This is a genomic window from Shewanella sp. 0m-6, assembly GCF_052977325.1.
In genome coordinates this window covers 1-115,343 of sequence record NZ_JBRIMD010000005.1, presented here as the reverse complement: position 1 = coordinate 115,343, position 115,343 = coordinate 1, and the positions used below count along the sequence as shown (strand labels likewise).

The window sequence follows — 115,343 nt, the reverse complement described above, 5'->3', positions numbered from 1 at the left end:
TCAAAAGCTACCTGAGCTATTAATCACCCCGTCGACAAAAGGTGTATTAACGGGCCTAGAAGGCGTACCTGAAGCTGATGACGTGAATGTATCTCGTAGCGATATTGAACGTCATGTTCAAGGTTTCAACTTTAGTAAGCTTGCAGACGTTGATCTTTACGAGAAGCTGCTTAAAGAAGGCTTTGATGTCATCAGTGACGCACTCGCTGAGCATGATCAGATCTTTGTTGATACCAAATTTGAATTTGGCTACGTAAACGATGCTGCTGGTAATGAAAAACTTATCTATATGGATGAGGTCGGCACGCCTGATAGCTCGCGTATTTGGGATGGTGCAGCTCACCGTGATGGCAAAATTATCGAGCAATCAAAAGAAGGTTTCAGACAGTGGCTACTTAACCACTTCCCAGACGCTGATATCTTACTCAACAAGAACCGCATGGAAGAGCGCTTTGCGCTAGCGAAAGATAATAAACTACCAGAATCTGTCATGATGGATATCTCTAACACTTATGTTGGAATTGCTGAGAAAGTGATTGGTAAGAAGCTACATATCAGCGACACACCTAAACAAGAGATCATTGATATTTTACGCGATGAATATCAGCTAATCGTTTAGTTATCCGCTCTGCTATAGTGCTGGTTAAGTGCTTTATTTAGCGCAAAAATGGGTAGATGTATGCAAGCGCGTAATGAATAAGTAGCTCAGCCAATCAAACACTGCCCTTAAACGCTAGCTATAAAGCTAAGCGCTAGATATAGAAAAGCCGCAATATCCATTGCGGCTTTTTTGTGTAGCCATGGTTAATAACAATTGCAGCGCTATTTTTAGCAACCAGATTAATTATAGATCGATGCTTCGCCTTCGGGGCGGGTTTTTAGCACCTTAAGGAACCACATATATTGCTCAGGGTACGCTAAAATAACTTGCTCAACCGCCTTATTTAAGGCGATCGCCTCATTTTCTTTACCTTGCATGGTATCGGGATCAATGGCAGGCATAACCGTTAGATCAAAATGACGCTTGTGTTGATCATAACCAATCTTTACCGGCATGACTTGAGCGTTCCCCGCCTGAGCTAAACGCCCCACTACTGGCAAGGTTGCTTTAGTCGTCCCCAAAAATGGCGCAAAGACACTCTTCTCACGACCAAGATCTTCATCGGGTAGATAAAAAAAACTATTGTCTCGCTTTAGCTCTGTCAGCAAAGCTCTGATCCCTGCTTCACGCATGTAGATATTGCCGCCTTGGGAGCTTCTCATACGATTATTGAACCAGTTAAATAATCCATTTTTATGGGCTTTTGCCATCGAAACCATAGGCAGTTCAAGATTGAGCCTAAGTCCTGCATACTCAATACCCCACACATGCGGCATGATAAAAATCACAGGCTGACCTGCAGCACGTGCTTTTTCTACATGTTCAAATCCATGAAGTTGTACACGGCGTCTCATATTCGCGCGAGATTTCGCTAACAACTCGGATTGCGCAAGTAAAATCATCACAAAATTTTCCACGTTATCTTTTATTAACGCTTCAATCTCATCATGGGATTTTTCAGGAAAGCAGGTCGTTAGATTCGCCCTTGCCACATTAATCGGCTTCTTAGCAATTTTCATCACTAGTCTGGCAAGTGTGCGTGCAATGGGATCTCTGAGCCAGGCAGGCATAAGACCAAATATTAACAACACTAAAATCGCGACCCAGGTTAGCCAATATTTAGGGTGTAACAGGCTAAAGCTAAAACGTCGATCAAAATATTTTGGCTTTCTAGACAAGGAATTAAACCTCTACTGCAAATGAATAACAGAAAAAGCCACTCGATTGAGTGGCCTCTTCATTATAACGCTAAAGCAATTACTTCTTTGCGTTAGCCTCTTCGACGCGGCTTTTCAGCTTCTGTCCCGGACGGAACGTGACTACACGACGTGCCGAAATTGGGATATCTTCTCCCGTTTTTGGGTTCCTTCCCGGTCTTTGATTCTTGTCCCTCAGGTCAAAGTTGCCAAAGCCAGACAGCTTGACCTGCTCACCACTTTCAAGAGCTAGACGAATTTCTTCGAAAAACGTCTCAACCATCTCTTTCGCTACTCTCTTGTTGATACCTAGCGTTTCAAAAAGATGTTCTGCCATTTCAGCTTTGGTAAGTGCCATACTTTTAGTCCCTCAACGATGCGTTGAACTCGTCTTTCAGAGCAGAAACCACGACGTCTACCATCTCAGCGATTTCTTTTTCTTCCAGTGTACGAGCGTTGTCTTGTAATAAGAGTGCTATTGCAAGGCTCTTTTTGCCTTCCTCTACACCTTTACCTCGGTATACATCGAACAAGTTTATGCCAACCAACTGATTTTCGCCAACTTTTCTTATCAATTTTACAACATCATCTGCTGCAATAACGTCATCAACTACGATTGCGATATCACGACGGTTAGCTGGAAACTTAGATACAGTCTGGGCTAGCGGCAAATTAGCGTGCAATAACACGTCTAATTCTAGTTCGAAAATAATTGTCTTTCCGTTTAGGCCAAATGGCTTCTCTAGGCTTGGATGAACGGTGCCTATAATGCCAATTACGCGATCATCTCTTAAGATTTCAGCACATTGTCCCGGGTGAAGCGCTGGGTGGCTTGCCGCTCTAAAGCTAAATTCAGCTTCAGCAACCGTCAAACCGATGACCGCTTCTAAGTCACCTTTAAGGTCGAAGAAATCAACCGTTTTTGACTCCATTGACCAATGTTCATCGTTTTGGTTTCCGGCAATCACAGCTGCAAGCATAGGTTGCTGTGACACACCTGACTCAGCGGTTTCATTCGGAACAAAACGCAGACCAGTTTCAAACAGTCTTACACGGTTTTGTTGACGGCTTTGGTTGTAACCAACCGCAGTCAAAAGACCGGTGAACATAGACAGACGCATTGCTGACATTTCAACCGAAATTGGGTTCGGTAAAATCATCGCCTCTGCACCAGGGTGGAGCAACTCTTGCTGCTTAGGGTCGACGAAGCTGTATGTTACCGCTTCTTGAAAACCACGGGCAACCAACATGCTACGAACACGCTTAAGACTTATATCAGACTCTTTATGATCAGACATGCTTAATTGCGCAACAGGCGCAATATTTGGAATATTGTTGTAACCGTAAATACGGGCAACTTCTTCAATCAAGTCTTCTTCAATCGCCATATCGAAACGGTAAGTGGCTGTGATTACATTCCACTGCCCTTCACTCACTTCAACATTAAAGCCTAAGCGCTCTAGAATTTCTTTGACTTCAGCATCTTCAATATGATGACCTAAAGTCTTATCTAGTTTGCTTCGACGCAATACGATATGTGCAGGTTTTGGTAAGTTGTCTTCAGATTTAGCTTCAACGACTGGGCCTGCTTCGCCACCACAGATGTCTAGCACTAGACGGCTAGCACGGTCCATGACTTTTTGTTGCAGCTGTGGGTCAACACCACGCTCAAAACGGTGCGATGCATCAGTATGCAAACCAATCTTACGGGCTTTACCTAAAATAGCTAAAGGAGCAAAGAATGCGCATTCTAAAAGAATGTCGGTAGTTTCAGTGGTAACACCTGATTGCTCACCACCAAATACACCAGCAAGTGCTAATGGCTTAGCCTGGTCAGCAATAATCAACATACCTTCAGGAATAGTAATTTCATTGCCATCAAGTAGTGTCAGCTTCTCTTCGCCTTTAGGCTTACGAACTTGAATGCCGCCATCTAACTTAGCTAAGTCAAATGCGTGCATTGGCTGACCGAACTCAACTAATACATAGTTAGTGATATCAACGATCGGGTCGATAGAGCGAATACCACTACGACGCAGCTTTTCTTGCATCCATAGTGGCGTTTCAGCTTTAACGTTAACGTTTTTGATAACGCGGCCTAGGTAACGTCCACACTCTTGTGGCTCTTGTACGTCAATGCTCACTTCATCAGCGATAGTCGCAGCAACCGCTTCCCAAGTCGGCTCAGTTACTGATTGGCGGTTTAATACGCCAACTTCACGAGCAAGACCAGCCATACCAAGACAATCAGCGCGGTTAGCCGTTAAATCCACATCGATAACTGCGTCATCAAGATCTAAGTATTCACGTACGTCTTGGCCAATGGGTGCATCAAGTGGCAATTCAATAATGCCGTCGCTTTCAATATCAACGCCTAGCTCGCCAAACGAACACAACATACCAAATGACGGTTGACCGCGTAGCTTAGCTTTTTTAATTTTGAAATCGCCAGGTAGCACAGCACCAACCATAGCAACTGCAACTTTAAGCCCTAGACGGCAGTTTGATGCGCCACATACGATGTCGATTAGCTCTTCGCCACCCACATTGATTTTAGTTACACGTAGTTTGTCAGCATCTGGGTGCTGACCACACTCAACAACTTCACCGACGATAACACCGCTAAACTCAGCAGCTACAGGCTCAATACCGTCAACTTCAAGACCGGCCATAGTAATTTGGTGTGATAACTCTTCGCGATTGACACTCGGGTTAACCCACTCACGAAGCCAAGATTCACTAAATTTCATGCTATTACAGCTCCGTTTATTTAAATTGCTTCAGGAAACGTAGATCGTTTTCGAAGAATGAACGTAAATCGTTAACGCCATAGCGCAACATAGAAAGACGCTCAACGCCCATACCAAACGCAAAACCAGAATATCTCTCTGGATCGATGCCTACACTACGAAGCACATTTGGATGAACCATTCCGCAACCAAGTACTTCTAACCACTTACCATTTTTACCCATTACATCAACTTCTGCTGACGGTTCAGTAAATGGGAAGTAAGAAGGACGGAAACGCACTTCTAAATCTTCTTCAAAGAAATTGCGTAAGAAATCGTGCAAAATGCCTTTTAGTTCTGCAAAGTTAACGTTCTCAGCGACAAGTAAACCTTCTACCTGGTGGAACATTGGCGTATGCGTTTGGTCATAATCGTTACGATATACACGACCAGGAGAGATAATGCGTAAAGGTGGCTTTTCATGCTCCATGGTACGGATCTGTACACCAGATGTTTGCGTACGCAACATCACTTTCGGATTAAAGTAGAAAGTGTCGTGATCTGCACGTGCAGGATGATGCTCAGAGATGTTTAATGCATCGAAGTTATGAAAGTCATCTTCGATTTCTGGGCCGTCTTTAACCGTAAAGCCTAGCTCACCAAAGAAAGCTTCAATACGCTCAATCGTGCGAGTTACAGGGTGCAGTCCACCGTTCTCAATGCGACGACCCGGCAGGCTCACATCGATACTCTCAGCTTTTAATTGCGCTTCAAGTTCAGCGGCTTTAAGACCATCAATACGAATTGACAGTTGTTGTTGAACCGCTTGTTTTGCTTGATTCACGGCTTGACCAAAAGCGGGCTTCTCTTCCGGAGGAAGTTTCCCCATCATTTTCATCATGTCGGTGATTTTACCTTTCTTACCAAGGTAATCGACACGGAGGTCATCGAGAGCTTTTAAATCTGTAGCTCCTTCGATGGCGGCTAAAGCCTGTTCTACGATCTCTGTTAACTGTGACATCATCTCTTCCAGTGCAAGTAAGTGCTAGACCTACGACTTTTGGGCTAACGTATTTTCTTAGTGAAAATAGAAAAAGACTAAAATTTTACGTTAGACAGGATGATTTGACTAGGACTAATTCACCTTTTCCCCTGCTAACTGTCTATTTTGTTTAGTCCTTATACAAGGCTTTACTCAATGAGCATTAAATCCATCAATTGTTAATCTAACTGCCACTTAGTGAAGCGGTAAAAGTACAACCTAAATCACAACAACTACTGAAAACCTAATGATAGCCACACTATTTGACTGCCAAGCCGCTACAAATTAGAAACATTAATATTCAATCACTTAAAAACAATAGTGAACAACAAACAAGCAAATTACCGATAATGAGCAAAAAAAGAGTTAAGAAACGGCATAATCTTCCGATAAATAGTCAGGTATGCGATTTATAAATAAGAGAACATTATGAAAGAAGTTAAGTTCCGCTGGGTAGATAAGTACCTTATCCATATGACACTAAAAACCAAATTCGCTCTAATGGCGATAATTCCTATCATCACGCTAGTTGGTTTGGCTGTTTTGTTAAATAGCGAATACAAACAAAACCTACTTGATGCTCAGCTCTCTCAAACCCAAGTATTCAACCAGACACTCAATGAAGCACTCGATAGCGCTTATCAATATATTCCCGAAGCAAACAGAAGCGCATTCTTAAGCTCCATTGAAGGTGAGCTCACTGTCACCCACCAGCAGACGGGGTCCAGCCAATTAGTCTCGCTTGCAGAAAGCGGCGGCAACATCAAGATTAATGGCAATAGAATAGAAAGTGTCAGCCCGGTGAGCCCAAACGGTCTGATTACAACCCTGTATGGCGAACAAATCAACGACATCCATAACGAGTATGTCGCCTATATCGCCTTAGCGATATTAATCTCGATAATCTTAATCACCAGTTACTATATCTCTAGCTTCGTTGGTGGTGCACTGTTTACCAATGTGATGGCGCTTAAAAGAGCCGCTGATGGCGATTTAACGGGTCGACTCAACTTTTTTGAAGTTAAAGACGAATTTAGCATTCTTGCGATTAGCATAGATACGCTAGTTGAGCGTCAGCATAAGCTTGTAAGCGAGATGACCAACGCCAGTTCACAGATCCGTAATATTGTGCAAGCCTTTAGAAATACTGCTGAAGAGGGCCAATCGTTAGCCATGAATCAACGCCAGCACATTGATTCTTTAGCAACCGCGATGGAGCAGATGACCGCAGCCGTCATAGAAGTTTCACGTAATGCTGAGCTTTCATCAAGTGAAACCCAAGAAGCCAATGTGCAAGTTGATGCAGGTTCTCGTGATATAGCCATCACTGTTGACGCGATAGGCAGCTTATCAAATGAAATTGCAGATGCCTCTGATGCTGTTAATAACCTCAATGAAAACGCAGCTAAAATTGACGAGGTCGTCACCACCATTAATGCCATTTCCGAGCAAACTAATTTACTCGCATTGAACGCAGCCATTGAGGCTGCCCGAGCCGGAGAGCAAGGGCGTGGCTTTGCTGTCGTTGCCGATGAAGTCAGAACTCTGGCTGGTCGAACTCAGGCTGCAACGGTTGAAATTAAAACCATGATTGAAGCGCTTCAGTCAGGTGCCCGCGACTTAAAACAGGTAATGAGTCGTACCGTAGAGAAGGCTGAGGACGGCAAGAAGCACGTACTTGACACAGGCAAAGATCTACAAGGGATTGCTCATCACAGCGCTAAAGTTTATGAGATGAGCGTTTTAATTGCGACATCTGCTGAAGAGCAATCAGCGGTCGCTAATGAAATCGCAACCAATCTAATGGATATTCGCAATCAGTCTCATGATGTGGAGCAATCAGCCAATCAATCCGTTTCAGGCTGTGATGAACTGCATGCGACAGCCGAGCAATTAGATAAACTGCTCGTTGGTCTAAAAGTATAGCACCTGTATTAACGTTATAAAAAGCAGCCAATAGGCTGTTTTTTTTATTTTTTGCAATAAAATAAAAACATAGAACAACGAGTTTGTTTTACAATAAAACAACAAGGCTTATATAATACGTTCAATAGGACTTCCACGCTTCATTCCTTTTTCAGTACGGATACTAAATAAGGGGATACTCTTAACCTGAGCACATAACAAACATGGCCAAAACGAGTGCAAGCTCCATAAAACTGACCAATTGGCGTTCAAGCTTGCCAATGAAATTAATGTTGGTTCAACTCATTGTTGCAGCCGTGATTATTATCGCTAGCGTAGGGTTTCTAAAATCCATTGAAACTGCCCGTTTAATCGACAACCAACAATCACTGAGTATTAATCTGGGTAAAACTATTGCGGCTAAACTGCAGCAAAAAACCAACAGAATTGAAAACCTTGCCGTATCGATAGGAACACTTGGTGAATTGTATCAACAGCAACCTAATCAATTGGATCTGGCCATTCCCGCACTGCTCAATCAACCTGGACAACAAGAGGTAATATTAGGGGGCGGCATTTGGCCTGAACCATTCGCCTTTGACACAGATAAGCGAAAAAATAGTTATTTTTGGGCACGTAATTTGGCTGATGAACTGATTAAAGTAAATGACTATAACGCCGATGCCCCCCCTCACTATTACAACGAAAACTGGTATACTCCAGCTAAGTATTACCCGACAGATACGACTTATTGGTCAAAATCTTATATTGACCCTTTCACTGAAATCCCAATGATAACGGCCTCGGTACCTATGTGGTCAGAGCATAAGTTTATCGGCGTCTCCACTGTTGATGTCGCGTTATCGAGCATTGATAATTTTTTCACCACGGCAATATCCAGCCAAGGTGGTTATGTGTTTGCTCTTGATCAACAAAACCGCTTACTGTCTTATCCAGATATCGATATCGATGATAGAACTCCAATAAAGAATCCTGAACTATTTCAGCCTTTTGCAACATTTTCTAAAACCTACACCGAATTTGCCTCATTACAGAATATCATTGCAACAATTGATGCCGACTTCATTGAAACCGCCAGTGCAACAAAAGCTTACGAAGACAAATTACTTGAAAAAGATATCACGAATGTGCCGAGCCATGAGCGTGCTAAGCTGATCGCGCTAATCAATAAAAATGCAAATAACAAGCTCATGCAAGTTAAACTTGTCGCCAGCCTGCGCTTAGATAGTGATCCTAGGCTCAAAGAGCCGGTCATAGTGACCATCTTCCTTATGCCTGGTACGTATTGGAAAATAGTGCTCGTTACCCCTATATCAAGTATTGCCTACAATAACCAATCATTAGCAAGCTCTGTTGGTATTTATCTTGTTAGCATACAGATTATTGCCTTGATGCTACTTTTCATCATGCAAAATAAACTCTTTATCACTCCAATTAGCCGTATGGTTCGAGCGTTAAATGACAGCAATGCCGCTAAAATTGAGCTTGAAGCAAGTACACGTAGTGATGAAATAGGTATGCTAGCCAAAGCCTTTAGCTCGCGTACTCGGCAGTTAGAAATAGCGTTAGCCAGCTTAGATGCAACAAACCTCGCTCTAGAGCTTCAACTGGATGTACAGCAGCAAGCACAAACAGAACTTAAACAAAGTAAAGAGCAACTGAACTCTGTACTTAACTCCGCTCATAACTTAATTTTCATTATCAATATCAAAGGTGAATTTACTCTAGTCAATGATCAATTCTGCCGCACATTGTCACGTAAGCGTGAAGATATCATTGGGGTAAGAGACCGTCTTATCATGCCAAGAGAGATAGCGCAGATAAACCATGAGAACGATCTTAAGGTTATCGAGAGTAAACTTGAACTCAGTTATGAGCAAACGTTACCAAGGGAGGGAAAACAGCACACTTACCTTGTGACTAAGTTTCCAATTCTGGACGCACAGCAACAAGTGAGTTCGGTCGGAACCATCGCTTTCGATATCAGTGCAACTAAAGAGATTGAACTTAAGAAAAAAGCGCAGTTTGAAATACTGACAAGGGAAACAACCGATAATATCCGCTTTATTGAGCAGCTTGAGCTAACTAATAAGCGGCTACTCAGTGAAAGTGAACAAGTAAAACTTGAAACAAATCGTAGTGCTAGCTTTGAGAAGGTTAAAATTGAGAATCAAGCATTATACCCCTCTCTTGTTGCCGCAATCGTGAAACCCATCTTTAGAAAGCAAGATGATTTAGCTGCAAATGCCTACAAGTTAGCGAAAGGCGAATTGCCTATCGTAGACTTTAACTCAGAATTAGCAGAGCAAACCGTGCGCTTAAGGCACTTGGAGTACCTGTTTTCGGCCCAGGACTATGTCGCTAAGCCTATCGATTTAGTCCTACTGCTTGAGCACATCGTTGCCCTATTACAACCAAAACTCGCTTCCAACAATATTGAACTCACTGTAGATAGCGACAGTCGACTTATTGTTGATGGTGTTCATTGGCATTTTCTTCTGATTTTTTACCGCGCAATTAGCAATACCATTATCGATGCGTTTACCCAAAGAAAAGAAACGCAGCATATAAAGATAGAACTAAGCAAAAAGCAGCATCAAGTCCTAATGCGTATTTATGATAATGGTAAAGGTTTCGATGACACTAAATTAGCCGCTTTACAGCAAGTACTGAAGAATAACGAAGTCAAAGGCACGCTATCGGCACTATCAGTTTGGCTGAAAAGTGAGTTTAGAGGCCAACTAGACGTCACGCGTTTAGAGCAAGATCCGCACTACAAAACGTTATTAACCTATCAGTTAACGGTGGCGTCTTTAAGCTAAATCAAAAAAGCCGCACAAAAATGTGCGGCTCAGCTCTTTATATCAAAAAGTGTATTTTTAACGCGATACATCCACGATATAATGTCCTTGTAGCCAGTTACGACCGATTAAGAGCTTATAAGACATCTTACTTCTATCTCTTAAATTCACCTTCACTTTATACTCTTGACCCGGCTCGCCAATCTTGAGCTCAACCATATAACGGATCTCACTGCCTTGAGCATTTCGGATCAGCGAAGTTTCAACAATGCGAGACTTTACTAAATGAGACTCACCCTTTTCATTTTCAGTCATGAAGTGAATGACTTTGCCGACATTTTTTTCCATGTCAGGATCTTCATTATCAATTTTCATATCATAGGCATGCAGCGAATTCTCAACCGCGCCAGTGTCTATGCGTGTCTTAAACATTAATCCCGACTCAACAACACTAATCGCCGCCGTTGGGCCTATCAGCTTTTTCTCTGATACATCGACAACATAACGACCTTTAAGCCAGTTACGACCGATTAAGAGCTTATAGTCCATGTGACTACGATCCCTTAAATTCACCCTAACCTTACGCTCTTTGCCCTTATAGCCAACATCTAAATCGACCATATAACGAGTTTCTGTACCTTGAGAATTGCTCACCGTTGAGGTTTTTACGATTTTGGCTTTTAAACGCTGCTTCTCGCCAGCATTATTTTCAGTCGTAAAAGACACCATTTTGCCAATGTTATCTTTCATATTCTTAGCACTACCGCCCTCAACCTTTAAATCGTAGGCATGTAACGACGTGTTAACTGCCCCAGTATCGATACGGGCAACATATGAAAGGCCAGAAGCAACTGACATCTTTGCGGTTGAACCTATCACCGCTTTCTCGCTTGCTGTCGCCGACAATGATGACGTCAGGATCAATAAGCACAACCCTACGTTTTTAAGCATCGTGATTCCTTAATTCGTTAAAAAAACAACATAAATGATCTTGCGTTTATGATAGCAAGATTTAGAAGTGAATAAAGAGGTTGAGACTATCTATAGCAATTGTATGACATAGCTAAGCTGTATGAACGCTTACAACTGGGCGACTAAAAGGCCGCTATCAGTTGATAAAAAACTACCAGCATTTAATAAAAAACGTTAAATACAAACAAACTAAACAATGCGGTTGTACAGGTACAGTGGCAAAAATGCCATTTTTGATTTATATGTGTTCTTAATAGCTTAAAGTGTCGATAAAACTGCACCGCTAACCACACTAGAATAAAAGGCACAAATGGCAAAGAGATCACCAAAGGAAAAAATCCCCAACCAAGATCAAACGCATTCTCACTGAACAGTCTTAGAAAAAGCCAGAATATGAACAAACACGCATAAACAAACAAATACTGCCTATTCATAGACTTTTTAACTTTGGTCAGCATATCGCTCTCCTATACCATTGCAGCTACATTATGCCTTTAGGCAAAAGCCAACAAGCTGGAACAGCGAAAATACTGTAACTAAATATAATATTTTTGGCGTTAAGCCACTATCAAACTTGCTATTTCTTGATCAAATAAATTCTTAATAAGACATGAGAATTCAGTAATAAACACAGATTGCTCTGCAGTTGCTTTATGAGTAGAAACCCTCGCTAATATTTCTTCAAGATCATACACAATTGAGTCGACCTCACGGATCACTATGTTCCTTTGACTAAAGGTCAAAGAAGGATTTTGGCCACAAACCATAATAATTTGTGCAGCCAGTTGCTCTTCAAAAAGCTCCATTACCGTGTCTTCGGTAACACTTTGTTGCTGCGAGTTTTCAAAAATACCTAAATGTTCAGTCAGATACTGAACCAAGTGGATATAGCCGTCTTTATCGGTAACCATACTCAACCTAAAACACATCAAATGTGTTCATTGCTTATACGCTTCAATGACGAAAAGCGTTTAACAAGCCTATTATTAAATTATGTAAGAATATTATCTGAGTTTACCTAATTGAAAATCATCTGAATATAATTAATAAAGACTCGGCACACGTTTTTGAATACGTTAATGCTGTAACTCCTTTAGACAAGCCCTGAAAACCTAAAATCATGCAAATAAAAAGGCCTGCATGCAATAGTGTAGCATTGCATGCAGGCCTTACATTTTGCTTAATCGAATATAGCTTTAACATTAGGATAGGCTATATAGAACTCATTTATCACAGGATCATCAGGTGTCCAAGCAATCAATCAGGACGTTACAACTACTTGCTAAGACTAAGCATAAAGGAGACTGGAACAGCCTTACTTATCGCTGATAAACCTGCAATTTCTCGCAATTTATCAACCCCTGAAGATAAGCCAAAGCTCTCAGCATTGACTATAGTCGGCATCACGCTAGCCACGAGGATCTTAGAGTCTGATAACTTAGCGATACTCACTGTAAACGCCATAGTTTGCTTTTTACCGTGTAATGCAACTTCAGCATCTATGCTAGTAATTAATATTGAACCAACTGGAATGTCATTGACAAGTTTAGGCTCAATGTTTGCAGAGAGTGTTAACTTAGGATATTTATCCACTTCAAATAACAATGACTCCATACGCTCATCGCGGATCTCAACATTGGTCACGACACTCGCTAACGAAATCGATAAACTGAACTTTCCCTTATCATTGAGCGTACCGGCCATCGACTCGAAATAATGGATCTCGCCTATATCGCCTTTTTTAATCGATATAAAATTCACATTTGAAGCATCATTGTCAACATTCCATGTCGCTGCTGAAGCAATAAATGATAACGGCAATAATAGTAAACCAGTGATAATACTCTTCATATTCCTTCCCTCTCGTTAAGATGATTATTGGTATTTACATCCATATTAAGTTACAGCTAATTTAGCACGCTCAAGGTAAACAAAAAGTACTTTTTGCAACACTGGCTAATTTTCACTCTTTATATTAGGGCAAGTTCACCTATCTAGCGTAATTTCTTAACGACTAAAAACGAGTAACCAATGTAAAACGAGCTATGCTGCCCTGACTCCTGCCCCTACTCAGTATTAAGAACATCATCAACTAAGAGTACTTCTTGGCAAACGCATTGAAAGCCAAAGGATGTGCTATTCCAATCGATATAAGAGTGTTTTTGACGAACTAATTCAAGGCGAATAAATGAGGGATTGACGATGGCCTTGCGACGTCGTTTAATGCGGAAGTCGACAGCGAAAAATACAAAAGCCGCAGAGTATGCGGCTTTTATGTTTTTAATTATGGCGCTAAACGACTTCGTTCCCAGTCATTACCAACTTTAGTATAAATAAATCGGTCATGTAGCCGGTGCTCTCCGCCCTGCCAGAATTCAATACTTTTAGGGCGAACGAGATAGCCTCCCCAAAATTTAGGTAAAGGCACATCACCATTAGAGAACTTTGCTTTCATCTCGGCGAATTTAGTCTCTAGTGCTTTTCTCGCGCTAATCGGGCTAGATTGCTTTGAAACCCAAGCGGCTATCTGACTCTCTTTAGGACGGCTGATAAAGTATTTAAGCACCTCAGTGGTAGACAGAGGTTCTGCAACGCCAGTAATAGCAACTTGCTTATCTAAACTGTGCCACGGAAATAAGATACTAACTTGAGCATTATTGGCAATATGCTGCGCTTTACGGCTCTCTAAATTAGTGAAAAAAACAAATCCATCATCACCAAAACGCTTGAGTAATACGATTCGTTGAAAAGGCTGACCATGCTCATCCACAGTGGCAACAGACATAGCTGTAGGATCTTGAATTTGTGAATCTCGAACCACTTCAAGCCAGGCGTTAAACAGGTCCATAGGATCATTGGGTACATTTTCACTATGTAACTCGCCTAATGTGTATTCGCGTCTGATATCGCTAAGTTCTGACATTTATCAATCCTTTCATCGAACCTAAAAAAAGAAGCGCTCAATTTAGCGCTTCTTTAATGATAACAATCTTAAGCATTCTACGGGAGCCTTTTGATAAAGACTCTAGCGAAATGTGCTCACCTAGTAACAGGCGACTTAGATAAAATTACTTCACTTTACCGTTAGACTCAGCCCAAACATGCAGCATCTCTAAACCAAGAGTCGCACCCGCTAATGCGGTGATTTCAGCGCTATCGTAAGCAGGAGCCACTTCTACAACATCCATACCGACAATCTTCATGCCTTTTAGACCACGAATAATCTTCATCGCTTTGTCACTTGTCAGGCCTCCACATACCGGCGTACCAGTGCCTGGTGCAAAAGCAGGATCTAAACAGTCGATATCGAAAGTCACGTAAAGCGGCATATCACCAACACGCTCACGAATTTGCGCAACAATCTCATCTGCGCTCATTTCGTTGGCGGCGGCAGCATCGATCACCTTGAAAAGATGGTTTGCCGTATCGTACTCGGTACGAATACCCACTTGAATTGAGTTTTCAGCAGCAATTAGGCCTTCAATTGGAGCATGATAGAACATGGTACCGTGATCATACTTACTACCTTGACTATATGTGTCGGTATGCGCATCAAAATGCAATAGTGCCATCTTACCGTGCTTCTTATAGTGAGCACGTAGTAGAGGCAGAGTCACAAAGTGATCGCCACCAAAGCTAAGCATCGCCTTATCTGCCTCTAGGATCTTGGTCGCGAAATCTTCTACACGCTGGGTAAAGTCAGCTGAATCACCACAGTTATAAACTAAGTCACCGGCATCAACGATTTTCACGTGGTCACTTAATTTAAACTGATAAGGCCAACGGGTCTCTTCCCACGCCAAGTTCACTGAAGCGTTACGAATAGCGCCAGGGCCCATACGGCCGCCAGAGCGGCCAGTAGTCGCCATATCAAATGGTAAGCCTAGTACTACGACATCTGCGTCACCTTCAAGCGGTTTAAAGTCTAACGGCTGTCTTAAGTAACCAAATGCATTTGAGTAAAGCGAATAATCAGGCTTATCTGCAATAGTGGTCATACATACTCCATAAAGTGTCTAGAGTCACAATACTTCAGCTAATAGCGTCTCACAATCAGACTGAATATAGTGATAATAATTAAAGTCATTGAGTTGATTTAACTGTAGATCACAACTCGCTAGCCTTCGATGTGAAGGAAAGCCTAGGTTGTCTATCTGCATATTCATCCCAATGATGTCCCAACTGCTGGGGTTCAATATATTTAACATCTCAACAAAAATATTGAACGGATAGTGTAAAAAATTCAAGTTAGTTTCAATACTCACGTAAGAGCTTCGCTCCTGAGGCGTGATATGTATGGTCAGAAACTTGTCTTCAAACAGTCCATTGATTGAATAGCCACACGGTTGAAACAAGTGATCGTCAAACTCAAAATGAGGTAACAAACGTTCAAGATCCAATAAGGTGCGGATCTCTGTCGCCGACTGCCTTTCCCCACGTAGATACTGAGCCACTGCCCCCTTGATGTGATACATCAACAAGCACGAACTCGCATCACTTTTTTGCGCGTTCTCGCTGCAATACAGGTAGTGGTGATGGTTATCTAAATGTCCAACTCGATAAGCTGTGCCTGCCATTTTTGCGTTAAGCTGTTCAACGTCGTCTTCAAAGCGCGTCGCTTGTAAGTGGGATAAAAACTCACTTTTACGTTGGTAGCTTAATCCGGATATGTGCTCGGTCCCAACCCTATCAATAACACACATCACGGCATCGATAAGGCGTGTATTACCACAGGTGATTAGCAGCAATTTTTGCTCCCAAACAAATAAGCTCGACTCACTTAATACATAAGCATCGCAGTGCGAATTTGAAAGGCTCGACAGGATCTCGGCATCTGCAAAACTTAATACTTGCTGCCAAAATGAATGAGGTAAAAAGCGTAGTGACACAGAACTACTCTTGACTTGTAGCTCTATTTTCTTTTCTGAACCTTCAAAAAACATCCTATCGGGGCTCCTAACCATATCGATTTTTTAACGCTGAACACACCTTACATCTACGTCATGAACGTACTTATAAAGGCTAGCAGCCGCCTTGCATGCTGACGTAAAAACAAAACCAGCTTCAAGCGAACTTAAAGCTGGTTATAGCAAACAAGCTATTTATACCATTGTGGCATAGCTTACGCGCAGCTCATCTCTGGGTTAAGAGAAATCTTCTAGGTAAGTGTAACCTTTAAGACCTAACTGCAGCTCTTCAAGAATATTGGCGCGTTCATCTTCAGCAATATGCTTGTTCACTAACTCTTCATAGGTTCTCATAAATGAAACCGCATCCAAGTTCACATACCTCAGTACGTCAGCAACCGTATCACCAGCTAATACCGACTCAACGTTAGTGCGGGCATCTTCGTCCAAACGAACAACCGCCGAGTTTGTATCACCAAATAGGTTATGCATATCACCTAAAATCTCTTGATATGCGCCTACCAAGAAGAAGCCGATTAAATATGGGCTCTCTTGTGTCCATGCAGGCACGGGTAGCGTGGTTTCAATACCTTGACCGTCTACGTACTGATCTACGGTCCCGTCAGAGTCACAAGTAATATCTAGCATAACAGCGCGACTTTCTGGCTTTTTATCTAAACCAGACAGAGGCATCACAGGAAATACCTGATCGATACCCCATGCATCAGGAAGCGACTGGAACAAAGAGAAGTTTACAAAGAACTTGTCAGCTAACTTTTCGTTTAACTCATCTATAATCGGTCTATGGAAACGATACTTAGCGCTCATGCTGCCCTGAAGTTCGTAACAAACACGTAAATTAACCTGCTCAGCCCATGCTCGCTCGGCTAATCCCAACTGACCAACAGCAAACAGAGAGTGAACTTCGGTCAGATCGCTTTGGCAATCATGGAAAATTTCAATCAAAGCACGCTGGTCTGCTTTACCACTGACTTCAACCCACGACTGCCACATGTTGTGCAATAACTGAGGTGCATCTTCCGCTGGCGGTTGAATATCTTCAGGCTTATATGCTTCAGTACCGATCACATCAGTTAGCAATACCGCATGGTGTGCAGTTAAGTAACGACCAGACTCAGAGATAATTCTCGGCATTGGCTGTTCGTACTCTTTACACATATCGGTCAACACACTAACGATATTGTTAGCGTACTCGGTTAAGCCGTAGTTCATTGAATGACTACTTTGGCTTCGAGTACCATCATAATCAACAGCAAGACCGCCACCGACGTCGAAACACTTAACGCTAGCGCCAAGCTTCATCAACTCGCAGTAGAAACGACCCGCTTCACTTACGCCTTGTCTAATATCACGGATATTGGCAATTTGAGAACCTAGGTGGAAGTGCAGTAACTCTAATGACTCAAGCATATTTTCATGCTTAAGCGAATTGATCACTTGCAATACCTGTGCAGCACTTAGGCCAAACTTAGACTTCTCACCGCCACTGGCCTGCCACTTGCCCTTGCCTTGGAATGCAAGACGTACACGTAAGCCTAAGCGAGGTCTTACACCTAACTCTTTCGCTTGCTCAAGTACGACTTTAAGCTCTGACATCTTCTCAAGGACAATGTACACCTTGTGGCCAAGCTTCTCGCCAATTAGCGCAAGTCGAATGTACTCTTTATCTTTGTAGCCGTTACAGATAATAACAGAGCTTGCCTTTTGTGCCATTGCCAAAACAGCCATTAGCTCTGGCTTACTGCCCGCCTCTAGGCCAAGCTGCGGCACTTCTTTTGCCACTTGGCTAGCCAGGATCTCTTCCACAACAGTTTGCTGTTGGTTTACTTTGATCGGATAAACAAGCAAGTAATCATTTTCATATTGATACTTTTGAATAGCCTGATTAAATGCCTGACACAGACTATTAACTCTATGATGTAAAATTTGTGGGAAACGCACCAAAACAGGTAAAGCCACGCCCGACTTAACCATATCTTTTGCCATTTCATTTAAACCAATCTTACAGTCTGGACGACTTGGATCCGGTGAAACGGTCACCTCGCCCTCATCGCTAATGCCGTATAATCCTTGGCTCCAGTGATTTACGTTGTAACTTGCGCGTGCATCATCAATAGACCAATTGCTCATATTTGTCCTAACCTGTGTATTTAACTCAATTAAGTTGACTGAATACTAAGGTTGCAATCAACTTGCGAATATTTTAATCAGTAAAATTCTGATCGACCTATAAAGTATAAACTGTTTAAGTAAACTCTCTACGACCACACAACGCGTAGCTGCAAGAGCATTAACTTACTTAACAACAAGCCATCTCTCAAAAGTAGAGATCACTTCAAATTCTTATGAAGTAATAAATGTATGCCTTTAAAACTAGCATGTAAAACTTAATCCATAAAAATCTATTTGTTACTTCAAGTATCGCCTAACCATTGCAAGGCACTTTTTTAATGAGAATACGAACGAAGCGCTTTTCCCACTGATTTTTGCGGCGCAATTAAACCTTGAGACTCATGATAATGCAAGACTCATAAGCGCATTTAGTGGTAATTAATCCCCAAATTATCATTAGCTTATAATAGGGTGATAACATTACGTAGCATTTCCTCCCTAATTCGTGATAAATGCCCTTTTGTCATTACAGTGAAATACGAGCTATTGAGCATTAGTTTCAACGGGCTAAAGCATATTGAAACAATTTCCACTATAATCGCAGCTGAAATTAATCGTTACTGTTTTTAAAGTAGAGAACATCATGATCCAGATAGGTAAAACCTGTAAGCTCGAAGTCGTCAAACAAGTTGATTTTGGTGTCTATTTAGACGCGAAAGAGATGGGCCAGGTACTGCTTCCTCGTAAGGCTGTGCCGAAGGATTGCCGAGTCGGAGATATGGTTAATGTATTTCTCTATCTAGACTCAGAAGACATGATCATTGCGACCACGAGCCGCCCATACGCTCAAGTGGGTCAATTTGCTTATTTGGAAGCAAAAGAAAACGGCCCATACGGTACGTTTTTGGATTGGGGCTTAGAAAAAGACTTATTATTACCTTTTGGTGAGCAACATCGAGAGATTGAAGTTGGAAAGTCGTACCTCGTTTATATCTATACTAGCCATGTTGATGACCGAATTGTTGCGTCTGCAAAAGTAGATAAATTTCTTGACCTCACTCAGCCAACATTCCGCGAAGATGAAGAAGTTAACCTTATTATTGGTGGCAGCACCGATCTTGGCTACAAAGCGATTATCAATAACACCCATTGGGGCGTACTGTATAAGAACGAGGTTTATACTCGCTTAAGCTTTGGCCAAAAGCTTAAAGGCTTCATTAAGCGCATGAGAAGCGACGGTAAAATCGACCTGATTTTACAAAAAGGAGCAAAAGAAGAGCTAGATAAGCATTCAGTGACTATCATGATCAAGCTCAAGCAAGCTGGCGGCTTCTTACCACTTAATGATAAGACCGACGCAGAAGTTATTTACTCTCAGCTATCGATGAGTAAAAAAGCCTTTAAAAAGAGTATCGGTGGCCTATATAAAAACAAACAGATCACTATTTCTCCAGATGGCATCCGTCTAGAAGAATAAATTAAATCGCTATATTGCTTATAAACAAAGCAATTGCGTAGTTAACTCGATTAAAGCTTCTTTGCATTAAAGCATGGCTCTGTTATAACAAAGTCATGCTTTTTTATTAAGAGGTGAATATGGAGCTGACTCCACACGAAGCGCGCATTATTGGTGTATTACTCGAAAAAGAGATCACCACGCCAGAACAATACCCACTTTCTCTCAACAGTTTAACCTCTGGCTGTAATCAAAAAACCAGCCGTGATCCGGTTCTGGATCTCAGTGAATCAGAAGTACAAAATACCTTAGATAATCTCACCAAAAAAAGGCTGATCTCAGAACAATCAGGTTTTGGCAGTCGAGTGGTAAAATACAAGCATCGTTTTTGTAATACTGAGTTTAGCGATCTACAACTTAAATCTTCTGAATTAGCAGTTATCTGCCTTCTATTACTCAGAGGGCCACAAACACCAGGCGAACTAAGAACCCGAAGTAATCGATTACACGAATTTCATGATGTCAGCGAAGTTGAAGCGACGCTAAATGAACTCCAAAGGCGAGAGTCCCCTCTTGTGATGTTATTAGCTAAAGAGCCTGGTAAGCGTGAAGCTCGCTACCGCCAACTGTTTACTGAGGCCAATGACAGTGAATTACACTCTCAACCATCTCAAAATGCAGATCATGCAATCATTCAACAAAATAGTGGGCTTGAAACGAGAGTTAACATACTTGAACAAGAAGTCATTGAGTTAAAAGCACAGCTCAAGCAACTGCTGGATAAATGATAAAGCTTAACTATCTATCATGTTAATTTACCAGGTTAAGGTTAACCCATTTAATCAATAGGTGTTAACCTGACCCTTTCTACCGCTCTTCACATTAAGGGATTAGTTTGCAAAACGCCCCCCAAAAAAATAGTATGCTTCGAAATACGCTTTTACTTGCACAATTCGAAGTCAAAAAGATGCTATTCAATCCTAGAGGATTAATCGCTCTTGTCGCATTCGCCCTCGTTTGGCTACTTATCTTGCTCTACCCCATTAGTGGCGCATCAAGCTTTTTGATCAATCCAGATTTTAGAGGATTAATAGAAGGCATTTTTGGCCAACAAGCAGTCAGTGAACTCTTTAAATGGCCTGTTGCCGAAATGGCCGTCTACTGGATTGCTGCGCTTTATATCTTCCCTCTTTTCAGTATTTTTGTATCCGCGGATCAGTTTGCAACAGATAAATCCCGAGGAACCTTTCGATTTTTAACCCTTAGGGTGGGTCGAGACAGCCTATTCTTTGGCCGCTTTCTCGGTCATATGGCACTGCAAAGCTTGCTGCTAGCCTTAACCGTTATCGCGACGATCTTATTCGCAATTAGCAGAGATCCGAGTTTACTCATACCGGCGCTATTTTCAGGACTCATCGTTACCCTTAATTTGATTATAGTGTTGCTGCCCTACACCGCATTAATGGCAATTCTGTCTCTTTATGCGAGCTCTGCCCGCCAAGCAACGATCTATGCCATCTTAGTCTGGGCAGCTATGTCTATTAGCATCGCGATTATCAACAACTACTTACCTATTATTAGTGAATTAAAGTGGCTTCTTCCTGGCTCGCAGATTTCGTTAATGATAAATACCCAAGGGCTTAGCAGCTTTATGTATGCTCCAGTGCCGTTAATCCAAGCCGTTGTGCTGTTATTTTTAGGCAAAATGTATATCAATAGGAGCGCACTATGAGTTTAATTAACTGCAAAGGTCTATCTAAGTCCTACGGCAATAAACAAGCGCTAAAGCAAGTTGATATTACACTCGATGCAGGCAGGCCTATAGCACTGGTTGGCCCTAATGGTGCAGGTAAAACCACGCTATTTAGTCTGTTGTGCGGCTATATCACACCAACATCTGGAGAAGTAACATTATTAGGCCACAAGCCTGGTAGTCCTGAGCTACTTGGACGTATTGCCTCACTACCACAAGATGCTGCGCTTGATCCAAATCTTGATGTGATCAGTCAGCTAACGTTGTTTGCTACCTTGCAAGGTTATGCTAAAAAACAGGCAAAAGCAGAAGCTCTACGAGTATTGTCTTTAGTTGATCTAGCCGATAGTGCCCAGCAAAAACCCAAGTCATTAAGCCATGGCATGTCAAAGCGTGTGTCTATTGCACAAGCGCTGATAGGCTCACCAGAGCTGGTTTTACTAGACGAACCTACGGCGGGTTTAGATCCTGCAAATGCGAAGAAAATCCGTGAGCTAGTTAAATTTCTCTCAGATAGAATGACTTTTGTCATTAGTTCACACAATTTGGATGAGCTTGAAAAACTATGCGATCAAGTACTTTATCTTGAGCAAGGCCAACTCAGCCAATCAGTGTCTATGAATGAGTCTCAGCATGAAGATTATTTAACACTAACGATGCAGCAATGTGAGGCAAGCTCCCTTATAGAAGCGGTATTGGGATTGGCGGATATCAGCTCCATAGAGGAGCGTCAGTCTAACCAGTTTCTCATCAAACATAATAGCGAAGAAGCCTATGCAATTGAGATGGCGTTGTTAACCCTATTTAAACAGCATAACTGGCAATATAAAGCGTTGTTGAAAGGTCGAACGTTAGAAGAGAAGCTATTCTCCTAGTGGACACAATCACTCGCCTTATTATTAAACGGTGCCATTAGGCGCCGTTTTTTATAAGCACTTTTCACTATCCGTATGTTTCGAGTGAGATTATCGCCAGTTTTTTATAACGACTTTATTTACAGCAAACATCTGATGTCTAGAAGCTTAAAAGCTTTACCAGCATTCAAGGCCATAGGTAAACGTCAAGGTATGCGTATTATTTCGCGAGAATGATTGATTTGTTTGATTGCTGATTGCTGATTGCTGATTGCTGATTGCTGATTGCTGATTGCTGATTGCTGATTAGGATAAATGCATAATGTCAAAGCTAAGCAAGTTTAGATAGAAACGGGAAGCACAGAGCTGGATACTAACGAACAGGCGAATAGCTTGCTACTAACAAGAAGTTAACTACGAGAGGCTTATATCACGCTTATATTTAGTATTTTATTTTCAAAAGTCGTGAACGAAAAAAGAGCCGTGGTAAACCACGGCTCTTCAAAATTCTGTGTGATTAGCTAGTGCTAATCAAGCTGGTAACTTAAACTACAGTTACGTTCTCAGCTTGTGGGCCTTTTTGACCTTGAGTAACAGTAAACTGAACTTTTTGACCTTCGTCAAGAGTTTTGAAACCGTCAGAGTTGATAGCGCGGAAGTGTACGAATACGTCTGGACCAGACTCTTGCTCGATAAATCCGAAACCTTTATCAGAGTTGAACCACTTAACAACGCCAGTAACTTGAGACATAATATTGAATCCTGTAAATATAAATTAAAGCCTTAACGGCAGTAGAGCTGGAAAATGCCGGTTTACTTAATGTTAACAGGACGAACATGTCGTATTGAACACATAAAAATAAGCCTAACCTTCAAGCTGCAACCACTATAAACCATTCTCATCATATGTCAACACTCATTCGCATCGTTATTTAAGGTGTTTTTACTTATATTTCTATAGCTTGCTAAATGTATCAAAAAATCACATCCAACAAATTAGAATCCCACCCCCAATAACCGTTTAAAAAACAAACAACAAGCTACACCCTTTGATTTACAAGGCTCTAAAGACTTCAACTTTAAAGTCTAGCTCACAACTTAAGCCTGATTTAGCTAACGCTAATTTTTGCTCTTCTGTTAACTTCCAGTTATAAGGTGTCATTTTTAAAAAGTGACCAATATCGGCAGCATCCTCGAGCGTTAGTACTTGCTCTATTCTCTCTTGATGGATTAACTCGAAGCCTTCTATCTGAGAAGATTCCTCGGTGTGCTCTTTCGGATTATCGTATATAAGCTCTTTAAGTGCGAAATGGTGTCTAGGCCCAGCACAAACAGTAATTAAGATACCTCCAGATTTAATCACTCGTTTAAGCTCTACATCCAATGATGGAGCGTAAATACGTAGCATAAAGTCAAAGCTATCATCAGGAAATGGCATATCAAATGCACTTGCCACACTAAATGAAATATTGGGGTAACGCTTAGCGGCATACTTAAGCGCTGATTTACTGATATCGACACCATAAAGGCTGAAATCACTCGGCAAGCTTTCTACCAAACGATTGGAGTAGTAGCCTTCGCCGCAACCTATATCTAAACCGAAACGTGCATCTTCTAAGTATTCATTAGCGAGCAGGTTCACTTTATCGCTCAGAACTTGATAATACCCCTTGTTCAGAAATTCACGTCTGGCAAACATCATCTCTTTATTGTCACCAGGGTCATTGGACTTTTTCTTTTGCACTGGTAGCAGATTTACATAACCTTCTTTGGCGCAGTCAAACCTATGGTTTGCGGCGCAATACCAAGTTTTATCATCTTTAGATAAAGCCTGTTCACATAACGGGCAGCGGTAAATCATTTATCAATCTCCAAAAAAGGGGGGCCTCAATGCTGAGGCCAGCGAAATCTATAAGGTTTTGTCTGAACAAGTTGTTAATAAAGATGCAAGATAAAGCGTCATCACTAAGTAGAGCCCAATTCAATGGCTAATGGCCAAAACAGGTTAGTATAAAGTACCGAAGATCACCCGGCGTCAAGAAGCAGTCTCTATCTAGCCCCCCTAAAGCACGCACAAAATGAGTGTTAAGCAGAGCGACTTGGCATGGCCCCGATTGTAGTTGCCCACTATCAGCCCACGAATGAGAGCCAAAGCATGTCCTTAGTATCTCAGGAATGCATCGAAGCAATCCGACGTGTTCAAGTAAACCGATCGAAAATGAGTAGTTTGTACTAATACTCACATTAGGATCCACATTAAAACTTTCATTAGGGCTCAATGGGTATGACAGAGTCAAAAGAGCTTTAAACTTGCCCCCCCTAAAAACGGAGCGCTATTCTACTGCGCTTATCTTTTTCGATCCAGTCAGCAAATAGGCTTAAACTCAAGCTAATAAGGTACATTAGACTCCGCAAACGAAGACATTTAAAGTGTGGCAGTGCTATGATAACCACAATTATTGTTTGTGATAGCCACTAAATTTATGTCTGCAAATAACCAACCTACCCTCTTCTGGCACGATTACGAGACTTTTGGTGCTAACCCAGCGAAAGACCGGCCTTCTCAGTTTGCTGGCGTGCGCACAGATATGGATCTTAATATTATCGGTGAGCCTGAAACCTTTTATTGTAAGGTCGCTAACGATTATCTACCGTCACCAGAAGCAATACTCATCACGGGTATTACTCCTCAGCTAGCAAACCTTAAAGGTATGCCTGAAGCTGAGTTTATGGACAAAATTAACGGCTTATTTAGTCAGCCTAAGACCTGTGTTGTGGGTTATAACTCATTACGGTTTGATGATGAAGTATCGCGCTACGGTTTTTATCGTAATTTTATCGACCCTTATGCTCGCGAGTGGCAAAACGGCAATAGTCGTTGGGATATTATCGATCTTGTTCGTGCCTGCTACGCTTTTAGACCTGAAGGCATAAATTGGCCGGAAAAAGAAGATGGCTCACCAAGTTTTAAACTTGAGCAGCTTACCGTCGCCAATGGTTTAAGCCATGAAAAAGCCCATGATGCGATGTCAGATGTTTATGCGACTATCGATATGGCTAAATTGATTAAATCTGTGCAACCTAAGCTATTTGACTATTACTTTAGCCTGAGACAAAAACAAGCAGTATCAAAGTTAATTGACGTGCTTGAAATGAAGCCACTTGTGCATGTTAGTTCTAAAATCAGTGCACTGAATGGTTGTACCACCATCATTGCACCTGTGGCCTATCACTCTACTAATAAAAATGCGGTAATTTGCGTTAATTTGGCGATGGATATCTCGCCGTTACTTGAATTAAGCGTCGATGAAATTCGTGAGCGCATGTATACCCGTCGCATTGACTTAGCACCCGATGAGTTACCGATTGGGTTAAAGCAAATCCATATCAACAAGAGTCCCTTTATTGCTGCTGCCAATACGTTAACTGACGAGAATGCTGCCAGACTCGATTTTGATAAAGCATTTGCTCGTCAGCAATACAAAAAATTGAAGCTACACCCTGAGCTGAGAGAAAAGCTGGTTGCAGTATTTGATGTTGAGCACGAAGACAGAGCCGTAGACACCGACCAAGCTTTATATAGCGGTGGTTTTTTCAGCTCTGCTGACAAAGCCAAGATTGAAATCATCCGCAACACACAAGCAAGCAACCTTGCGGCGATAGAGCTTGATTTTGACGACGAACGCCTAGGCGAAATGTTGTTTAGATACCGAGCACGTAACTACCCTGAAACCTTAAGTGACTCAGAGCAGTACCGCTGGCGCGAATTCTGCCAAACTAGACTCAATGATCCTGATTACATCATTCGTCTAGAAAACTTACTCGAAGAAACCGAGCAAGATGAATCCAAACAAAAATTATTAGCAGCTTTGTGTCATTATCTTAGAAGCTTATAAATTTTATAGCCAATAAATGCGACCTTCATCTCATTCTGTATGTAACAAGCTTACTAGAATGATATTTCATTAGCGTTAACAAAAAGGAAATAGCGTATGCAAGACCGCTTCTTAAAAAGCATAGCTAAGTTACCTGAGTCATTAGCAACGGCAATTGTGCCGTTACTCGATAAAGATTTTGCTGGCCATATCGATGCACAGCAACTAAGCGAGCTCCAAGCTAAAAGCAACATGGAGCTTAACGAATTACTATTAGCGTTGCTGCCTATTGCTGCGGCTTTAGCTAGACCACCGATTAGTGAGTTTTACGTTGGTGCTATCGCCAAAGGCAAAAGCGGCGATATCTATATGGGCGCGAATATTGAGCTCCCCAGTGAAGCGCTTTTTCACTCTGTTCATGCCGAACAAAGCGCGATTAGTCATGCTTGGTTAAGCGGTGAGACCATTATTGAAGACATCATAGTCAACGCATCACCTTGTGGACATTGTCGTCAATTTATCAATGAGTTGGTTGAAGGTAGCAAGGTAAAGATCCATCTACCCGCTCAGAAAGTTGAGCCGTTAACGCACTACTTACCTTATGCGTTCGGGCCAAGTGACTTAAACGTTACCGAGCCCTTGCTAACTAAGCAGCAGCATACCCTGACGTTAGATTCTACTGATCCTATGATTATTGAAGGTCTCGATCATGCTAGCCTAAGTTATGCGCCGTACACCCAAAATTATGCCGCGGTGGTATTAGAAACTAAAGATGGTGCGACCTATTGTGGCCGTTATGCTGAGAACGCTGCATTTAATCCGTCAATGCAGCCAATGCAGATGGCCTTGTCGACTATGGCACGTCATAACCGCGATTTCAGCGAGATCAATCGCGCCGTATTGATTGAGTCTTCTAAAGGTACAATTTCATTGGTAGGTGCAGCAATGGACGCCCTACATAATGTTGCCGCTGTTGAACTTGAACATATCGTTGTAGAACCAGAGTAACTTCATTAGCCTCTGCGACTAAAAAGGACCATTCTCATGGTCCTTTTTTATGGGTAACTTTTAATTGCTATTTGCTACGTTAAAGCCATTAGCTGCGGTTCTTCTCTAGCTTGGCCATTAAGCTCGATGTATCCCAACGCTTGCCACCGATCCCCTGAACTTCAGAATAAAACTGATCAACTAAAGCGGTGAGTGGCAGATGAGAGCCATTTCGGCGCGCCTCTTCTAGCGCTATGCCTAAGTCTTTTCGCATCCAATCCACTGCAAAGCCGAAATCATAATCCCCCTTCCACATAGTCTGGTAGCGGTTTTCCATCTGCCAAGACTGCGCCGCCCCATGGCTTATCACCTCGACCACTTTCTCGCCATCCAGGCCTGCGCTACGGGCAAAATGTAATCCTTCAGCAAGGCCTTGCACAACACCGGCAATACAGATCTGATTGACCATTTTAGTTAATTGACCCGCTCCCACGTCTCCAAGCAGCTCAGCACAACGAGCGTAGGCGTCAATAACAGGCTTAGCAGTATCAAATGTGACTTGTTCGCCTCCTGCCATTACAGTCAACACACCATTCTCAGCCCCCGCTTGTCCACCTGACACTGGAGCATCCATAAAACCAATATTGTGTGCTTTGGCTGCGGCAGCAATTTCACGTGCGACATCGGCTGAAGCTGTAGTGTGATCCACCAAGATACTGCCAGCGCTCATCCCGGCTAATGCCCCGTTGTCACCTAAGGTGACTTGGCGTAGGTCATCATCATTACCCACACAAACAAAAACAATCTCCTGTCCTTGTGCTGAAGCTCTTGGGGTAGTTTGATACTCACCAGCAAACTCTTTTACCCATGCCTGTGCTTTAGACTCGGTACGGTTATAAACTGTAACTTGGTGACCGTGTTTTGCTAAGTGACCCGCCATGGGGTAACCCATAACACCTAAACCAATGAATCCGACTTTCGCCATTTTACGTCCTATTGTAGAGGGAGGTTTGTAATATTTTTACCCATTCTAATAGCTAATAATAAAATAAAACAGCGTTAAACAGACAATAAAAAAGCCAGCCCTTAGGCTAGCTTTAGTCAACTAATTAAGCAGATAGTGCGTGGCTCACTGCAGTGAAGGTTGCAGATCCACATGCGCTTGCATTTCAGCTCCAATCTTCTTACGCATATCCATGAGTCGAATGGCTGATTCTCGAAGCTCAATATCAGCAGCGAGTACTGGCTGCCAATCAGGGACTGCGGTTGGTTGTCCGTCATCATCAACGGCAACCATAACTAACACACAATGGGTTGTTAAGTGGCGCTCGGGAAACTTAGGATCGCCAGCTTTAACATCAACCCCTAAGTGCATGGAGGTTCTGCCAGTGTAAATCACCTTCGCGGTTACTTCGACGATATTACCCACGTGAATCGGTTTAACAAATCGAATACCACCTGCATAAGCCGTAATGCAGTATTTACCACTCCAGCCTGCCGCACAAGCATAGCCAGCAAGGTCAATCCACTTCATTACCGCGCCGCCGTGAACTTTACCGCCAAAGTTAACATCTGCTGGCTCCGCCAGGAACCTTAATGTTAACTGTCTTTCTAAACCCGCCATATAGGACCTCAATACATTTACTGACTATTGAGTATCTTACGCCAAATTCAGCCTAGCAGCACTGTTTACCCAAACTGACCGACGAAAAAGCAACCCGCTAACACTGTAGGTAAAGCCAAGCGATAAACCCATAACTGTGTTTTCTCACTAAAATACTTACCACCATTGGACAGGGTATAAATACCAATACCAGCTAAAAATAGCCCCATCACTTCAATGCCTGCAAGTACACTGTTTGCGTTACTTACATCAATAGCCGTTACCAGCAAGGCAAACCACACCACGGTGAAAGCCGCAACCGCTAGGTTAAATGTCTTTACACCTAACTGCAATTTAGGGAAGCGGGCTACTGATTCACCACGAATAAGCTCATTAATATTGGCGGTAATAATGCCTAGCAGTGGCATGATAGGAATAACTATTGGATTAAGCACTTTCGTGTCCCTTAGATAAATTATGCAAGGCTCATAGTCTGAGCAGTTATTTGCAGTATCTTCCTAATGGTACTCAAATTCTAGCGTCTTCCCTGCACATTAACCAAGGTTAATCTGGCCAACATGATGGTTTAATATTTACCTTTAATAATGTGAAACAACGCAAATTTTTGAACCCCTAAAGCTAAAATGAAAGAAAAAATAAGAGTATTTTGGCTGTTAATACCAATCAGTATAAAGATTTGGTCGCTCAGCGAGAGTTTAGCGGCACTGAGACAAGGTCATTAAATGCTCCTCGGTAACTGCTCCTGCGTTACTCTACCTCCTATATCCATATAGCCGTGCATTAATGACATTCACCACATCTGACCTCCAGGGATGGAGGAGATGTCTTATGTATGTCGGGAACATACAAGACCATGTGGTTTGCAACGAGTGAAGCGCATAGTCATTCTACGTTTAAGCTCCCTCTTGTTCCATAAGAGTCACAGTATCAGAGCCGCTAAAACTCGCCATTCTGGAGCGTTTTGGCTACCTACTTCTGCCTTGAACAACGTCATAAGGGAGCAACCATTCTTTCAGTTATTCGCCTTGAATTAGTTTGCCAAAAAACGTTCTGAGTAGATCAACTTCTTATACAGATTGGTATAACTCTGCATTAATTATTAAATCATTACCGGATCCCATTAATAACTCCACATATAAAAAAAGCGCCATAAGGCGCTTTTTTTATATTAAATCAGCCGACTATACTTTTTTGAAAAGTAATGAGCCGTTTGTGCCACCAAAACCAAATGAGTTACATAGTCCATATTCAAACTTATAATCTCTCGCGGTATGAGCAACGAAATCTAAATCACAACCTTCATCAGGGTTATCAAGGTTGAGTGTTGGAGGAACAACCTGATCTTTCAACGCCAATATGGTGATAATGGCTTCAACAGAACCCGCAGCGCCAAGCAGATGGCCAGTCATGGATTTGGTCGAGCTCACCAACAGATCATAAGCGTGAGCACCAAATACCGACTTAACCGCTGCGGCTTCTGCTTTATCGCCAGCAGGTGTTGAGGTGCCGTGTGCGTTAATGTAACCAATCGACTCATTTGCAATTTTGGCATCGTTAATTGCATTAACCATTGCCGCAGCTGCGCCTGCACCATCACTTGGTGGCGATGTCATATGGAAAGCATCGCCACTCATACCAAAACCTACAAGTTCGGCATAAATCGTTGCTCCACGGGCTTTAGCGTGCTCGTACTCTTCAACAACCATGACTCCAGCACCATCACCAATAACAAAACCATCGCGGTCTTTATCCCAAGGGCGGCTTGCCGCTTCAGGATTGTCATTTCGTGTTGAAAGCGCCTTTGCAGAGCCAAAACCTGCTACCGCTAATGGGCAAGTTACGTCTTCAGCGCCGCCAGCAACCATTACATCAGCATCGCCATAAGCAATAGTACGCGCAGCAAAACCGATGTTGTGCACACCTGTAGTACAAGCCGTAGTCACAGCAAAGTTCGGGCCCGTCATGCCGTATTTAATCGAAAGATGGCCAGCAATCATGTTGATGATCGTGCTTGGAACGAAGAAAGGTGAAACTTTTCGTGGGCCGCCCTTTAGCAGCGCTGCATGGTTTTGCTCAATAAGCGGCATGCCGCCCATACCCGCACCAATAGCCGTACCGACTCGTGATGGATCAAGTTTATCCATCTCAAGACCTGAGTCTTCGACAGCTTGAATGCCTGCAGCCATACCATACTGAATAAACAAGTCCATCTTACGCGCGTCTTTACGAGACATGTACTGTTCGACATCAAAGTCTTTTACAGAACCGCTAATTCGAGTCGTGAACTCACTAGCATCAAATTTAGTTATCGGCGCGATACCACTCTTTCCAGAAACCAATGCTTTCCAAGAAGAATCTACTGTATTTCCCACTGGGCTGACTAAGCCTAAGCCCGTTATGACTACTCGACGTTTAGACACGCGGTCACCTTTTTACTTTAAAAATGAATAATGATGATAGCTGCAAAGAGATTGAACTACCAATGCCTATACCCTTGTCTTGAAAACACGGTTTCAACGGGTATGTGCCAGTTCTGGTTGGGATAATACTTATTTTAGGTCAACAAGTATTGAGAAAGCGAAGATTAAAACGTTATGTCAACCAGCGGCTTTTACAAACAAAAACAGGCGGCAAAAATGCCGCCTGTTTTCAAGAATTCTAGATTACTGATTCTTAGAAACGTAATCGATCGCTGCTTGAACAGTAGTGATCTTTTCAGCTTCTTCATCAGGGATCTCGGTGTCAAACTCTTCTTCCAGAGCCATAACCAACTCAACAGTGTCTAGAGAATCCGCACCCAAATCGTCAACGAAAGATGCTGCTGATTTAACGTCTTCTTCTTTTACACCTAGTTGCTCGATGATGATTTTCTTTACACGTTCTTCGATGTTGCTCATTAGTTTTCTTTCCTATTCAAATTACGCACTTGCGCAAGATTGCGAGTAGTTTATTGAATTTGGCAGACATTGCAAGCTTAACTTTCGTGGTCTAACCACAATCAGGCCCACAGTTGATGCAGATCACCCCATGAGGCGATAGCTGTCTGCCGTTCCCTTTAAACCATGTACATACCGCCATTCACATGGAGAGTTTCCCCTGTGATGTAAGCAGCAGAGTCTGACGCTAAAAAGAGGACTGCGTTAGCAATTTCCTGCGCCTGACCAAGTCTTTCCATTGGCACCTGAGACATAATAGCTTGTTGCTGGTCTTCCGTCAGCTCATCTGTCATATCTGTCTGGATAAATCCAGGTGCAATAGCATTAACTGTAATTTGACGAGATGCAACCTCTCTTGCAAGAGATTTTGTAAATCCAATCAAACCAGCTTTAGCAGCAGAGTAGTTAGTCTGCCCTGCATTGCCCATGGTACCTACCACAGAGCCAATATTGATGATGCGTCCGTGACGCTTTTTCATCATAGGTCTCATGACCGCTTTTGAAGTGCGGAAGATTGATGTGAGGTTAGTATCAATGATATCTTGCCATTCGTCATCTTTCATTCGCATTAACAAATTGTCACGCGTGATACCGGCATTGTTAACAAGAATGTCAACATCGCCTGCTTTTTCTTTAATCGTTTCAAACAAACTTTTTACAGAGTCAGCATCTGTTACGTTTAAAACAAGACCATGGCCTTTATCGCCTAAATAAGCTTGAATCGCTTCTGCGCCACGCTCGCTGGTTGCGGTACCGATAACCACCGCACCTGCTGAAACTAATGTTTCTGCTACTGCACGGCCAATTCCTCGGCTAGCGCCAGTGACTAGGGCAACTTTACCCGTCAGGTCAAAACTTATACTCATCAGATTTCCTTATTCGGTCAACGCCGTTAGTGATGCAACATCGTTTACAGCTTGTGCTGAAAGCGAACGATTAATACGTTTTGTTAGGCCTGTTAGTACTTTACCAGGTCCCATTTCAAACAAATTAGTCACACCCTTTGATGCCATTAGCTCTACAGTTTCAGACCAACGAACGGGACAATAAAGTTGACGAACTAAGGCATCTTTAATCTCTGCCGCTGACGTTGGACTGGCAACATCAACATTGTTGATCACTTTCACTGAAGGTTCGCTGAACTCAATCGATTCTAATGCAGCGGCTAATTGTTCTGCTGCTGGTTTCATTAATTGGCAATGCGAAGGCACGCTTACAGGGAGTGCAACAGCCATTTTTGCGCCGTTAGCTTTGCATAGTGCAGCAGCGCGCTCAACAGCGGCTTTCTCACCTGCAATGACCACTTGACCTGGACTGTTGTAATTAACAGGACTCACGATATCGCCTTGTGCTGCTTCTTCACACGCTTTAGCAATAGCGTCATTATCTAAACCAATAATGGCGAACATTGCACCGGTACCAGCTGGTACCGCTTGCTGCATTAGCTGACCACGAAGTTCTACTAGCTTAATTGCCGCTTCAAAATCAATCACTCCAGCACATACTAATGCTGAGTACTCGCCTAAACTGTGGCCAGCCATCACTGAAGGCATAGCTTTCCCTGATGCTAAATAAGCACGGTAAATAGCGACACTGGCAGCTAATAAAGCAGGCTGTGTTTTGTCCGTTTCATTTAATGTTTCAGCGGGACCTTGTTGTACAAGCGCCCATAAATCATAGCCAAGCGTGCTGCTTGCTTGAGCAAAGGTTTCTGTAATGATGGCATTGTCTTGTGCTAGCTCAGCTAACATACCCAATGCTTGAGAACCTTGCCCAGGGAATACAAAAGCAGTATTTTCCATATTTATCACCTTTTTAAATCAACATCTGCACATTCTAAGACGATTATTAAAAACGAACTAAAGCACTTCCCCAGGCAAATCCTGCGCCGAAGGCTTCTAGTAGTAACATTTGACCACGTTGAATACGTCCGTCTCTCACCGCTTCATCTAGCGCGATAGGCACAGAAGCTGCTGACGTATTACCGTGTTTAGCCAGTGTTAAAACGACTTTATCTAAACTCATATCAAGTTTTTTTGCCGTCGCTTTAATAATCCTAAAGTTCGCTTGATGCGGAACTAACCAATCAATTTCTGATTTATCAATATTGTTATGACGCAATGTTTCAGTCACAACATGAGATAGCTGAGTCACAGCAACTTTGAATACATCGTTGCCCTTCATGGTCATATAACCCACCGCTTCAGACGTTTCACCTTTGCGTGGCGGGATTGAGCATTTCAGTAAATCACCATGACGACCGTCGGCGAAAATATGAGTAGAGATAATTCCCGGCTCTGTTGACGCCCCAACCACTGCAGCGCCGGCACCATCACCAAATAAAATAATGGTCGAACGGTCTTCAGGCTCGCAAAGACGTGAAAGCACATCAGCGCCAATCACTAAGACATTTTTCGCGGCGCCCGATTTCACATACTGATCGGCAATAGATAAAGCGTAAACAAACCCTGAACAGGCCGCCGCTATATCAAATGCAGGAATAGTATGAATCCCTAACATCGCTTGTATTTCACATGCTGCTGCTGGGAATGCATTACTAGCACTCGTTGTACCGCACACAATCATGTCAATTTCACTTGCATCAATACCCGCCATTTCAATGGCTTTTAATGCAGCTCTATATCCCATGGTGGCAACGGTTTCGTCCGCTGCGGCGATTCTACGTTCTGAAATACCAGTGCGCTCTACGATCCATTGATCTGTCGTCTCAACCATCTTTTCAAGATCGAGATTACTACGCACCTGCACCGGTAGATAACTACCAGTACCAAGAATTTTTGTATACATAAGGAATTTATCAGCTATTAATGTCTAAAAGAATCGACTCCAGACGATCTTCAATCATCTGCGGGAGTCGACGTTGCGCTTCGGTTACTGCCAAAGTAATTGCTTGTAAAAAAGCAGCTTCATCTGCGCACCCATGACTTTTTACTACAATTCCGCGCAATCCTATCAGACTTGCGCCATTATAGTGGTCGGGGTTCATCTGATTTAACAAAGAACGTATACGTGGAGCGATGATTTTAGCCAAAAGTCGGACAAAAAAACCTTGTCCTAGCGCTTTTTTAAGCTGATGGACCAGTAAACGAGCAATACCCTCTGAGGTTTTCAAAGTGATATTACCTACAAAACCATCACAAACGATCACGTCTACATTACCAGAGTAAATCTCATCGCCCTCAATAAAACCGGTATAGTTTATTTGAGGAATTTGTTGCAGCAACTGACCAGCCTGTTGGACTTGATCATTACCTTTAATTTCTTCGATACCCACATTGAGTAACGCGACTTTAGGTGAGACGGTTTTATCAACTGTTTCACTAAGCACCGAGCCCATCACCGCAAATTGAAATAAGGTTTCAGAATCGCACGATACATTTGCACCTAAGTCTAGTAAATAAACGGGAGTATTATTTACCGCAGGTAGACAGCTAACAAGTGCTGGGCGGTCGATACCAGGCAAAGTCTTAAGCAAGACTTTTGACATCGCCATTAACGCTCCTGTATTGCCAGCGCTCAGGCACGCTTGTGCCTTACCGTCACGTACTAACTCGATTGCTAAACGCATTGAGCTTTGTTTGCGGTTTCTTAGGGCATGAACAGGACGATCTGACATAGCAACGACTTCAGTTGTATGTTTAATTTCGATGCGATTTTTTATTGCCGGTTCGGCAGACACTAAATGTTCGTCTATTTGCGACTTGTCGCCAACGAGTACGATTTTTAGGAGGGGGTTTAAGCGAAGTGCCTGCAAAGTTGCAGGCACTGTGATGCGGGGACCAAAGTCGCCCCCCATCGCATCTAACGCAAGCGTCAGATTTGTCATCAGGGTCTCAACAAATTACTTGTTGATAACCTTTTGACCACGGTAGAAACCGTCCGCAGTCACGTTGTGACGACGGTGAAGTTCACCACTCGTTGCATCCACTGATAATTGAGCTGTGCCCAAAGAATCGTGTGAACGACGCATTCCGCGCTTAGAACGAGATTTTTTATTCTGTTGTACAGCCATTGGCCCTGTCTCCTAGATTACTTGCTCTTCAGTTTTTCTAACACTGCAAACGGATTTGGACGCTCCTCTTGAGCGGGTTCGATCTCGCCTACTACTATATCTTGTTTACCAAGATGACAATCTTCATTCTCATGCATGGCAATCAAGGGCATAGCAACTATCAATTCATCTTCGATCAATTGATGCAGACGAATTTCGCCAATTTCATTGCACTCAATAGGCTCATACGCATCCGGGAGCTCATCGATTTCGGCTTCAGTCTTACAAAGACCAAAACTAAACTCGACCGTAACCTCAGTGGTAAATAGTGTCATACAACGTTGACAATCCAGAGTGAGCTCCGTCACAGCCTTCCCGTTAAGGTAGACTATCCCCTGTATATCGACGCCACATTCAAGCGACACTGCCACATCAGAACAGTCGCCGGCACATAATTCATTTAATCGCTTTAACTGCTTACCAGGCACCAAGCCTTCATAGGAAAGTTGGCTACTGGCAGCGCGAACGGGATCAATTGAAACCGGTATCTTTACTGTTTGCATAAGGCGCGCATTTTAGGTGAATTTTTACAGAAGTCAACACCCTTATACATTCTAGGTGATGAACAGCCGTTTGATTCAGCTAAGTGAGTTGTTAGGTAACCGCATTGTACAAGAAACACAGCAAGCATGACATTATATTTCATCTATAAATGCGTTTAAGTGTTCGTAATTCCATCGCGTTAATCTTTTTTTGTGACGCTCTTAATAAAGATGACCATAAACTGCAACCGATTCCCTCTATTCTCTCTCATTACGGGCCAATAAACCGCATTGATAAACATAAAATTCAAGTCTCTGAATAACGTAATATTATTAATAATCTAGCCATCAAAACCAATAATCATGCTCATTGGGCTGATAATACTACAGCGTTAGCGCGAGTAAGATGCCACCTTTAACGCTCGTAACTTCAAATTTTAGTGTAAGTATACTACCCCTTCTCAATTTTCTTATGCTCAAGGGTTTACGGGAGGGTGCTTTGGTACATGATAGCGATGACTACTTTCGCCTATGCCGCCAACTGTTTGTGGGTACATCAACTTATAAAGCGTAACGAAACCATTAAGCGCAAAGAACAAGAATGTGTTTCCCCCCTTACCACCTACACCTAATATTAATCACCCTATGATCGTGATTTTCAGTGTCACTTTACGTATTTATTCAAGTAAAATAATTCGTATAATCATCCATTCAAACGCGCCTATCATAATATCGCGATAAACACTTCAAGGCTTAAGTCTATGTCAGCTTCAATTGTTCTTGCTTCAACCTCACCTTTTCGCCAACAACTTCTGCAAAAACTTGCATTGGAATTTAGCTGTTGCTCTCCTGAAGTTGACGAAACGGCGTTAGATAATGAGTCACCAACCGATTTAGTTTTGCGCTTAGCAAAACTCAAAGCCGCTGCAGGTGTACAGCGCAATCCCAATAGTATAGTGATAGGTTCAGATCAAGTCGCCGTGATCGATGGACAAATTATTGGTAAACCATTAACTCGTGAAAAAGCGATTGAACAACTTACAGCTGCTAGCGGGCAAGCAATTACCTTCTATACAGGCCTTGCTGTACATAATGGTAAGAATTCGCATGTGGAAGCGATCGTTGAGCCCTTTATTGTCCACTTTCGGACTCTGAATCATCAGCAGATCTGTCGTTATGTCGATATGGAACAACCTTTCTACTGTGCTGGCAGCTTTAAAAGTGAAGGGCTTGGGATCTCATTATTTGAGAGATTAGAAGGAAAGGACCCAAACACACTTATTGGATTACCATTAATTTCACTAATAGACTTGCTTCATTTACAGGGTGTGGACGTACTTTAATTCCCCGCACGATACTAACAACAGCTCCATTGGGGGCTGAAAATATAAAGCAGATTAATAATACCTCTACTAAAATTTAGCTACTAATTGGAATAGATGTCGTCATTTAATCTACGTAGAACAATAGAAATCTACAACAAACAGGCAGTTAATTAAGGCTTTATAGAGTACAGACGGCATAACTTTTGAGCAAGGATTATGACCAACATTGAAGAAGCGCTAGCTTTACTTGCAGCACCTTGTACCGATGAGCGCTTCTTTACTCGTGCATTAGGCGCCTTAACGCTTGTGACACATTGTCGTTGGGCGTGCTTTGCTCGTCCATCAAAGCGGGCAGGCTTCGGTGAGGTCATAGCATTTTGTGACCAACAAAAAAGTTTACCTCGGTTTGAATTTGAACTAAAAGGTTCCCCCTGTGAACGGGTATATATAGAAAAAGAAAAACTCCATTTTACCTTTAGTCGTGATCTACAAAAACGGTTTCCAGATTTTCATATCATCAAAACCTTGGGGGCAAATAGTTACCAAGCAGAAAAAATAATAAGTGAAGCGGGTGAAGTACTCGGTCACATTTTCGTGTTAGATCCCCATCCCCAAACTGAAAACAGCAAATCCATGGCCTTTTTTAGGCTACTGGCACAACGAATTGGTGTTGAATACCATCGATATCTTGTCACCAAAAAACTAGAGCAGCGTCAACAGATGATAGCTTCGTCTGAACAATATATGTCATTTGTCGATACTGATTACATTTACCGCGTCGTTTCCAAAGGTTATGAGACATTATTTAACCTCCCCCAAGATCAGATCATTGGCAAATCCGTTATAGAACTTCACGGCCTGGAAACGTTTGAACATCAGATAAAACCATTACTGGACCGATGCTATAAAGGTGAGCAAATCAAAACTCAAATTTGGGTTCACCCGCCCAATATTGAAAGCCCATTATTTCTCGACGTGCATCATAACCCCTACTTTAATTCGGCAGGAAAAATTAGAGGCTCCATAGTGTCAGCTCACAATATTACCGAGCTTGAGCACGCAAAAAATAAAGTCGAATATCTGGCCAATCACGACTACCTTACCGGCTTAGCTAACAGGCGCGCATTATTCCAACTTTTTGAAAAACTCATAGAGGTAGGCCGACGCAATGGTAGGAAACTGGCGATTGCATACTTAGATATTGATGAATTCAAGTCAATTAATGATAAGTATGGCCACCAAATAGGTGATCAGGTGTTAAAAGCGGTCGCGAATATTTTGACTGAAACTAGCATACAAGGTGATGCTGTGGCCCGTATTGGTGGTGATGAGTTTCTTCTAATCACCACCTTAGAATGTAAACAACATCCTTTTGGCTACCAAAGCTTACTATATAGACTCAGAAAGCAACTTGAGCGAGCACTCTGCACCCATATTACGATCAATGGAGCGCCAATCAAGATTAGTGCCAGCATTGGGCTTCATCTAGTCGATGATACTTCGGTTGAATTATCTTCGCTTATTAGCTGTGCCGATAATGAGATGTTTAAACATAAACAAACCAGAGCGATTCGGGTTTAACGGTCAAATGCAGCAATTGCAAATTGCAAAGCACTTATTGGCATGTTTTAAACACCGTTTAGTCGTGCGTCTTAGTCAACATTATCTGAGCTAGCGTTATCTTAACCAGAATCGCTTGAGTAAGACTGAAGCCCCCTCTCACTCAGATTGGAATACCATTAAGTATAAGAGAGTGACTAAATAAAATTACGCCAGTACACCGAGTAAATCTATCGGCTTATGGATAATGGCTTTAGGTTTGGCAAGCAGCAATTTTGACTCACTATGTGCACCATAACTCACGCCAATTGCATCAACCCCGGCATTATTGGCCATATTAAGATCATGCAGTGAATCGCCGACCATAATAGCACGCTCAGGCTTAACCTTAAGCTCTTCTAGTAACTCGTGGATCATATCAGGGTTGGGCTTACTCTTTGATTCATCGGCGCAGCGACTTGATTCAAAGTGGCGCGCCAACCCTGTTTCATTTAATACACGGTTTAACCCATTACGGCCTTTTCCTGTTGCGACAGCAAGGCGATAATCCCTTGCGCTCAACTCATTCAATAACAGTTCACTGCCATCAAACATCGGACTCGGCGTAGAATTAAGTGTTAAGTAGTGCTCTTTATACGAATTAATCATGGGTTCGAAATCTGCTACAGGCATCATCGGATATAGCGTTTTGAGCGCTTCATCCATAGACAGACCAATCACATCTCGTATCGCTAACTCTGACGGGCTAACCATAGATAACGACATGGCCATCTGCTGCATGCAGGTAACAATTTTACTGATGGAGTCCATTAAGGTTCCATCCCAATCAAAGATGACTAATTCGTAGGGCTTCATACTTTCTTTAACTTCTTTAAGGTTGATTCGAGTATTAGATCTAGTGGGGCTTTAACTTGCATCACTTCTTCAGTTTCTGGATGAGTAAACTTAAGTTGAGCCGCATGTAAGAACAACCTGTTTAAGCCTTGTGCCCGCATTGAGTCATCAAACTTTTGTTCACTGTACTTTTCATCGCATGCAATCGGGTGTCCTGCGAACTGGCAATGAACACGGATCTGGTGGGTTCGCCCAGTTACAGGACTGGCTTGCACTAACGTTGAATCGCTATAACGCTGCAAAACCTTAAAGCGAGTTTCAGACTCTTTACCCTCTTTATTCACGCGAACAATTCGTTCACCTGATTTAAGCGTTAACTTAAGTAATGGTGCTTTAATGACTTTGTCGTGGCTCTGCCACTCGCCTCTCACAAGCGCTACATAGTCTTTTTGCATCTTCTTATATCTCAGTTGATCATGAAGATGTCTTAAAGCACTTCGTTTCTTAGCGATCAGTAACACACCAGAAGTTTCTTTATCTAGGCGGTGAACCAACTCTAGAAACTTTTGCTGAGTACGTAAAGAGCGCATCGCTTCAATCACACCAAACTCAACGCCACTACCACCGTGAACAGCAATACCTGATGGCTTGTTGAGGACAATGAGATACTTATCTTCAAAAAGGATCCGTTCTTCAAGCTGAGACACTTTAGTCAGCTTAGCCGAAGGACCTGGTTTGCTATCACTTTCAGACACTCTGACAGGAGGAATACGGACAATGTCACCATCGGCTAATTTATACTCAGGCTTAATACGCTTTTTATTAACTCGCACTTCACCTTTACGCACGATCCTGTAGATCATACTTTTAGGTACACCCTTGAGTTTTGTCAGAAGAAAATTATCGATACGTTGTCCAACGTGGTCTTCATCAATAGTAACCAATTGAACTTGTGCTTTTTGAGATGGAGTATTCATGCTGCGCCGTTATGTATTTCGTTACGGCACATTGTACAACAACTCAAAAGAATTGTGCCTTTCCATTTGCTGATTTTATCTATTATTGCTATATTTCCCCCGCTAACGGTGATAACCCGTGGATAAAGTATCCACCAATCAGCCTAGTGTTACGTTACAGAATGAGACTAAAAATGTTTACGGTTTGATAGTAAATCATTGATTTACGGGTCGTTGTATCAATCAAAAGGCCAGTACATGCGCCTTCACGACTAAATTAAAACGAAAACCCAACTTACGACTGGTTTCTCAACTGGAAACGCTCCAATTTCGAAGAATAATTTTAACTCGTCGTCAGACGCTACCATTTCGAATTGGCATTACTGGAAAGTATTTTAAGAATTTATGGGGTTGGTTGACATTTAACAACGAATTCCTTGTTTTTTATAAACATAAAAAAATAAGCCATAAATAGGATGCGACACGCAGAGAATGCGTCTAACAGCAATGCGCACCTTGCCTAGAGACTGACCGTGAGGTTTTGTTTTATAATCCTAGGCCCGTAATGCAGTGAAATAAGTATCGTTTGATGACCTTTATTAAAGAAGAATTACGTCATCATGAAACGGATGTTAATCAATGCGACTCAATCTGAAGAGTTGCGCGTTGCCCTTGTTGATGGGCAACAACTGTATGATTTGGATATTGAAAGCCCAGGTCATGAACAAAAGAAAGCCAATATTTACAAAGGCACAATCACACGAGTAGAACCGTCTCTTGAAGCGGCTTTCGTTGATTATGGTGCTGACCGTCATGGCTTCTTACCCCTTAAAGAAATTGCTCGTGAATACTTTCCTAAAGGTTATTCTTTCCAAGGCCGTCCTAACATTAAGGAAGTGGTTAAAGAAGGTCAGGAAGTCATCATTCAAATTGATAAAGAAGAGCGCGGCAATAAAGGCGCCGCACTGACTACCTTTATCAGTCTTGCAGGTTCTTACCTTGTATTAATGCCAAACAACCCTCGTGCTGGCGGTATTTCACGTCGTATCGAAGGTGATGAGCGTACCGAGCTTAAAGCTGCACTAGCAGAGCTTGAAGTACCACAAGGCATGGGTCTAATTGTACGCACCGCTGGTGTAGGCAAAGATCCAGCTGAACTAAAGTGGGACTTAAAAGTACTTCAGCACCACTGGGCGGCAATCAAAGAAGCTGCAGAGAGTGCGCCAGCACCGTTCTTAATCCATCAAGAAAGTAACGTTATCGTTCGCGCGATCCGTGACTACTTACGCCGTGATGTTGGCGAAATCTTGATCGACCACCCGCGTATTTATGAGCAGGCAAAAGAGCACGTATCTCTTGTTCGCCCTGACTTTGTAGAGCGTATTAAACGTTACGATGCTGAAGTTCCACTGTTTACGCATTACCAGATTGAAACTCAAATCGAGTCTGCATTCCAACGTGAAGTACGTCTACCATCTGGTGGTTCGATTGTTATCGACCCAACAGAGGCTCTAACCTCTATCGATATTAACTCTGCTCGCGCAACTAAAGGCGGCGACATCGAAGAGACAGCACTTAATACTAACTTAGAAGCGGCTGATGAAATTGCACGTCAATTACGTCTACGTGACTTAGGTGGTTTAGTTGTTATCGACTTCATCGATATGACACCAGTACGTCATCAACGTGAAGTTGAAAAGCGTATGCAAGATGCGGTACATCACGATAGAGCACGTGTACAGTTAGGCCGAATTTCACGTTTTGGTTTAATGGAAATGTCACGTCAACGTCTGCGTCCTTCATTAGAAGAGTCTGCAGCGCACCTATGTCCACGCTGTCATGGACAAGGTACTATCCGTGGTACAGAATCTTTAGCGCTATCAATTCTTCGTCTAATGGAAGAAGAAGCAATTAAAGAGAACACATCGCAAATTGAAGCGGTTGTTCCAGTTGATGTTGCAGCGTTCCTATTGAACGAAAAGCGTAAAGCGATCCGTATTACCGAAAAGCGCCATAACGTTGAAGTGTATGTCATTCCAGATCCAAACATGACAACCCCTGATTACCGCGTAGTTCGCCATCGTAAAGATGACGAGATCAGCGAATCTAGCTACAAGCTACTTGAAAAAGAAGAAGCTAAGCTATACGAGCCTCGTAAACTTGAACGAGCTGCGGCGCCTCAACCAGCATTAAAAGGTTTCTCTACACCAAAGAAAATTGAAGTAGAAGAAACTAAGCCTGTGGCAGCACCTAAGAAAGAAGAAGCACCTGGTTTCTTCGCTAAGATTGCCGCTGCTATTAGCTCACTATTTGGCGCTAAAGAAGAGCCAAAGACTGAGCCTAAGAAGCAAGATAAAGACAGCCGTAATCAAGGCCGTAATAATAATCGCCGTAATAGCAATCGTCGTAACGATCCTCGCCGTAACCGTAACGACAATCGCAGCGACAATCGTAATGATGCTGAGCCATCTAAAGATAAGAGAACGAAAAACAGTCGTAATGAAAATTCTGACACGCGTTCAACATCTGAAGAGACAACCAAACGTCAACCTCGTAACGACAAGCCGCGCAAAGAGACGAAAGTTGAAGCTCCAGCTATCGAGCAGCCTAAGCAAGAAGCTGCACGTGAACGTCGCCAGCGTCGTAACATGCGTCGAAAAGTACGTGTAAACAACGAGCAACAAGAAGAAACTAAAGTAGAGGTCGCGTTAACTGAAGCGCCAGTGCAAGCTAAAACATCAAATGATGATAAGCCTGCGCGTCCAAAGCGTCAGCCACGTAAGCCAAAAGCAAAAGTTGAAACTGTTGACACAGCTGAACAAACAGATGCGATAACAAACGTTGAAGCCCCTGTAGCGGTAGAGACTCAGGTTGAAACATCAACAGCTGTCGAAGTTAAAACTGACACACAAGTAGAAGCTGTCGAATCAAAAGTTGAAATGACTGATGAGACTCACTCTGCAGAAGAAAATGGTCGTGAGCCACGTGAAGGTCAGCGTAGAAGTCGTCGTAGCCCACGTCACTTACGTGCAGCGGGACAGCGTCGTCGTCGTGACGAAGATTCTCAGCATAATGAAGATGGTTCATCTGTTCCTGTTTTCGTTCCTAACGATGTTGAAAACGCAGCAGCAACGACTCAAGCACCGGTTATAGTGGTTGAAGAGACAACAATAGAGCCAATACAAGTTGAAGCTCCTGTGTTTACAGCACCAGTTGCAGCACCTACTGAAGTTAAAGCCCAAGCGCCAGTGGTTACAGCGCCGGTTGAAGCGCCTACTGAAGTTAAAGCTCAAGCACCTGTGGTCACGGCACCAGTTGAAGCGCCTGCTGAAGTTAAAGCCCAAGCGCCAGTGGTTACAGCGCCGGTTGAAGCTCCTGTTGAAGTTAAAACTGAAGCGCCAGTAGTTACTGCGCCGGTTGAAGCTCCTGTTGAAGTTAAAACTGAAGCGCCAGTGGTTGAAGCTGCTCCTGAAGTTAAAGCCCAAGCGCCAGTGGTCACAACAGCTGTTGAACCGAAAGCTGAAGCTAAACTAGGCGCGTCAGCCCCTATGGCTAAGCCTGCTGCAATTAAGCCTACCCAGCAAACAGTGGTAGATACGCCAATTGCTGAAAAAGCGCCTGCTGTAGAGGCTACTGTTGAAGTTAAGCCTGTAGCCAAAGCTGCTAGCCGTTTTGGTTCTATGGTAATGTCAGACACAACTAAGCCAACAGTTGAAAGCAGAGAAAATATTGCGACCCCTACAGGACGCCAATATGAAACTATTGACTCTGGTGACACTGCAAAACCAAGAACTGCAAACAGTGCTAATTCAGAAACTGTTCGCACGTAACCTGAGTTAATCAGTTTGCCAAAAAGCCATGCAGCAATGCATGGCTTTTTTATATTCAAGCTGCGGTAATTTTGTTAGTATTCGCGGCCAATACCCCTAACTATTTCAACAACTTTCCAACAGAGGTTAAATGTTCGATCTTATTCGTCACAAAACTGCCAGTCATAGAGCAGATTTATTATCAGGACTCACCGTAGCCTTAGCTTTGGTTCCTGAAGCTGTTGCATTTGCATTCGTCGCTGGTGTTGAGCCAATGGTTGGTTTGTATGCAGCATTTATTATGGGACTTATCACTGCATTGATTGGTGGCCGCCCAGGTATGATCTCTGGCGCCACTGGCGCCATGGCGGTCGTGATGGTTGCGCTTGTTGCTGAACATGGAGTTCAATACTTATTTGCCGCAGTAGTACTTGCAGGCCTTATTCAAGTTTCAGCCGGTATCTTCAAACTCGGTAAATTTATCCGTATCGTTCCCTACCCTGTAATGATAGGTTTTGTGAACGGTTTAGCGATTGTTATCTTCCTTGCTCAGTTAGGTCAATTTCAAACACCCGACGCAAATGGTGTGATGACTTGGTTACCGCAAAACCAACTATTACTCATGTTAGGCCTAGTCGCACTAACCATGGCGATTATCCAGTTCTTACCTAAAATCACGACAGCGATCCCCTCTTCGCTAGCTGCGATTTTGACGGTAACATTGCTCGTTACCTTCTTGAATTTAGATACTCGAACCGTTCTCGACTTCCTTAAATCAATGAGCGGTAATGACAACGCAACGATTGCAGGTAGCTTACCGACCTTCTCTATTCCAGCTGTCGAGTTTACGCTAGAAACCTTATACATCATTTTACCTTACTCACTTATTCTTGCTGCTGTAGGTCTAATCGAATCATTACTAACGCTTACCGTTATTGATGAGATGACAGGCACTCGTGGCCGTGGAAACAAAGAGTGTATTGGTCAAGGTGTCGGTAACATCACGAGTGGCTTCTTTGGTGCCATGGGTGGTTGTGCCATGATTGGCCAATCGATGATCAATATTAACTCTGGCGGCCGTGGGCGCTTATCCGGCATTACTGCAGCAGTGGCTCTACTTGCTTTCATTTTGTTCGGCTCAGCACTTATCGAAATGATCCCGCTAGCAGCCCTCGTCGGTGTGATGTTTATGGTGGTCCTAGGTACATTTGAATGGGCTAGCTTTAAAGTGATGCGCAAAGTACCAAAACATGACGCATTTGTTATTATTCTAGTGACAATTGTCACCGTATTTACCGATTTAGCTTTCGCTGTATTTGTGGGTGTTATCGTGTCCGCACTGGTGTTCGCTTGGGAACATGCTAAACACATTAATGTTGAAGTGAGCGAAGATCAAAATGGCAGGAAAGTCTATAAGCTTAACGGTCCACTCTTCTTTGGCTCAGTGGCAGAATTTTTGGAGTTATTCCACGCTAAAACGGATCCTCAAGATGTGATTGTCGATTTCCAAAACTCGCGCGTGTGCGATCACTCAGCCCTAGATGCTATCGATACGTTAGCAGAGCGATATGTGAGCGCAGGTAAACGTTTACATTTACGTCATTTAAGCAATGACTGTAAAGAATTACTCGCGAAGGCCGGTGATCTCGTTGAAGTCAATCTAATTGAAGATCCACATTATAAAGTTGCTGACGATAAGCTTGACTCATAAGCGCTAGCTATCGACGACGATTAACGAAAAAGACAGGCAATGCCTGTCTTTTTTATTTTCTAACCCGGTATAAGTCACTTAAGCTTGTTTGCAAACAGTGCTTTGACTTTATCCACCTTAGGTTTTATGACCATCTGGCAATATGGCTGCTCACCATGTAATTCAAAGTAATCGTTGTGATAATTTTCAGCAGCGAAAAAGCCTGTGTAAGCGACCACTTGAGTCACAATTGGATTTGGCCATGCAGCAACTCTGGTTAAGTCTTCAATCATATTATTAGCCAGCTCGGCTTGCAGTTCATTATGAATAAAGATCACCGAACGATACTGAGGACCAACATCGTTGCCTTGTTGATTTAAGCTTGTGGGATCATGACTGACCCAAAACACCTCAAGCAAACTTTCAAAACTCACCTCGTTTGGATCAAACTCTATTTGTACAACTTCAGCATGAGCAGTGTTACCGCTACAAACCGCTTTATAGTTAGCATCATGCCCATCGCCTCCAGCGTAACCAGAAGTGACCGTTTTAACGCCTTTAATGGCTGCAAATACCGCCTCAATACACCAGAAACAACCTCCTCCCAACGTAGCAAGTTGTAACTCAGGCTTAGTTATGGGCGAGTTATCGATTGATTTGAACGTCATTGAAACTGAATTAACACAATGCCTGATATTCTTTGGCGTGAGTAACTCCCCCTCAAACACATGCCCTAAATGAGCATCACACTCAGCACAAACGATTTCGACTCGCATTCCATCCGCATCGGTATTACGTTTAACGGCCCCATCTAATTCGTCATCAAAAGCAGGCCAACCACAGTGGGCGTTAAACTTACTCTCAGAGCGATATAAAGGTGCATCACATCTTTTACAGCAATAGGTCCCTTGAGCTGTGTGTTGATTATATTCACCACTAAATGGCCTTTCAGTGCCTTTATCTTCAATTACATGCTTTTCGAACTCTGTTAGTTTTCTCATTTTACACTCTCTAATCCGCTCAACTATCGACTTTCGCTCAATGCATCACTGAGGTTTATGTCCAACTGGCTTTAAACGTTACCCCTCATGCCCGTTATTAGACCCTATACGCGCACAAAGGCTTTCAAGATGACTTTAATTCTAACGTTTATTGAGAGGCTTGACCCCTAGTCGAGCTATTTTTCTATCCTTAAAGTTTCCATTCAGCGTAAATTGTTACTTGCCGCCAGTGCAGTGCTTATACAGGAAAAGTATTCAACATTTTTTAATTATTATGAACAAAGAGTGTTAAGCCATAACTAACTCAATATTAATCAATTATCCCAGTATAACTCGACACTATTCGTTAGCCTAAACAATCATCAGTGTGATCGACATCACTTAGGTTTGCGTCGACCGTTTACCCTAGTTAAACTCGGATTGGGTTTAATAATAAAAAGAATCAAGATGACATTAAAAACAATCGATTACCGCGCAAACGACGCGGCAGAACAATTTGTATCTTCACTACGAGAAACCGGGTTTGGGGTATTAACCAACCACCCTATTGATAAAGAATTAGTGGAGAATATTTACCAAGAGTGGCACGCATTTTTTAATACAGAAGAGAAAAAAGCATATCTGTTTAAGCCTGAAACACAAGATGGATTCTTTTCGGCTGAGATCTCCGAAACCGCCAAAGGTCACAGCGTAAAAGATATCAAAGAATATTTTCATATCTACCCTTGGGGGCGGATCCCAGACTCTCTAAAAGAAAATATTCTTAAGTATTACGATAACGCTAATGCGCTAGCCTCTGAGCTATTAGAATGGATAGAACGACATTCTCCTGCCGAAGTGAAACAGAAGTTTTCAATCGCACTACCAAAGATGATTGAAAATAGCCAAAAAACACTGCTGCGAGTACTGCATTACCCACCTATGTCAGGTAATGAGGAACCTGGCGCGATTCGAGCCGCAGCTCATGAAGATATTAATCTAATCACAGTACTACCTGCAGCGAATGAACCCGGCTTACAAGTACAGCTCAAAGATGGTGAATGGGTCGATGTGCCAAGCAACTTTGGCAATTTGATCATTAACATTGGCGACATGCTGCAAGAAGCATCGGGTGGCTACTTTCCATCAACCAGCCATCGAGTGATTAACCCACAGGGCATGGATAAAACAAAATCGCGAATTTCTTTACCGCTATTTTTACATCCCAACCCAGAGGTAAAGCTGTCAGATAAATATACCGCCGACAGTTATTTGATGGAACGTTTACGTGAATTAGGTGTTATTTAGCCGCTTTCGCATTCAATAAGAGCCCAAAAAGCGCCTTAGGGCGCTTTTTGTTTGTTAAACTTAAGCGTTACAAGGTAAAATCCTCTTAATTATGTAATTTGATAGTAGAGCGCACACATGGCAATTCAGTGGTATCCAGGACACATGCACAAAGCACGTAAAGAGATCGAAGAGGTTATGCCTCAAGTCGATTTGGTGATAGAAGTGCTTGATGCGAGGATCCCTTACAGTAGTGAAAACCCAATGGTGCAAACGCTGCGTGGTGATAAGCCATGTATCAAACTACTGAATAAATCCGACTTAGCCGATCCAGAGACAACTCAGGCTTGGATTGAATACCTTGAGCAAGAGCAAGGGGTAAGAGCAATGGCAATTACCACATTGCAGGCTGGACAAGTAAAAAAAATCCCCGATTTATGTCGTAAATTTGTACCCGGTCGCGACAAAATCGAAAAAGATATTCGCACCATGATCATGGGGATCCCGAACGTCGGTAAATCTACCATCATCAACACACTTGCTGGCAGAATGATTGCCAAAACAGGTAACGAGCCTGCGGTAACCAAAACCCAGCAACGTATTAACTTACGTAATGGTATTGTACTGTCTGACACACCGGGTATTTTGTGGCCTAAAGTCGATAACGAAAAAAGTAGCTATCGTTTGGCCGTAACCGGCGCGATTAAAGATACCGCGATGGAATATGAAGATGTAGCCATGTTTGCTGCAGAGTATTTTCTTACCGCTTATCCTGAAGCGATTGCAGAACGCTATAAGATCAAGCAGATGCCAGATACTGACATTGAGCTATTAGAGGCAATTGGCCGCAACCGCGGTGCACTGCGTCCAGGTGGAAGAATCGATCTTCACAAAGCCTCAGAAGTGCTACTTCATGATTTCCGTGCAGGCAGAATAGGCCAACTATCACTTGAAACACCTGCAATGGCTGAAATCGAGAAAGCTGAAGTTGCTAAAATGCTCGCAGAGAAAGAAGCGAAAGAAGAAGCAAAACGAGAATTAGAGCGTTTAAAGCGTTCAGGCAAGCGTTTAAGCTAAATCTTAAAACTAAGAAAACTAAGTTTTTTGCTTATCTCACAACCTAGAAAAAGCGCTGTTTAGCGCTTTTTCTGTTTTTACCATCACACCTGCAAATATATCGCGAAAAAAACTTTAACCCATATTCATCTAATCTGAGCTAAACATAGATTAAGAGCTCAATAAATTTCCTTCTTGAATACGCTTCACCAGTTGCTCGCAGCTATTATCAAGCAGATCAAGGACCAATTCGAAGCCATCACCCGCCCCATAATAGGGATCTGGTACCTCAGTATAAATCACCTCATGAGTAGCGAAATCGCAGAAATCTAAAATGAGGGCAAGCTTAAACTGATGTTGCTGCGGGCATATACGCTTTAAGTCTTGAAGGTTTTGCTCATCTGCCGCTAAGATCAAATCAAAGTCTTCAAAATCATTAACTTCAACCTGTCTTGCTCGCATTCCATCAAAATTCAAACCACGTTTAATTCCCGCAGTAATTGAACGCTCATCCGGATAGTGCCCTTGGTGATAAGCAATCGTGCCCGCAGAATCAACTTTTATATGTAGTCCTGCGGTTGTGGCTTTGTCTCTAAACATCGCCTCTGCCGAAGGAGAACGACAGATGTTGCCCATACATACAAATAGAACAGAGGAAATTAGTTTCATATCAGTACCCAAAATAGTCAGTCGTTAGCAGTCTACGCGCTATAGAGTCATCATAGCCAGCCATAGTTAACCGCGACGAGCATCTAATGGCTTAGCACTAAGATCCCATAAGCAATATGGCTGCATATTGCCAATAAACTCTCGCAATCACCAAACTTTCACTGCCAACAAACTTTCATTGCAACAAATAATCCTTACCAACAAACAATTATTACCAATAAAATATTGATAATAATTCAACGAATCAGCACTACTTCATTGGTTAAGATGGCGGTAGGATAGCGCTAACGTAAATTATTGATTGACCTTGCCACATTAGGATATGAATATGACTCATCCCATTATTACCGATCTTGAAAGTCGTTACACCACAAAACGTTATGATGCATCTAAGCGTATTCCCCAAGTAGATCTTGATGTGATCTATAAAGCAATGAATCTTTCGGCCTCTTCTATCAATTCACAGCCTTGGAAATTTATTGTGATTGAAAGTGATGAAGCCAAGCAACGCATGCATGATTCATTTGCCAACAAGTTTCAATTTAATCAGCCACATATCAAGTCGGCTTCACATATCGTTCTGTTTGCTTACAACCCTCACTATACTCGCGAAGATTATGCAAAGGTTGTCGACAAGGGTATTGCCGATGGCCGTATGGGAGCTGAGGATAGAGAGCAGGCGTTTGGCGCTTATGCTTTCGTAGAACTCAATACGGATGAAGCGGGTAACAATGCTGCTTGGACAAAATCTCAAACTTACTTAGCCCTAGGAAATACATTGCACACCCTTGCTCGCTTAAGAATCGACTCAACCACTATGGAAGGTGTTGATAGTGAATTGATTGGTGAGATCTTTAAAGAGGAGCTTGGCGGCTTTCAGTGTGATGTCGCACTAGCTATGGGCTACCATCATTCAGAAGAAGACTATAATGCAGCGCTGCCAAAATCTCGTTTGGCAATGAAAGATGTTCTGCAAGTTTTATAATACCAATCGATTTTGAGTCATTTAGGCAAGTGAGCTTATGCACTTGTTTGTCTATCTGTACTGTGAAACCAATCTTTGGAGGTTCGGAGCATCTGCCCGAACCTTTCTAAATATTAGTAAAAGCTATTTGCCCTCATAGATGCATGTTTAAAAATAAAGACGCTAACATTAAAGGCCTTAACCGTAAAAATTAACGTGAAAACATTGCGTAAAAGAGGTGAACATCCTGACTCACCGGAGTCTTATTCGCTATTATTGAGATTGTCTTTCCCGCAAGAAACTGGCAAATCTTGGCGTGCCTTTTTGGGTTAGCCCAAAATATTTATAAGTCACTTGGCTACCAATCTGAGGTGGATTTCTCCTTTGCTCCAACGTAAAACCAGAACCTAAGTTAAACACTTTTCCCTGAACGTTTTTAACCACTAAAGCCCCAAGCATACCGCTAAATTTCCCTTTACCTGGAGTATGCGCAACGACGAGTGCTTCGGCATCATAAAATGGTTTCAGCTTAACAATGTCTTTACTGCGACCGACTTTATACAAGGCTGTTTTCTTATGTAACATCAAACCTTCACCGTTACCATCAATAATGCTTTGTAACTCACTGTCTAATGTTTGATGAGTGCTTAATGTATATTGCCTTATGACCCCTAAAAATGGACTAATACCTTGTAGTACTTTGCTAGCCCTGTCATATCGTAATTCAAATACATTGGGATCATCCGGTAGATCAAAGACCCAAAAACGTACCTTTGCCCATTCGGCGTCTGCGGCCTTGGTTTTTCTAACGGTTGCAGATACCTGCTCGAACGCGCCCCTTTCAATCCATAACTCTCCGTCTAAGGGAAAATCTGGAAAGCCCTCAACAAACCAAGTCGGCAGATTAATCAATCTTCCTGAACGACTGTACATTGCTTTTCCATCCCAATACCCCCTTACACCGTCCAGTTTCTCACTGACCAGGTAATCGGAAATATTGGCTATTTGTTGGGTGCTTTTAGAAGCTAATTGGATTGACGGTTTATCTGTCATATTTAGTGCAACTTCGGCCGAAGCTGCAACAGGATGGGTTACTATAAATAGGAACGCCGTTATTAGGCTAGCGATAAAAAAGAAAAGTCGTATTACGAACATGGTCACTGCTCCTTGCTGCTATTTTTCAACATTCGATTGCACATCCTGTGCACCATGAGTTAAGCCTAGCTCTCTTTTTGGCTCTATGCCATTGGCACCTGCTGGAACAGTTATTTCTATCTTATCAATGCTTGCCCTACCTCTAAGATCACAGCTAAATTAGCTTTTTAACTCAATCAAAAATGGAACATGTTATAATCCTTCAAAATTTGAACTATCAGCCTTAATATATTGCTATCAAGCAACTATCGCGCATGATAAAGCACTATTTTTATCACGATAATGTATGAACGCGATAATGAATACTGTTATGGATACTATTTTGGAATGCTATGAAACCTGCTAATAATCACGGAATAAAACGCGTTATCAGAGCGACTGGATTTTCAATACAAGGCCTACAGCTTGCTTGGAAACACGAGGCGGCATTTAGACAAGAGTTGCTCTTAGCTGCGATAATGCTACCCATAGCATTATTAGTAGACGTGACAACGGTAGAGCGCGTTTTACTCATCCTAGGTTTATTTTTGGTGTTAATCGTTGAACTTCTGAATTCAGCAATCGAAGCCGTAGTAGACAGAATTAGCGATGAACTCCATCCATTAAGCGGTCGAGCAAAAGATATCGCCTCTGCAGCCGTGTTTATGAGCTTAGCTTTCTGCGGCCTAACTTGGGCGTTAATCTTGCTGCCTAAACTCTTTTAAACAACTCATGTCATGAGCGCTTTAACTAACGCCTTCTCATTGTGCCGTTTTAATTGAAGGCGTTAGTTAAAGCTAATCCTGTTATTTTTAGCATCACTCCCCGCGCCCCCTTAAATGACATATTTTAGCTGTCAAAATAAGCGTATAACTGGGCAAAGCTAGACTGTTTACTAAAATCTGCAAGTCTTAAATGTTATCAATATTAATCATAAATGTGTCATTAAGAGTATTGCCTTTCCCTCATCTAAAATCGCTGTAGTACGCAATGTCTAGCCTGTCATGCATGTAAGTAATGACGGTTAACTTGCATTAGATCAAACAAACCATACATTTTTCGAAACAATTTATTCACATCACTATAGATCCTGCTATGCTAGTAGCCGAATAATTGAACATTCGAAAATTAAAACTAATATAAAACTAATAAGAATAAGAACGACGGAGTCACTTTTAATGCTTAAAAGTTTCATCATTCGCAGTGCTACAACATTGGCCTTGGTCGCGAGCCCAATGACCTATGCAGATAACAATACTGTTATCCGTATCGGTGGCTTTTATGCCAATACGGACTCAACCATAGATGTGAACGATCCTCTCCTTGGTAATGCTTTTAAGCTCGATTTTGAATCTGATTTAAAATTAGAAGAATCTCAATTTCTTCCCTTCTTCGAGTTCTCTCACCACTTTAACGACCGTCATACGCTTTATGCAGATTGGAAACAGCTTCATCGTAATGCATTAGTGCAGTCAGTCGAAAAACCATTTCAGTTTACGTGGGATGACACCACTTACGATATCAAGTCTGGCATTTCGCTAGATAGCACCCTTAATATCGATATCATGCGTATTGGTTATGGTTATGATATCTGGCAAGGTCATAACTATGATGTTGGTGTATCTGTAGGCCTACATGCCATGTTTATCAAAACAGCATTTAAAGGCAACATAGGGATCTGCGATGTTGCCACAGAAACACGCTGCCCAGACACTATCGATATTCCCAAAGTGGTTGACGAAAAACTGACAGCTCCACTGCCTGATATTGGTGTTTTCGGCTCTTACGAGTTCTATCCTGGCTTTAAATTCAGTGGTCATGCGCAATACTTTTATATCAAGCTAGATGATCTTAAGGGCGGTTTAGTTGATGTAAGAATGGGGGTTGAAGCCGCAATCAGTGAAAATTGGCATATGACAGCAGCCTTTAACTACTACGAAGTCAACGTTGAATACACCTCAACCTTTACTGATGCGGGTATTAAGATTGCCGATTACAACATCGAGTATAGCTTTATTGGCCCTATGCTTTCGGTAAGTTACCAGTTTTAAGCCAGGTCATTTTTCACTACAAAAAGCACCTTATTACTACAAAAAAGGCACCTCATCGGGCCCTTTTTGCTTATCACTTGGCATTAAACATACAATCGGCACTGATAGCAGACTGCCATTAATGACCTGTATTCACCCCTTTAATGCTTAGTCACTAATGGGGATAAGTTGACTGCTGATTTTTGTTCGCTGTTTTTATGTACGAGTTAAACGTTTTTCAAGTTTTGTATCAGATCAAAACGTAATAGAATGGCCAAATAAAATGCACAATAGCGTTACTTTACATTGGCATATAATTAACCGCGCCAATAATCTATTGTTAATAAGGGACCATAATGGCTAGTCCACTGCTAAAGGAATCGGCATCTAAGCTAAAAAAAGCCATTCCTTTAATGCTTAAATATCAAATTCCAACGACACCGATAAACTATGCGCTATGGTATGCTTATGTTGGTGAAAAAAATGTCAAACTAAATAAGCATTTAGATCAAGTCGTCAGCCACTACAACACCTGTCCGCCAAGTCAAAGTGAACGCCTTTACCAAGAGTTTCTCTCGGATGCCGTCGAACTTGATGTCGTCGATATGCGCCTTAATCTCGATGCTATGGTCACTGAGCTCTCCCAATCGCTTAAAGACACCAACATTGATGCAAACCACTTCAATAGCAAAATTGATAATAATTACAACAAGCTTAATAAGATCGAAAATGATGGCTTTACCATTGAAGAAGTACTATCGGTCGTTAAACATCTTGTTAAAGATTCAAACGAGATCCGCGAAAGTGCCCAGCATTTCACAGCCCAACTAGCCAAAGCACAATCTGAAATAGATGCCTTGAAACTAAAATTAAAGCAATCTGAACATGAGATGCATTTTGACGCCTTAACCAATGTATTAAACCGACGCGCATTTAATCAAGACCTCAAAGGGATTATCGAACAACACCCCCAAGGATTATGCTTAATCATTGCCGATATTGACCATTTTAAAGTGTTTAACGACACCTATGGCCACCAGCTTGGCGACCAAGTGTTAAAAGCCGTGACAAAACGCCTAAGTGAAGCTTGCCAAGATGGCACTAAACTGTATCGATTTGGCGGTGAAGAGTTTGCTTTAATCGTGCCAAAGAGCCAATTAGGCCGAACACGACAACTGGCCGAATCTATGCGTCGAAGCCTAGAAAAGTTGATTTTGAAAGACAAACGAAAAGGCGACACTATCAATAACATCACCGCCTCTTTTGGTGTCGCTCAATGTCAGTTAAACGATACTGATAGCCTGCTAATAGAGCGCGCAGACAAACAGCTTTATGAAGCTAAGCGCTTAGGCCGAAACCGTGTCATGCCAATCTCAGCCTAAGCTGACCTTAGATGCAATAACATTAGGTTCGATTAACTCACACAGGAATAAGTGCCACGAAGAAAAGTAGCGCAAGCTTTTGTGGTGATAGGTTAAATGGACTAAGTGAAGTGGCGCTAAGGTTACAACAACTCCTAGCGCCAGCCTTACTCACGTACTTTTTATCGTTAACAAGGCTCACTCTAATTAACAGGCTCCGCCTTAACAACAAACCGCAGTGGCCCGCCAGCAAACTCAACGCCAAATGGATAACAGGTCACCAAGGTTAATATGCTCTGACCATTATCTTCAATCACACTTAGATCAGATTCGTGAGTCACTTGCGCTGTAGCCACACGATAGATACGGCTCTTACCTGATGCGTTTTGTAACTGGATCAACTGGCCGACTTGAATACCATTAAGTCTTGCAAAGTGCGTATCTCTATGACCAGCAATAACGGTGTTACCCTGACTATTAACGCTCGCCGACGATAACATTTGTGCAGGACCAAAAGCCAAGTTTCGGCCCGATGCCCCCGCTAGTACGTATAGACTGTCATGGTTATTAATATTGTTGTTTTTGCCCGACTCAACAAAATCCTTGCTTAAGTGAGTCGTAACCGGAAAAAAGTCGAGTTTGGCAACTGGATGCGTATCGGCCCATGACCAAGGTTTATGCGGCTTTTGGTCTGCAAGTGTTTTCTGCCAAGCCTGCTGAATAAGAAATTGGGCAAAATGTGCTTTAGCTTGCATATATCCACCTTGTATTACTAAAACGGCTCCCGCGACCAATAACAACCACGGCGCATACCGATGAAATCGTCTAATAAGGCGTTTATCACACCTTGCATCAGCATTAAAATTATTGCCTTGCTCAGTAATACTACTCATAGTCAGATCCACTGGTGTCCGTACGCCTAAACGATAAACGATATAGAGCCGCTAGCAGCAACAGAGTCGAGCCAAAAATCATCAACACAACACTATTTGTTCCGGTTTGCGGAAGCGTATGTGATAGCTTTTGCCATCCGCTTGGCAGATGCTGCATCACCCTCGCCTCCTTTGCTTCAATACTGGCAGGTTTTATTGGCGAGACATCCACTGCGACTAAGCTAGTGTAAGCGCTCATAATATGAAAATTCATCGCTATGGCCTCGATCTGCTTTTCAATCCTCTCTTTATTCGCAGCTTGCTTAGTCAGCTCTAGTGCAGCGATCTGTTTTCTTGCCCATATTAAATCTAAACCTTTGGCTTGCTCCAAGTTATTAACTTGACTGCCAGTATTAAACTCTAAGCGTCGCTGCCAAAATTGCCCCGCTAATTGCCCTTGGATCAGTAAGTCATTACTGACAAAGCTTGGAATTCTTACAGCGACCAAGATAGGCTCGTGAGCATAAAGATCAGGAATACGTACAGGCCAATAGTCAGGGACACTGCCATCGCTAAAACGAAGATCAACATCGGTGACTTGAGGCTGCTCTATTTTCTCCAATAGCGACACCACTTTTTGGTTAACCTCATCAAGTTTGCCAATGTAGGTATAAGTCCCCCTACCGACTTCAGCAGCTCTTTGCATAAAATGGGCATTAGGCGCTGAGCCAATTCCGATAGTAAATAAACGACTTTCAGCTAATTGATCTTTTATCTGCTCAAATAGCACATACTCATTAGCAACTGCGCCGTCGGTAATAAATAACACCTGACGTAATGACGCCGCGGCGTTTTGCTCATCTCTTTCATGGTCACTATTATTACCAAGACGAGTTAATGCAGCATCGAGCGCTAATGACATTTCAGTGCCGCCATCGGCGTGTAGTGCATTGATATAACCTTGTGCTCGAGCAAGATTGATAGCCGTTGCTGGCATTGCATACTTAGACCACTGCTCAACAGTTGAGTTGAACTGCAAAATATTGAAGCTATCTTGGGGCTTTAATCCCGCTAACGCATGCTTAAGCGCCGATTTAGCCTGAATGATGGCATCTCCTGACATCGAACCTGATGTATCGATAACCAAGATCAGTTCACGTGAAATCGACGATGACTCAGTTACGCTACCTTGAGGTGGCATTAACATCACCAAAGCATATTTTTCTAACGCCTTTTTTGAGTCAGTTCGTTGGTTGTGACTATGCTGCTCTAGCTCTAACTGTGGCAGTGGCTGAGGCTGTAGTTGTGACTGTGACTGTGACTGTGACTGTGACTGAGGTTGATACTTTGGCTTACTTCTAGAGACTCCCTGATTAAACTGACTATCGCCTTGCACAACTTGTGAGGCTAACGCAGCGTGGGTTTTACCTTGTTGAGAAAAAACTACCGCGGTAGGCTCACGGCCTTGTACGGGCTGCCATGTCAGCACAAAATCACGATTAGCAACTGCATTGTTATCTAAGCTCACTTGCGCTGCAGCATCTTCGACCATATCGACATTAATAGAATGGTAGGGGCTGTCGATGTTTTCTATTGCCATTGCGGCGTCAAACTTTACGGTTATCGAAACTAAGTTTTGAGCGATGGTTTGTTCCGTGTTTGTTTGCTCTCGGCCCGCTTGTTCTTTAGCATTAGTCCACTTGAATGCAGCGACTTGTTGATGCAACTCATCACGTTGCTTGTCGCTATGCCCACTTTGTTTCGGCGTATATCTTGGCGCTATCGCCATCGGAAAACGTAGACTAAACAAACCATCTTTGTAGTCTAAGGTTTCTTGATAAGTGAGCTCCACAATCAACACTTCATTTGGCGCTAAATTTGCCACCTGAGCACTAAAGATATTGGCACGTTTTTGCTCAAGTAAACTGGTTTTTTTACCTTCAGCCTTTGCTTGTTCATAAATGGCTTTAGCCTTAGCTTTAGGCTGGATCTGTCCTTCTATCTCCCTATCGCCAATATGTAGCTTAAGCTGGTCAACCGCCGCTTCATTAGGTAAAGGAAATAGATACTGACCATTAACCCACTCTGTCGACGTGTTTTTAAATTCATGGCGTACAGAAACTCGGTTCACCCAGCCTGATATATGCATACTGATGTCGGTTTTCATTGGTAGCGCAATCGCGACCTGCCCTTGTGCGCTTTCAAATATCAAACTACCTTGCGTAATGCTATCTAAAGAAACTGGTTCCGTTGACGCTAATGCCATCGCACTTTGCGGCACGAATACACTAAGTAATAATAACCCCTGCAATAATACCCCTTGCAGTAATCGAGCTTGCAGCGATCCTATCGATGCCCCAATTGCGACTCTCTTTGCCATAAGCGCCTCAAAAATAGAGCCTCCTTGGCGATGACTCTGCTTAGCGATAGGCTCTAAAACATTCGCTAATCCACGCTTTAATATATACGCAGTCATCTGTTACTCCTTTTGACTGTTTACCCCAAAGATGCGATGAGGCAGACTCTGTGGCACCGAAAACCTGTCTAAAACATTCAACTAAACAGGTCACTTTCGGTTAAATTGGCAGTTAAATTTACGGTTACATGACTGGGGGTTAATTAGCCGCTAAAGCGCTGTCTTGATTTTGCAACTTCAATGTCACGCGACGGTCAAAAAAGTCATTCTCAAAGCTTTGCTCTGCCATCAAAGGAGAAGAGTCACCATAGGCTTGGTTATGCAAACGCGCCTCGGTAACGCCTTGCTCTATAAGATAGCTTTTGACTTCTGCTACACGCTGTTCTGACAAGGCTTGGTTATAATCACCATCACCACGGCGGTCAGCGTACCCCGTCAAGTCCAATGTTAATTCAGGTGAGAGTGACATCGCAAAAGCAATATCATTTAGCTGATTTTGAAAGTGAGGCTCAATCGTTGATGAACCCGTTTTAAACTGTACATTCAGTCCCAGTGCCAATTCAGTTAACTTCTGCTCTTGCGCCATTTTTAAACTGGTAAGCTGTTGCTGCGCTTGCTCATACTGATCTGAAAGTTCAACCAATGATTGGTTTTGCTGGTTTAGTACAATAAGCTCCAGCTCTTTTTCATCAAGCATGGCTTGCTGTGTTTGCAACGCATCATCATCGCCCACTGATTTACCCACCAAGGTGCCAGTAAAGGCGCCGATAATGGCTCCGACGGGCCCACCCACCACAGCCCCAAGCACAATGCCTGAAGTTAACCCGATGAGTTCTTCGTTATTGCTACGCTCGGTGTCTACAACCTGCTGTGCTGATGCTTGAGTTGAAAATACTAACGCGCTAATGACGAGTGTTGAGATTAGTTGTTTTTTCATGTTATTCCCCTTGGGATAGTAATTTTTAAACTAAATTCAAATTGGCTAATAAAGCTTGCCGTTTTAAAGTTGTTAACTGCGCTTTATTCGATAGCGCTATTAAACCTTACCTAAATGGCTTTTAAGGGGAGTAAAAGTGGCGTTTTGAGGTTCAATTGTGGCAACAAAATGGCAATCACGGTTCACGTCTTCAAACCAAGATATTTTCCTGTATAGTCACAATCAATTAGACAGTTAAGGCCCTCATTAAGACGTTATGAAACGAATTGCCATAGTAGAAGATGAAGCTGCAATTAGAGAAAACTACAAAGAGGTTTTGCAGCAACAAGGTTATTGTGTACAAGCTTATGCCAACCGCCCACAAGCTATGTTGGCATTTAACACGCGCCTACCCGATCTTGCCATTATCGATATTGGCCTTGAAAATGAAATCGATGGCGGTTTTACTCTATGCCAATCATTAAGAGCCATGTCGAGTACCTTGCCGATTATTTTCTTGACCGCACGTGACAGTGATTTCGATACCGTATGCGGTCTGCGACTGGGGGCCGACGATTATTTAAGTAAAGATGTCAGTTTCCCACATCTAATAGCCAGATTAGCTGCGCTGTTTAGACGCTCAGATCTAAAAAATGCGAGTAACGATGAAAGTCATATCGTTGAACATGGTTTGCTGACAATCGATGTGAATCGCATGCAGGTATTTTGGAACTCAATACAGATTGAGCTTACCGTAACCGAATTTTGGATGGTGCATGCGCTCGCAAAGCGCCCAGGACATGTACGCCAGCGCCAAGAGTTGATGCAAGAGGCCAAAATATTCGTCGATGATTCGACGATTACTTCCCATGTAAAACGGATTAGAAAGAAGTTTATTGCCCAGGACCCGAACTTTGATTGTATCGATACCGTGTATGGCATGGGTTATCGCTGGGATTCCCACAATTAACCTTGAGCATTAGCATTGAGCATCGAAACTTGATGCTAAGCGAACCCTCGCTTGTGGAATGTCGTCCGCTGATAAATTAGTTCATCAATCGAGTCATTTTTGGTCATGGTCAAGTAGTTTTAGGTCATTGCCTGATCATTTAGGTCATAGTCAGGTCATTGTTGATGGCCATCATTTAGGTAGTTGTTACGCCATGTTTAATTTGCCAATAGGGCTGCGAAGTAAAGTCGCAGTATTGTCTTTATTCTTACTCTGCCTGCCGTGGCTAGGTTATCAGTACGTGTGGGAGATGGAGAAATATCTGCGTCACGGCCAAGAAAAAACCTTAGAAGGCACTACTCAGGCACTGGCAACCGCACTGCACGAAAGACCTAAGCTATTTGATAGCCAAGCGAGCTTTTTAACACAGGTTGAAAAAGGGCGCGATCTATACGCTTATCCACTTTCAGGGCCTATTCAACTAGACGGTAAATTGTCTGATTGGAGTAGCTACCGCCATCGTGCACTTAATTACGCGGCTGATTATCAGGTTTATAAACGTGACGAAGGCCCGCCGTTAAACCTCAGCTTTACCCATATGGTGGGTAAATATGCCGGCTACCTGTACGCCTTTTTCGAAGTTCGCGATCCACACGTGATCTACCGTGGAAAAAATAGCCTTAGCATAGACAATAACGATCATATCGCCATCGCGACACTCGCACCGGATGGCAAATTTCGACGCTATATTGTCGCCACCACACAAGATGGTTGGATAAGTGCCTTCGAACTGCCAGAAGATCCCAACCTGTCTACCCCTGTAACGCCTGAAGTTAAAATTCAAGGAAAGTGGACCAAGAGTAAGCAAGGTTACAATGTCGAGCTTAGGATCCCGCTTAATATGGTTGGCAGTAAACTGGGCTTTGCCGTTTATGACGTAAACGATAAAAAAAGCCGCGTATTAGATGCCATAGTTGGCACCTCTGCAATTGATGATGTAAGCAAGTTGGGGACCGTACTTGTCCCCTCACCTGAAATCGAAAGTATTATTAAAGGCATGAGCCATAATAGCTCGCGGATCTGGGTGGTCGACAAACACGGCCGCGTATTAGCAAAATCGGGCGATATTCGTTCAGATAACAGCGTCTGGTCACGGACTAATATCGATAACGATGACAACTCGGGTTGGACGCAGTTTAAACATAAATACTTGCACCCGCTTTACTACAAAATTTTAACCACGCCAGCCAAAGACTTTATTGATTCACTGCAAGACTCAACTGTGTTGCAAGGCAGTCATATCTCTAAAGCCTTAAGCGGCGAGCAAGGTTCCACCTGGCGCTTAACTCCCGACAGCAAAGCGGTTGTGCTCGCTGCTGCTAGTCCTATTTGGATTGATGATAAAGTCATGGGGGTAGTGATTGCCGAAGAAACCACTCATGGTATTCGAACCCTGCGCAACAAAGCCTTAGAGAAGCTGTTTAATGTGATTTTAACCATCATGAGTATGGGCACCTTAGCGCTATTTTTCTTTGCTTCAAACATCTCAAGCCGTATTCGAAAACTACGCGATGAAGCTGAGCAAGCGATCGACAGCCAAGGGCGAATAAAAAATGAGATTCAGGGTTCTAAAGTTCGCGATGAGATCGGCGATCTATCACGAAGTTTTGCCAGTATCGTTAGCCGATTGAGCCAATACACTCATTATTTAGAGAATATGTCTTCGCGTTTATCTCACGAACTGCGCACCCCTGTCGCCGTGGTGCGCTCGTCGCTTGAGCATCTTGGTTTACAACAGCTTAGCCCTGATAGCCGCAAATATGTTGACCGGGCACAAGAAGGCGTTAACCGTCTCAATATGATCTTAAACAACATGAGCGAAGCCACTCGTTTAGAAGAGAGCTTATCTCATGCCGAAACGACTATTTTTCCGCTCGAAAAAGTCATCAATGGCTGTATGCAAGGCTATCAAATGACCTATCCCCAACAAGCATTTGAGCTCGATATTACCCAGGACAGTATTGCGATGTTAGGAGTGCCGGAGTATATCGCTCAGCTGATGGATAAACTTATCGCTAACGCCTTAGAGTTTAGTCATCCTGATAGCCCAATTAATGTTGCGCTGACACTCAAGCATAAATATGCCGAGCTGAGCGTCAGTAACCAAGGCCCCGCACTACCGGATAATATGGCCGAGCAGATTTTTGAGTCTATGGTGTCTGTGAGAGCACAAAAAGCGCAAGATAAACCGCATCTAGGTTTAGGCCTATATATTGCGAGACTTATTTGCCAATTCCATGACGGTAAAATTAACGCCTGTAATACCCAAGATAAGGCCGGGAATATCAGCGGCGTTAAGATCACGATTAAGCTACCAATAAGCAAAGAAAGTCTTTAAAGCAGTTGTAACTATCCCAATTATGACGACAGAGAAAATAGTGACTGAAAGTTTATACTGAAAATAATGACACTTTATTTTAGCCGTTTAGATGTTAAGATGGCTAAAATAATATCGATATTTAAACTGATGGAATTCGCCCGATGAAAAAAGAAACGCAGATAATCAGTCTAGGCCGAGATAAAAAATGGACCCAAGGGGTGATAAACCCGCCTGTTTACCGCGCATCGACTATGGTGTTCGATACTATGGAAGATATGCGTTTTGCCGCAAAAAATAAGGCTAATGGCGCAATGTTCTATGGCCGTCGTGGTGGCCCTACTCATTTTGCGTTTCAAGCGGCGATTGCAGAACTTGAAGGCGGAGTGGGCACAGCACTATATCCATCAGGAAGCGCCGCCATCAGCAATAGCCTGCTGTCATTTTTAAAAGCGGGCGATCACCTGCTTATGGTCGATAGCGCCTATGAGCCCACTCGTGATCTATGTAATAAGCTGCTTGCCGGTTACGGCATCGAAACCACTTATTACGACCCTATGATTGGTGATGGCATAGAAGCCTTAATACAGACTAATACTAAGGTGCTGTTCTTAGAATCTCCCGGTTCAATCACCATGGAAATACAAGATGTCCCCACTCTGAGCCGTATCGCCCTCCAGCACGATATCGTGGTGATGCTCGATAATACCTGGGCATCACCAATAAACTCGCGACCATTTGAGATGGGGGTCGATATTTCGATTCAAGCGGCAACAAAGTATATCGTCGGCCATTCTGATGTGATGATGGGCACTGCTACCGCGAACGACAAACACTGGGAACAGCTACGAGAAAATAGTTACCTTCTAGGCCAATGTACCTCACCAGATGATGTATATCTTGCTAGCCGAGGCCTAAGAACCTTAGGTATTCGCTTAGCCCAGCATGAACAAAATGCATTAAAAGTGGCTAACTGGCTTGCAACCCGCCCAGAAGTGGATCACCTGCGTCACCCCGCTTTTGAGTCATGTCCGGGCCATGAGTTTTTTAAACGCGACTTTAGCGCCTCAAACGGACTGTTTTCGTTTGTATTAAAACAAGGTGATATTAGGTCTGTTACCGCATTTGTTGAAAATATGCAGCACTTTAAAATGGGCTTTTCTTGGGGCGGTTTTGAAAGCTTAATTTTAGGCGTATTTGGCATCGATAAACTGCGCACAGCAACAAAGTGGGATAGCAGTAAACCACTCATTAGATTGCATATCGGCTTAGAGAACGTCGATGATCTCATTGCCGATCTTGAGGCCGCGTTTGAACGCTATAATCGAGTATTAAACACCTAAGCGAACTCTATTTAGCTTTTAGCAAAACAAGTCGGCCATGTTGTCGGCTTGTTTGCATTTGTCACAGAAAAAGATTCTTTGTTTTAGCTATTAGGTTAAATGCTTTATTATTAACAGCGTAAATGACCAAACCTAGAGAATCTTTTTAATGCAGCGCGCCACCGCCTCAAAAGGCTTTACCCTCATCGAACTTGTTATCGTGATTATTGTGCTTGGCATATTAGCAGTTATCGCTGCGGCTAAATATGTAGACTTTAAGCGTGATGCTGAAATAGCTCGGGTCAAGGCCGTTGCCGCTGCATTGCAGCAATCAGTTACCTTCTCCCACACTAAATGGCAGCTTATCGCAGGAGTTGGTGCGTTGAACGATCTACCTGACTTTGCCGGAGGGGAGCTTGATATGAACAGCTTTGGTTATCCCCTTGGTATTGGTAAAGGTAACCCGATGGGACAACCAAAAAATATCGGCCAAGGTGAGCAAGGCTGTGTTGATTTATGGAATATCTTACAACAAGATCCAGCCAGTGTTTCGTTATCTAGCATAGACAATAGCAGTGACTTTCAAGCCTATCGTCATCAAGCAGCTAGCAATCCCGATGGTCAAACACAGTGCACTTATGTACTGCGCACCCTTGGCGATACCAAGAGCCGCCAACAAGCCGATATAAAAATCCTCTATGACTCAGTCGCTGGTAGTGTTATTGCGCTTATTAACGATTAAGCCCAGCTTTACAAGCTAGCAGCCAATTTATTGCTTTCGCTCAAAGCATAAAGGCGGATATGATCCGCCTTTATAGTGCTTATATGATGCACTTAGATTGTGTACTTAAATAGTGTAGATGGATTGTGTGCTTGTACTGTTTTCGTGTGCTAAGGCTGATTGACTTAACTCACTTATCAAGCACTCTTATCTAGCCCATTTCGCCTCATTGTTCAATAGTGAGTAGTGAAGAGCAAAACTGAGCCGCAAGCAGATCAGTTGTTAATCACTGCTCCACCAGGGACCCACGCTTGTGTGCCATAAAGTGGCACGGTTGAGAGCGCATGCTTGTGGCTACCATTGGTCTCTTTGGTTGAGTAAGACAAATACAGTAATGTTTGGTTCTTTGCATCATAAATACGGCGTACTTTTAGCGATTTAAATAAGATGCTTAATGATTCTTTAAACACCACTTCACCGTTTTTACTCTTATCGATACTGGCAATTTCAGCAGCGGTGATCGGCCCTGTTTGACGACAAGAAATACTCATATCCGATGGGTCCGCCAGGCTTAAATCGGCCTCAATACGGCTAACATGACACGTCACACCAGGGATTTTAGGGTCGTGCCTAGCATCAATAATCACATCTTTGGTGGTAAATAAACCTAAACTCACCTTACCCACATCATCGCCACAACCACTTAGACCAAGTGTTACGGTCAGTGACAGTCCCAAGCTAATTAACAGCCCTTTAGTTAAGCCCTTCATATCCATTTCCTTTAGCGATTGAGTCAATCAATGAGTCATTGTGACTGATGTAATACTATTTGTGTCAATCTAAACGCCAATAGTCAGCGCTAACAGTAAACGAAATAGCGCTGAGTCGCGCTATTTTTCATTGCCCGTTAAGCAAATACCCTTTGTGCCCAGCGAGTCAGTCCTGCAGTCACACTACCAAAGTGATCCCCTACCACAATTGGGATCTCAGGGAATAAGCCCGAAATGCGTTGGTAAATAGCCGGGCTTCTCGCGGTGCCGCCAGTCACATAAATACGGTCTGGCATCACCCCTGATTGCTCAAGTGCTTCCCGCATCAAGGCTTCGACCTTTGATAACGGTATCGTTATCGCAGTTTCAAAATCAGCTTCACTCACCCTAGCATGTAATCCGTTAGCAATATATTCAAGTGGCGTATCGACGCTATCGCTGCTTGATAACGCTATCTTACTTTGTTCGGCGCTGCGTACTAATTTATAACCTAATTGGTCTTTTTGAACTTTTAGCAGACGCTGAATAAGCTGTGGGTTTTGGGCCTCTTTAATCAAGTCTTCGATTAGCTTTTTAGAGGCCAAAGCACTAAAGTCTCGCTGCGCACTGATATCATTTACTGCCACTGCATTCCAAAAAGGTTTACTTGGCACTGGCAGCTTATTTACCATTAAGCTTCCAAGCCCTAAATGCGGCATAAATGACGCCATAGAAAGCGCAATATCTAAATCATTACCACCAATACGCTGGCCACTATGACCTAAAAAATCTGCGCTACGGTCACGGTTATCAATATGATTAGGTCCCATTTTCACCATAGAGCAATCAGTCGTACCGCCACCAACGTCAACCACCAGCACGGTTAAGTTTTCATCAAGTGACGCTTCATAATCCATCCCTGCCGCTAGTGGCTCAAACAGAAAATCAACGTCGATAAATCCTGCGCGTTTTGCCGCTAACGATAATATCGCTTCAGCCTGTTGATTACTCTGCTCGCCACCTATCCCCTGAAAGTTTACAGGACGACCAATCACAGCATGAGTAATGACTTTCGTACCTAAATTCTTTTCCGCTTGAGTTTTAATATGCATCATCATCAAGGTGACGATATCTTCAAACAGCGCAATTTGGCTCTCTCTTAGTCCTGTTGCGCCAAGAAATGATTTAGGCGAACGCACATAAAAGCCTTCATCAGGCATATCTAAATAAGCGTCGATCGCTTGCTCACCGACAAACACCGCTTGTTCGTTAGGCAACAGATCCAACTCTCGACGGGCAGCAGCGGCGCGGCTTAATTGCGCCGAACGTAAACGAGTATACTCAGCCTGTTCTGCTTGAGGTAATTGCTTTAACACTGCCTCAGCAATGAGTTCCCTATCCATCGCGTAAAGCGTTGAGCTCAAATACTTAGAGTCACCAGATAAGGGTACCAAACGCACATCACCGTCTTCAATAACACCAATCGCACAGTTAGCACTACCGTAGTCAAAACCTACAAACATTCCCTTATCCTTTAAAGCGTAAAAAAGCCGTGCAAAATAACACACTCAGGCTCAGGGAAAAAGTGTCTTTGATAAATAAAAAAAGCAGCCAAAGGCTGCCTGTTAATATGTCTGTAAATTTAGCTCATCTTTAAGCTAGCAGGCTTGATTTTAAACCCTATGCGCTCTTTTCATTTTGTGCTTTTTTAAGCCGCTCTTTGTGAGTTCGACGACGTTCAATCACCTGACTGACATCACTACCAATATGTGCTTCACCGCGCTGCTTAGATAGCTGCACTTGGCGCTCTCGCTCCATAAATCGCTGACGCTGCTTATCACTGACCTTATCGATACAATGCAAGCAGCTTACTCCTTGAACAAAACTATCCAAAGCCATCTCTTCAGAAGTGATAGGCATACGACAAGCATTACATTGATCGTATTGTCCTTTTTCAAGGCTATGGTTTACCGCTACGCGGTTATCAAATACAAAACACTCACCTTGCCATAAGCTTTCTTCTTGCTTGACCTCTTCAAGGTATTTTAAGATCCCGCCTTCAAGATGATAGACCTCATCAAAGCCCTGCTCTTTTAAGTACGCGGTCGATTTTTCGCAGCGAATGCCTCCAGTACAAAACATAGCCACCTTCTTGTGCTTTACTGGATCGAGGTTTTGCTTCACGTACTCAGGGAATTCACGAAAAGTTTCTGTTTTGGGATCGACGGCATTTTTAAAGGTGCCAATCTGAACTTCGTAATCATTGCGGGTATCGACAAGCAAGACGTCAGGATCTGAAATCAACTGGTTCCAGTCTTTTGGTTTAACATAGGTGCCGACTACTTTATTAGGATCAACGCCTTCTACGCCCATGGTAACGATCTCTTTCTTAAGTTTTACTTTAGTGCGGTAAAATGGCATCACTGGGTCAAAAGAGAGTTTATAAACAATATTGTCTAAACCTGGCTGGCTCGCTAACCAAGCCAATAAATTATCGATAGCGGTTTGTGATCCCGCAACCGTGCCATTAATCCCTTCTTGTGCTAACAGTAATGTGCCTTTAATTTCCGACTCTTCCATCACCTTCAATAACGGGCTTTGTAACTTCTCAAACTCAGCCAAGGTCACAAACTTATACAGGGCACAAACAACTACTTTTGACATATTCATCCTTTTACTGCTAGCTGAAGCTTAACCTTCAGTGCATCTATTATCGGCAGCAAAACATGAGCCACCACGCAAAATTATCCGCGAATTCTACACGGATCACACCAGCACAAACAGGGATAAAAAGTAGGGTTACTTAGCTTGAGTGAAAAATGGAATGAAGGGTTGAATGAAGGTAAGTTATGCTTAACTTACCGGAAAACAAACAAATAAAGCCCTATTCATTAGCATTATAATTAATATTAATGATTGTTATTTAACAAATAAGCGTTGAAAATAGCGGCATAGCACAATTATTTAAGACCAAAATATGCCTCTGCCCACACTCTACTCCTTCAGACGCTGCCCTTACGCGATGCGCGCCAGACTCGGCATTTTCTTATCAGGCCAACATGTTAGTCTCAGAGAAATAGTGCTAAAACATAAACCAGAGCCTATGTTAGCAGCCTCCCCCAAAGGCACTGTGCCAGTGCTGATCCTACAAGACGGTGCTGTGATTGAAGAGAGCCTAGAGATCATGTGCTGGGCACTGATGAAGAATGATCCGCACAATTTATTGCAGCGCAATGATCCGCAAAAACAAGAAATCGCTAAAGCGCTGATCCATAGTAATGACCACAGTTTTAAACCTTGGCTAGATAAATACAAGTATGCCGATAGGCACCCAGAGCACAGCAAGCAATATTATCGACAGCAAGGCGAGCAGTATATCGCGCAGCTTGAAAGTATCTTGTCAAAGCATCCGCAACTTATGGGTAATCAAGTGTCAATTGCCGATTACGCTATTTTCCCGTTTATTCGCCAATTCGCTAGCGTAGATAAAAGCTGGTTTGATAATAGCGATTACCTGAATGTGCAGCGCTGGCTAAAGGCCCAGATAGAAAGTGATGAATTTAGTGCGGTTATGGGTAAATACCCAACTTGGCTTGACAGTGGTGAGAGCTTTGCGTTCGGCTAGAACATATTACTAGTAAGTAGATATGTAGCTAACTAACAAATATAAGTAACAAATATAAGTTTAAGTAAATACAGCTCGTTTTAGAACACAAGCGGCTCGTCGCAAGAAACACCTAACCCACAAAGAAAGGCAATAGCCTTACCATTGGTAATCTTGATCTTTACCTAGGTGATCTTCTTCAAAGCGGCGCGTTTCGTGGTGTGATTAGCATTTTTGATACAAAGCAAGGGGCAATTTGATTTTGAACAGAGGTGGCTAAAACGTTAAGGATGGCTCCAAGTTTAACTCTTCGTCAACCGATCATTTATAGACTAAATGATCGGTATGACTAACGAAGAGCTGCTTTATTCAATTAAGCAACTAATTAGTTAGCAGTTACTTAATATAAAGTTCACTGTCTACAGCCTGCTCTGCAGTTGGCTGTGGGACGATTTCGAACTTCTCATCAAAATCAACTTGAGCGGATTTTAGCTTGGTGAGTACTGATTGGTCACCAATAAATTCAGCTTTACTTGATTTTAGTAAATCATTAATGCTTACTGCGCCCATCAGTATTTTTGCCACATCTTGGCGAGTAATACGTAATGTTGCATCCGCCTTTGGCTTCTCCACATTTGATAATTCACTGGCATATTTTGACCATTCAAAATTATTAAAATTACCATTTGCCATTTCAGTAACGTAGAACTCTTTTGTATCTGTCACATCAATATTAAACGTAAACGGCGTATGTTGCGCCACTGTGGAATCTACTTTTACAGCAATAAAATCGAGTAGGTTATCAATCCCCATATTGGACAACACATCATTACTGGCCGCTTTTATTGAACCTGGCTGAATGCCAACTCTGGTTTCTTGTGCACCCGTTAGGTAAACATTTCGCCAGCCAGCACTTTCAGCTTGATAGCCTAACTGCTCATATGTGTCGGCGAGTAAACTACGTGCAGAACGATTGTCAGGACAGACATTCACAACTTTGTCCATGGCAGTCGCAACAAAACGATATTCTCCTTTAACAAAGTCCGCTTTTGCTTTTTCTGTTACGACATCACACCCACCCATATATTCAACAAATTTAAGTGCCTCAGCATCTACGGGTAAAGGGTTTAAATTGGATGGATTCATATCAAAATAGCCAAGGTACATATTATATACTGCACGGGCATTGTGACTGTAACTACCATGGTAACCGTTGGTATGCCAAGACTGCTGAATAGATTCAGGCATAACTTGGTAAATAGCATCACCAAGATCTTGCATAACCATACCATTATTAGCTAAACGTAATGTTTGGTTATGTGTGAAACCATAAGCATCACGTTGCATTTTTAAATATTCATTTATATTATCTTTGTCCCAAATCGGTGCAGAGTGAGAGCCAAACAAATGCTCTGCCTCATGGCCCCACAATTGTATCATCTCATTGATTTTCTTAGACCATTTAAGTGAATCACGAACCTTGGCACCACGTAATGTATAAATATTATGCATACCTTGATAAGTTAATTCGCCTGTCCAAATAGACTTCAAAGAAGGGATAAATGTCACCATTTCAGATGCGGCCTCAGTACCAGAAGCATCTAAAAAGTGCATTTCAACACCATCAATTGAATGCACCTCATACTCACTGTCCCAGTTCATTTCTTTATCGGGAAGTACATAAGACAACTCACCGTTAGCGACCCCTTTTGCAAGTGCAGCATCGACAATACCATGAGCATTGCGTCCTAGTGAGTTACCGTATTGATAGGTGACTCGTCTTGACATGGCGTTGCCTGCTAATACGTTCTCATCAACGATTTCTTTAGTAATATTTCGAGAACCATAAACTTTAACATCAGGGTTGTGCTCCAATACTGCGCGTGAACCACCAAAGTGATCACCGTGAGAATGTGAGTAAAGCATGGCAACGACCTTTAAATCTCCCCCCTCAGGGACTTCGGATAAGAAAAAGTTAAGTGCCGCAGCCATTGACTCTTTAGTCGTTAAGACGTCATAAACAATCCAGCCCGTTTTACCGCGAATAAATGTAGCAGATGCTAAATCAACACCTCGCACCTGATAAACTTGCCCCGGAACCACTTCGTACAAACCATTTGCAGCCTGATTAGCAACAGCTTGACGCCAAAGTGATGGGTTAACACTGTCAGGATATGCTTTGGCCGCTTTAGGGGTAACATCAATAAAAGTGCTGAACTTGTTGCGTATCACTTCACCGGTCGCAGTATCAAGTACCGCAATCAAGCCACGATTATTATCTTCAAATACCTTGGTATCTGCATAATTTAATGTTTTTGCCACCTGCTTATTAGCTTCTATGGTAGCAAGTGTGGCAGGCTTACCATCCATGTCTCTTAACTGTGCTGGGGTAAAATGCTCTAATTCACATTGGTGTCCATCTTCATGTTGGTGAGAATGACTCGTTGCATTCGCAGTTAATACATTAGACAAACTAGCAATGACTGCTACTGCGATGATTGATTTGTTCATAAATGACCTTTTTATTAGTTAATAATAAACGCTAGGGTGCTTAAGAAGTAGTTCAATGAAGCAACACAATTAACGGGACTAATTGCGTCATAAAGGCGAACTTCATTACCCAATTAATGGATCCATGATAATCAGGAAGAATAGTTAAAAACATGAGTTCACAATTGTATTACTCATAAGCCATACTTATATCTAAAAAATGACTCACCAGCATGCCACAATACACAATAAGTGTTAACAGCAGGTTAACTAAATATTAAATAAATACTAAGTGGACAGTAATTCATGGATTTAAACTTACTAGGCACCTTTACTAAGGTTTACAAACACCTTTCTTACACCAAAGCAGCTAACGAGTTAAATATAAGCCAAGCAGCGGTATCTCAGCGCATAAAGCATTTAGAACAAAACTTAAATACAGTTTTGTTTATTCGCAAAGGACGCTCAATTGAAGCCACTGCACACGCTAACTACATGATGACAAAGCTAGAACCAGCGGAACACTTAGTTCGTGAAGCCCTATATGAAATAGGCCATAAAATCTATGTACAAGAGCAGTTTGCTTTTGATTTAGTTGGTTCGAATATTAATATTCTTGCCTCCCCAGATAGCCAATCACAACTGCTTGATGATTTACGAAGGCGTAAAGTCGATTTAGTGGTGGATCTGGTGACAACCAATGATGCTAGTATTATCAGCGAGTTTTTGTATGAAGAACCCATGTTAATTGCCGTAGCCAAGGGCCACCCGCGAATCAAAGCTGACATGACAGTGGATGAATACTATGCTGAGCAACATGTCGCAATTAAAGCTCGCCGCCAAGATATTGATACCTTTACCTTGCTTGCCGATAACCCTAAACCTAGAAATATCGTATTTACAGCCAGTACAATGATGACCCAACTCACTTATGTTGCAAATAGCCAAGCGCTAGGCCTGACTACCACAAGAATCGCCAAATACGCTGCGCCTTTAGGGTTAGACTTTTTTCCTTGCCCAGTAAAGTTATCCAAAGCAAAATTTGAATTGCTTTACCACCGAGTAAACATCAATAACAAAGCTCACCAAGAGTTACGCCGACAAGTAAAAAAAGTCATCATGGATAAGAATTAAACACTATAGCCAGTCATAATGGATCAATAACATAGCGAGCTTTATCGACGAAATCGATGTTCAGAGTGGCTGCTCATCAGGCTTTTTCGGAGGAGATATTGATTCTGACTGCTGACGTTGCTGCACCTGTTGAAAGAAGAAATGAATGCCATTGAGCTGCAATTTAAGTGACAAGTTAGAGTCGTTTTTCCAGGTTCAGGCGGCGAAAATAATCTTCAATTTGAGCATTCGCTCTCGCTAAATCGAGAACTTAGATAAACGAAAATAGAATCGAGTAATCATGTAAATCGAAGTTAGTTTAAAAGTGCTATTGTTCTTGCGCATACTGATTTAAAAACTACAGGGCTACATTAAGAGCGACATAGGTGCTATATACCAACGATACAAAACTCTATACCCATGTGGTCGGCATTCGCTTTAGCCACACTTCGAGCCTAATGGATAGATAGAAGCTTAACTTGCCCCTGTGCACAGAAAAAATCGATAGTTGATTGTTGGTGAGGCGAGTGCCTTGGGACATCATACTTTCGGAAAAATACTTTGAGGAAAGTACTTTCGAAAAAAGTGATTCCAGCACTACATCTGCTGATCGACCCGAACATAGCCTTGCAAGTAAACGACTCTCACATCATCGTTCACACTGAATATCATTCCTGGATCTAAGTCTTGGATCACCATGACCTGCTCGCCAGACTCTAAAGTAATCATCATCTCTACTAAGCGTAATTCTTCATAGTAAGAGCTATCTCCGTAGCGATTACCAACTCCAGCACCCAGTAATGCGCCCAGAACCGTGGCAACATCTTGGCCAGAGCCGCCACCAAACTGATGACCTATCACCCCACCTATCAACGCGCCGCCAAATGTCTTCCAACCGGTGTTTCTATCTTCAACCAGCTGCTTTTGCGTAATATTACGCACAGAAACCACTTGTCCAAACTCCACCTTTTCAACTGGAACCGCTTGATTGCGATCATATGGTGCGGCAATTGCGGTCTGCATACCAAAAATTAAACAGATAACCGTGAAAACAATAAGATGAGGTTTCAACATAGGACTTTTTCCGCTAACTTTAAGGGTAAGTATATTTATTAATCTTACTCAATTGTGAACTCACTGTCCTATTTAAATCATGATCAACAAGGTTTTCCGCCGCCCGAGCAAGCATTAAGCGATCCTAATGGCTTATTAGCGGTTGGTGGTGACTTACACCCAGAACGTTTACTAACCGCTTATTATAACGGGATTTTTCCTTGGTTTAATCTAGATGATCCTATTCTATGGTGGTCGCCAGATCCCCGTGCGGTATTTGTACCTGGCAATATGAAAATTAGCCGTAGCCTAGTCAAGTACCTTAAAAAACAACAGTGGACCTATACCATAAATCATCACTTTGAGGCGGTTACCGCTGGTTGTGCTGAGCCCAGAGCAGGACAAGATGGCACCTGGATCTCAACTGAAATCCAACAAGCCTATCTGTCTTTACATCAACAAGGTCATGCCCATTCTCTGGAAGTTTGGCAAGATAAACAGCTTATTGGTGGGCTTTATGGCTTGGCTATTGGGCAAGTATTTTGCGGCGAGTCGATGTTTCATCGTGCAACGAATGCCTCTAAAGCTGCTATGATCGTATTACAGCAGCATTTACAGCGCTGCGGTTTTAAACTAATCGATGCACAGGTGGTAAACCCTCATCTAGATAGCCTTGGTGCGAAGTCGATTAGGCGCGATGATTTTCTTAGGCTATTAACCCACTTAAGAGATGGCGAAGTGAGCATTGATAGCTGGAGTAAGGCCGAGGTATCTATTGAACTCTAAATCTAGACCCGTCACGGTGGGCAGAACAAAGCCCTTTGCTTGTAGCTACTTAGACAATCAGCAAGAGCAATTAATGGTATTGCAAGAAGATGTTATTGACGCTAACTTATTCGAGCAACTGTTGGCGCTTGGTTTTCGTCGTAGCGGCAGCATGATCTATAAACCCCAATGCCCTCAATGTAGTGCCTGTTTACCCATTAGATTGCCCATTAATGAGTTTACAATTTCTAAAAGACAAAAGAGAACATTAAAAAATAACCAAGATTTAAGCTGGAAGATTGTTAACCATAAAACTAAGCAGCAATATCAATTGTACGAACGCTACGTTAATACTCGCCATCACGACGGCCCAATGTTTCCAGCGACCCCAGAGCAATACGATAGTTTTGCCACCGCGACTTGGATGCAACCGTTATTTATCGAGCTAAGGCAAGGCGATGAATTAATCGGCGTAGCCGTGACCGACGTGCTGCCACACAGTTTATCTGCCATATATAGCTACTTTGCTCCCGAGCACCATAAACGTTCATTAGGAAGTCTACTTATTTTGCTGCAAACTGAAATTGCAAAAATGATGAAAAAGCAGTTTCTATATCTAGGCTATCAAATTGATGAATCGAGAAAAATGAACTACAAACGCGATTACAGACCACACCAGATCTTAACTCATTCTGGATGGGTTACCGAGATAACAATCAAAAACCAGTGAATTAAACCATAACGAAGCTACAGATAGCGTATATACTCAACCATTGCTTTACAGTTGGGTTAATTTGCGGCATGATATGCCCGTTTTATTATTTGAAGGCTAACAGGATAACTGATTAATGGCGAAAGAAGACAACATTGAAATGCAAGGCACAATCCTTGAAACCTTGCCAAATACAATGTTTCGTGTAGAACTTGAAAATGGTCATGTCGTAACGGCACACATTTCAGGAAAAATGCGTAAAAACTACATCCGTATTCTTACGGGTGACAAGGTAACGGTTCAGTTAACACCTTACGATTTGAGCAAAGGACGCATCGTCTTCCGTGCACGCTAAGTTATTAGCCTATGTAACGTAAATTATAAAAAAGCCGGCTCGCGCCGGCTTTTTGTTGTCTTCTATTTCTGTGTTCGATTTTTTGTGTCGTTTTTAGTATCAATAGTTGGATCTGAACTACAGCTATAATCCCCCCCCTATCATCATAATGACTCGATACACTGCATTGATTGATGGTGCAATGAACCTGTTCATTATGCTCGTGCATGGAGCCAGTAAACGGGTTACTGACTCATACAAGGTACATTCAATACCCTAGCTTATACTGATTGGTATAAACCAAGGTTAGTGCGTCACTTTCTCTAACGATTCAGTGGTGATAACTATCTCATCTCCCTTAGTGTCAACCCGAGCAATACCGCCCTTCTCAAGTTCACCAAATAAGATTTCATCGGCTAATGGTCGCTTAATCAGTTCAGTCACGACTCTGGCCATTGGACGCGCGCCCATGGACTTGTCATAGCCTTTCTCAGCCAGTAATGTTCGAGCTTCATCACTCACTTCGAGTGTCACTGACTTATCATCGAGCTGCGCTTGCAATTCAACTAAGAACTTATCAACCACTTTCGCAATCACCGTCATATCTAAGTGGTTAAACCAGATAATTGAATCTAAACGGTTACGGAATTCAGGTGAAAACACCTTATTGATTTCCGATAACGCATCCTGAGTATGATCCTGCTGCTTAAAGCCTATAGACTTACGGATGGTTTCTTGTACACCCGCATTGGTGGTCATCACTAGGGTGACGTGTCTAAAATCAGCCTTGCGACCATTATTGTCAGTCAAGGTACCGTGATCCATTACCTGCAATAGTAAGTTGTAAACATCTGGGTGAGCTTTTTCAATCTCATCGAGAAGCACTACGCAGTGCGGGTTTTTAATCACAGCATCAGTGAGTAATCCACCTTGGTCATAACCAACATAACCTGGCGGCGCACCAATTAGACGCGATACCGTATGACTTTCCATGTATTCAGACATATCGAAACGAACGAGATTAAGGCTTAAGCACTTGGCTAACTGGCTGGTCACCTCGGTCTTACCCACACCAGTAGGGCCTGCAAACAAAAAGCTACCCACTGGTTTGTTTTCGCCACTGAGTCCACTTCGAGACAAGCGAATCGCAGAGCTAAGCCCTTCAATCGCCATATCTTGACCAAACACGACCATCTTAAGGTTACGCTCAAGGTTTTTAAGCATATCCTTGTCAGAGCTCGATACGGACTTCTCTGGGATCCGCGCCATCTTCGCGATAATCGATTCAATTTCTGACTGACCAATGGTCTTTTTACGTTTGCTCGCTGGCTGCATCGCCATACGCGCCCCCGCTTCATCAATCACGTCAATGGCCTTATCAGGTAGATGTCTATCATTGATGTGCTTGTCGGACAATTTCGCCGCCACACTCAGCGCAGCCATGGTGTAACGCACATTATGGTGCTCTTCGTACTTTGACTTAAGACCTTGTAAAATCTTGGTGGTCTCAGCAACCGAGGGCTCGTTAATATCCACTTTTTGGAATCGACGGGCTAAGGCACGATCTTTTTCAAAAATACTTTGATACTCTTGGAACGTTGTTGAGCCCATGCAACGTAACTTGCCGCCAGATAACAACGGCTTTAGCAAATTAGAGGCATCCATGACGCCGCCTGACGCGGAGCCTGCACCAATAATGGTGTGGATCTCATCGATAAACAATATCGCATGTTCGTCATTTGCCAGCTCTTTTAGCAAACCTTTAAAGCGTTTTTCAAAGTCGCCGCGGTATTTTGTACCCGCGAGCAGCGCACCTAAGTCGAGCGAATAGACAGTGGCCTGACTCATCACTTCAGGTACTTCTTGCTTGACGATACGATAAGCTAAGCCTTCGGCTATTGCCGTTTTACCCACCCCCGCTTCACCGACAAGCAATGGGTTATTCTTACGGCGACGGCAAAGAATTTGAATCGAACGCTCAATCTCTTCTGTGCGGCCAATAAGTGGGTCTATACTGCCGCTCTTGGCTAATTCATTTAGGTTAGCGGTAAACTGTGACAAGATACTGCGCTCTTCTTCTGCCTCAGTTTGCTCCTCGCTCCTATTAGGTTCAGAGTCGGTATCGATATCGTTTTTTGAAAAACCATGAGAAATAAAATTAACAACATCTAAACGTGTCACATCGCCTGTGCGCAGCAGGTAAACAGCTTGAGATTCTTGCTCACTAAAAATGGCAACTAAGACGTTGGCACCATTGACTTCATTGTGCCCTGAAGACTGCACATGAAACACCGCTCTTTGTAAAACACGTTGAAAACCAAGCGTTGGTTGAGTTTCTTTTTCGTCTTCTGGATCGGAAATAATCGGAGTCGTTTGTTGAATGAAGCTAGCCACTTCATCCCTGAGTTTTTCTAAATTTGCTCCGCAAGCAACTAACGCCTCTTGTGCGGCAGGATTATCGATTAACGCCAACAATAGATGCTCTACCGTCATGTATTCATGACGTGCATCTCTGGCTTGTTGAAAAGCCAGGTTTAAGGTGACTTCAAGATCTTTATTTAACATAAGCACCCCCTAAAAAAATTAACAACAGAGCGAACCCAATTAGGCTTCCTCTAATGAACACAGTAACGGATGTTGGTTTTGTCTTGCAAATTGATTTACTTGCGCAACCTTAGTTTCTGCAATTCCAAAGGGGTAAATTCCACAGATCCCTTTGCCTTTATGATGAATTGCCAGCATGATTTCCGTTGCTTGCTGCTCATCTTTCTTAAAAAACAGTTGTAAAATCTCAATGACAAAGTCCATCGGTGTGTAATCATCATTGTTTAAAACAACTTTATACATAGAAGGCTGTTTAAATTCGGCTTCAACACTCTCTTCTACATGTTCAATGTTTTCTGTTCTACTCATATCCCAATATTAGCCTCTAGTCTTGGCTTGTACCAATCGATTATGTAACTCAGTCTGTTTGTTGAACAAATTCTATCAAATTATACTCAGGTACGACTTGTTAAAAAATGTTATCCTTTTGTTAACTTTATCTTGACAACCACTTATCCAGCTTTCATTCTGTTCATTAAGCGAGGAGTTTCCCCGCTGATAAGTTTTACTATCTTACTGGGAAGTGAACAACAGAAGGAAGTGGAAGTATGGCAAGCGGAACTGTTAAATGGTTCAACAACGCCAAAGGATTCGGGTTTATATGCCCTGATGCTGGCGGTGAAGATGTTTTTGCACACTATTCTACCATTGAAATGGAAGGCTATCGAACTCTAAAAGCAGGCCAACCAGTCAGTTTTGAAGTAGAAGCAGGTCCAAAAGGTATGCACGCGTCAGCAATATCGCCAACGAACTAATATCTATCTAGGTAAGCATCTAGATAAGCAAGTATTCAGATACTTATTTAGCTTGGTATTAAGTTGGAGAGAAACAAAAAAGCAGAGTAGTTAGCTACTCTGCTTTTTTATTGCCTAAACTTTCTCAATAGCCGTTAGTCAATAACCGTCTCTCAATAAACAGTTCTCAAATAAAAAGGCCTGCATGAATGCAGGCCTTTGTGTTTAAGCATTGATCAAGCGCTTTAGCCAACAATGCTATTGAGCGTTGCGCTAGGTCGCATTGCTGTTTCAGCTTTAGCCGCGTCTAAACGGTAGTAACCGCCTAAATCAACTGCCGGACCTTGAACACTGTTGAGTTCGCTAACAATCTTTGCTTCATTGTTAGTTAACGACTCTGCCAAAGCACTAAATTCAGCTTGTAACTGAGGATCTGCAGTTTGTGCAGCAAGAGCCTGCGCCCAGTACATTGCTAAGTAGAAATGGCTACCTCGGTTATCAAGCTCACCCACACGGCGAGATGGCGACTTATTGCAATCTAAGAATTGACCGATTGCAATATCTAGCGTATCTGCCAGCACTTGTGCTTTACTATTATCCGTAGTTTGGCTTAGGTGCTCTAGCGACGCGGCTAGTGCAAGGAACTCGCCTAATGAGTCCCAGCGCAGGTGACCTTCTTTCTCAACCTGCTGGACGTGCTTAGGTGCACTACCGCCCGCGCCAGTCTCAAATAATCCACCACCATTCATGAGTGGCACGATTGAAAGCATTTTCGCGCTTGTACCTAGCTCAAGAATAGGGAAAAGGTCAGTCAGATAATCACGTAATACGTTACCCGTTACCGAGATCGTATCTTTACCCGCTTTCACGCGGTCCAGTGTGAAACGAGTCGCTTCAACCGGTGACATAATGTGAAGCTCAAGGCCATTTGTATCGTGATCTTGTAGGTAAAGCTCCACTTTCTTGATGATTTCAGCATCATGAGCGCGGGCAGCATCCAACCAAAATACCGCTGGCGTTGCAGATAAACGTGAACGATTAACGGCAAGTTTTACCCAATCACGGATGGGTGCGTCTTTCACCTGACACATTCTGAAAATATCGCCCGCTTCAACATCGTGTGACATTAACACCTTGCCGTTTTGGTCAACTATGTTAACCGTGCCTGCAGCTGCAATTTCAAATGTCTTATCGTGGCTACCGTACTCTTCCGCTTTTTGTGCCATAAGGCCAACGTTTGGCACGCTGCCCATAGTGCTTGGATTGAACGCACCATTATTAATACAAAAATCGATAGTTTCTTGATAAACACCGGCATAACAACGATCTGGGATCATTGCTTTCATGTCTTTTAGTTGGCCATCTGGCCCCCACATTTGACCAGACGTACGAATAGCCGCAGGCATTGACGCATCAATAATCACATCACTTGGTACATGTAGGTTGGTGATCCCTCTATCTGAATCGACCATGGCGAGCTCAGCACGATGGCTATAAACTTCTGCAAGATCAGCTTCGATTGCCGCTTTTTGATCGCTTGGTAATGTGGCTATTTTGGCGTAGACATCGCCCAAACCATTATTAACATCGACACCCAACTCTTCAAATAACTCACCGTGTTTGGCGAAAACGTCTTTGTAATAAACTTTAACCGCGTGGCCAAATAGAATGGGATCAGACACTTTCATCATCGTCGCTTTTAAGTGCAAGGACAATAAAACATCCTGCTCTTTAGCGAGATTGGTTTCGCGTTCATAAAAATCAACCAGTGCTTTTTTGCTCATCACAGCCGAGTCAATCACCTCACCCGCTTGCAAAGCAATTGCAGTGCGCAATACTTGCTCAGACCCATCAGCCTTATTCAAGACAATGGATACACTACCCGCATCGGCAACGGTTACTGATTTTTCACTGCCGTAAAAATCACCTTCGCTCATATGTGCAACGTGTGACTTAGAGTCCGCTAACCACTTGCCCATTGAATGCGGGTTTTTCTGAGCAAACTTCTTCACAGACCCTGGCGCACGGCGATCTGAGTTACCTTCACGCAACACTGGGTTTACTGCGCTGCCCTTTATTTTGTCGTAGCGAGATTGGATCTCTTTTTCTACGTCATTAGTAGGTTCATCAGGATAGTTGGGGATGTCATATCCTTTATTCTGTAATTCAAGGATACAAGCCTTAAGCTGTGGAATCGATGCGCTAATGTTAGGTAGTTTGATAATGTTAGCTTCTGGTTTTTTTGCTAATTCGCCTAATTCAGCAAGTGCGTCACTAATACGCTGCTCTGCAGTTAGGTTTTCAGGGAAATTTGCAATCACACGACCAGAAAGAGAAATATCACGGGTTTCTACGTCAACGCCGGCAGTTTGGGTAAACTTTTGGATAAGTGGTAACAAAGATAATGTCGCTAGAGCTGGGGCTTCGTCCGTTTCGGTATAGATGATCGTTGATGTTTTATCGTTCATTTTGTGTCCTACATTGATTTAATTTTAAGATTTTTATAATAATTATTGTCTATTTCTACGATTGAAAAGCTGTGGCAGTCCTACCCTATCACTTTGTATTGTTAGCGATAATTTATGCGATCTTGTGTGTGATAAGCCAGAACCTTTATTCGCGACACCTCTCACAAATAAGATTAACTGGTTGCGGATCACACTTTTTAATTGTCGACATCATAAAACATTCCACGCAATATTCAAATTCCACTATTGGCGAATGAACAGTACAATAGATTAAATAGTCCTTCATAGATGAAAAGTATCGCCGCCGTGACACAAGCATTTTCAAAAAAGTCAGCCAAGACCACCAATAGCCGAAATAACAATCACATTTCGGGCTTTAGCGCTAAAACGGCGAATAAATCGACTTACCGTTCTCAACTCGATGGTAAAGTTGGCAGCAATCCCAATAGCAGATCTAATGCCAAGCCACGTGCGAAGCCACATTCAAACACCCAAGTAGCAAAAACCGTTGCCAACCCAGTGATCGTACTATTTAACAAACCATTTGATGTTCTTTGCCAATTTACCGATGAGCAAGGGCGTAAAACGTTAAAAGACTATATTCCAGTGCCTGACGTTTATGCCGCTGGCAGACTCGATAGAGACAGTGAAGGGCTACTATTATTGACCAATGACGGTAAGCTGCAATCGCAAATCACCGAGCCTAAAAAGAAAACCTATAAGACCTATTGGGCTCAGGTTGAAGGAGCCCCCGGTGAGAGCGATCTTGAAAAGCTTCGTCAAGGTGTTGAATTGAAAGACGGTATGACATTACCCGCTAAAATTTGCATCATGGATAACCCTGCTATATGGCCGCGTACACCGCCAATTCGTGAAAGAGCGAATATTCCGACGACTTGGTTAGAGATACAGATATGCGAAGGCCGTAATCGTCAAGTGAGACGCATGACTGCTCATATTGGTTTTCCAACGTTAAGATTAATCCGCTATAAAATAGGTCAATGGAGTCTAGATGGCCTACAAAACGGTGAATATCGTCAACTTGATATGAAATAACTATCAATGTGAGTGACCAGCAATGTGAGTAACAGGCAATGACAGAGCGCTATAAACCTAACACCACAGTGGCTTGTGTTATCGAAGCTCAGGGGCAATTTCTGCTAGTCGAAGAGTTGATAGAGGGTGAACTCAAATACAATCAACCAGCCGGTCACTTAGAGCCCCATGAGTCAATCCTTGCAGCCTGTATCCGCGAAGTTAAAGAGGAAACCGGCTTACGAATACAACCACAAGGTTTAGTTGGGATCTATCAGTTTAGTGCCAGTGACTCGCTGGCATTTGTTCGCTATACCTTTCACCTGAAACTTGACCAAGTAAAGCTATCTACACCCGAAGATCCCGCCATTATAGGGCTTAAGTGGTATTCGTTTGCTGAGATAAAAGCCTTATCAAACCAGCTGAGAAGCCCTTTGGTGATCAAATCGATTAGCGATTACTTGGCAGGTAAAAATTACGACCTCAGCATTATTAATGATGACTATTTCTAAAGGCTAATACACTTTAAAGCCAAACTAAAATAGCATTCATACTCATTTATTCTGTTAAGTTATTCTTCTTTTTAATCATCATGGGTGAATATTCGACACTGATGACAATAAAGCTTCAAAGATAAATACTTGCTAGATAGCCCAGCTTCATAATGCGTGATAGAATATGCACCCGCAGAAAGCCGCGGTTTGAACACGGTCACTCGATTGTAAAACCCATTCATCGAGCCACCGATTCGCAGCAATATTCAGTAATCACAAAGGTTTTTTTAAGATTTATGACGTCAATCGAACCCTCTCATCTTGGTAAAAAAGTCATCGTCGGCATGTCCGGTGGTGTAGACTCATCAGTTTCAGCCTACCTGTTAATGAAACAGGGCTATCAGGTTGAAGGCCTGTTCATGAAGAACTGGGAAGAAGATGACACGGATGAATATTGCGCAGCAGCTGACGATCTTAAAGATGCACAAGCTGTTTGTGACAAACTAGGCATTAAACTGCACACCGTTAACTTTGCGTCTGAATACTGGGACAATGTATTCGAGTATTTCCTTGCCGAGTACAAAGCTGGCCGTACGCCGAATCCGGATATCATGTGTAATAAAGAGATTAAGTTTAAAGCTTTTCTCGAATTTGCAGATGAAATTTTAGATGCCGATTACATTGCAATGGGCCACTATGTGCGCCGCCGTGATATTGATGGCACCAGCCAGATGTTACGTGGTATTGACGGTAATAAAGACCAAAGCTACTTCCTATATACACTTGGCCATGAGCAGGTTGCTCGCTCACTATTCCCTGTAGGCGAATTAGAGAAAAGCGAAGTGCGTGAAATAGCCAAAGAAATGGGGCTAATTACTCACGATAAGAAAGACAGTACCGGGATCTGCTTTATCGGTGAACGTAAATTTACCGATTTCCTACAAACTTTCTTGCCAGCCCAACCCGGTAATATCGAAACCAGTGAAGGCGAAGTCATCGGAACCCACCAAGGTTTGATGTATCACACGCTAGGTCAGCGCAAAGGCTTAGGCATTGGCGGTCTTAAAAACAGTAACGAAGACCCATGGTACGTGGTTGAAAAAGATCTTGTGCGTAACGTGCTAATTGTTGGTCAAGGTGGTCATCACCCTCGCCTAATGTCAAATGGCTTAATTGCTAATCAATTACACTGGGTAGATAGAAAAGGCCCTGCTGACGGCTCAAAAATCACGGTTAAGACCCGTTATCGCCAACAAGATGTGCCTTGCAGCGTAACCTATGATAGTGACGATGTGTTACGTGTCATTTTCGATGAGCCAGTTGCTGCTGTGACACCAGGACAATCTGCCGTTTTCTATGACGGCGAAATCTGCCTAGGTGGCGGGATTATTGACGCACTAATAAGAGATTAATCAATGAGTGATCAGCTGTTTGAACGCACTATGGCCTTTGCCGGGATATTACAGGCGGTGGCACAAGTTCAGTATATTGCAAGGCACGGTGACTCAGATAAAGACGCGCTAGCAGCTAGCCTGCAATCGGTTTTGGTGACGAACCCAGAAACCACTAGCGATGTTTATGCCGACAAAGTTGCACTGAGAAAAGGCTACGAGCTTATCGTTAGCCAACTTGGTGACGCCAAGCAAAAAGATGTCGAGGTGACTCGCTATTTAGTCGGTATTCTTGCTTTGGAGCGAAAACTCACTCGCTCTTCTAATACCATGGGCATGTTGTCTGAGCGCATCAATCAAATTCATCGTCAGCTTAGCCACTTTGAGATCACTGACGAGCAAGTAATTGCTAATTTTGCCGGCATTTATAGCGACATCATTAGCGAGCTTGGTCCCAAACTCCAGATCTCTGGTAATCCAGAGTTCCTAAAACGTACCCAAACACAACAAAAAATTCGCGCCCTATTACTGTCTGCCATGCGTAGCGCAGTGTTATGGCGTCAATTAGGAGGCAAGCGTAGGCACCTTGTCTTTGCAAGAAAAACAATAGTAGACACAGCTATGAAAAGCCTCACCCTATAATATTTAAGTCAAGTTCATCAAGGAGCTTCTAATGGAACTTTCCGCACTAACTGCTATCTCTCCGGTAGACGGTCGTTATGGTAGTAAAACCGCCTCATTAAGAGGGATTTTCAGCGAGTACGGCCTGACCAAATACCGTGTTCAAGTCGAAATTAACTGGCTAAAGCTGCTTTCTAGCTGTCCAGAAATTGAAGAAGTTCCACCTTTTAGTGAAGCAGCATTGGCTTTACTTGATCAAATTAAAGATAACTTTAGCGAAGCAGATGCTCAGCGCGTAAAAGATATTGAAGCAACAACAAACCATGACGTAAAAGCGGTAGAGTACTTCATTAAAGAACGTATTGCTGATAACGCAGAGCTTGTTGCTATCGACGAATTTGTACACTTTGCTTGTACTTCTGAAGACATTAACAACCTATCACACGCTTTAATGTTGACTGAAGCACGTGAGCAAGTGGTTGTGCCATATTGCCAGAAAATTATTGATGCAATTAAAGCATTAGCAAAAGAGCACAAAACGGTTCCATTGATGTCTCGTACACATGGTCAACCAGCGTCTCCTTCAACGCTTGGTAAAGAGATGGCTAACGTTGCTGTACGTCTAGAGCGTCAGCTAACTCAAGTGTCAAACGTTGAGATCATGGGTAAGCTAAACGGCGCGGTAGGTAACTACAACGCTCACATCTCTGCTTATCCAGAAGTTGATTGGCATGCACTGTCACAGCGTTTCGTGACAAGCCTTGGCATTAACTGGAACCCATACACGACTCAAATCGAGCCCCACGATTACATCGCAGAACTGTTTGATGCGTTAGCACGTTTCAACACAATTTTGATCGATTTCGATCGTGATATTTGGGGTTACATCGCACTCGGTCACTTTAAGCAAAAGACCATTGCCGGTGAGATTGGTTCTTCAACCATGCCACATAAAGTTAACCCAATCGACTTTGAAAACTCTGAAGGTAACTTAGGTATTGCTAACGCCTTGATGCAACACCTTGCGGCTAAGCTACCCGTATCTCGCTGGCAGCGTGACCTTACTGACTCAACAGTGCTACGTAACTTAGGTGTTGGTATAGCTCACTCTCTAATCGCTTATCAAGCGACATTGAAAGGGATTAGCAAGCTACAAGTTAACGAAGAGCAGCTTCGCAAAGAGCTTGATGGTAACTGGGAAGTGCTAGCTGAGCCTGTGCAAACGGTTATGCGTCGTTACGGTATCGAAAAGCCATACGAAAAGCTCAAAGAGTTGACTCGCGGTAAGCGCATCGACGGTGAGCAGCTTGCCGTATTTATCGATGGCCTTGAGCTTCCAGATACAGTGAAAGTTGAACTGAAGAAGATGACACCTGCTAACTATATTGGCCGTGCTGAAACTTTTGTTGACGAGTTAAACTAATAGCTCACTTAATCCTTTAGATAGCCACTGACTATTAAAGGTTTTAATAAGGCGTTAAGCTTAGGCTTAACGCCTTTATTTTATCCACTTTTCATCTATTGCGAGCAGCGCCCAGATTATGTTTAGTCTTAACTTTGATACCAGCGAATTTTTAAGCCTATATTGGCAAAAAAAACCACTCCTGATCAAAAATGCTTTTCCAAACTTTGAAGATATCATTAGCCCAGATGAACTTGCTGGTCTTGCTTGTGATGAAGCCGTCGCTTCACGAGTCGTTGTTACCAAAGAGAATGATTGGCAGATCCTTGATGGCCCCTTTGAAGACTACGACCAATTTGGCGAAAAAAATTGGCAACTACTCGTACAGGCATTAAACCATTGGCATCCAGATTCAAGCGAGTTCATCAATGCATTTCGTTTTATTCCTGACTGGCGCTTTGATGACTTAATGGTGTCTTTTGCCACTCCTGGTGGCGGTGTTGGCGCTCATATCGATAACTATGATGTATTTATTATTCAAGGCGAAGGCCAGCGTCACTGGACTGTAGGTGATAAAGGCCAATACGCGGCTAAAAATAATGATCCAACCACCCCATTAATCGAAGGCTTCGAGCCCATTATCGATGTGGTATTGGAAAAAGGCGATCTACTCTATATCCCACCTGGCTACCCTCATCAAGGTCAAACATTGACGTTAGCAATGAGCTATTCAATCGGCTTTAGAGCCCCGAGCCAACAAGAGTTATTGAGTGAAGTCGCCGATGCTCTCATCGATAATAACCTTGGGCTTAAAAGATTCACATCGAGTAATGAACCACAAACCGCCAGTGAAATTAGCACAGCCCACCAGCAAGGTATGATGGCATTGGTAACCGAGCTCGCATCTGACCCAACTTGTTACCAGGTTATATTAGGTAAAATGCTTAGCCAAAATCGTTTCGAACTGGATATTTGTGAACCAGAAGAGGCCTACAGCGCGGAAGATATTCATGATTATATCGAACAAGGTGCCCTTCTCTATCGCATAGGCGGATTGAAACTGCTTAGGTTAGAGAATGATACTGTCTCTCGATTTTTTGCTAACGGTGAAATATTTGAATACCCGCAAGAGATTGAAGCTGACGTAACGCTATTATCTGAATCTTTTTACTTTAGTAATGAACAAGCCACAGCGCTAATACAGACTCCTGCAACGCAGATATTGTTATTAGAGCTACTGAACCGAGGCTATTTGTATTTCGGTGAGTAAACTTGATTCACTAAATGGCGTGATAAAATACAAGCATAAAAAAGGCATCAAAATGATGCCTTTTTTATTTAAGAGCGACGAACTAATTAAGTGCTCGGGCCCCAGATGCTGTCATCCGCTTGCATCTTATATAAGCTTTCTGCGCGAGAAATTAACAGCTGGGCAAATTTTGCCTGAGCAGGATCTTTGGTGAGTCCCGAGCGTTGAATATTTTCAGCCTGCATCTGCCACATCATTGAAAAATGACGAACTGCATCACGTGCTGTAGCGGCAACACTAATATCGACATAATCAGACGGTAAATCACCAGACATCACCCAAAATGTTTTCTTATTCGGCTTTTTAGAATCGATTTTCCAAATAGCAACATAAGGCGCTAAGTAGCGGCTTTCTTCAGGGTGAACTTTATCAGGCATGATGCCCTTTTCAGCCAAAAACTTATTCGCCTTTTGAAACTGAGTTCTAATCCATTCTTGTCTTAGTTGTTCTTGGTCTACTGCTTGTTCAGCCATTTACACTTCCTTTCTTATTGTTATTTTTTATCTCTACCCTTTCTCTGAACAGTAAAACATGCACAGCTGTTAGGCTTTAATCAAGCTAATACTTTACGTTAACGTAAGTTGGAAAGCAAAATTGCCAGATAGATCACAAATAATCCTAATCTTTACTTTGTTGAGAGTATCCCTAAATGCTATCGTTCTGCAATAAATATAACAAGTAGGCTACCCTGTAATCACACAGCGGCGGTCATTCGATGCTCACAGCGGAGATCAACAAGTGGCAGTTTTTAATCACATCTCTTTCGACGACCATGAACAGGTCGTTTTTTGTCATGATAAAGAAAGCGGCTTAAAAGCCATTATCGCCATCCACAATACGAATCTTGGACCTGCCGTTGGTGGCTGCAGAATGTGGAACTATGAGTCTGATGACGAAGCCATCACTGACGTACTGCGCTTATCGCGCGGCATGACCTATAAGAATGCGATGGCAGGTTTAGCGATGGGTGGAGGTAAATCTGTCATTATCGCTGACCCAAAAGTACAGGATAGAGAAGCCCTATTCAGAGCTTTCGGCCGCTGTATACATACTCTAGGTGGTAAATACTTTTCAGCTGAGGATGTTGGTGTATCAACTGCCGACATTATGATCGCGCACCAAGAAACGCCATATATGGCTGGCCTAGAAGGCAAAAGTGGCGATCCATCTCCATTTACGGCTTTAGGAACCTTTTTAGGTATTAAAGCTGCAGTTAAGCACCAGCGTGGCTTAGACAGCCTAAAAGGCTTAAAGATCTCAGTACAAGGCGTTGGACATGTTGGCTATTACCTTTGTCGTCACCTGCACGCTGAAGGCGCTGAGCTGATTGTTACCGATATTCATAAAGAATCGTTAGACAAAGTCGCCACTGAATTTGGTGCAACGGTTGTGGCGCCACAAGATATCTATCATCAAGATGTGGATATTTACGCCCCTTGCGCGTTAGGTGCCACGATTAACGACATCACTATCCCTATGCTAAAAGCCACCATTGTTGCTGGTTGTGCTAACAACCAGCTAGCAGAAGTTCGCCACGGTGAAATGTTGAAAGATTTAGGCATTTTATACGCACCAGATTATGTAATTAATGCTGGTGGCATTATCAATGTCTCTTTCGAAAAGGATTACGACGCAGCTGCAGCTACTGCAAAGGTAGAAGAGATCTACAACACTTTACTGACCATTTTCGCGCAGTCTGATGAGCAAAACCGCACCACTGGGGATGTAGCAGACGAAATGGCAAGAGCCATAATTAACGCTGCCAAGTAAGCCTGTTAATAGTTTCATACTTAGCAAAATAATACCCAGTCAAATTGGCTGGGTATTTTTATGCCTCCCGTTTACTCGTCTATCGTTCATATATATTTTTGTGATTGATATTACTCGTCGCAACAAATACATAGCGCACTGTAAACTGATAACGCCTATTTCGAACTGGCAAAGATAGCGAACCTCTGCTTGAATTAAGACCCCTGCAATAACAAAGGTTCGAGGCGATGGTGACATTTAAATATGCACTTAACCAAGATAATATCGAGTTACAAGCCAGTAACTGGTCTGGTTTAGAGCAGATGTACATCAATGGTAAGCGCGTCTCAAGTAAACTCAATTTCGGCCAACAGAGTGAACATAGCCTAGTACTGAATGACGGAAAACCGGCTAAACTGCACTTGTTTCTTGATCCAAAGACAGAGCAACTGGTCTGCCAGATTTATAAGCAAAACCACTTAGTCACCATCCTAAGACAAGGGAAAACAGAGCTCTATCGAAGCCGCCAACTCACTCAGCAGGGAATATTAGCTATCGGAATGGTCATCGTATTTCTTCTCACTTTAAGTTAAGCGTTCTTAATTAAAGGCTCTTAGCTAAACCTCTCATTAAAATGTCTCAGCCTAATCATCCGAATCCTGCCTCACGAGCTCTGTAATACTGACGCTACAGTACTAATGCAATAGTACTAACGCAACAGTACTCGCGACATAGCTAACCCCTTAAAAACTATAATGTCACCACATTTAGCATAACGAAATGCTGTCACCTGTAATACAAACCAACTGAGTGTTTTGATAGTTACCACTTCCTGCTGTCACTGTTGTTATCGACAATTTTTGTTTATCTGTGCCATTTTCAATCAAAACAGCTTTTAATATGGTGCCATCACGCACAAAGCTTACAGCACCTACAAAATCACCCACGTAAAGATCTCGATAGAGTTTAACGCTCGCACTACCTATTGAGCGAGGCTCTAAGCGCCCCTCTGTTACAACAAGCGTTGAGCCACTAGCCAAATTAATTGCTTTAATAAAAGTGCCCGCACATTCGGTTGTTGATGCTTGAGGCTGTGTACTTGATTGAGGTGTTGGCTTATTGACGTTTGCTGAGCAGCCACTGAATAATGATGCAGCGCATAGCGTGATAATTAGCGATTTCATATAAACTCCTTAGACGATTGACTTCATTATAGTCATAGCGATTAGCGAGTAACACGATTTAAGCCAATAGGAGCTAAATGAAAAAAGATGATTTAAGGCGGGAGGGTAAAATTCAATAAACCGAACTAAACCAGCAAGAACCAAACAAGCAACCGCTAAACAGGCAACAACTAAACAAACAGAGACAGAATAAAAGTTAACCAAATTGAGTTACTGTCTAAAGCCTACAGCGATACCAACCTAGTAGCGATTGATTTTATTCAACAGCTTTAAGAAAGTTTGTCGCTCTTCTTGCGCTAAGTTATCTAAGAACGCCTCATTGACTCTTTCAGCTTCTCTGATTAAATCTTGCTCTAGCGCTTTACCGCTATCGGTGAGGTATATTTGAAAGGCGCGGCGATTTTCAGCATCTTGATGCCGAGTGATTAAACCTTGCTGTTGTAATTGATCGAGTAGCCGAGTCATAGTGTAATTGGCAACATCACAACGCTTAGAGAGCGTGGTTTGAGTCACGCCCTCCTCCTGCCATAATGAAAACAACACTGGCCATAGTTTAATATCTAACTGGTATCGTCTAAGGCGTTGATCTAATAAATTTTGTAGCTCAACATTCAAATGAGACACCAAATATCCCAGACTCTCAAATCGATTCAATCAGTACCTCCACGACTCTATAGGCTTCATTTAATCTTATCACTTACACTAAAAGAAACTAGCCTTCATGAGCACTTATTGCTCACATTCATTCAAACAGCTTATAAATCATTATGTTGAATGAAGATAAATCAGCGGGGTCAATATCACCGTCATTAGGCAATAAATGCATCGATAAAGCGATAATAACAAGCTCGATTTAGCCTTGCTTCAATACCTCGTTCAAGTGTTAAGGTAATGCTATCCTCACCAACAACAAACTGCTCAAAACTTTCGATATTATGTTCGCTATTAATACTCGTTTTAAGCCTGAATCCCGCTTCACTTTTAGGCTGATAGTCAACAATGATTAACGCTTGTTCAGCAACGGTTACTCGCAATGTTTCAACAGGCGTAATAAGAAAGTACTCACCATCGATGCGATTTAAAATAGTGGCAAACAGCTTACAAAACTTAACAGGTAGTATTTCACCTCGATAAAACCATTCACCATTTTCAATGATGTCGAATATCGCTTCTTCTGCACATAATACCCCTTGCGTTAACGACGAGATTGCATCTGTAGTGTCTGTTGAATGAATATCTTTTGCAGTCATCTGTACCTCTTTTTTTTTACTGTGTATCCATCACCCTTTATAAAGCTAAAACAGGTTCACATTTGACTTTCCTGTAACTGGCCCTAAAAGTAAAAAACTAGCCAGTGGCTAGTTTTTTACTGCGGGCTAATTAAAGCAAATGCAGTAAAGCCTCAAGCGGGTGTTTTGGCCTAAAGCCGCTAAAACGTTTGACTTGGCTGCGGCAGGAATAGCCAGAGATCAACACTTGAGATTGTGGCAGCTGTGATAAAGCCTGTTCCCACGACATACTGTAAAGCGCTTTTGAACGGTCTAGGTTTTCTGCTTCATGGCCATAGGTGCCAGCCATGCCACAGCAGCCAAGATTAACCGTATTCAGCGTTGCGCCAAAGTGTTCAAAAATCTCCTTCCACTCGTTAGCCGTATTAGGCTTCGCAGTAGATTCTGTGCAATGGCTGAACCAGGTAAATTCTCGCTCAACAGCGTCGCGTTCTGTCACGTCTCGAGCGCTTTGGCTTTCAAGTACTTTTAGTAGCCACTCATTTGCCAACTTAACGTGAAAACTGCCACGAGCGCCGCCTAAGACTTCTGCATACTCATCTCGATAACAAAGCACCAAGGCTGGATCGATCCCTACCATCGGCATATTCAGTTTTGCCACTTGGTTTAAAAAGTCAGCTGTTGATTTTGCCGTACGAGCAAACTTATCCAAAAAGCCTTTAATATGAATTGGTTTACCATTAGGTTTGAATGGCAGCAGTATAGGTTTTAAACCTAATTTTTCTATCAGCTGTACAAAGTGATACACAGTACCAGCTTCATAAAAACTATTGAAAGGGTCTTGTACCACCAGCACATATTGGCTGCGCTCGCTGTCAGGGATCTGTTGTAGCGCTGCTAAGTCATAACCCCGACAGGCGTGCCCTTCTAGGCGCTGCTTTAGCGTTGGTACCGACAATGCTGGTGCATCGACATAACCCAGTGACTTCTTAATGACCCATTTACTTAGGCTATTTTGAGAAACTGCATTAACTAATCTGGGGGCTGTCGCCATCATAGGCAGTGAATCTTCTATCCCTGCCACAAGGTAGTCTTTTACTGGTCGCAAATAACGCTGGTAATATATCTCAAAAAACTGTGCTCTAAATTTTGGCACGTCAACTTTTACAGGGCACTGGCTGGAGCACGCCTTACAAGCCAGACAGCCCTTAAGTGACTCCATCACTTCATGAGAGTAGTCGTATTCTTTATCAATTTTTAAGGTATTTTGAGCACGTTGCAACCAGCCTAACGGCTTAGCGCGGGCCAGCTCATTAACATCCACGCCTTCCGCTTGTAATAGGCGTAACCATTCGCGCATTAAACCTGCGCGGCCTTTTGGCGATTGCACTCTGTCACCTGTGACCTTAAATGATGGACACATAGGTGAATAAACACTGTAATTAAAACACAGGCCATTGCCATTACAGTTCATCACATCCGGAAATGCTTCGCGGGTTTTAATCGGTATTTGTCTATCAAAGGCACCACGCTTCACGCTATCGACGTTATACAACATTGGGCCGCCATTTTTAGGCGCCACCAGCTTACCCGGATTAAGTTTATTTTCAGGGTCAAATAAGCCTTTGACCTCTTCTAACAAGCCGTAGAGGTGTTCACCAAATACCGCGGGGCCATATTCACCGCGCACACCTTTACCGTGCTCCCCCCACATCAAGCCACCATACTTAAGCGTTAACTCTGCAACTTGATCTGAAATGATTTTAAGCAACCTCTCATCTTGCACATCGCACATATCAAGCGCTGGGCGCACATGCAACACACCGGCATCCACATGACCGAACATTCCGTATTGCAACTGATGACTATCGAGCAATGCTCTAAATTCAAGAATAAAATCAGCAAGTTTTTCAGGCGGCACTGCGGTGTCTTCAGCAAAAGCAATAGGTTTACGCGTACCTTTTGCCGCGCCTAATAGTCCCACAGCTTTTTTACGCATCGCGTAGATAGTGTTGATACTGGCTTTATCATTTGTGACTTGATAGCCCAATAGCCCGGCTTCATCATTCTCTATTTGTGAGCTCAATATGGCTTCTAGCTTGGCCAGTCTTGCTTCAACATCGTCTTGTTCGCCTGCGAACTCAACCATATTCAGGCCATCAATCTCTTTACCGGGTACATCTTCAATAAGTGACGATACTGAATGCCAAATAATATCTTCTTTGGCAAGGTTGAGCACTTTTGAATCGACGGTTTCAACGACGGTGGCATTCGCTTTAACTAAATCTGGAGCATGACGCAGTGCTGACTCAAACGAGTCATATTTGATATTGACCATCATGCGGCATGTTGGCAAAGGCGTAATATTTAGCTTAGCTTCAGTAATAACCGCTAAGGTGCCCTCTGAGCCAGTTAAAATGCGGGATAGATCAAAATGCTCTAATTTGTCATCCCACACATTTTTAAGATCATATCCGGTCAAAAAACGGTTTAATTTAGGAAAGCGCTGCTCAATATGCTCACGTTCTCCTTTACACATATCGGCAATGGTCGTGATTAGCTGCTGCCCCAAAACGTTGTCAGTTACGGAGCCAACGTCAGCCAATTGTGCCGAACTTAGCGGGTGGGTATTAAGCTCGCTACCGTCAAACAAGATACTGGTCAATCCAAGGACATGATCGGAGGTTTTACCGTAAACCAGCGAGCCAGCACCCGATGCATCGGTATTGATCATCCCACCTAAAGTGGCACGGTTTGATGTTGATAAATCCGGGCTAAAGAAAAACCCATGAGGGCGCAGCGCATCATTAAGTGCATCTTTTACCACGCCCGCTTGCACTTTGACCCAACCTTCAGCGGCATTAACCTCGAGCACTTGGTTCATGTAACGCGACATATCAATGATAATGCCGTGAGTCAGCGATTGGCCATTAGTGCCCGTTCCCCCGCCTCTTGCACTAAAGACCACTTTGGCAAACTCATCTTGGTTCGCCAATTTTAGTGCTATCTGAACATCTTGGGCTGTCTTAGGGTAAATAACTGCCTGAGGCAGAAATTGGTAAACCGAGTTGTCGGTCGCTTGCGCTAGACGCGCACTATAACGGGTATCAATATCGCCTGAAAAAGCCCCCTCTTCTAATACCGTTAAAAAAGAAAGATAAATGGGTTCAAGCGTTTGTTGATGCGATAACTTGGGTAACATGGCGGCTTCTGTCAATTATTATTCTTAAGATTATGGGCTCATTATAAACAAAAAAAAGCCGCTAAATAGCGGCTTTTTTCATCTTTTTAACAAATTATTAAATCACGCAGATTTAACACTTCATTTTAGCAATAAACTTACACGGATAATTTTAACCGTGGGCTTCAGCTAGATATAACCAAGTATCGATAACCGTATCAGGGTTTAACGAAACAGTCTCGATGCCTTGCTCAACCAACCAAGCCGCGAAGTCAGCATGATCTGATGGGCCTTGACCACAAATGCCAATATAAGCGCCTTTGTCTTTAGCCGCTTTAATTGCCAAAGCAAGCAAGGCTTTAACTGCATCATTACGCTCATCGAACAGATGGCTGATGATGCCTGAATCACGGTCAAGACCAAGGGTTAGCTGAGTCAAATCGTTTGAGCCGATAGAGAAACCATCGAAGTGCTCAAGGAACTGTTCAGCAAGCAGTGCGTTTGAAGGCAGCTCACACATCATGATAACGCGTAGACCATCAACACCACGTTCTAGACCTTGCTCTTTAAGAAGCTCAATCACCTGTGCAGCTTCGCTCACTGTGCGAACGAATGGGATCATGATTTCAACGTTTTTAAGGCCCATCTCGTTACGAACACGCTTAATGGCTTCACACTCTAGTGCAAAACAATCGCGGAACGACTCAGAGATATAACGGCTTGCGCCGCGGAAGCCCAACATTGGGTTCTCTTCTTCTGGCTCGTATCGGTCACCACCAACCAAGTTTGCGTATTCGTTTGACTTAAAGTCAGACATACGAACAATCACTTTCTTTGGATGGAAAGCTGAAGCAATCGTAGCAATACCTTCAACTAATCGTGCTACGTAGTATTCAACTGGAGACTCATAACCCGCGATCATCTCGTGGATCTCTTGTTGAAGCTCAGCAGTTTGGTCGTTGAACTCAAGCAATGCTTTAGGGTGAATACCAATCATGCGGTTAATGATGAACTCAAGACGCGCAAGACCAACACCTTCGTTAGGCAAGCGAGCAAAGTCAAATGCTCGGTCTGGGTTACCCACGTTCATCATAATTTTCATTGGTAGATCAGGCATTGAATCTACGCGTGATGAAATCACTTCAAAGTCTTGTAAACCATTGTAGATAAAGCCAGTGTCACCTTCAGCACACGAAACGGTAATTTCTTGACCATTTTTGATACGCTCAGTCACGTCACCACAACCAACAACAGCAGGAACGCCAAGCTCACGTGCGATAATCGCAGCGTGACAAGTACGGCCACCACGGTTAGTAACAATCGCGCTTGCGCGCTTCATGATAGGTTCCCAGTCAGGATCTGTCATGTCGGTAACAAGCACGTCACCAGGCTGAATTTGATCCATGTCGTCGATTGACTTAAGTACCTTAGCGACACCTTTACCAATTTTGTGGCCAATGGCACGACCTTCACAAACAACGTCACCTTGAGTCTTAAGGTGGTAACGTTCAATTAGCTGTACATCTTCACGAGAACGAACAGTTTCTGGACGAGCCTGTACGATATACAACTTACCGTCGTTACCATCTTTAGCCCATTCGATGTCCATTGGACGACCGTAATGCTTCTCGATTGTCATCGCCTGCTTAGCAAGCTCTTGTACTTCTGCATCGTTGATTGAAAATTCACGGCGTTGGTCAGCGGCGATATCTTCAATCTTAACTTGCTTACCATGGGATTCATCATCTGAATACACCATCTGGATTAGCTTACTACCGATGTTACGGCGTACTACCGCTTTATGACCTGCAACTAATGTTGGCTTATGAACATAAAATTCGTCAGGGTTAACCGCACCTTGAACAACCATTTCACCTAGACCAAATGATGAAGTAATAAAGACTACATCATTGTTGCCAGACTCAGTGTCCATGGTGAACATAACACCTGAAGCCGCTTTGTCTGAACGCACCATACGCTGAATACCAGCTGACAGTGCGACGCCTTTGTGGTCATAACCTTGGTGAACACGGTATGAAATTGCGCGGTCATTAAACAAAGAAGCAAATACATGCTTAGTTGCTTCTAAAACGGCTGCGTAACCCTTAACGTTAAGGAAAGTTTCTTGTTGGCCAGCAAATGATGCATCCGGCATATCTTCCGCGGTTGCTGAAGAGCGAACTGCAAATGATGCGTCCGTTGTTTCAGAGCTAAGCTTGTCGTAAGACTCACGTACCGCTTGCTCAAATTCTGGGTGGAACGGGGTGTCGATAACCCACTGTCTGATCTGTGCACCGGCTGTAGCGAGTGCGTTCACGTCATCTACATCTAGAGATTCTAGAATTTCGTATATCTTCTGGTTAAGTCCGCTTTGTTCAAGAAATTCATTGAACGCAAAAGATGTTGTCGCAAATCCACCAGGCACTTGAACGCCTGCATTTGATAGATTGCTAATCATCTCTCCAAGAGAAGCGTTTTTACCGCCTACCTTGTTGACGTCACCCATGCCTAATTCTTGATACCAGAGTACGTATTGCTGCACAGTTCTTATCTCCGCAAGTATATTTTAGTGTGGCTCTTCACACGAGAGCAACAGCATCTTACACTCCATGACAAGAAGCGTAAATGTATAATTTTATTTGTAATTTTATTACTACAAGAGGTCAAAATGTTGCGTAAAGTATTTTATATCTCAGATGGGACTGCGATCACAGCTGAGGTATTCGGCCATGCAGTGCTTTCACAATTTCCTTTGGAATTTGATGCACTTACAATCCCATTCGTTGAAACAGAAGCCAAAGCAGAAGCTGTTAAGGCTCAAATAAATGATTGTTTTATTACAACAGGTGAACGGCCTCTTGTTTTCCACTCCATCGTAAAAGCTGAGATCCGTGATGTTATCTATAGCAGCGAAGGCTTAGATTATGACTTTTTGAACACTTTTGTGGCGCCATTAGAGAAACAACTAGGTATTGCTGCTACGCCAGCTTTGCATCGTACTCACGGTAAAACGAATGACAGTTATGAAGCGCGTATTGATGCCATTAACTACGCCATGGAAAATGATGACGGCCAAACCATGAAACATATGGATAAAGCCGACCTCATTTTATTAGGTGTATCGCGCTGCGGTAAAACGCCATCAAGCCTATATCTTTCTATGCAGTTTGGTATAAAGGCAGCGAACTATCCGTTTACTGAAGATGACATGGATAATCTAAAGCTACCCGACGCATTAAAACGTAATAAAGGTAAGCTATTTGGTTTGACCATCGATCCTGAAAGATTGCATGAGATCCGTCAAAGTCGTATGTCAAACAGCCGTTACTCGTCATTACGTCAATGCCGAATGGAAGTTAAAGAGGTAGAAATGATGTATAAACGTGAACGGATCCCTTACGTTAATACAACCAATCATTCTGTCGAAGAAATTGCCACTAAGATCATTGAAGCAACAGGCTTAGAGCGTCACATGTTCTAAATCTAGTGCAAGGCATTAGCGCTGAAATTAAAGGCTTTTTAAAATGAAAGCCTTTAATTTATATCAAATAATTATCGATTGAGTGAAAATTAGCTTCATTTTTAAGGCAATTGCCACTGTGCACAGCCAAACTATTAGTTATAATCCGAGGTAATCAGGCGAAAGCCCATACGAACGCTCGGTATTGTGAATGACCATTAAAACAGACGAACTACGCACCTCCCTTTTATGTAAGGTAATTTCACCTGCACAACTCGCTTCTGAATATCCTTTAACACAAGATGCCGCTGACTATTTAGTCCAGCAGCGCCACGAAGTTGAAGCCATTATTAATGGTGATGATCAACGCTTACTTGTGATTATTGGTCCATGTTCAATCCATGACACTGAAGCAGCACTCGATTACGCTCAGCGCTTAGCTAAATTGCACCAGCAATATAAAGACGACTTATGCATCTTAATGCGTGTTTACTTTGAGAAGCCGCGTACAACCGTTGGCTGGAAAGGCCTTATTTCAGATCCAGACTTAGATGGCAGCTTTAGCCCTAATAAAGGCCTACGTAAAGCACGTCACCTTCTACAGCAGATCACTGAACTTAAGTTACCTATCGCAACTGAGTTTTTAGATATGGTAAATGGCCAGTATATTGCGGATCTGATCACCTGGGGCGCCATTGGCGCACGCACCACTGAAAGCCAAATTCACCGTGAAATGGCCTCAGCACTTTCGTGTCCGGTAGGCTTTAAAAACGGCACTGACGGTAATATCGATATTGCAGTTGATGCCGTTCGCGCAGCGCAAGCTCCACATATCTTCTATTCACCGGATAAAGATGGTGCTATGGCCGTTTATCGCACTCACGGTAACCCATTTGGCCACATTATTTTACGTGGCGGTAAAGAGCCTAATTATCACAGCGATGACATTCAAAAAGCAGCGGCACAGCTTGATAGCGTCGGTGTGACCCAACGTATGGTTATCGATTTTAGCCATGGAAATAGCCGTAAAATGCATAAAGAGCAGCTCAATGTCGCTGAATCGATTATGCAACAGATGGCGCAAGGCTCTACAGCCATTGCAGGTATTATGGCTGAAAGCTTTATCGAAGAAGGCAATCAAAAGGTTATTGCTGGTGAAGAGCTAACTTACGGTAAGAGTATCACCGATGCTTGTATTGATTGGGAAGACTCAATAGTCTTACTCAGTGATCTGGCTAAAGCTTCTCGCGCAAGAATGGACTTACTTAAGCAAAAGTAAAACTCGCTTGAGTAAGCTGAAGCTCTATAAGATAAACGCACCCGCTCAATGAGTTGGTGCGTTTTTTAATGCATTAACTTTCCTATTGTAAAGCGATGCAGTCTTCAGGGTTCAACTTTGAAGTTAAGATGTGATCTTGCCAAACCCCATTAATCTTAAGATATGACTTAGCTAGCCCTTCATGCTCAAAACCCAACCGTTTAAGCAGCGCGCCACTGCGTTGATTACCTACAATAAAATTTGCCATGATTCGATGCAGACCAACAACTGTGAACATGTAACTGATTGACGCCTCTAAACATTCCAGCATATAGCCTTTGCCTTCATGCTTTTTTGCGATTGAATAACCTAGGTTACAAGCTTGAAATGTACCGTGGACAATATTGGTAAAGTTACACACTCCTATAATCTCAGTTCTTTGTTTATTCATGATTGCAAATTTCACCTCATGACCTGAGTCGAACGCTAATTGATTCTGTGACAAGCGCTTTTGCCAGAGTTCTAACGTATAAAAATCGGCCGTTCTTTTTGGCTCCCAATGAGATAAGTGGGCTTTATTTTCAATATAATAACCCAGCATCAACGCTGCAGCGCTTTCATCTAAAACAACGAGAAACGTATTGGGTGTTTCAAGCTCTAACCTTGGCTTCATTTTTATGGATACTCTTAAGCGTAAGTATTTATAGCTTAAGTCATTGATGGTATTAAAATCTATTAAAATTTGATGGCTTGAATGTGTAAAGCCTTACACTTCACTTTCTATCGATATTCATTTGGAAAATCAACTGAATTTGAAAATAAACATGCAGCAGTAATTCAACCATTCGACTTACAACCTGTTATAAAATTACAAAAACGGCTATAATATCGCCTCATTAATGCATAACCATAGGTTGCCGTATGCCGTTAACTCAAACTCCCGCAAAGTTTCCTGAAGAGGTCGCTCTTCGAATCGAACAATCAGAGGCTCGCGTTATCAAGGCCGTATTCCCTTCTATCACCAATCATCACAACACGCTTTTTGGTGGCGAAGCATTAGCTTGGATGGATGAAACCGCTTTCATTGCAGCGACCCGTTTTTGCCGTAAGACCTTGGTTACTGTGAGTTCGGATAGAATTGATTTTAATAAGCCTATTCCTGCGGGTTCATTAGCTGAGATTATTGCCAGAGTTATTCATGTGGGTAATACCTCAATTAAAGTTGAAGTGAACATTTTCGTTGAAGACATGTATCAAGATCTAAGGGATCACGCTATTCGTGGCGTATTTACCTTTGTCGCTGTTGATGAGCAAAGAAAACCGACTGCAGTGTGGCCGCCACATTGTTAATCGTTAGTCTTCTTTAGCCAGGATAAACAAAGATTGAGGGCTGCATCGTTAGCCCTTGTCTGTAATCAGGCTCTGTCACTCTTATTATCCATTCCTATCTTGCAATACTATCTTCCTATCCAGTCTTCATTCTGACCTTTAGTCTTGCCTTGCTTTTGAACACTAGCAGACTCACACCTTTGCATAGATAGCCTGCAATGGTGACTTTAGACCAAAGTCTAACTTCGACAATTATTTTAACAAATAGTAACTTTTCCAGTAAAAAGCCATAGAACCCCTTGTCATTTATCTGTTACATTGAACTACCTTCACGTGCAACCAAAACAACCCTATAAAGCCATGAAGCCTGAAAATTTAAATATAATAATAGCCGATGACCATCCGTTATTTCGCAACGCACTTAGACAAGCACTATCGTCTGAATTCATTAATACTCAATGGTATGAAGCAGATAGCGCTGATGCGCTACAGGCCCTACTCGAGAATAATGACATTGAATACGATGCAGTGTTATTAGATCTTCAAATGCCCGGTTCTCATGGGTATTCAACCCTGATCCACCTCAGAACCCACTTTCAAGAGCTACCTGTTATAGTGATATCAGCTCATGAAGATAACCTCACTATTAGCCGCGCGATTCATTATGGTAGCTCTGGATTTATCCCTAAGTCTTCTTCTATGGAAACCTTAGCACAAGCATTAGAAGCGGTATTATTTGGTGATATTTGGTTACCCCAAGGTGTTGAACTTCAAGAAATTAACGAAGATGACACCAACCAAATGGCGAGTAAACTTGCCGATTTAACACCCCAGCAATATAAGGTACTGCAAATGTTTGCTGAAGGTTTACTCAATAAGCAAATTGCCTATGATCTTGGTGTGTCAGAAGCCACGATTAAAGCCCATGCTACGGCGATATTTAGAAAGCTTGGCGTAAGAAACCGCACTCAAGCTGTGATTGCGCTACAGCAACTTGAGATGGATAAGGTCGATATCTAGTCCATAAGCAAAGTGTTGTAGCCAACCTACCTATAAACTAAAACGCTTCGAGTACTCGAAGCGTTTTTTTATTGATCCGTTTAACGAAAGTTCTCCATCACCTTGTAATACATCATTCCTAGCGCTAATGCCTGGTTGCCAAACCATTCATTAAGCGGAATACGGTAGTGGGACATTTGCGCAAACAGATCAAACTCTTGTTGTTCGCCAATAATAGCACTTGCCATGATCTCACCCATAATATGAGATGTCGCCACACCATGGCCTGAATAGCCCTGGCAGTAATAGACATTAGGTGACACTTTGCCCAATTGTGGGATCCGATTAAGTACAATTCCAGCCATCCCGGTCCATTCAAATTCAATATCAACATCTTTAAGTTGTGGAAAGGTTCGCTCGATTGCAGGTCTCAACTCTGCAGCGACATGTTTAGAGTCTCGGCCAGAGTAATTGGTCCCGCCGCCGAACATTAATCGGTTATCTGCGGTTAAACGGTAATAGTCGAGCACAAAGCGTGTATCGTAAACTGCCACATCTTGGGGAATTAAACTCCTGGCCATTTCTGGTGATAATTGAGCCGTTGCGCAGTTACCCAATGAGGCAGGAAATAGCATTCCGCGTAATTGTTTACGGGCCAATTTATGATAAGCGTTACCCGCTAGCACTGCGCTATTGGCAACCACTTTCCCCTTAGCTGTTGTTACGGTAACGAGCGCTCCATCATCAATATCAATCACCGCTGAGTGCTCAAAAATTTGTGCGCCAAGACCTTCTGCGGCTTTCGCTTCACCAATACACAAATTAACTGAATGCAAGTGCATATTGCGTTTATTTAGCAAGCCGCCATGATAGAGAGGAGTATTAACATATTGCGCCAATTCCATTTTATCCAACATGGCCAGTTCACTGTCCATGCCTCGCAAGCAACCTTCGTTATAGGTTTTCTCAAGCTCTTTTAAGTGACTAGCTTTATAAGCGGTATGGATATGCCCAAATTTTAAATCGCACTCAATATTATACTTTTTAACACGTTCTTTAATAATGTCATGTCCACGCCAGCGCATATTCCACACATACTCTTCCGCCTCTGTGCCGATACAATTTACCAGCTGCTTGGTCATGGCTTGATCACCCGACAGACTCCCTGTCACTTGACCACCATTGCGTCCGGTTGCCCCCCATGCAATTTTATTCGCTTCTAAGATTGCAACTTTGAATCCTTTTTCTGATAGCTCTATCGCGGTGGCAACTCCGGTAAAACCTCCCCCAACAATGACCACATCAACACGGATCTCCCCTTCCAATTCAGGGTAATCGGTTTCGTTATTAATGGTAGCGTTATAATAAGAGTTGCAGCGTGGCTCGGACATATCGATTCCCTTTGAGTAATCAGTTACTTCTTGTTTTATATTTTTTACAAAATCTAGATTTTGTTCAGTATATCCATCTAACCAGTTAGGTCAAGAACAGAAAATCGGCAACTCTCAAAATTAAAAAATTCATATTTCCCGCAAAGTGATAGTAGTACAGCCTTGCTGGATAAATCTGTTTACTTCACTGTAAGCAATAACTTGTCGAGATATATTTGAGCGACTATCTTCAATAGTGAATGTCAAACTTACACATAAGCCAATAATGTATTGTCGAAAGCTGTACCCGGAACATACCTAGGGTGAGATAAGCAGAACTGACTATAACTAACCAAGGAAATTGATATGAAAAAGCTCGGTCTAGTCATGATTATTTTAGCGCTTAGCGCCTGTGCCTCTTCGCCTGCAACATGGAAAGGTATGTCTGAAGGAGATATTGCAGCATGGAAGGAAATTGGCTTTAATGCAGAGCAAGCTCAAAATTGGAATCGTGCGGGCTTCAACGCTGAGCAATCAGCAGCCTGGAGCAAGGATGGATTTAACTTAGAAGATGCACAAAGCTGGAAAGATCAATCCTTTACGCCTGAAGAAGCTAAAAGCTGGAAAACCAGCGGCTTTGATCTTGAAACTGCACTTGAATCACGAGAGCAAGGGCTAACGCCTGTAAAAGTAGAATAAAATCCACTTACAGTCTCCTAACGAGTGCTTAAATAAGCCTCAATATTTTCGCTACGCTCATCTTAATGGCTATGCATCCAGCCTGAGCCTCCTAGTTAAAAGCTGAGAGTGAAAAACTAAGCATAAAAAAGGTACGCAATTGCGTACCTTTTTTATGCTTACACTCTTTATACTTACACTTTGTTTTACTTAAATTATCTTGTCTTTATATTTGCTTTATTTACAGCCAATCGTCACTAACTCTTTTTGACTAAGCTAGAAATAAGCGCTCTTAACGCAGCAGGTTTAACCATTTTCGCCATATAGTGATAACCCCGCCTATGCATATCATCAATCAGATCTTTACGAGTATTAGCAGTGATAAGTATGCCCGGCAGATGCTCGCCATATAAACTTCGAATTCCGTCCATTGCATCAACGCCATTTTGACCATCATCCAAATGATAATCGGCAAGTACAATGTCAGGAGCCACTCCTTTAAGGCCAAGTTTGATCCGAGCATCGGCTAAATCTTTGGCACATATCACTTCACATTGCCAACGACTTAATAAACTCTCCAGTCCCGCTAAAATGGCTTCTTCATTATCAATGCACAGCACTTTCACACCCGCGAGTGGTTGCAGTAGTGACGTTACTTTTTTTGGCTTAGGAGCTGTGTTCTTCTCACCTAGTGGCACTCGAATGGAGAACACCGAGCCTTTTCCAAGTTCAGAACTCACATTAATATCATGGGAGAGTACTCGACTAATTCTATCTGCTATCGCCAATCCAAGACCTAAGCCACTGACACTTTTACTCTGTGGATTATCAAGACGTTTAAACTCTTTGAAGATCTCTGTCGTTTCGCTTGCGTCGATACCGCAACCAGTATCAATAACTTGGATCTCAAGCTCGGCACCTCGATGACGACAACCTAGTAGCACTCTATTCCCCTTGGCATATCGATAGGCGTTAGTCAGGAAATTCTGCAGCACACGGCGTAATAAGCTTTGATCTGAGTTTATCGTTACCGAGCTAGCGACAAAACTGAACTTAATCAAGCAATCCTTAGACATAGCATCAAACTCAACGGCTAAACCGTCCAGCAAATCTGCTATAGAAAAGTCACGTCTATTTACCTCCACCATTCCAGAATCAAGCTTAGAGATATCAAGCAGATCGGTGAGTAGCTCACCGGCAATTTTAAGCGAACTATTCACATGATTAAGAGTCGTTTTCCCCTCTAGGTCAAGATTCGGATATTGCGACAAAGAAGCGGTAAATAACCTTGCGGCATTTAATGGCTGCATCAAGTCATGGCCTACAGCGGCAAGGAATCGACTTTTAGATGCATTGGCCATCTCCTCTTGCGCCTTAGCCTCGAGTAACTTGCTATTAAGCAAGGCTAACTCATAAGTACGTTCTTTAACTCTAGCCTCTAATGTTTCATTGGCCTCTTGCAGTGCTTCAGCTTGCTGGCGATACTGAGTAATGTCGGTAAAGTTCATAACAAAACCGCCGCCAGGCATTGGATTCCCCTGGATCTTAATCACTTTACCGTCTTTGCGTTGCCGCTCTGACACATGGGGCGTGCCATTGCGCATATGTTGCACCCGTTTTTCTACATGTGCTGCTATATCCCCTTCACCGCAATATCCTCGCTCAGCATTGAAGCGTACGACATCACTAATCGGCATACCTGAGTGCAAAAAGTTATCTGGATAATCATATAGCTCAGCGTATTTGTAATTCCAGGCAACCAAATTTAGGTCTTTATCGACCACACTCATGCCTTCATAAGCGTGTTCAATCGCTCCACGCAGCATGTCTTGGCTTAAGATTATTTTAGATGACGCTTCATCAACTAAACTAAACACTTCATCTAATGCTAAATCGCGGCCTTGCAAAACCGAATCCAGTACCAGTGATGCACTTGAGGCCCCTAACACCCCTGCTAACATATGCTCTGTGTGAGCGATAAGCTCTGGTGGCGCCATTTTATGCCAGCTATCACTTTTTACCGCCTCTTCTGAAAATGCAGAAAAGCTCTCATAAGCACGGGTTGGACTGACAAAGCGGCTGGCAAGAATAAGTAAGTCTTGCTGTGAAACCCCGACACTCTTACGATTATTGTCTTTTTTAAGCTGACCAGGTGTCACAAAAGCACTTGCTTGCATTCGCTCGGCAACACCCGCTCTAAACCAGACTGAACCCAGCATATAACAGGCACAGTTTGCCAATAAGGCAATCAGAATATCGCGCACATTGGGCGTGATAGATTCGAGCAGCGCAAAATCAGTCGTCATAATAGCCGGAGAATTCACCGCACCTTGCAGCAATATGTAACACCAACAACTAAAGCCAACCGCAAGCCCCAAGAACACACCACTACGGTTACCATGCTTCCAGTACATCCCCCCTATCAGTGCCGGAGCTAGTTGCGCAAAAGCACCAAATGACAGCATACCTAACGATGATAGCGAGTCATTGTCCATGAACGACAAGTAACTAAAATAACCTAGTCCTAAAATCAGAATGATTGCTAAGCGCCGTGCATTTAATAATAGCTGTGAAAACTGACTGAAATTTCGTGCTTTAATCTGGCCAGTGCGGAGCATTAATGGCACTAACCACTCATTACTCACCATGACACTAATGGTCACTACAGCAACAATCACCATGCCTGTAGCAGCAGAAAGTGTACCTAATAGGGCAACAACCGCTAGCCAAGGCTGATTCAACGCCAATGGAAGATTAATCACATAGGTGTCAGCTGCAACCGCATCACCCAGTAATAACTTACCCGCAAGTGCAAGAGGGGCAACAAACAGCCCAAATAGCAATAAGTAGAGAGGGAATAACCAACGCGCTTTTAAGATGGTGCGCTCATTTTCACACTCCACCATCATCACATGGAATTGCCGTGGCATACATAAAAACGCGGCCATACCAACTAGCAGCTCCGGCATTAAAGACTCAAGGCGGAGATTAGGCTTGTTAATTAAGTCACGCTCGCTAGCTTGTTGCCAGATATCACCAAAGCCATCAAAGACACCGAAGCTAATAACAATACCTACCAGTAAAAAAGCCCCTAATTTAACTAACGATTCGAAAGCGATGGCTAACATCATTCCCGGATTATGTTCAGTTGCATCGAGTTTTCGTGTTCCAAATAAAATGGCAAAAATCGCCAAAATTGCAGTGATAATCAATGAGACTTTACTGCCATTAAACAATGAACCATCGGGCTGAAAAAGGTTGAGGCTGAACACCATAGCTTTTAGCTGTAGTGCAATATAGGGCATGATCCCAAAGAGGGCGATGAGGGTAACAATGGCGGCAAGTAACTGAGATTTGCCATATCGCGCGGCAATAAAGTCAGCAACAGAGGTAATATTTTGCGCTTTAGAGACAATGACCATTTTGCGCAGTAAGCTGAAACCAAAAACAAAAATAAGAATAGGGCCGATAAAAATGGGCAAGAAAGACCACAGATCTTGAGCTGATTGACCAACGGTACCGAGAAAACTCCACGAGGAGCAATACACCGCCAGGCTTAAACCGTAAATCCAAGTCTGGATCCGTTTAGTGATCCCACTGAACCAACGCTCCGCGCCCCAAGCAAGCAGAAACAGTAGCAACACATAAATGAGGGCAATGCTGCCAACCAAAACAGTCAAATTCATAGGATTCTCTTTTTTTAAACTATTTTGCGGTAAAAAACGAATGAAATCCAGCCGAAATAAAATTACAAGCAACTAAAAAATAAGGAAAATATTTTACTAGACCAAGGTCTAATAGAGAAATCCCTCTCTCTCAATCCATACTCAGCTTACGCATTATTAGATAAGGGAAGCCCAATGAGCACGCAGTCTCTCTATAAAGTACCAAGTGAAATCGCTGCAAACGCACTTGTAAACGATGAACAATATAAAAAAATGTATCAAGAGTCGATTGTGAATCCTGAAGGTTTCTGGAGAGAACACGGCAACCGTATCGACTGGATCAAACCTTTTACTAAGGTAAAGAAAACCTCTTTCGATGACCACAACTTGTTTATTAAGTGGTTCTATGACGGCACGCTCAACGCATCCGCAAACTGTTTAGACAGACACTTAGAACACGATGCCGATAAGCTGGCGATTATTTGGGAAGGCGATGACGCAAAAGATCAGCGCACCCTTACCTACGGCGAGCTACATGCGCAAGTGTGTAAATTCGCTAATGCACTTCGAAGCCAGGGCGTACGCCGTGGCGATGTAGTCACTATTTACATGCCTATGGTGCCTGAAGCGGCTATTGCTATGCTTGCATGTGCCAGAATAGGTGCCATTCACTCTGTTGTCTTTGGTGGGTTCTCACCAGACTCGATTGCCTCACGTGTCATTGACGGTAATTCAAAAGTAATAATTACCGCCGATGAAGGCATTCGTGCAGGCCGGATCATTCCACTGAAAGCCAATATCGATGATGCACTTGCTCACCCTGATGTGGATTGCATCGAAAAAGTCATCGTGATGAAGCGTACTGGCGGCGACATCAACTGGGTTGAGGGTCGTGACATCTGGTGGGAGTCTTTAATGGAGACGGCATCAGAGCATTGTATTGCAGAAGAAATGGGCGCAGAGGATCCACTGTTCCTACTATATACATCAGGTTCAACCGGTAACCCTAAAGGTGTGCTACACACTACGGGTGGTTATATGGTTTACGCAGCCATGACCCACGAATATGTCTTCGACTATAAAGACGGTGAAGTCTATTGGTGTACTGCTGATGTAGGCTGGATCACCGGCCATTCTTATATGGTTTACGGCCCGCTAGCCAATGGCGCAACAGTGCTTATTCATGAGGGCGTACCAAACTACCCAAGTCCTGCACGTCTAGGTGAAATGATTGACCGCCACAAGGTAAATATTCTTTATACGGCACCAACCCTTATCCGCGCGCTGATGGCGGAAGGTAAAGAGCAGTTTGCAGGGTTTGATGGTAGCTCTTTGCGTATAATGGGCTCGGTAGGTGAACCGATTAACCCTGAAGCTTGGCGCTGGTACAACGATGTGATTGGCCATGAAAAGTGCCCAATTGTAGATACTTGGTGGCAAACGGAAACTGGCGGTATTTTGATTAGCCCGCTCCCTGGTGCAACAGATACTAAACCGGGCTCTGCAACCCGTCCATTCTTTGGTGTGCAGCCTGCACTTGTCGATAATATGGGTAATATTGTTGATGGTGCCAACGAAGGTAACTTAGTTATCTTAGATTCTTGGCCTGGGCAGATGCGAACAGTATTTGGTGACCATGACAGGTTTGTACTGACATACTTCAAAACCTTTAGAGGCATGTACTTTACTGGTGATGGTGCTAAGCGCGATGAAGACGGCTATTACTGGATCACAGGCCGTGTTGATGATGTGATTAATGTGTCAGGTCACCGCTTAGGTACTGCTGAGGTTGAAAGTGCGCTAGTCGCTCATGAGCTAGTCGCTGAGGCCGCTGTTGTCGGTTATCCACATGACATCAAAGGACAAGGGATTTACGCCTATGTCACTTTGACCAAGGGCTCTGTAGAGACAGAAGAGCTACGTCAGGAACTTCGCCAATGGGTAAGAAAAGAGATTGGCGCCCTTGCCACACCCGATCTGATTCAATGGGCTGGCGGTTTACCTAAGACGCGTTCAGGTAAAATCATGCGTCGCTTCTTACGTAAGATTGCTGCAAATGAAGTTACTAACTTAGGTGACTCGTCTACACTCGCCGACCCTGCGGTAATAGATACATTGATTGAAAGCCGACTTAATCGCAGCGAGTAAGCCTTAGCGAATATATCTTAGCAATAAAGCCAAGATAAACAATTCTATTGTTTGACCTCCCTAGCCCCTCTCAGAGGGGCTTTTTTTTATGCCTCATCTTGCGCTGGAAAGTCGTCATAAAACAATCCTCAAAATTTTGCTTATCGCATTGAGCCAAATGTGGGATCATTTCCTTTATAAAGTCGTATTTAATTAGGTTCTTTTCGTGCAACTGAGAGATTATCAGCAGCAATCTGTTGACGCAGCGATTCAACATTTCAAATCAAGTTATGACTCCGCAGTTTTGGTTTTACCGACTGGCGCAGGTAAAAGTATCGTCATCGCTGAACTCGCCAGAATAGCTAAAGGCCGAGTGTTAATCCTTACGCACGTTAAGGAATTAGTTGCTCAAAATGCAGAAAAAGTGGGGCTATTAACCACCGAAGCTAAAATCTACTCGGCGGGACTCAACCAAAAGTCCACCGACGGTAAAACCGTTGTTGCCAGTATTCAATCAGCGGTAAAGCAACCCGCTCAATTTGATGAGCCATACAGCTTAGTGATTATTGATGAATGTCATCGAGTTAGCCCTGATAAAGATAGTCAATATCAGCAGCTACTCACTCACTTAAAGTCTAAAAATAGTCATATTAGATTACTGGGGCTAACCGCAACTCCCTACCGACTCGATTTAGGCTGGATATATCGCTATCATTACCACGACAAGGTTGGCAACACCGAAAAGCCTGTATTTGAAAAGTGTATATTTGAACTCCCAATGCGCCCACTGATTAAACAGGGATTTTTAAGCCAACCTAAGATGTTTGATGGACTCAGTGCTCAATATGACTTTAGTGAGCTAACGGCCTCACCAACGGGTGAATACAATGAAAAAGAAGTTAACTCCATCCTTAACCATTGCGGCCGTGCAACCACCGCCATCGTTAAGCAATTAATCGCATTTGGACAACATCGCCAAGGGATCATTATTTTTGCCGCCACGGTTAAGCATGCTGAAGAGGTTGTCAGCAAGCTCCAAGGTGAACAAGTGGCACTGATCACAGCTAAAACCTCTCGTGATGATCGAGATACCTTAATTCAAGCGTTTAAAGCAAAACAAATTAAGTATCTCGTCAATGTTGCAGTGTTAACTACAGGCTTTGACGCTCCTCATGTCGATCTTATTGCAATACTGCGCCCTACCGCTTCTGTAAGCCTTTTTCAGCAAATGGTTGGCCGCGGTTTAAGAGTTGATAAAAATAAGACTGAGTGCCTTGTTATTGATTATGCAGCCAACGGCTATGACCTGTTCTACCCAGAAGTGGGTCAACCCAAGCCCAACAGTAAGTGTAAGCCAGTGCAGGTACACTGCCCAGTGTGCGACTTTGCTAATATATTTTGGGGCTTAACCGATAATGATGGTGACATTATCGAGCACTTTGGCCGCCGCTGTCAGGCTCTAGTAGAGAGTGATGGACGTAAAGAGCAATGCGATTTTCGATTTCGCTCTAAAGCTTGCCCTAATTGTGGTGAAGAAAACGATATTGCTGCAAAAGTGTGTCAGCACTGTCAGGCCATTTTAGTCGACCCTGATAAACGATTAAAAGAAGTCCTACAGCAGAAGCATCACCACCTTTTTAAATGTCAAAGTATGCTTCTCGAACCACAAGCTGAACGTTTGGTTGTTCGATATATTGATCTTGATGGCAATGACTTTTGCCGCTACTTCAAGATGCAAACTCCTGCACAAATTCGTGCTATGTTTGCCCTATTTATCTTCCCTCATAGTCGAACACCAGGCATCAAGCATAAGAAGTACAAATCAGCACAAGAAGTCAGTGATGATTCAAACCTGTTCAGAAAACCAGACCTGTTATTACTGAAAAAAGGTAAAAAAGGCTGGGAACTGATGGAGACTATTTTTGATTACAAAGGTCGTTATCAAACTGATAAGTCACAATTTGAATAAAAATCAGCAATACGATTAACATGACCTCTAATATCGATTAGAACAATTGCAATAGCTATGATATAAAGTGCTCAAGCTATTTTTGAGGAAGCTATTATGTTCGTTGTTATTTTTGGTCGTCCAGGTTGCCCATATTGTGTTCGTGCAGTCCAAGTTGCTGAGCAACTTACAGAAAAACGTGAAGATTTTAAATTCAAGTATGTTGATATCCACGCTGAAGGGATCAGCAAAGCGGACTTAGAAAAGACAGTTGGTAAGCCGGTCGAAACCGTCCCACAGATCTTTGTTGACCAAGTTCATGTTGGTGGCTGTACTGAGTTCGAACAATATGTAAGAGATAACAACTTAATGCCAGCTGCATAAAGTTAAGTACAATAAAAAAGGAGGCTATCGCCTCCTTTTTTATTGTACTCAGTCACACTTAATAAGTCTTTCTGCTCAACTAGAGTACATATTTCATCGAGAAAATGACGCGATTCAGTTCACCGTCTACACCATTTTCTTTGGTGTTTTTCGCATACATATACTCAACACCCACAGTTAATGGTTTAACTGGCGAATAAAGTAAGTTGATATAGCCTGAATAAGAGTCCTTATTTACAGTCCCCCCCGTAAGAGCAACCTTATTATCCGCTTTAAAACCCGAACCTGTGATACTGGTTCTCCATTTATCATTCCACCAGTGACGATAAGAAATAAAACCACCATATGACTCAATGGTCTGAATATTACCTTTAGCATCAAGTACGCCAGCGTTGGCATAGTTTAGCGCCATATAACGCCCTAATCCTTCACCATAGGTAGCAGACATCTTGATATCATCTTGACCTACAGGGATAACACCAGTGAAACTCAAACCATAACCGAATTCTGACGAATCTATAGGATTAGCTGTATTTTTATCCATTTCGACATTTAACTGACGAGCAAGGCCTGCAAAAGTAAATGCCATACCACTTTCAGTTTTCATGTTATAGCGAGCGACAAAATCAGGAACCATCCCACTACCACTGGTTATTCGACTGCTACCACCTGTTGCATTGCGGTAACTATTAACCGTTGTCTCAGGGTTTTCTGCCGAGAACTGAAAACCACCATTAGTGTATCTAACCTGACTTTGACGAACAAAGGGCGTACCATCTGCCGCGCCAATAAAATCGAGATTTTCAGGTAGTGCTCCCGGATTTTGGAAAGTGGTCCACATCTGTCCAGCGGCCCAATTATCAAAACTCACAAATGCTTGGCGAATACGTGGCGAATAGCTATTGGACACGCGCTCATTACCATTATCCGTGGTCATAAAGTCGAGTTCAATAAAGCCTGATAACTTATGGCCATCAAGATCTGTAGATGTTTTAAAATTAAACCGTGATTCTCGTGCTTGGAAATCGACGACTTGCTTACCATTACTTGGATCGCCATAAATAGTACCTGGCACATAAAATTGACGAGATAAACTACCTGAACCTGGCGCACCATTGCTGTAATCACTAAACATTACATCTGCTTTGACATAACCACCAAATTTAAACTCAGTATCAGCTTGGACACCGAAGCTCATTGCTGCAATAGTTGCCGCACCAATAAGCGTTAATTTTGCTTGTTTCATTCCCTTTCTCCCTGATATTTTTATTATCCATACAAAATATGACCGAGTTAACAACTAGACAACATTAGCAATAGGTCTATCAGACCAAGGTAGAACACTCATTGCTAATTAACCATATTCGCATTTAACGATTAAAATATTAGTAAAGAATTATACAAAGTGTTAATTCTAGATAAGAAATTGATCCACTATACTGCAGGTGACAATAAAGACATTACAGTTATCAGCTTGGAAGTAAAACTCCGAAGCTTATCAAGCCCCCTTCAATAGCCTTCAAATTCAAACGCTTAGCGAGTAAAGTGTATTTCACATCTTCTTTTGACACAAATTTGAAATTTTAGTGTAACGCTTGAAAATATCTTTAAGACTATTATAAAAAAATAGCGGAGCTTAACAATACAGAGCTCTAGTAACCTTGCTTCTCTCAAACAAAACTATCTACTTTAATTCCATTCCAGCGTAATTAAAGCGACAGTTCCAAACTTTTATAAGTGCGCAAACACTCTCCAGAATTTATTTGGTTGCATGCTAGGCTGGTGTCTCCTCATTAATCTCGACAATAGTTAACTCAAACTAATCCTAAATTGTATGGGGTAATGAACATTGCAGCTTTTCAATTAGAAGCTTCGACCAATTCGGTCAATTCGGTCAATTCGGTAAAGGGTAAATCCAACCCCATGTTCAATAATAAACAGCAATGTGATAATGAAATATTAAAGGCTGACTGCGACTTTAAAATCATACAGAGAAGAGTATTGGAGATAAAACTAACAAGTCGTTAGTTGTGAAGGATTCGAACTTTCGAGCAATTGAACTAATTAAACAGAGAGTAAAGCTAACTGTATGATCAATAATTAGCAGGATCAATTATGCATTCGACTAAGCTATCAACGCATAATCTATAGGTATAGGTATAGGTATAGGTATAGTTACATAAAACGAATAGACGGTGTACTTGCTAGTGATATTTCTGACTGAATAGGGAAAGTATATCGAGGATATTTGATAAGTGGTGGGCTGTGAAGGATTCGAACCTTCGACCAATTGGTTAAAAGCCAACTGCTCTACCGACTGAGCTAACAGC

The 115,343-nt window shown here is 42.7% G+C and carries 95 protein-coding genes (1 of these 95 running past the window's edge); 45 read left to right on the top strand and 50 right to left on the bottom strand.

All coding sequences use genetic code 11. From position 1 onward, the window contains the following. Positions 1-619 carry the 3' portion of a phosphoribosylaminoimidazolesuccinocarboxamide synthase gene (locus ACVBJC_RS05645; RefSeq protein ID WP_447159928.1) on the top strand. Its footprint begins 485 nt before the window's first position, so the window shows 619 of its 1,104 coding nt (coding positions 486-1,104); the start codon falls outside the window, past its left edge; the stop codon is at positions 617-619. Positions 620-840: 221 nt separating this feature from the next. Here the strand turns inward: ACVBJC_RS05645 and lpxM are convergent, their stop codons facing one another. From lpxM to pheS, 4 genes are all read right to left on the bottom strand, one after another. Continuing rightward, a complete protein-coding gene (lpxM, locus tag ACVBJC_RS05640) occupies positions 841-1,779 on the bottom strand; it encodes a lauroyl-Kdo(2)-lipid IV(A) myristoyltransferase (RefSeq protein ID WP_447159929.1) in 939 nt (312 codons plus the stop codon). Between the two features lie 79 nt (positions 1,780-1,858). After that, a complete protein-coding gene (ihfA, locus tag ACVBJC_RS05635; RefSeq protein ID WP_142870772.1) occupies positions 1,859-2,155 on the bottom strand; it encodes an integration host factor subunit alpha in 297 nt (98 codons plus the stop codon). 4 nt (positions 2,156-2,159) lie between these two features. Further along, positions 2,160-4,547, bottom strand: coding sequence for a phenylalanine--tRNA ligase subunit beta (pheT, locus tag ACVBJC_RS05630; protein ID WP_447159930.1), 2,388 nt, complete (start codon positions 4,545-4,547; stop codon positions 2,160-2,162). Between the two features lie 16 nt (positions 4,548-4,563). Then, a complete protein-coding gene (pheS, locus tag ACVBJC_RS05625) occupies positions 4,564-5,547 on the bottom strand; it encodes a phenylalanine--tRNA ligase subunit alpha (RefSeq protein WP_447159931.1) in 984 nt (327 codons plus the stop codon). A 450-nt stretch (positions 5,548-5,997) separates the two neighbouring features. Here pheS and ACVBJC_RS05620 point away from each other — a divergent pair, with 450 nt between their 5' ends. Beyond that, complete coding sequence (locus tag ACVBJC_RS05620) at positions 5,998-7,494, top strand: methyl-accepting chemotaxis protein (protein WP_447159932.1); 1,497 nt, start codon at positions 5,998-6,000, stop codon at positions 7,492-7,494. 260 nt (positions 7,495-7,754) lie between these two features. Then, a complete protein-coding gene (locus tag ACVBJC_RS05615) occupies positions 7,755-10,316 on the top strand; it encodes a PDC sensor domain-containing protein (RefSeq protein ID WP_447159933.1) in 2,562 nt (853 codons plus the stop codon). Positions 10,317-10,373: 57 nt separating this feature from the next. Here the strand turns inward: ACVBJC_RS05615 and ACVBJC_RS05610 are convergent, their stop codons facing one another. The 7 genes from ACVBJC_RS05610 to speA form a co-directional block, all read right to left on the bottom strand. Further along, complete coding sequence (locus tag ACVBJC_RS05610; protein ID WP_447159934.1) at positions 10,374-11,246, bottom strand: putative ATP-dependent zinc protease; 873 nt, start codon at positions 11,244-11,246, stop codon at positions 10,374-10,376. Between the two features lie 578 nt (positions 11,247-11,824). Further along, on the bottom strand, positions 11,825-12,178 hold the full coding sequence (locus tag ACVBJC_RS05605) for a DUF3802 family protein (RefSeq protein ID WP_447159935.1): 354 nt from the start codon (positions 12,176-12,178) through the stop codon (positions 11,825-11,827). A gap of 364 nt (positions 12,179-12,542) precedes the next feature. Further along, complete coding sequence (locus tag ACVBJC_RS05600; protein ID WP_447159936.1) at positions 12,543-13,118, bottom strand: YceI family protein; 576 nt, start codon at positions 13,116-13,118, stop codon at positions 12,543-12,545. A gap of 433 nt (positions 13,119-13,551) precedes the next feature. After that, complete coding sequence (gene pdxH, locus ACVBJC_RS05595; RefSeq protein WP_447159937.1) at positions 13,552-14,190, bottom strand: pyridoxamine 5'-phosphate oxidase; 639 nt, start codon at positions 14,188-14,190, stop codon at positions 13,552-13,554. Positions 14,191-14,335: 145 nt separating this feature from the next. Further along, on the bottom strand, positions 14,336-15,265 hold the full coding sequence (speB, locus tag ACVBJC_RS05590; protein WP_447159938.1) for an agmatinase: 930 nt from the start codon (positions 15,263-15,265) through the stop codon (positions 14,336-14,338). Between the two features lie 24 nt (positions 15,266-15,289). After that, positions 15,290-16,210, bottom strand: a complete 921-nt coding sequence (locus ACVBJC_RS05585) for an adenosylmethionine decarboxylase (RefSeq protein ID WP_447159939.1) — start codon at positions 16,208-16,210, stop codon at positions 15,290-15,292. A gap of 201 nt (positions 16,211-16,411) precedes the next feature. Beyond that, entirely contained in the window at positions 16,412-18,325 is a 1,914-nt protein-coding gene (gene speA, locus ACVBJC_RS05580; protein ID WP_447159940.1) for a biosynthetic arginine decarboxylase, read from the bottom strand. Between the two features lie 625 nt (positions 18,326-18,950). On the opposite strand from speA, the gene ACVBJC_RS05575 reads away from it, so the two are divergent. The 4 genes from ACVBJC_RS05575 (at position 18,951) to ACVBJC_RS05560 (ending at position 22,391) form a co-directional block, all read left to right on the top strand. Further along, the gene (locus ACVBJC_RS05575) at positions 18,951-19,784 is read left to right on the top strand and encodes a CvfB family protein (protein WP_447159941.1); all 834 of its coding nucleotides are present in this window, start codon (positions 18,951-18,953) and stop codon (positions 19,782-19,784) included. Between the two features lie 119 nt (positions 19,785-19,903). Then, the gene (locus tag ACVBJC_RS05570) at positions 19,904-20,551 is read left to right on the top strand and encodes a YceH family protein (RefSeq protein ID WP_447159942.1); all 648 of its coding nucleotides are present in this window, start codon (positions 19,904-19,906) and stop codon (positions 20,549-20,551) included. Positions 20,552-20,685: 134 nt separating this feature from the next. Further along, entirely contained in the window at positions 20,686-21,495 is an 810-nt protein-coding gene (locus ACVBJC_RS05565) for an ABC transporter permease (RefSeq protein WP_447160017.1), read from the top strand. Next, positions 21,492-22,391 carry an ABC transporter ATP-binding protein gene (locus ACVBJC_RS05560; RefSeq protein WP_447159943.1) on the top strand — a complete coding sequence of 300 codons (900 nt, stop codon included), beginning with the start codon at positions 21,492-21,494 and terminating at the stop codon, positions 22,389-22,391. The genes ACVBJC_RS05565 and ACVBJC_RS05560 overlap by 4 nt, the downstream gene beginning before the upstream one ends. 523 nt (positions 22,392-22,914) lie before the next feature. On the opposite strand, the gene ACVBJC_RS05555 is transcribed toward ACVBJC_RS05560, so the two are convergent. After that, positions 22,915-23,121 (bottom strand): cold-shock protein, encoded by a 207-nt coding sequence (locus ACVBJC_RS05555; protein WP_012155714.1) that lies wholly within the window; start codon positions 23,119-23,121, stop codon positions 22,915-22,917. 303 nt (positions 23,122-23,424) lie between these two features. After that, entirely contained in the window at positions 23,425-24,231 is an 807-nt protein-coding gene (rlmA, locus tag ACVBJC_RS05550; RefSeq protein ID WP_447159944.1) for a 23S rRNA (guanine(745)-N(1))-methyltransferase, read from the bottom strand. A gap of 622 nt (positions 24,232-24,853) precedes the next feature. Between rlmA and sbcB the strand changes: the two genes are divergently transcribed. Further along, positions 24,854-26,266, top strand: a complete 1,413-nt coding sequence (sbcB, locus tag ACVBJC_RS05545; protein ID WP_447159945.1) for an exodeoxyribonuclease I — start codon at positions 24,854-24,856, stop codon at positions 26,264-26,266. Positions 26,267-26,362: 96 nt separating this feature from the next. Continuing rightward, positions 26,363-27,253, top strand: coding sequence for a cytidine deaminase (cdd, locus tag ACVBJC_RS05540; protein ID WP_447159946.1), 891 nt, complete (start codon positions 26,363-26,365; stop codon positions 27,251-27,253). 88 nt (positions 27,254-27,341) lie between these two features. Here the strand turns inward: cdd and ACVBJC_RS05535 are convergent, their stop codons facing one another. The 11 genes from ACVBJC_RS05535 to yceD all read right to left on the bottom strand — a co-directional run bounded on the left by ACVBJC_RS05535 (position 27,342) and on the right by yceD (position 36,367). After that, positions 27,342-28,217 carry an NAD(P)-dependent oxidoreductase gene (locus tag ACVBJC_RS05535; RefSeq protein ID WP_447159947.1) on the bottom strand — a complete coding sequence of 292 codons (876 nt, stop codon included), beginning with the start codon at positions 28,215-28,217 and terminating at the stop codon, positions 27,342-27,344. Positions 28,218-28,361: 144 nt separating this feature from the next. After that, positions 28,362-28,856, bottom strand: a complete 495-nt coding sequence (locus ACVBJC_RS05530) for an acyl-CoA thioesterase (protein WP_447159948.1) — start codon at positions 28,854-28,856, stop codon at positions 28,362-28,364. Between the two features lie 65 nt (positions 28,857-28,921). Continuing rightward, complete coding sequence (locus ACVBJC_RS05525) at positions 28,922-29,290, bottom strand: hypothetical protein (protein ID WP_447159949.1); 369 nt, start codon at positions 29,288-29,290, stop codon at positions 28,922-28,924. A gap of 747 nt (positions 29,291-30,037) precedes the next feature. Next, positions 30,038-31,276, bottom strand: a complete 1,239-nt coding sequence (fabF, locus tag ACVBJC_RS05520; protein ID WP_447159950.1) for a beta-ketoacyl-ACP synthase II — start codon at positions 31,274-31,276, stop codon at positions 30,038-30,040. 243 nt (positions 31,277-31,519) lie between these two features. Further along, the gene (gene acpP, locus ACVBJC_RS05515; RefSeq protein WP_011496723.1) at positions 31,520-31,753 is read right to left on the bottom strand and encodes an acyl carrier protein; all 234 of its coding nucleotides are present in this window, start codon (positions 31,751-31,753) and stop codon (positions 31,520-31,522) included. Between the two features lie 158 nt (positions 31,754-31,911). Next, positions 31,912-32,658: a 3-oxoacyl-ACP reductase FabG gene (fabG, locus tag ACVBJC_RS05510; protein ID WP_447159951.1), complete on the bottom strand. Its 747-nt coding sequence runs from the start codon at positions 32,656-32,658 to the stop codon at positions 31,912-31,914. A 9-nt stretch (positions 32,659-32,667) separates the two neighbouring features. Next, positions 32,668-33,594: an ACP S-malonyltransferase gene (gene fabD / locus ACVBJC_RS05505; RefSeq protein ID WP_447159952.1), complete on the bottom strand. Its 927-nt coding sequence runs from the start codon at positions 33,592-33,594 to the stop codon at positions 32,668-32,670. A gap of 46 nt (positions 33,595-33,640) precedes the next feature. Beyond that, on the bottom strand, positions 33,641-34,600 hold the full coding sequence (locus ACVBJC_RS05500) for a beta-ketoacyl-ACP synthase III (RefSeq protein ID WP_447159953.1): 960 nt from the start codon (positions 34,598-34,600) through the stop codon (positions 33,641-33,643). Positions 34,601-34,610: 10 nt separating this feature from the next. Further along, positions 34,611-35,639 (bottom strand): phosphate acyltransferase PlsX, encoded by a 1,029-nt coding sequence (gene plsX / locus ACVBJC_RS05495; RefSeq protein ID WP_447159954.1) that lies wholly within the window; start codon positions 35,637-35,639, stop codon positions 34,611-34,613. A 15-nt stretch (positions 35,640-35,654) separates the two neighbouring features. Beyond that, positions 35,655-35,825, bottom strand: coding sequence for a 50S ribosomal protein L32 (gene rpmF / locus ACVBJC_RS05490; RefSeq protein ID WP_012276873.1), 171 nt, complete (start codon positions 35,823-35,825; stop codon positions 35,655-35,657). Between the two features lie 17 nt (positions 35,826-35,842). After that, on the bottom strand, positions 35,843-36,367 hold the full coding sequence (gene yceD / locus ACVBJC_RS05485; protein WP_447159955.1) for a 23S rRNA accumulation protein YceD: 525 nt from the start codon (positions 36,365-36,367) through the stop codon (positions 35,843-35,845). A 740-nt stretch (positions 36,368-37,107) separates the two neighbouring features. On the opposite strand from yceD, the gene ACVBJC_RS05480 reads away from it, so the two are divergent. Together ACVBJC_RS05480 and ACVBJC_RS05475 are read left to right on the top strand one after the other, a co-directional pair. Further along, complete coding sequence (locus ACVBJC_RS05480; protein ID WP_447159956.1) at positions 37,108-37,689, top strand: Maf family protein; 582 nt, start codon at positions 37,108-37,110, stop codon at positions 37,687-37,689. Positions 37,690-37,887: 198 nt separating this feature from the next. Beyond that, positions 37,888-39,252, top strand: coding sequence for a sensor domain-containing diguanylate cyclase (locus tag ACVBJC_RS05475; protein ID WP_447159957.1), 1,365 nt, complete (start codon positions 37,888-37,890; stop codon positions 39,250-39,252). A 186-nt stretch (positions 39,253-39,438) separates the two neighbouring features. Here ACVBJC_RS05475 and ACVBJC_RS05470 read toward each other — a convergent pair whose 3' ends face one another. After that, a complete protein-coding gene (locus ACVBJC_RS05470) occupies positions 39,439-40,086 on the bottom strand; it encodes an HAD-IA family hydrolase (RefSeq protein ID WP_447159958.1) in 648 nt (215 codons plus the stop codon). Then, the gene (gene rluC / locus ACVBJC_RS05465) at positions 40,083-41,042 is read right to left on the bottom strand and encodes a 23S rRNA pseudouridine(955/2504/2580) synthase RluC (RefSeq protein ID WP_447159959.1); all 960 of its coding nucleotides are present in this window, start codon (positions 41,040-41,042) and stop codon (positions 40,083-40,085) included. Before rluC ends, ACVBJC_RS05470 begins: the two co-directional genes overlap by 4 nt. 599 nt (positions 41,043-41,641) lie before the next feature. On the opposite strand from rluC, the gene rne reads away from it, so the two are divergent. Both rne and ACVBJC_RS05455 read left to right on the top strand, forming a co-directional pair. Further along, positions 41,642-44,851: a ribonuclease E gene (rne, locus tag ACVBJC_RS05460; RefSeq protein ID WP_447159960.1), complete on the top strand. Its 3,210-nt coding sequence runs from the start codon at positions 41,642-41,644 to the stop codon at positions 44,849-44,851. 130 nt (positions 44,852-44,981) lie between these two features. Beyond that, positions 44,982-46,541, top strand: coding sequence for a SulP family inorganic anion transporter (locus ACVBJC_RS05455; RefSeq protein WP_447159961.1), 1,560 nt, complete (start codon positions 44,982-44,984; stop codon positions 46,539-46,541). A gap of 74 nt (positions 46,542-46,615) precedes the next feature. On the opposite strand, the gene ACVBJC_RS05450 is transcribed toward ACVBJC_RS05455, so the two are convergent. Beyond that, on the bottom strand, positions 46,616-47,521 hold the full coding sequence (locus tag ACVBJC_RS05450) for a bifunctional methionine sulfoxide reductase B/A protein (RefSeq protein WP_447159962.1): 906 nt from the start codon (positions 47,519-47,521) through the stop codon (positions 46,616-46,618). 447 nt (positions 47,522-47,968) lie between these two features. On the opposite strand from ACVBJC_RS05450, the gene ACVBJC_RS05445 reads away from it, so the two are divergent. Both ACVBJC_RS05445 and ylqF read left to right on the top strand, forming a co-directional pair. Further along, a complete protein-coding gene (locus ACVBJC_RS05445) occupies positions 47,969-48,808 on the top strand; it encodes an isopenicillin N synthase family dioxygenase (RefSeq protein ID WP_447159963.1) in 840 nt (279 codons plus the stop codon). A gap of 117 nt (positions 48,809-48,925) precedes the next feature. Continuing rightward, positions 48,926-49,864 carry a ribosome biogenesis GTPase YlqF gene (gene ylqF, locus ACVBJC_RS05440; RefSeq protein ID WP_447159964.1) on the top strand — a complete coding sequence of 313 codons (939 nt, stop codon included), beginning with the start codon at positions 48,926-48,928 and terminating at the stop codon, positions 49,862-49,864. 150 nt (positions 49,865-50,014) lie between these two features. Here ylqF and ACVBJC_RS05435 read toward each other — a convergent pair whose 3' ends face one another. Further along, on the bottom strand, positions 50,015-50,512 hold the full coding sequence (locus tag ACVBJC_RS05435; RefSeq protein ID WP_447159965.1) for a low molecular weight protein-tyrosine-phosphatase: 498 nt from the start codon (positions 50,510-50,512) through the stop codon (positions 50,015-50,017). A 328-nt stretch (positions 50,513-50,840) separates the two neighbouring features. Between ACVBJC_RS05435 and ACVBJC_RS05430 the strand changes: the two genes are divergently transcribed. Next, positions 50,841-51,497 (top strand): nitroreductase family protein, encoded by a 657-nt coding sequence (locus ACVBJC_RS05430; RefSeq protein WP_447159966.1) that lies wholly within the window; start codon positions 50,841-50,843, stop codon positions 51,495-51,497. Between the two features lie 252 nt (positions 51,498-51,749). On the opposite strand, the gene ACVBJC_RS05425 is transcribed toward ACVBJC_RS05430, so the two are convergent. Further along, positions 51,750-52,631: a DNA ligase gene (locus tag ACVBJC_RS05425; protein WP_447159967.1), complete on the bottom strand. Its 882-nt coding sequence runs from the start codon at positions 52,629-52,631 to the stop codon at positions 51,750-51,752. 332 nt (positions 52,632-52,963) lie between these two features. Between ACVBJC_RS05425 and ACVBJC_RS05420 the strand changes: the two genes are divergently transcribed. From ACVBJC_RS05420 to ACVBJC_RS05410, 3 genes are all read left to right on the top strand, one after another. Next, a complete protein-coding gene (locus tag ACVBJC_RS05420) occupies positions 52,964-53,335 on the top strand; it encodes a diacylglycerol kinase (protein WP_447159968.1) in 372 nt (123 codons plus the stop codon). A gap of 453 nt (positions 53,336-53,788) precedes the next feature. Then, on the top strand, positions 53,789-54,661 hold the full coding sequence (locus ACVBJC_RS05415) for a hypothetical protein (protein WP_447159969.1): 873 nt from the start codon (positions 53,789-53,791) through the stop codon (positions 54,659-54,661). Between the two features lie 335 nt (positions 54,662-54,996). Next, positions 54,997-56,022: a GGDEF domain-containing protein gene (locus ACVBJC_RS05410; RefSeq protein ID WP_447159970.1), complete on the top strand. Its 1,026-nt coding sequence runs from the start codon at positions 54,997-54,999 to the stop codon at positions 56,020-56,022. 182 nt (positions 56,023-56,204) lie between these two features. Here the strand turns inward: ACVBJC_RS05410 and ACVBJC_RS05405 are convergent, their stop codons facing one another. The 3 genes from ACVBJC_RS05405 to pdsO form a co-directional block, all read right to left on the bottom strand. Continuing rightward, positions 56,205-56,894, bottom strand: a complete 690-nt coding sequence (locus ACVBJC_RS05405) for a class GN sortase (protein ID WP_447159971.1) — start codon at positions 56,892-56,894, stop codon at positions 56,205-56,207. After that, on the bottom strand, positions 56,887-59,349 hold the full coding sequence (locus tag ACVBJC_RS05400; protein ID WP_447159972.1) for a marine proteobacterial sortase target protein: 2,463 nt from the start codon (positions 59,347-59,349) through the stop codon (positions 56,887-56,889). Before ACVBJC_RS05400 ends, ACVBJC_RS05405 begins: the two co-directional genes overlap by 8 nt. A 139-nt stretch (positions 59,350-59,488) precedes the next feature. Then, on the bottom strand, positions 59,489-60,226 hold the full coding sequence (gene pdsO, locus ACVBJC_RS05395; protein WP_447159973.1) for a sortase-associated OmpA-like protein PdsO: 738 nt from the start codon (positions 60,224-60,226) through the stop codon (positions 59,489-59,491). Between the two features lie 256 nt (positions 60,227-60,482). Here pdsO and pdsR point away from each other — a divergent pair, with 256 nt between their 5' ends. The 4 genes from pdsR (at position 60,483) to ACVBJC_RS05375 (ending at position 65,595) form a co-directional block, all read left to right on the top strand. Further along, the gene (gene pdsR / locus ACVBJC_RS05390; protein ID WP_447159974.1) at positions 60,483-61,175 is read left to right on the top strand and encodes a proteobacterial dedicated sortase system response regulator; all 693 of its coding nucleotides are present in this window, start codon (positions 60,483-60,485) and stop codon (positions 61,173-61,175) included. Positions 61,176-61,368: 193 nt separating this feature from the next. Further along, entirely contained in the window at positions 61,369-63,552 is a 2,184-nt protein-coding gene (gene pdsS / locus ACVBJC_RS05385; RefSeq protein WP_447160018.1) for a proteobacterial dedicated sortase system histidine kinase, read from the top strand. Positions 63,553-63,695: 143 nt separating this feature from the next. After that, positions 63,696-64,874: a cystathionine beta-lyase gene (locus ACVBJC_RS05380; protein ID WP_447159975.1), complete on the top strand. Its 1,179-nt coding sequence runs from the start codon at positions 63,696-63,698 to the stop codon at positions 64,872-64,874. A 148-nt stretch (positions 64,875-65,022) separates the two neighbouring features. Then, a complete protein-coding gene (locus tag ACVBJC_RS05375) occupies positions 65,023-65,595 on the top strand; it encodes a type IV pilin protein (protein ID WP_447159976.1) in 573 nt (190 codons plus the stop codon). Between the two features lie 254 nt (positions 65,596-65,849). Here the strand turns inward: ACVBJC_RS05375 and ACVBJC_RS05370 are convergent, their stop codons facing one another. The 3 genes from ACVBJC_RS05370 to trhO all read right to left on the bottom strand — a co-directional run bounded on the left by ACVBJC_RS05370 (position 65,850) and on the right by trhO (position 68,987). Continuing rightward, complete coding sequence (locus tag ACVBJC_RS05370) at positions 65,850-66,344, bottom strand: CreA family protein (RefSeq protein ID WP_447159977.1); 495 nt, start codon at positions 66,342-66,344, stop codon at positions 65,850-65,852. 137 nt (positions 66,345-66,481) lie between these two features. Continuing rightward, the gene (gene yegD / locus ACVBJC_RS05365) at positions 66,482-67,846 is read right to left on the bottom strand and encodes a molecular chaperone (protein ID WP_447159978.1); all 1,365 of its coding nucleotides are present in this window, start codon (positions 67,844-67,846) and stop codon (positions 66,482-66,484) included. Between the two features lie 157 nt (positions 67,847-68,003). Continuing rightward, a complete protein-coding gene (trhO, locus tag ACVBJC_RS05360) occupies positions 68,004-68,987 on the bottom strand; it encodes an oxygen-dependent tRNA uridine(34) hydroxylase TrhO (RefSeq protein WP_447159979.1) in 984 nt (327 codons plus the stop codon). Positions 68,988-69,300: 313 nt separating this feature from the next. Here trhO and ACVBJC_RS05355 point away from each other — a divergent pair, with 313 nt between their 5' ends. Then, positions 69,301-69,948: a glutathione S-transferase gene (locus ACVBJC_RS05355; RefSeq protein ID WP_447159980.1), complete on the top strand. Its 648-nt coding sequence runs from the start codon at positions 69,301-69,303 to the stop codon at positions 69,946-69,948. A gap of 375 nt (positions 69,949-70,323) precedes the next feature. Here the strand turns inward: ACVBJC_RS05355 and ACVBJC_RS05350 are convergent, their stop codons facing one another. Further along, positions 70,324-72,438, bottom strand: coding sequence for an alkyl/aryl-sulfatase (locus tag ACVBJC_RS05350; RefSeq protein WP_447159981.1), 2,115 nt, complete (start codon positions 72,436-72,438; stop codon positions 70,324-70,326). A gap of 285 nt (positions 72,439-72,723) precedes the next feature. Between ACVBJC_RS05350 and ACVBJC_RS05345 the strand changes: the two genes are divergently transcribed. After that, on the top strand, positions 72,724-73,551 hold the full coding sequence (locus ACVBJC_RS05345; RefSeq protein WP_447159982.1) for a LysR family transcriptional regulator: 828 nt from the start codon (positions 72,724-72,726) through the stop codon (positions 73,549-73,551). Positions 73,552-74,127: 576 nt separating this feature from the next. On the opposite strand, the gene ACVBJC_RS05340 is transcribed toward ACVBJC_RS05345, so the two are convergent. Further along, entirely contained in the window at positions 74,128-74,604 is a 477-nt protein-coding gene (locus ACVBJC_RS05340; RefSeq protein WP_447159983.1) for a glycine zipper 2TM domain-containing protein, read from the bottom strand. A gap of 54 nt (positions 74,605-74,658) precedes the next feature. Between ACVBJC_RS05340 and aat the strand changes: the two genes are divergently transcribed. From aat to infA, 3 genes are all read left to right on the top strand, one after another. Beyond that, positions 74,659-75,369, top strand: coding sequence for a leucyl/phenylalanyl-tRNA--protein transferase (aat, locus tag ACVBJC_RS05335; RefSeq protein ID WP_447159984.1), 711 nt, complete (start codon positions 74,659-74,661; stop codon positions 75,367-75,369). Next, entirely contained in the window at positions 75,359-76,078 is a 720-nt protein-coding gene (locus ACVBJC_RS05330; protein WP_447159985.1) for an arginyltransferase, read from the top strand. Before aat ends, ACVBJC_RS05330 begins: the two co-directional genes overlap by 11 nt. A gap of 118 nt (positions 76,079-76,196) precedes the next feature. Then, positions 76,197-76,415 (top strand): translation initiation factor IF-1, encoded by a 219-nt coding sequence (gene infA, locus ACVBJC_RS05325; protein WP_026959988.1) that lies wholly within the window; start codon positions 76,197-76,199, stop codon positions 76,413-76,415. 285 nt (positions 76,416-76,700) lie between these two features. On the opposite strand, the gene clpA is transcribed toward infA, so the two are convergent. Together clpA and clpS are read right to left on the bottom strand one after the other, a co-directional pair. After that, the gene (gene clpA / locus ACVBJC_RS05320) at positions 76,701-78,959 is read right to left on the bottom strand and encodes an ATP-dependent Clp protease ATP-binding subunit ClpA (protein WP_447159986.1); all 2,259 of its coding nucleotides are present in this window, start codon (positions 78,957-78,959) and stop codon (positions 76,701-76,703) included. A 39-nt stretch (positions 78,960-78,998) separates the two neighbouring features. Beyond that, entirely contained in the window at positions 78,999-79,307 is a 309-nt protein-coding gene (gene clpS, locus ACVBJC_RS05315; RefSeq protein ID WP_447159987.1) for an ATP-dependent Clp protease adapter ClpS, read from the bottom strand. A 239-nt stretch (positions 79,308-79,546) separates the two neighbouring features. Between clpS and cspD the strand changes: the two genes are divergently transcribed. Continuing rightward, positions 79,547-79,753, top strand: coding sequence for a cold shock domain-containing protein CspD (gene cspD, locus ACVBJC_RS05310; RefSeq protein ID WP_012155761.1), 207 nt, complete (start codon positions 79,547-79,549; stop codon positions 79,751-79,753). Positions 79,754-79,977: 224 nt separating this feature from the next. Here the strand turns inward: cspD and ACVBJC_RS05305 are convergent, their stop codons facing one another. Then, entirely contained in the window at positions 79,978-82,200 is a 2,223-nt protein-coding gene (locus tag ACVBJC_RS05305; protein ID WP_447159988.1) for an NADP-dependent isocitrate dehydrogenase, read from the bottom strand. Between the two features lie 288 nt (positions 82,201-82,488). Here ACVBJC_RS05305 and ACVBJC_RS05300 point away from each other — a divergent pair, with 288 nt between their 5' ends. The 6 genes from ACVBJC_RS05300 (at position 82,489) to ACVBJC_RS05275 (ending at position 88,413) form a co-directional block, all read left to right on the top strand. Next, positions 82,489-83,256, top strand: a complete 768-nt coding sequence (locus tag ACVBJC_RS05300; protein WP_447159989.1) for an rRNA large subunit pseudouridine synthase E — start codon at positions 82,489-82,491, stop codon at positions 83,254-83,256. Between the two features lie 38 nt (positions 83,257-83,294). After that, a complete protein-coding gene (locus ACVBJC_RS05295; RefSeq protein ID WP_447159990.1) occupies positions 83,295-83,747 on the top strand; it encodes an NUDIX hydrolase in 453 nt (150 codons plus the stop codon). A 278-nt stretch (positions 83,748-84,025) separates the two neighbouring features. After that, positions 84,026-85,141, top strand: coding sequence for a tRNA 2-thiouridine(34) synthase MnmA (gene mnmA, locus ACVBJC_RS05290; protein ID WP_447159991.1), 1,116 nt, complete (start codon positions 84,026-84,028; stop codon positions 85,139-85,141). 3 nt (positions 85,142-85,144) lie between these two features. Next, complete coding sequence (gene hflD, locus ACVBJC_RS05285) at positions 85,145-85,762, top strand: high frequency lysogenization protein HflD (RefSeq protein WP_447159992.1); 618 nt, start codon at positions 85,145-85,147, stop codon at positions 85,760-85,762. A gap of 31 nt (positions 85,763-85,793) precedes the next feature. Then, positions 85,794-87,164, top strand: coding sequence for an adenylosuccinate lyase (gene purB, locus ACVBJC_RS05280; protein ID WP_447159993.1), 1,371 nt, complete (start codon positions 85,794-85,796; stop codon positions 87,162-87,164). Positions 87,165-87,282: 118 nt separating this feature from the next. Further along, positions 87,283-88,413 carry a ribosomal protein uL16 3-hydroxylase gene (locus ACVBJC_RS05275; protein WP_447159994.1) on the top strand — a complete coding sequence of 377 codons (1,131 nt, stop codon included), beginning with the start codon at positions 87,283-87,285 and terminating at the stop codon, positions 88,411-88,413. Positions 88,414-88,499: 86 nt separating this feature from the next. Here ACVBJC_RS05275 and ACVBJC_RS05270 read toward each other — a convergent pair whose 3' ends face one another. After that, positions 88,500-88,925: a DUF4826 family protein gene (locus ACVBJC_RS05270; RefSeq protein WP_447159995.1), complete on the bottom strand. Its 426-nt coding sequence runs from the start codon at positions 88,923-88,925 to the stop codon at positions 88,500-88,502. Between the two features lie 265 nt (positions 88,926-89,190). On the opposite strand from ACVBJC_RS05270, the gene ACVBJC_RS05265 reads away from it, so the two are divergent. Both ACVBJC_RS05265 and ACVBJC_RS05260 read left to right on the top strand, forming a co-directional pair. After that, positions 89,191-90,222: a Glu/Leu/Phe/Val dehydrogenase dimerization domain-containing protein gene (locus ACVBJC_RS05265; protein WP_447159996.1), complete on the top strand. Its 1,032-nt coding sequence runs from the start codon at positions 89,191-89,193 to the stop codon at positions 90,220-90,222. 227 nt (positions 90,223-90,449) lie between these two features. Further along, the gene (locus ACVBJC_RS05260) at positions 90,450-90,794 is read left to right on the top strand and encodes a hypothetical protein (RefSeq protein ID WP_447159997.1); all 345 of its coding nucleotides are present in this window, start codon (positions 90,450-90,452) and stop codon (positions 90,792-90,794) included. Between the two features lie 174 nt (positions 90,795-90,968). Here ACVBJC_RS05260 and ACVBJC_RS05255 read toward each other — a convergent pair whose 3' ends face one another. The 5 genes from ACVBJC_RS05255 to ppsA all read right to left on the bottom strand — a co-directional run bounded on the left by ACVBJC_RS05255 (position 90,969) and on the right by ppsA (position 98,337). Next, the gene (locus tag ACVBJC_RS05255) at positions 90,969-91,385 is read right to left on the bottom strand and encodes a PliI family lysozyme inhibitor of I-type lysozyme (protein ID WP_447159998.1); all 417 of its coding nucleotides are present in this window, start codon (positions 91,383-91,385) and stop codon (positions 90,969-90,971) included. Between the two features lie 240 nt (positions 91,386-91,625). Next, on the bottom strand, positions 91,626-92,039 hold the full coding sequence (locus ACVBJC_RS05250; RefSeq protein WP_447159999.1) for a MarR family winged helix-turn-helix transcriptional regulator: 414 nt from the start codon (positions 92,037-92,039) through the stop codon (positions 91,626-91,628). A gap of 155 nt (positions 92,040-92,194) precedes the next feature. Next, complete coding sequence (locus ACVBJC_RS05245) at positions 92,195-92,635, bottom strand: DUF1285 domain-containing protein (RefSeq protein WP_447160000.1); 441 nt, start codon at positions 92,633-92,635, stop codon at positions 92,195-92,197. 130 nt (positions 92,636-92,765) lie between these two features. Beyond that, a complete protein-coding gene (ydiJ, locus tag ACVBJC_RS05240) occupies positions 92,766-95,816 on the bottom strand; it encodes a D-2-hydroxyglutarate dehydrogenase YdiJ (protein ID WP_447160019.1) in 3,051 nt (1,016 codons plus the stop codon). Positions 95,817-95,967: 151 nt separating this feature from the next. Continuing rightward, complete coding sequence (gene ppsA, locus ACVBJC_RS05235) at positions 95,968-98,337, bottom strand: phosphoenolpyruvate synthase (RefSeq protein ID WP_447160001.1); 2,370 nt, start codon at positions 98,335-98,337, stop codon at positions 95,968-95,970. Between the two features lie 126 nt (positions 98,338-98,463). On the opposite strand from ppsA, the gene ppsR reads away from it, so the two are divergent. Then, entirely contained in the window at positions 98,464-99,276 is an 813-nt protein-coding gene (gene ppsR, locus ACVBJC_RS05230; RefSeq protein WP_447160002.1) for a posphoenolpyruvate synthetase regulatory kinase/phosphorylase PpsR, read from the top strand. A 190-nt stretch (positions 99,277-99,466) separates the two neighbouring features. Continuing rightward, the gene (locus ACVBJC_RS05225; protein WP_447160003.1) at positions 99,467-100,534 is read left to right on the top strand and encodes a 3-deoxy-7-phosphoheptulonate synthase; all 1,068 of its coding nucleotides are present in this window, start codon (positions 99,467-99,469) and stop codon (positions 100,532-100,534) included. An 82-nt stretch (positions 100,535-100,616) separates the two neighbouring features. Here the strand turns inward: ACVBJC_RS05225 and ACVBJC_RS05220 are convergent, their stop codons facing one another. Next, positions 100,617-101,186, bottom strand: coding sequence for a GNAT family N-acetyltransferase (locus ACVBJC_RS05220; protein WP_447160004.1), 570 nt, complete (start codon positions 101,184-101,186; stop codon positions 100,617-100,619). Positions 101,187-101,434: 248 nt separating this feature from the next. On the opposite strand from ACVBJC_RS05220, the gene ACVBJC_RS05215 reads away from it, so the two are divergent. Both ACVBJC_RS05215 and ACVBJC_RS05210 read left to right on the top strand, forming a co-directional pair. Further along, positions 101,435-101,863: an acyl-CoA thioesterase gene (locus ACVBJC_RS05215; RefSeq protein ID WP_447160005.1), complete on the top strand. Its 429-nt coding sequence runs from the start codon at positions 101,435-101,437 to the stop codon at positions 101,861-101,863. Between the two features lie 339 nt (positions 101,864-102,202). Continuing rightward, a complete protein-coding gene (locus ACVBJC_RS05210) occupies positions 102,203-102,862 on the top strand; it encodes a response regulator transcription factor (RefSeq protein ID WP_447160020.1) in 660 nt (219 codons plus the stop codon). A gap of 80 nt (positions 102,863-102,942) precedes the next feature. Here ACVBJC_RS05210 and ACVBJC_RS05205 read toward each other — a convergent pair whose 3' ends face one another. Beyond that, entirely contained in the window at positions 102,943-104,232 is a 1,290-nt protein-coding gene (locus ACVBJC_RS05205; protein WP_447160006.1) for an NAD(P)/FAD-dependent oxidoreductase, read from the bottom strand. Between the two features lie 345 nt (positions 104,233-104,577). Between ACVBJC_RS05205 and ACVBJC_RS05200 the strand changes: the two genes are divergently transcribed. Next, the gene (locus tag ACVBJC_RS05200) at positions 104,578-104,910 is read left to right on the top strand and encodes a hypothetical protein (RefSeq protein ID WP_447160007.1); all 333 of its coding nucleotides are present in this window, start codon (positions 104,578-104,580) and stop codon (positions 104,908-104,910) included. A gap of 236 nt (positions 104,911-105,146) precedes the next feature. On the opposite strand, the gene ACVBJC_RS05195 is transcribed toward ACVBJC_RS05200, so the two are convergent. Then, positions 105,147-108,575 carry a PAS domain-containing hybrid sensor histidine kinase/response regulator gene (locus ACVBJC_RS05195; RefSeq protein ID WP_447160008.1) on the bottom strand — a complete coding sequence of 1,143 codons (3,429 nt, stop codon included), beginning with the start codon at positions 108,573-108,575 and terminating at the stop codon, positions 105,147-105,149. A 174-nt stretch (positions 108,576-108,749) separates the two neighbouring features. On the opposite strand from ACVBJC_RS05195, the gene acs reads away from it, so the two are divergent. The 3 genes from acs to ACVBJC_RS05180 all read left to right on the top strand — a co-directional run bounded on the left by acs (position 108,750) and on the right by ACVBJC_RS05180 (position 113,013). Continuing rightward, the gene (gene acs / locus ACVBJC_RS05190) at positions 108,750-110,702 is read left to right on the top strand and encodes an acetate--CoA ligase (RefSeq protein ID WP_447160009.1); all 1,953 of its coding nucleotides are present in this window, start codon (positions 108,750-108,752) and stop codon (positions 110,700-110,702) included. A 205-nt stretch (positions 110,703-110,907) separates the two neighbouring features. Next, positions 110,908-112,650: a DEAD/DEAH box helicase gene (locus tag ACVBJC_RS05185; RefSeq protein ID WP_447160010.1), complete on the top strand. Its 1,743-nt coding sequence runs from the start codon at positions 110,908-110,910 to the stop codon at positions 112,648-112,650. A 96-nt stretch (positions 112,651-112,746) separates the two neighbouring features. Further along, positions 112,747-113,013: a GrxA family glutaredoxin gene (locus ACVBJC_RS05180; RefSeq protein ID WP_442529464.1), complete on the top strand. Its 267-nt coding sequence runs from the start codon at positions 112,747-112,749 to the stop codon at positions 113,011-113,013. Positions 113,014-113,092: 79 nt separating this feature from the next. On the opposite strand, the gene ACVBJC_RS05175 is transcribed toward ACVBJC_RS05180, so the two are convergent. Next, positions 113,093-114,259 carry a DcaP family trimeric outer membrane transporter gene (locus ACVBJC_RS05175; RefSeq protein WP_447160011.1) on the bottom strand — a complete coding sequence of 389 codons (1,167 nt, stop codon included), beginning with the start codon at positions 114,257-114,259 and terminating at the stop codon, positions 113,093-113,095. Positions 114,260-115,343: the final 1,084 nt, after the last annotated feature.

Excerpts from the sequence above, each read along its gene's own strand:
- pheT (WP_447159930.1), bottom strand. The coding sequence starts at position 4,547 with ATGAAATTTAGTGAATCTTGGCTTCGTGAGTGGGTTAACCCGAGTGTC.
- speB (WP_447159938.1), bottom strand. The coding sequence starts at position 15,265 with ATGACCACTATTGCAGATAAGCCTGATTATTCGCTTTACTCAAATGCA.
- ACVBJC_RS05350 (WP_447159981.1), bottom strand. The coding sequence starts at position 72,438 with ATGAACAAATCAATCATCGCAGTAGCAGTCATTGCTAGTTTGTCTAAT.
- trhO (WP_447159979.1), bottom strand. The coding sequence starts at position 68,987 with ATGTCAAAAGTAGTTGTTTGTGCCCTGTATAAGTTTGTGACCTTGGCT.
- ACVBJC_RS05535 (WP_447159947.1), bottom strand. The coding sequence starts at position 28,217 with ATGGCGAAAGTCGGATTCATTGGTTTAGGTGTTATGGGTTACCCCATG.
- ACVBJC_RS05340 (WP_447159983.1), bottom strand. The coding sequence starts at position 74,604 with ATGTTGAAACCTCATCTTATTGTTTTCACGGTTATCTGTTTAATTTTT.
- ACVBJC_RS05575 (WP_447159941.1), top strand. The coding sequence starts at position 18,951 with ATGATCCAGATAGGTAAAACCTGTAAGCTCGAAGTCGTCAAACAAGTT.
- ACVBJC_RS05620 (WP_447159932.1), top strand. The coding sequence starts at position 5,998 with ATGAAAGAAGTTAAGTTCCGCTGGGTAGATAAGTACCTTATCCATATG.
- ACVBJC_RS05585 (WP_447159939.1), bottom strand. The coding sequence starts at position 16,210 with ATGTTTTTTGAAGGTTCAGAAAAGAAAATAGAGCTACAAGTCAAGAGT.
- ihfA (WP_142870772.1), bottom strand. The coding sequence starts at position 2,155 with ATGGCACTTACCAAAGCTGAAATGGCAGAACATCTTTTTGAAACGCTA.
- cdd (WP_447159946.1), top strand. The coding sequence starts at position 26,363 with ATGCAAGACCGCTTCTTAAAAAGCATAGCTAAGTTACCTGAGTCATTA.
- ACVBJC_RS05210 (WP_447160020.1), top strand. The coding sequence starts at position 102,203 with ATGAAGCCTGAAAATTTAAATATAATAATAGCCGATGACCATCCGTTA.
- ACVBJC_RS05180 (WP_442529464.1), top strand. The coding sequence starts at position 112,747 with ATGTTCGTTGTTATTTTTGGTCGTCCAGGTTGCCCATATTGTGTTCGT.
- ACVBJC_RS05305 (WP_447159988.1), bottom strand. The coding sequence starts at position 82,200 with ATGAACGATAAAACATCAACGATCATCTATACCGAAACGGACGAAGCC.
- speA (WP_447159940.1), bottom strand. The coding sequence starts at position 18,325 with ATGAGCAATTGGTCTATTGATGATGCACGCGCAAGTTACAACGTAAAT.
- plsX (WP_447159954.1), bottom strand. The coding sequence starts at position 35,639 with ATGACAAATCTGACGCTTGCGTTAGATGCGATGGGGGGCGACTTTGGT.
- ACVBJC_RS05415 (WP_447159969.1), top strand. The coding sequence starts at position 53,789 with ATGCTTAAAAGTTTCATCATTCGCAGTGCTACAACATTGGCCTTGGTC.
- fabD (WP_447159952.1), bottom strand. The coding sequence starts at position 33,594 with ATGGAAAATACTGCTTTTGTATTCCCTGGGCAAGGTTCTCAAGCATTG.
- pdsO (WP_447159973.1), bottom strand. The coding sequence starts at position 60,226 with ATGAAAAAACAACTAATCTCAACACTCGTCATTAGCGCGTTAGTATTT.
- ACVBJC_RS05375 (WP_447159976.1), top strand. The coding sequence starts at position 65,023 with ATGCAGCGCGCCACCGCCTCAAAAGGCTTTACCCTCATCGAACTTGTT.
- ACVBJC_RS05445 (WP_447159963.1), top strand. The coding sequence starts at position 47,969 with ATGACATTAAAAACAATCGATTACCGCGCAAACGACGCGGCAGAACAA.
- ACVBJC_RS05255 (WP_447159998.1), bottom strand. The coding sequence starts at position 91,385 with ATGAAATCGCTAATTATCACGCTATGCGCTGCATCATTATTCAGTGGC.
- pdsS (WP_447160018.1), top strand. The coding sequence starts at position 61,369 with ATGTTTAATTTGCCAATAGGGCTGCGAAGTAAAGTCGCAGTATTGTCT.
- purB (WP_447159993.1), top strand. The coding sequence starts at position 85,794 with ATGGAACTTTCCGCACTAACTGCTATCTCTCCGGTAGACGGTCGTTAT.
- ACVBJC_RS05300 (WP_447159989.1), top strand. The coding sequence starts at position 82,489 with ATGAAAAGTATCGCCGCCGTGACACAAGCATTTTCAAAAAAGTCAGCC.
- ACVBJC_RS05420 (WP_447159968.1), top strand. The coding sequence starts at position 52,964 with ATGAAACCTGCTAATAATCACGGAATAAAACGCGTTATCAGAGCGACT.
- ACVBJC_RS05500 (WP_447159953.1), bottom strand. The coding sequence starts at position 34,600 with ATGTATACAAAAATTCTTGGTACTGGTAGTTATCTACCGGTGCAGGTG.
- ACVBJC_RS05205 (WP_447160006.1), bottom strand. The coding sequence starts at position 104,232 with ATGTCCGAGCCACGCTGCAACTCTTATTATAACGCTACCATTAATAAC.
- ylqF (WP_447159964.1), top strand. The coding sequence starts at position 48,926 with ATGGCAATTCAGTGGTATCCAGGACACATGCACAAAGCACGTAAAGAG.
- pdxH (WP_447159937.1), bottom strand. The coding sequence starts at position 14,190 with ATGTCAGAACTTAGCGATATCAGACGCGAATACACATTAGGCGAGTTA.
- ACVBJC_RS05450 (WP_447159962.1), bottom strand. The coding sequence starts at position 47,521 with ATGAGAAAACTAACAGAGTTCGAAAAGCATGTAATTGAAGATAAAGGC.
- ACVBJC_RS05480 (WP_447159956.1), top strand. The coding sequence starts at position 37,108 with ATGTCAGCTTCAATTGTTCTTGCTTCAACCTCACCTTTTCGCCAACAA.
- ACVBJC_RS05370 (WP_447159977.1), bottom strand. The coding sequence starts at position 66,344 with ATGAAGGGCTTAACTAAAGGGCTGTTAATTAGCTTGGGACTGTCACTG.
- ACVBJC_RS05295 (WP_447159990.1), top strand. The coding sequence starts at position 83,295 with ATGACAGAGCGCTATAAACCTAACACCACAGTGGCTTGTGTTATCGAA.
- ACVBJC_RS05380 (WP_447159975.1), top strand. The coding sequence starts at position 63,696 with ATGAAAAAAGAAACGCAGATAATCAGTCTAGGCCGAGATAAAAAATGG.
- ACVBJC_RS05355 (WP_447159980.1), top strand. The coding sequence starts at position 69,301 with ATGCCTCTGCCCACACTCTACTCCTTCAGACGCTGCCCTTACGCGATG.
- hflD (WP_447159992.1), top strand. The coding sequence starts at position 85,145 with ATGAGTGATCAGCTGTTTGAACGCACTATGGCCTTTGCCGGGATATTA.
- ppsR (WP_447160002.1), top strand. The coding sequence starts at position 98,464 with ATGTTGCGTAAAGTATTTTATATCTCAGATGGGACTGCGATCACAGCT.
- ACVBJC_RS05425 (WP_447159967.1), bottom strand. The coding sequence starts at position 52,631 with ATGTTCGTAATACGACTTTTCTTTTTTATCGCTAGCCTAATAACGGCG.
- ACVBJC_RS05345 (WP_447159982.1), top strand. The coding sequence starts at position 72,724 with ATGGATTTAAACTTACTAGGCACCTTTACTAAGGTTTACAAACACCTT.
- sbcB (WP_447159945.1), top strand. The coding sequence starts at position 24,854 with ATGTCTGCAAATAACCAACCTACCCTCTTCTGGCACGATTACGAGACT.
- mnmA (WP_447159991.1), top strand. The coding sequence starts at position 84,026 with ATGACGTCAATCGAACCCTCTCATCTTGGTAAAAAAGTCATCGTCGGC.
- ACVBJC_RS05570 (WP_447159942.1), top strand. The coding sequence starts at position 19,904 with ATGGAGCTGACTCCACACGAAGCGCGCATTATTGGTGTATTACTCGAA.
- acs (WP_447160009.1), top strand. The coding sequence starts at position 108,750 with ATGAGCACGCAGTCTCTCTATAAAGTACCAAGTGAAATCGCTGCAAAC.
- ACVBJC_RS05215 (WP_447160005.1), top strand. The coding sequence starts at position 101,435 with ATGCCGTTAACTCAAACTCCCGCAAAGTTTCCTGAAGAGGTCGCTCTT.
- ACVBJC_RS05410 (WP_447159970.1), top strand. The coding sequence starts at position 54,997 with ATGGCTAGTCCACTGCTAAAGGAATCGGCATCTAAGCTAAAAAAAGCC.
- ACVBJC_RS05560 (WP_447159943.1), top strand. The coding sequence starts at position 21,492 with ATGAGTTTAATTAACTGCAAAGGTCTATCTAAGTCCTACGGCAATAAA.
- yceD (WP_447159955.1), bottom strand. The coding sequence starts at position 36,367 with ATGCAAACAGTAAAGATACCGGTTTCAATTGATCCCGTTCGCGCTGCC.
- ACVBJC_RS05400 (WP_447159972.1), bottom strand. The coding sequence starts at position 59,349 with ATGACTGCGTATATATTAAAGCGTGGATTAGCGAATGTTTTAGAGCCT.
- ACVBJC_RS05270 (WP_447159995.1), bottom strand. The coding sequence starts at position 88,925 with ATGGCTGAACAAGCAGTAGACCAAGAACAACTAAGACAAGAATGGATT.
- ACVBJC_RS05260 (WP_447159997.1), top strand. The coding sequence starts at position 90,450 with ATGGTGACATTTAAATATGCACTTAACCAAGATAATATCGAGTTACAA.
- acpP (WP_011496723.1), bottom strand. The coding sequence starts at position 31,753 with ATGAGCAACATCGAAGAACGTGTAAAGAAAATCATCATCGAGCAACTA.
- ACVBJC_RS05195 (WP_447160008.1), bottom strand. The coding sequence starts at position 108,575 with ATGAATTTGACTGTTTTGGTTGGCAGCATTGCCCTCATTTATGTGTTG.
- ACVBJC_RS05600 (WP_447159936.1), bottom strand. The coding sequence starts at position 13,118 with ATGAAGAGTATTATCACTGGTTTACTATTATTGCCGTTATCATTTATT.
- clpS (WP_447159987.1), bottom strand. The coding sequence starts at position 79,307 with ATGAGTAGAACAGAAAACATTGAACATGTAGAAGAGAGTGTTGAAGCC.
- ACVBJC_RS05610 (WP_447159934.1), bottom strand. The coding sequence starts at position 11,246 with ATGCTTAAAAACGTAGGGTTGTGCTTATTGATCCTGACGTCATCATTG.
- ACVBJC_RS05245 (WP_447160000.1), bottom strand. The coding sequence starts at position 92,635 with ATGACTGCAAAAGATATTCATTCAACAGACACTACAGATGCAATCTCG.
- ACVBJC_RS05175 (WP_447160011.1), bottom strand. The coding sequence starts at position 114,259 with ATGAAACAAGCAAAATTAACGCTTATTGGTGCGGCAACTATTGCAGCA.
- ACVBJC_RS05225 (WP_447160003.1), top strand. The coding sequence starts at position 99,467 with ATGACCATTAAAACAGACGAACTACGCACCTCCCTTTTATGTAAGGTA.
- ACVBJC_RS05475 (WP_447159957.1), top strand. The coding sequence starts at position 37,888 with ATGACCAACATTGAAGAAGCGCTAGCTTTACTTGCAGCACCTTGTACC.
- pheS (WP_447159931.1), bottom strand. The coding sequence starts at position 5,547 with ATGTCACAGTTAACAGAGATCGTAGAACAGGCTTTAGCCGCCATCGAA.
- cspD (WP_012155761.1), top strand. The coding sequence starts at position 79,547 with ATGGCAAGCGGAACTGTTAAATGGTTCAACAACGCCAAAGGATTCGGG.
- ACVBJC_RS05555 (WP_012155714.1), bottom strand. The coding sequence starts at position 23,121 with ATGTCTCAAGTTACTGGCGTTGTTAAGTGGTTCAACTCTGATAAAGGT.
- ydiJ (WP_447160019.1), bottom strand. The coding sequence starts at position 95,816 with ATGTTACCCAAGTTATCGCATCAACAAACGCTTGAACCCATTTATCTT.
- ACVBJC_RS05455 (WP_447159961.1), top strand. The coding sequence starts at position 44,982 with ATGTTCGATCTTATTCGTCACAAAACTGCCAGTCATAGAGCAGATTTA.
- ACVBJC_RS05530 (WP_447159948.1), bottom strand. The coding sequence starts at position 28,856 with ATGGCGGGTTTAGAAAGACAGTTAACATTAAGGTTCCTGGCGGAGCCA.
- ACVBJC_RS05470 (WP_447159958.1), bottom strand. The coding sequence starts at position 40,086 with ATGAAGCCCTACGAATTAGTCATCTTTGATTGGGATGGAACCTTAATG.
- ACVBJC_RS05565 (WP_447160017.1), top strand. The coding sequence starts at position 20,686 with ATGCTTCGAAATACGCTTTTACTTGCACAATTCGAAGTCAAAAAGATG.
- ACVBJC_RS05405 (WP_447159971.1), bottom strand. The coding sequence starts at position 56,894 with ATGAGTAGTATTACTGAGCAAGGCAATAATTTTAATGCTGATGCAAGG.
- ACVBJC_RS05615 (WP_447159933.1), top strand. The coding sequence starts at position 7,755 with ATGAAATTAATGTTGGTTCAACTCATTGTTGCAGCCGTGATTATTATC.
- yegD (WP_447159978.1), bottom strand. The coding sequence starts at position 67,846 with ATGTTTGTAGGTTTTGACTACGGTAGTGCTAACTGTGCGATTGGTGTT.
- ACVBJC_RS05220 (WP_447160004.1), bottom strand. The coding sequence starts at position 101,186 with ATGAAGCCAAGGTTAGAGCTTGAAACACCCAATACGTTTCTCGTTGTT.
- ACVBJC_RS05435 (WP_447159965.1), bottom strand. The coding sequence starts at position 50,512 with ATGAAACTAATTTCCTCTGTTCTATTTGTATGTATGGGCAACATCTGT.
- infA (WP_026959988.1), top strand. The coding sequence starts at position 76,197 with ATGGCGAAAGAAGACAACATTGAAATGCAAGGCACAATCCTTGAAACC.
- ACVBJC_RS05430 (WP_447159966.1), top strand. The coding sequence starts at position 50,841 with ATGACTCATCCCATTATTACCGATCTTGAAAGTCGTTACACCACAAAA.
- rpmF (WP_012276873.1), bottom strand. The coding sequence starts at position 35,825 with ATGGCTGTACAACAGAATAAAAAATCTCGTTCTAAGCGCGGAATGCGT.
- rluC (WP_447159959.1), bottom strand. The coding sequence starts at position 41,042 with ATGAATACTCCATCTCAAAAAGCACAAGTTCAATTGGTTACTATTGAT.
- fabG (WP_447159951.1), bottom strand. The coding sequence starts at position 32,658 with ATGAGTATAAGTTTTGACCTGACGGGTAAAGTTGCCCTAGTCACTGGC.
- clpA (WP_447159986.1), bottom strand. The coding sequence starts at position 78,959 with ATGTTAAATAAAGATCTTGAAGTCACCTTAAACCTGGCTTTTCAACAA.
- rne (WP_447159960.1), top strand. The coding sequence starts at position 41,642 with ATGAAACGGATGTTAATCAATGCGACTCAATCTGAAGAGTTGCGCGTT.
- rlmA (WP_447159944.1), bottom strand. The coding sequence starts at position 24,231 with ATGATTTACCGCTGCCCGTTATGTGAACAGGCTTTATCTAAAGATGAT.
- pdsR (WP_447159974.1), top strand. The coding sequence starts at position 60,483 with ATGAAACGAATTGCCATAGTAGAAGATGAAGCTGCAATTAGAGAAAAC.
- ACVBJC_RS05275 (WP_447159994.1), top strand. The coding sequence starts at position 87,283 with ATGTTTAGTCTTAACTTTGATACCAGCGAATTTTTAAGCCTATATTGG.
- ACVBJC_RS05605 (WP_447159935.1), bottom strand. The coding sequence starts at position 12,178 with ATGGTTACCGATAAAGACGGCTATATCCACTTGGTTCAGTATCTGACT.
- ACVBJC_RS05200 (WP_447160007.1), top strand. The coding sequence starts at position 104,578 with ATGAAAAAGCTCGGTCTAGTCATGATTATTTTAGCGCTTAGCGCCTGT.